General features: G+C 65.5%; 111 protein-coding genes, 1 tRNA gene and 1 other RNA gene (1 of these 113 only partly in view). 44 read left to right on the top strand and 69 right to left on the bottom strand.

The genetic code is table 11. The annotated features are described in order from the left end of the window. From Q8R61_RS08375 to secA, 7 genes are all read right to left on the bottom strand, one after another. Positions 1–600: the 5' end (the start) of a multicopper oxidase family protein gene (locus Q8R61_RS08375; RefSeq protein ID WP_305536142.1), read on the bottom strand. 792 nt of this gene lie to the left of the window's left edge; the window shows 600 of its 1,392 coding nt (coding positions 1–600); it begins with the start codon at positions 598–600; the stop codon falls past the left edge of the window. Positions 601–611: 11 nt separating this feature from the next. Next, the gene (locus Q8R61_RS08370) at positions 612–2,024 is read right to left on the bottom strand and encodes a TolC family protein (protein WP_305536140.1); all 1,413 of its coding nucleotides are present in this window, start codon (positions 2,022–2,024) and stop codon (positions 612–614) included. Positions 2,025–2,033: 9 nt separating this feature from the next. Beyond that, the gene (locus Q8R61_RS08365; protein ID WP_305536138.1) at positions 2,034–2,363 is read right to left on the bottom strand and encodes a hypothetical protein; all 330 of its coding nucleotides are present in this window, start codon (positions 2,361–2,363) and stop codon (positions 2,034–2,036) included. Between the two features lie 73 nt (positions 2,364–2,436). Beyond that, complete coding sequence (locus Q8R61_RS08360; protein ID WP_305536137.1) at positions 2,437–2,802, bottom strand: hypothetical protein; 366 nt, start codon at positions 2,800–2,802, stop codon at positions 2,437–2,439. An 81-nt stretch (positions 2,803–2,883) separates the two neighbouring features. Further along, complete coding sequence (locus Q8R61_RS08355) at positions 2,884–3,330, bottom strand: hypothetical protein (RefSeq protein ID WP_305536136.1); 447 nt, start codon at positions 3,328–3,330, stop codon at positions 2,884–2,886. Between the two features lie 154 nt (positions 3,331–3,484). After that, positions 3,485–3,712 carry a hypothetical protein gene (locus Q8R61_RS08350; RefSeq protein WP_305536135.1) on the bottom strand — a complete coding sequence of 76 codons (228 nt, stop codon included), beginning with the start codon at positions 3,710–3,712 and terminating at the stop codon, positions 3,485–3,487. 9 nt (positions 3,713–3,721) lie between these two features. Then, the gene (secA, locus tag Q8R61_RS08345; protein ID WP_305536134.1) at positions 3,722–6,433 is read right to left on the bottom strand and encodes a preprotein translocase subunit SecA; all 2,712 of its coding nucleotides are present in this window, start codon (positions 6,431–6,433) and stop codon (positions 3,722–3,724) included. A 138-nt stretch (positions 6,434–6,571) separates the two neighbouring features. On the opposite strand from secA, the gene Q8R61_RS08340 reads away from it, so the two are divergent. Then, positions 6,572–7,003: a DUF721 domain-containing protein gene (locus tag Q8R61_RS08340; protein ID WP_305536133.1), complete on the top strand. Its 432-nt coding sequence runs from the start codon at positions 6,572–6,574 to the stop codon at positions 7,001–7,003. Between the two features lie 17 nt (positions 7,004–7,020). Next, positions 7,021–8,484, top strand: a complete 1,464-nt coding sequence (locus Q8R61_RS08335) for a sensor domain-containing diguanylate cyclase (protein ID WP_305536132.1) — start codon at positions 7,021–7,023, stop codon at positions 8,482–8,484. A gap of 10 nt (positions 8,485–8,494) precedes the next feature. Here the strand turns inward: Q8R61_RS08335 and Q8R61_RS08330 are convergent, their stop codons facing one another. The 20 genes from Q8R61_RS08330 to rnpB all read right to left on the bottom strand — a co-directional run bounded on the left by Q8R61_RS08330 (position 8,495) and on the right by rnpB (position 29,767). Then, positions 8,495–9,841 (bottom strand): mechanosensitive ion channel family protein, encoded by a 1,347-nt coding sequence (locus Q8R61_RS08330; protein ID WP_305536131.1) that lies wholly within the window; start codon positions 9,839–9,841, stop codon positions 8,495–8,497. Positions 9,842–10,051: 210 nt separating this feature from the next. Then, on the bottom strand, positions 10,052–10,234 hold the full coding sequence (locus tag Q8R61_RS08325) for a hypothetical protein (RefSeq protein ID WP_305536130.1): 183 nt from the start codon (positions 10,232–10,234) through the stop codon (positions 10,052–10,054). Beyond that, positions 10,231–11,145 (bottom strand): UDP-3-O-acyl-N-acetylglucosamine deacetylase, encoded by a 915-nt coding sequence (lpxC, locus tag Q8R61_RS08320; RefSeq protein WP_305536128.1) that lies wholly within the window; start codon positions 11,143–11,145, stop codon positions 10,231–10,233. The genes Q8R61_RS08325 and lpxC overlap by 4 nt, the downstream gene beginning before the upstream one ends. 85 nt (positions 11,146–11,230) lie before the next feature. Continuing rightward, a complete protein-coding gene (ftsZ, locus tag Q8R61_RS08315) occupies positions 11,231–12,376 on the bottom strand; it encodes a cell division protein FtsZ (RefSeq protein ID WP_305536127.1) in 1,146 nt (381 codons plus the stop codon). 140 nt (positions 12,377–12,516) lie between these two features. Continuing rightward, positions 12,517–13,752 (bottom strand): cell division protein FtsA, encoded by a 1,236-nt coding sequence (gene ftsA / locus Q8R61_RS08310; RefSeq protein ID WP_305536126.1) that lies wholly within the window; start codon positions 13,750–13,752, stop codon positions 12,517–12,519. A 12-nt stretch (positions 13,753–13,764) separates the two neighbouring features. Continuing rightward, positions 13,765–14,532, bottom strand: a complete 768-nt coding sequence (locus tag Q8R61_RS08305) for a cell division protein FtsQ/DivIB (RefSeq protein ID WP_305536125.1) — start codon at positions 14,530–14,532, stop codon at positions 13,765–13,767. Further along, the gene (locus Q8R61_RS08300; RefSeq protein ID WP_305536124.1) at positions 14,529–15,440 is read right to left on the bottom strand and encodes a D-alanine--D-alanine ligase; all 912 of its coding nucleotides are present in this window, start codon (positions 15,438–15,440) and stop codon (positions 14,529–14,531) included. The genes Q8R61_RS08305 and Q8R61_RS08300 overlap by 4 nt, the downstream gene beginning before the upstream one ends. Then, positions 15,437–16,462, bottom strand: coding sequence for a UDP-N-acetylmuramate dehydrogenase (gene murB / locus Q8R61_RS08295; protein WP_305536123.1), 1,026 nt, complete (start codon positions 16,460–16,462; stop codon positions 15,437–15,439). Before murB ends, Q8R61_RS08300 begins: the two co-directional genes overlap by 4 nt. Then, positions 16,452–17,843 (bottom strand): UDP-N-acetylmuramate--L-alanine ligase, encoded by a 1,392-nt coding sequence (gene murC / locus Q8R61_RS08290; protein WP_305536121.1) that lies wholly within the window; start codon positions 17,841–17,843, stop codon positions 16,452–16,454. Before murC ends, murB begins: the two co-directional genes overlap by 11 nt. A gap of 127 nt (positions 17,844–17,970) precedes the next feature. Then, entirely contained in the window at positions 17,971–19,143 is a 1,173-nt protein-coding gene (gene murG / locus Q8R61_RS08285; RefSeq protein WP_305536119.1) for an undecaprenyldiphospho-muramoylpentapeptide beta-N-acetylglucosaminyltransferase, read from the bottom strand. Further along, positions 19,143–20,300, bottom strand: a complete 1,158-nt coding sequence (gene ftsW / locus Q8R61_RS08280) for a putative lipid II flippase FtsW (RefSeq protein ID WP_305536117.1) — start codon at positions 20,298–20,300, stop codon at positions 19,143–19,145. Before ftsW ends, murG begins: the two co-directional genes overlap by 1 nt. After that, complete coding sequence (gene murD, locus Q8R61_RS08275) at positions 20,300–21,724, bottom strand: UDP-N-acetylmuramoyl-L-alanine--D-glutamate ligase (RefSeq protein ID WP_305536115.1); 1,425 nt, start codon at positions 21,722–21,724, stop codon at positions 20,300–20,302. The genes ftsW and murD overlap by 1 nt, the downstream gene beginning before the upstream one ends. Next, the gene (mraY, locus tag Q8R61_RS08270) at positions 21,721–22,806 is read right to left on the bottom strand and encodes a phospho-N-acetylmuramoyl-pentapeptide-transferase (RefSeq protein WP_305536113.1); all 1,086 of its coding nucleotides are present in this window, start codon (positions 22,804–22,806) and stop codon (positions 21,721–21,723) included. Before mraY ends, murD begins: the two co-directional genes overlap by 4 nt. A 1-nt stretch (position 22,807) precedes the next feature. Continuing rightward, positions 22,808–24,199, bottom strand: coding sequence for a UDP-N-acetylmuramoyl-tripeptide--D-alanyl-D-alanine ligase (murF, locus tag Q8R61_RS08265; protein ID WP_305536111.1), 1,392 nt, complete (start codon positions 24,197–24,199; stop codon positions 22,808–22,810). Continuing rightward, positions 24,190–25,701, bottom strand: coding sequence for a UDP-N-acetylmuramoyl-L-alanyl-D-glutamate--2,6-diaminopimelate ligase (locus Q8R61_RS08260; RefSeq protein ID WP_305536109.1), 1,512 nt, complete (start codon positions 25,699–25,701; stop codon positions 24,190–24,192). The genes murF and Q8R61_RS08260 overlap by 10 nt, the downstream gene beginning before the upstream one ends. Beyond that, on the bottom strand, positions 25,701–27,431 hold the full coding sequence (locus Q8R61_RS08255; RefSeq protein ID WP_305536107.1) for a penicillin-binding protein 2: 1,731 nt from the start codon (positions 27,429–27,431) through the stop codon (positions 25,701–25,703). The genes Q8R61_RS08260 and Q8R61_RS08255 overlap by 1 nt, the downstream gene beginning before the upstream one ends. Then, positions 27,428–27,715 carry a cell division protein FtsL gene (gene ftsL, locus Q8R61_RS08250; RefSeq protein ID WP_305536105.1) on the bottom strand — a complete coding sequence of 96 codons (288 nt, stop codon included), beginning with the start codon at positions 27,713–27,715 and terminating at the stop codon, positions 27,428–27,430. Before ftsL ends, Q8R61_RS08255 begins: the two co-directional genes overlap by 4 nt. A gap of 106 nt (positions 27,716–27,821) precedes the next feature. After that, entirely contained in the window at positions 27,822–28,766 is a 945-nt protein-coding gene (gene rsmH, locus Q8R61_RS08245; protein WP_305536717.1) for a 16S rRNA (cytosine(1402)-N(4))-methyltransferase RsmH, read from the bottom strand. Beyond that, entirely contained in the window at positions 28,766–29,212 is a 447-nt protein-coding gene (gene mraZ, locus Q8R61_RS08240; RefSeq protein WP_305536103.1) for a division/cell wall cluster transcriptional repressor MraZ, read from the bottom strand. Before mraZ ends, rsmH begins: the two co-directional genes overlap by 1 nt. 266 nt (positions 29,213–29,478) lie before the next feature. After that, an RNA gene (rnpB, locus tag Q8R61_RS08235) (RNase P RNA component class A) lies at positions 29,479–29,767 on the bottom strand. Positions 29,768–29,861: 94 nt separating this feature from the next. Between rnpB and Q8R61_RS08230 the strand changes: the two genes are divergently transcribed. Continuing rightward, positions 29,862–30,374, top strand: a complete 513-nt coding sequence (locus Q8R61_RS08230; protein ID WP_305536101.1) for a DUF1269 domain-containing protein — start codon at positions 29,862–29,864, stop codon at positions 30,372–30,374. Between the two features lie 69 nt (positions 30,375–30,443). Here the strand turns inward: Q8R61_RS08230 and pyrC are convergent, their stop codons facing one another. Together pyrC and rsmI are read right to left on the bottom strand one after the other, a co-directional pair. Beyond that, a complete protein-coding gene (pyrC, locus tag Q8R61_RS08225; RefSeq protein ID WP_305536099.1) occupies positions 30,444–31,478 on the bottom strand; it encodes a dihydroorotase in 1,035 nt (344 codons plus the stop codon). After that, positions 31,475–32,362 carry a 16S rRNA (cytidine(1402)-2'-O)-methyltransferase gene (gene rsmI, locus Q8R61_RS08220; protein WP_305536097.1) on the bottom strand — a complete coding sequence of 296 codons (888 nt, stop codon included), beginning with the start codon at positions 32,360–32,362 and terminating at the stop codon, positions 31,475–31,477. The genes pyrC and rsmI overlap by 4 nt, the downstream gene beginning before the upstream one ends. Before the next feature lie 16 nt (positions 32,363–32,378). On the opposite strand from rsmI, the gene Q8R61_RS08215 reads away from it, so the two are divergent. The 6 genes from Q8R61_RS08215 (at position 32,379) to Q8R61_RS08190 (ending at position 36,612) form a co-directional block, all read left to right on the top strand. After that, the gene (locus Q8R61_RS08215; protein WP_305536095.1) at positions 32,379–32,729 is read left to right on the top strand and encodes a YraN family protein; all 351 of its coding nucleotides are present in this window, start codon (positions 32,379–32,381) and stop codon (positions 32,727–32,729) included. A 12-nt stretch (positions 32,730–32,741) separates the two neighbouring features. After that, positions 32,742–33,335 carry a phosphoheptose isomerase gene (locus tag Q8R61_RS08210; protein ID WP_305536093.1) on the top strand — a complete coding sequence of 198 codons (594 nt, stop codon included), beginning with the start codon at positions 32,742–32,744 and terminating at the stop codon, positions 33,333–33,335. Beyond that, positions 33,332–33,904 (top strand): BON domain-containing protein, encoded by a 573-nt coding sequence (locus Q8R61_RS08205; RefSeq protein ID WP_305536091.1) that lies wholly within the window; start codon positions 33,332–33,334, stop codon positions 33,902–33,904. The genes Q8R61_RS08210 and Q8R61_RS08205 overlap by 4 nt, the downstream gene beginning before the upstream one ends. Before the next feature lie 45 nt (positions 33,905–33,949). Further along, positions 33,950–35,413, top strand: a complete 1,464-nt coding sequence (gene ubiD, locus Q8R61_RS08200; RefSeq protein WP_305536089.1) for a 4-hydroxy-3-polyprenylbenzoate decarboxylase — start codon at positions 33,950–33,952, stop codon at positions 35,411–35,413. A 7-nt stretch (positions 35,414–35,420) separates the two neighbouring features. Further along, positions 35,421–35,981, top strand: a complete 561-nt coding sequence (locus tag Q8R61_RS08195; RefSeq protein ID WP_305536087.1) for a bifunctional pyr operon transcriptional regulator/uracil phosphoribosyltransferase — start codon at positions 35,421–35,423, stop codon at positions 35,979–35,981. 91 nt (positions 35,982–36,072) lie between these two features. Next, complete coding sequence (locus Q8R61_RS08190; RefSeq protein WP_305536085.1) at positions 36,073–36,612, top strand: glycine zipper 2TM domain-containing protein; 540 nt, start codon at positions 36,073–36,075, stop codon at positions 36,610–36,612. 71 nt (positions 36,613–36,683) lie between these two features. Here Q8R61_RS08190 and Q8R61_RS08185 read toward each other — a convergent pair whose 3' ends face one another. Genes Q8R61_RS08185 through Q8R61_RS08165 form a run of 5 tightly spaced genes read right to left on the bottom strand, consistent with a single transcriptional unit; the run spans position 36,684 to position 42,363 of the window. Further along, positions 36,684–36,902: a hypothetical protein gene (locus Q8R61_RS08185; RefSeq protein WP_305536083.1), complete on the bottom strand. Its 219-nt coding sequence runs from the start codon at positions 36,900–36,902 to the stop codon at positions 36,684–36,686. Continuing rightward, positions 36,899–38,344, bottom strand: coding sequence for a D-alanyl-D-alanine carboxypeptidase/D-alanyl-D-alanine-endopeptidase (gene dacB, locus Q8R61_RS08180; protein WP_305536081.1), 1,446 nt, complete (start codon positions 38,342–38,344; stop codon positions 36,899–36,901). Before dacB ends, Q8R61_RS08185 begins: the two co-directional genes overlap by 4 nt. Positions 38,345–38,374: 30 nt before the next feature. Then, complete coding sequence (locus tag Q8R61_RS08175) at positions 38,375–40,027, bottom strand: HDOD domain-containing protein (RefSeq protein WP_305536080.1); 1,653 nt, start codon at positions 40,025–40,027, stop codon at positions 38,375–38,377. Between the two features lie 27 nt (positions 40,028–40,054). Further along, entirely contained in the window at positions 40,055–41,083 is a 1,029-nt protein-coding gene (locus Q8R61_RS08170) for an SDR family oxidoreductase (RefSeq protein ID WP_305536078.1), read from the bottom strand. Continuing rightward, entirely contained in the window at positions 41,083–42,363 is a 1,281-nt protein-coding gene (locus Q8R61_RS08165; protein WP_305536076.1) for a nucleotide sugar dehydrogenase, read from the bottom strand. The genes Q8R61_RS08170 and Q8R61_RS08165 overlap by 1 nt, the downstream gene beginning before the upstream one ends. A gap of 59 nt (positions 42,364–42,422) precedes the next feature. Between Q8R61_RS08165 and Q8R61_RS08160 the strand changes: the two genes are divergently transcribed. After that, the gene (locus tag Q8R61_RS08160) at positions 42,423–43,232 is read left to right on the top strand and encodes a serine protease (protein WP_305536074.1); all 810 of its coding nucleotides are present in this window, start codon (positions 42,423–42,425) and stop codon (positions 43,230–43,232) included. A gap of 238 nt (positions 43,233–43,470) precedes the next feature. Here Q8R61_RS08160 and Q8R61_RS08155 read toward each other — a convergent pair whose 3' ends face one another. The 10 genes from Q8R61_RS08155 to bioA all read right to left on the bottom strand — a co-directional run bounded on the left by Q8R61_RS08155 (position 43,471) and on the right by bioA (position 53,063). Then, entirely contained in the window at positions 43,471–44,157 is a 687-nt protein-coding gene (locus tag Q8R61_RS08155; protein ID WP_305536073.1) for a hypothetical protein, read from the bottom strand. Positions 44,158–44,214: 57 nt separating this feature from the next. Next, the gene (locus Q8R61_RS08150) at positions 44,215–44,658 is read right to left on the bottom strand and encodes a hypothetical protein (protein WP_305536071.1); all 444 of its coding nucleotides are present in this window, start codon (positions 44,656–44,658) and stop codon (positions 44,215–44,217) included. 297 nt (positions 44,659–44,955) lie between these two features. Beyond that, positions 44,956–46,026 (bottom strand): phospholipase A, encoded by a 1,071-nt coding sequence (locus tag Q8R61_RS08145; RefSeq protein WP_305536069.1) that lies wholly within the window; start codon positions 46,024–46,026, stop codon positions 44,956–44,958. A gap of 10 nt (positions 46,027–46,036) precedes the next feature. Next, entirely contained in the window at positions 46,037–47,467 is a 1,431-nt protein-coding gene (locus Q8R61_RS08140; RefSeq protein WP_305536067.1) for an MBL fold metallo-hydrolase RNA specificity domain-containing protein, read from the bottom strand. Then, the gene (locus Q8R61_RS08135) at positions 47,464–48,186 is read right to left on the bottom strand and encodes an ABC transporter ATP-binding protein (protein ID WP_305536065.1); all 723 of its coding nucleotides are present in this window, start codon (positions 48,184–48,186) and stop codon (positions 47,464–47,466) included. Before Q8R61_RS08135 ends, Q8R61_RS08140 begins: the two co-directional genes overlap by 4 nt. Next, positions 48,179–49,372, bottom strand: coding sequence for an ABC transporter permease (locus Q8R61_RS08130; protein WP_305536063.1), 1,194 nt, complete (start codon positions 49,370–49,372; stop codon positions 48,179–48,181). Before Q8R61_RS08130 ends, Q8R61_RS08135 begins: the two co-directional genes overlap by 8 nt. A 13-nt stretch (positions 49,373–49,385) precedes the next feature. Next, positions 49,386–50,573, bottom strand: a complete 1,188-nt coding sequence (locus Q8R61_RS08125) for an efflux RND transporter periplasmic adaptor subunit (protein ID WP_305536062.1) — start codon at positions 50,571–50,573, stop codon at positions 49,386–49,388. A gap of 6 nt (positions 50,574–50,579) precedes the next feature. After that, positions 50,580–51,050 (bottom strand): hypothetical protein, encoded by a 471-nt coding sequence (locus Q8R61_RS08120; RefSeq protein WP_305536060.1) that lies wholly within the window; start codon positions 51,048–51,050, stop codon positions 50,580–50,582. Continuing rightward, positions 51,047–51,679, bottom strand: coding sequence for a TetR/AcrR family transcriptional regulator (locus Q8R61_RS08115; protein WP_305536058.1), 633 nt, complete (start codon positions 51,677–51,679; stop codon positions 51,047–51,049). Before Q8R61_RS08115 ends, Q8R61_RS08120 begins: the two co-directional genes overlap by 4 nt. 79 nt (positions 51,680–51,758) lie before the next feature. Further along, the gene (gene bioA / locus Q8R61_RS08110) at positions 51,759–53,063 is read right to left on the bottom strand and encodes an adenosylmethionine--8-amino-7-oxononanoate transaminase (RefSeq protein ID WP_305536056.1); all 1,305 of its coding nucleotides are present in this window, start codon (positions 53,061–53,063) and stop codon (positions 51,759–51,761) included. Between the two features lie 145 nt (positions 53,064–53,208). Between bioA and groES the strand changes: the two genes are divergently transcribed. From groES to Q8R61_RS08070, 8 genes are all read left to right on the top strand, one after another. After that, positions 53,209–53,499: a co-chaperone GroES gene (groES, locus tag Q8R61_RS08105; protein ID WP_305536054.1), complete on the top strand. Its 291-nt coding sequence runs from the start codon at positions 53,209–53,211 to the stop codon at positions 53,497–53,499. Between the two features lie 144 nt (positions 53,500–53,643). Further along, positions 53,644–55,296 carry a chaperonin GroEL gene (gene groL / locus Q8R61_RS08100; protein WP_305536052.1) on the top strand — a complete coding sequence of 551 codons (1,653 nt, stop codon included), beginning with the start codon at positions 53,644–53,646 and terminating at the stop codon, positions 55,294–55,296. Positions 55,297–55,426: 130 nt separating this feature from the next. Next, entirely contained in the window at positions 55,427–55,690 is a 264-nt protein-coding gene (locus tag Q8R61_RS08095) for a hypothetical protein (protein WP_305536050.1), read from the top strand. Continuing rightward, a complete protein-coding gene (locus Q8R61_RS08090; protein WP_305536048.1) occupies positions 55,687–58,188 on the top strand; it encodes a hypothetical protein in 2,502 nt (833 codons plus the stop codon). The genes Q8R61_RS08095 and Q8R61_RS08090 overlap by 4 nt, the downstream gene beginning before the upstream one ends. Next, a complete protein-coding gene (locus Q8R61_RS08085; protein WP_305536046.1) occupies positions 58,185–60,074 on the top strand; it encodes a DUF294 nucleotidyltransferase-like domain-containing protein in 1,890 nt (629 codons plus the stop codon). The genes Q8R61_RS08090 and Q8R61_RS08085 overlap by 4 nt, the downstream gene beginning before the upstream one ends. Continuing rightward, positions 60,071–60,763 carry a PolC-type DNA polymerase III gene (locus Q8R61_RS08080; RefSeq protein ID WP_305536044.1) on the top strand — a complete coding sequence of 231 codons (693 nt, stop codon included), beginning with the start codon at positions 60,071–60,073 and terminating at the stop codon, positions 60,761–60,763. The genes Q8R61_RS08085 and Q8R61_RS08080 overlap by 4 nt, the downstream gene beginning before the upstream one ends. Positions 60,764–60,871: 108 nt before the next feature. After that, positions 60,872–61,138 (top strand): DUF4212 domain-containing protein, encoded by a 267-nt coding sequence (locus Q8R61_RS08075; protein ID WP_305536042.1) that lies wholly within the window; start codon positions 60,872–60,874, stop codon positions 61,136–61,138. Continuing rightward, positions 61,135–63,246: a sodium:solute symporter family protein gene (locus Q8R61_RS08070; protein ID WP_305536040.1), complete on the top strand. Its 2,112-nt coding sequence runs from the start codon at positions 61,135–61,137 to the stop codon at positions 63,244–63,246. Before Q8R61_RS08075 ends, Q8R61_RS08070 begins: the two co-directional genes overlap by 4 nt. 83 nt (positions 63,247–63,329) lie before the next feature. Here the strand turns inward: Q8R61_RS08070 and Q8R61_RS08065 are convergent, their stop codons facing one another. Then, positions 63,330–63,938, bottom strand: coding sequence for a tetratricopeptide repeat protein (locus tag Q8R61_RS08065; protein ID WP_305536038.1), 609 nt, complete (start codon positions 63,936–63,938; stop codon positions 63,330–63,332). Between the two features lie 71 nt (positions 63,939–64,009). On the opposite strand from Q8R61_RS08065, the gene Q8R61_RS08060 reads away from it, so the two are divergent. After that, a complete protein-coding gene (locus Q8R61_RS08060) occupies positions 64,010–64,309 on the top strand; it encodes a hypothetical protein (protein ID WP_305536037.1) in 300 nt (99 codons plus the stop codon). 255 nt (positions 64,310–64,564) lie between these two features. On the opposite strand, the gene Q8R61_RS08055 is transcribed toward Q8R61_RS08060, so the two are convergent. Genes Q8R61_RS08055 through gspG form a run of 11 tightly spaced genes read right to left on the bottom strand, consistent with a single transcriptional unit; the run spans position 64,565 to position 73,551 of the window. After that, positions 64,565–65,104, bottom strand: coding sequence for a type II secretion system protein (locus Q8R61_RS08055; RefSeq protein WP_305536035.1), 540 nt, complete (start codon positions 65,102–65,104; stop codon positions 64,565–64,567). Next, the gene (locus tag Q8R61_RS08050; protein WP_305536033.1) at positions 65,091–65,471 is read right to left on the bottom strand and encodes a type II secretion system protein; all 381 of its coding nucleotides are present in this window, start codon (positions 65,469–65,471) and stop codon (positions 65,091–65,093) included. Before Q8R61_RS08050 ends, Q8R61_RS08055 begins: the two co-directional genes overlap by 14 nt. Positions 65,472–65,475: 4 nt before the next feature. After that, the gene (locus tag Q8R61_RS08045) at positions 65,476–65,952 is read right to left on the bottom strand and encodes a type II secretion system protein (RefSeq protein ID WP_305536031.1); all 477 of its coding nucleotides are present in this window, start codon (positions 65,950–65,952) and stop codon (positions 65,476–65,478) included. Between the two features lie 4 nt (positions 65,953–65,956). After that, on the bottom strand, positions 65,957–67,969 hold the full coding sequence (locus Q8R61_RS08040; RefSeq protein WP_305536029.1) for a secretin N-terminal domain-containing protein: 2,013 nt from the start codon (positions 67,967–67,969) through the stop codon (positions 65,957–65,959). A gap of 1 nt (position 67,970) precedes the next feature. Beyond that, complete coding sequence (locus tag Q8R61_RS08035; protein WP_305536027.1) at positions 67,971–68,465, bottom strand: hypothetical protein; 495 nt, start codon at positions 68,463–68,465, stop codon at positions 67,971–67,973. Continuing rightward, complete coding sequence (locus tag Q8R61_RS08030) at positions 68,462–68,992, bottom strand: GspMb/PilO family protein (RefSeq protein ID WP_305536025.1); 531 nt, start codon at positions 68,990–68,992, stop codon at positions 68,462–68,464. The genes Q8R61_RS08035 and Q8R61_RS08030 overlap by 4 nt, the downstream gene beginning before the upstream one ends. Next, complete coding sequence (locus Q8R61_RS08025; protein WP_305536023.1) at positions 68,989–69,519, bottom strand: PilN domain-containing protein; 531 nt, start codon at positions 69,517–69,519, stop codon at positions 68,989–68,991. Before Q8R61_RS08025 ends, Q8R61_RS08030 begins: the two co-directional genes overlap by 4 nt. Further along, the gene (locus tag Q8R61_RS08020) at positions 69,520–70,278 is read right to left on the bottom strand and encodes a hypothetical protein (RefSeq protein ID WP_305536021.1); all 759 of its coding nucleotides are present in this window, start codon (positions 70,276–70,278) and stop codon (positions 69,520–69,522) included. Further along, a complete protein-coding gene (locus Q8R61_RS08015) occupies positions 70,259–71,935 on the bottom strand; it encodes a GspE/PulE family protein (RefSeq protein WP_305536019.1) in 1,677 nt (558 codons plus the stop codon). The genes Q8R61_RS08020 and Q8R61_RS08015 overlap by 20 nt, the downstream gene beginning before the upstream one ends. Then, positions 71,932–73,116: a type II secretion system F family protein gene (locus Q8R61_RS08010; RefSeq protein ID WP_305536017.1), complete on the bottom strand. Its 1,185-nt coding sequence runs from the start codon at positions 73,114–73,116 to the stop codon at positions 71,932–71,934. The genes Q8R61_RS08015 and Q8R61_RS08010 overlap by 4 nt, the downstream gene beginning before the upstream one ends. Continuing rightward, positions 73,117–73,551 carry a type II secretion system major pseudopilin GspG gene (gene gspG, locus Q8R61_RS08005; protein WP_305536015.1) on the bottom strand — a complete coding sequence of 145 codons (435 nt, stop codon included), beginning with the start codon at positions 73,549–73,551 and terminating at the stop codon, positions 73,117–73,119. A gap of 295 nt (positions 73,552–73,846) precedes the next feature. On the opposite strand from gspG, the gene Q8R61_RS08000 reads away from it, so the two are divergent. The 8 genes from Q8R61_RS08000 to Q8R61_RS07965 all read left to right on the top strand — a co-directional run bounded on the left by Q8R61_RS08000 (position 73,847) and on the right by Q8R61_RS07965 (position 82,862). Further along, positions 73,847–74,245, top strand: a complete 399-nt coding sequence (locus Q8R61_RS08000) for a hypothetical protein (protein ID WP_305536013.1) — start codon at positions 73,847–73,849, stop codon at positions 74,243–74,245. 256 nt (positions 74,246–74,501) lie between these two features. Then, positions 74,502–74,577: transfer RNA gene (locus Q8R61_RS07995), tRNA-Phe, on the top strand. A 214-nt stretch (positions 74,578–74,791) separates the two neighbouring features. Next, on the top strand, positions 74,792–75,943 hold the full coding sequence (locus Q8R61_RS07990; RefSeq protein WP_305536011.1) for a TRAP transporter substrate-binding protein: 1,152 nt from the start codon (positions 74,792–74,794) through the stop codon (positions 75,941–75,943). A 54-nt stretch (positions 75,944–75,997) separates the two neighbouring features. Continuing rightward, entirely contained in the window at positions 75,998–76,588 is a 591-nt protein-coding gene (locus Q8R61_RS07985) for a TRAP transporter small permease subunit (RefSeq protein WP_305536009.1), read from the top strand. Next, positions 76,585–78,774: a TRAP transporter large permease subunit gene (locus tag Q8R61_RS07980; protein ID WP_305536007.1), complete on the top strand. Its 2,190-nt coding sequence runs from the start codon at positions 76,585–76,587 to the stop codon at positions 78,772–78,774. Before Q8R61_RS07985 ends, Q8R61_RS07980 begins: the two co-directional genes overlap by 4 nt. A 34-nt stretch (positions 78,775–78,808) precedes the next feature. Continuing rightward, a complete protein-coding gene (locus tag Q8R61_RS07975; RefSeq protein ID WP_305536005.1) occupies positions 78,809–79,687 on the top strand; it encodes a 2-hydroxy-3-oxopropionate reductase in 879 nt (292 codons plus the stop codon). A 35-nt stretch (positions 79,688–79,722) separates the two neighbouring features. Beyond that, positions 79,723–80,673, top strand: coding sequence for a D-2-hydroxyacid dehydrogenase (locus Q8R61_RS07970; RefSeq protein ID WP_305536004.1), 951 nt, complete (start codon positions 79,723–79,725; stop codon positions 80,671–80,673). 11 nt (positions 80,674–80,684) lie between these two features. Further along, positions 80,685–82,862: a malate synthase G gene (locus Q8R61_RS07965; RefSeq protein WP_305536002.1), complete on the top strand. Its 2,178-nt coding sequence runs from the start codon at positions 80,685–80,687 to the stop codon at positions 82,860–82,862. Positions 82,863–82,926: 64 nt separating this feature from the next. On the opposite strand, the gene Q8R61_RS07960 is transcribed toward Q8R61_RS07965, so the two are convergent. Continuing rightward, on the bottom strand, positions 82,927–85,134 hold the full coding sequence (locus tag Q8R61_RS07960; protein WP_305536000.1) for an EAL domain-containing protein: 2,208 nt from the start codon (positions 85,132–85,134) through the stop codon (positions 82,927–82,929). A 22-nt stretch (positions 85,135–85,156) separates the two neighbouring features. After that, positions 85,157–87,037: an ATP-binding protein gene (locus Q8R61_RS07955; RefSeq protein WP_305535999.1), complete on the bottom strand. Its 1,881-nt coding sequence runs from the start codon at positions 87,035–87,037 to the stop codon at positions 85,157–85,159. A gap of 249 nt (positions 87,038–87,286) precedes the next feature. Here Q8R61_RS07955 and Q8R61_RS07950 point away from each other — a divergent pair, with 249 nt between their 5' ends. The 8 genes from Q8R61_RS07950 to Q8R61_RS07915 all read left to right on the top strand — a co-directional run bounded on the left by Q8R61_RS07950 (position 87,287) and on the right by Q8R61_RS07915 (position 93,592). Then, positions 87,287–88,234, top strand: coding sequence for a D-alanyl-D-alanine carboxypeptidase family protein (locus Q8R61_RS07950; RefSeq protein WP_305535997.1), 948 nt, complete (start codon positions 87,287–87,289; stop codon positions 88,232–88,234). A 91-nt stretch (positions 88,235–88,325) separates the two neighbouring features. Continuing rightward, on the top strand, positions 88,326–89,282 hold the full coding sequence (locus Q8R61_RS07945) for an AEC family transporter (protein WP_305535995.1): 957 nt from the start codon (positions 88,326–88,328) through the stop codon (positions 89,280–89,282). Further along, positions 89,279–90,157 (top strand): 2-hydroxy-3-oxopropionate reductase, encoded by an 879-nt coding sequence (locus tag Q8R61_RS07940; RefSeq protein ID WP_305535993.1) that lies wholly within the window; start codon positions 89,279–89,281, stop codon positions 90,155–90,157. Before Q8R61_RS07945 ends, Q8R61_RS07940 begins: the two co-directional genes overlap by 4 nt. Before the next feature lie 50 nt (positions 90,158–90,207). Next, on the top strand, positions 90,208–90,504 hold the full coding sequence (locus Q8R61_RS07935) for a GIY-YIG nuclease family protein (protein ID WP_305535991.1): 297 nt from the start codon (positions 90,208–90,210) through the stop codon (positions 90,502–90,504). Between the two features lie 22 nt (positions 90,505–90,526). Beyond that, positions 90,527–90,766 (top strand): type II toxin-antitoxin system Phd/YefM family antitoxin, encoded by a 240-nt coding sequence (locus Q8R61_RS07930; protein ID WP_305535989.1) that lies wholly within the window; start codon positions 90,527–90,529, stop codon positions 90,764–90,766. A 10-nt stretch (positions 90,767–90,776) separates the two neighbouring features. Further along, positions 90,777–92,231 (top strand): NAD-dependent succinate-semialdehyde dehydrogenase, encoded by a 1,455-nt coding sequence (locus Q8R61_RS07925; protein ID WP_305535987.1) that lies wholly within the window; start codon positions 90,777–90,779, stop codon positions 92,229–92,231. Further along, positions 92,228–92,680: a hypothetical protein gene (locus tag Q8R61_RS07920; RefSeq protein WP_305535985.1), complete on the top strand. Its 453-nt coding sequence runs from the start codon at positions 92,228–92,230 to the stop codon at positions 92,678–92,680. Before Q8R61_RS07925 ends, Q8R61_RS07920 begins: the two co-directional genes overlap by 4 nt. A gap of 12 nt (positions 92,681–92,692) precedes the next feature. Further along, the gene (locus tag Q8R61_RS07915; RefSeq protein ID WP_305535983.1) at positions 92,693–93,592 is read left to right on the top strand and encodes an arginase; all 900 of its coding nucleotides are present in this window, start codon (positions 92,693–92,695) and stop codon (positions 93,590–93,592) included. 3 nt (positions 93,593–93,595) lie between these two features. Here the strand turns inward: Q8R61_RS07915 and Q8R61_RS07910 are convergent, their stop codons facing one another. After that, complete coding sequence (locus tag Q8R61_RS07910; protein WP_305535981.1) at positions 93,596–94,960, bottom strand: rhodanese-like domain-containing protein; 1,365 nt, start codon at positions 94,958–94,960, stop codon at positions 93,596–93,598. A 33-nt stretch (positions 94,961–94,993) separates the two neighbouring features. Next, positions 94,994–95,632, bottom strand: a complete 639-nt coding sequence (locus Q8R61_RS07905) for an MBL fold metallo-hydrolase (RefSeq protein WP_305535979.1) — start codon at positions 95,630–95,632, stop codon at positions 94,994–94,996. A gap of 27 nt (positions 95,633–95,659) precedes the next feature. Between Q8R61_RS07905 and Q8R61_RS07900 the strand changes: the two genes are divergently transcribed. The 3 genes from Q8R61_RS07900 (at position 95,660) to Q8R61_RS07890 (ending at position 97,724) form a co-directional block, all read left to right on the top strand. Next, on the top strand, positions 95,660–96,298 hold the full coding sequence (locus Q8R61_RS07900; RefSeq protein WP_305535977.1) for a HEAT repeat domain-containing protein: 639 nt from the start codon (positions 95,660–95,662) through the stop codon (positions 96,296–96,298). A 105-nt stretch (positions 96,299–96,403) separates the two neighbouring features. Beyond that, positions 96,404–96,820 carry a nucleoside diphosphate kinase regulator gene (gene rnk / locus Q8R61_RS07895; RefSeq protein ID WP_305535975.1) on the top strand — a complete coding sequence of 139 codons (417 nt, stop codon included), beginning with the start codon at positions 96,404–96,406 and terminating at the stop codon, positions 96,818–96,820. A gap of 13 nt (positions 96,821–96,833) precedes the next feature. Continuing rightward, positions 96,834–97,724, top strand: a complete 891-nt coding sequence (locus tag Q8R61_RS07890) for a DMT family transporter (protein WP_305535973.1) — start codon at positions 96,834–96,836, stop codon at positions 97,722–97,724. On the opposite strand, the gene Q8R61_RS07885 is transcribed toward Q8R61_RS07890, so the two are convergent. From Q8R61_RS07885 to Q8R61_RS07865, 5 genes are all read right to left on the bottom strand, one after another. Continuing rightward, on the bottom strand, positions 97,714–98,061 hold the full coding sequence (locus Q8R61_RS07885) for a hypothetical protein (protein WP_305535971.1): 348 nt from the start codon (positions 98,059–98,061) through the stop codon (positions 97,714–97,716). The two genes, Q8R61_RS07890 and Q8R61_RS07885, sit on opposite strands and share 11 nt — an antisense overlap. Then, complete coding sequence (locus Q8R61_RS07880) at positions 98,058–98,459, bottom strand: DUF2237 family protein (RefSeq protein WP_305535969.1); 402 nt, start codon at positions 98,457–98,459, stop codon at positions 98,058–98,060. Before Q8R61_RS07880 ends, Q8R61_RS07885 begins: the two co-directional genes overlap by 4 nt. Positions 98,460–98,505: 46 nt before the next feature. After that, positions 98,506–99,735, bottom strand: a complete 1,230-nt coding sequence (locus Q8R61_RS07875; protein WP_305535967.1) for a lytic murein transglycosylase — start codon at positions 99,733–99,735, stop codon at positions 98,506–98,508. 154 nt (positions 99,736–99,889) lie between these two features. Beyond that, positions 99,890–101,656 (bottom strand): N-acetylglutaminylglutamine amidotransferase, encoded by a 1,767-nt coding sequence (locus tag Q8R61_RS07870; protein ID WP_305535965.1) that lies wholly within the window; start codon positions 101,654–101,656, stop codon positions 99,890–99,892. 135 nt (positions 101,657–101,791) lie between these two features. Continuing rightward, a complete protein-coding gene (locus tag Q8R61_RS07865; protein ID WP_305535963.1) occupies positions 101,792–102,811 on the bottom strand; it encodes a serine/threonine protein kinase in 1,020 nt (339 codons plus the stop codon). 101 nt (positions 102,812–102,912) lie between these two features. On the opposite strand from Q8R61_RS07865, the gene Q8R61_RS07860 reads away from it, so the two are divergent. The 3 genes from Q8R61_RS07860 (at position 102,913) to rssA (ending at position 106,706) form a co-directional block, all read left to right on the top strand. Then, positions 102,913–104,622, top strand: coding sequence for an adenosylcobalamin-dependent ribonucleoside-diphosphate reductase (locus tag Q8R61_RS07860; RefSeq protein WP_305535961.1), 1,710 nt, complete (start codon positions 102,913–102,915; stop codon positions 104,620–104,622). Between the two features lie 139 nt (positions 104,623–104,761). Beyond that, positions 104,762–105,640, top strand: a complete 879-nt coding sequence (locus tag Q8R61_RS07855; protein WP_305535959.1) for a PhnD/SsuA/transferrin family substrate-binding protein — start codon at positions 104,762–104,764, stop codon at positions 105,638–105,640. Positions 105,641–105,767: 127 nt separating this feature from the next. Then, positions 105,768–106,706: a patatin-like phospholipase RssA gene (gene rssA, locus Q8R61_RS07850; protein ID WP_305535957.1), complete on the top strand. Its 939-nt coding sequence runs from the start codon at positions 105,768–105,770 to the stop codon at positions 106,704–106,706. A gap of 9 nt (positions 106,707–106,715) precedes the next feature. Here rssA and Q8R61_RS07845 read toward each other — a convergent pair whose 3' ends face one another. From Q8R61_RS07845 to Q8R61_RS07835, 3 genes are all read right to left on the bottom strand, one after another. Beyond that, a complete protein-coding gene (locus Q8R61_RS07845) occupies positions 106,716–106,994 on the bottom strand; it encodes a GIY-YIG nuclease family protein (RefSeq protein WP_305535956.1) in 279 nt (92 codons plus the stop codon). Positions 106,995–107,043: 49 nt separating this feature from the next. Then, a complete protein-coding gene (locus tag Q8R61_RS07840) occupies positions 107,044–107,625 on the bottom strand; it encodes a DUF3365 domain-containing protein (RefSeq protein WP_305535954.1) in 582 nt (193 codons plus the stop codon). 76 nt (positions 107,626–107,701) lie between these two features. Beyond that, on the bottom strand, positions 107,702–109,048 hold the full coding sequence (locus Q8R61_RS07835) for an EAL and HDOD domain-containing protein (RefSeq protein WP_305535952.1): 1,347 nt from the start codon (positions 109,046–109,048) through the stop codon (positions 107,702–107,704). 188 nt (positions 109,049–109,236) lie between these two features. Here Q8R61_RS07835 and Q8R61_RS07830 point away from each other — a divergent pair, with 188 nt between their 5' ends. Then, positions 109,237–109,857 carry a DUF502 domain-containing protein gene (locus Q8R61_RS07830; protein ID WP_305535950.1) on the top strand — a complete coding sequence of 207 codons (621 nt, stop codon included), beginning with the start codon at positions 109,237–109,239 and terminating at the stop codon, positions 109,855–109,857. Positions 109,858–109,891: 34 nt separating this feature from the next. Then, positions 109,892–110,863, top strand: coding sequence for a hypothetical protein (locus tag Q8R61_RS07825; protein ID WP_305535948.1), 972 nt, complete (start codon positions 109,892–109,894; stop codon positions 110,861–110,863). Between the two features lie 10 nt (positions 110,864–110,873). Here Q8R61_RS07825 and Q8R61_RS07820 read toward each other — a convergent pair whose 3' ends face one another. Further along, positions 110,874–111,248 (bottom strand): sirohydrochlorin chelatase, encoded by a 375-nt coding sequence (locus tag Q8R61_RS07820; RefSeq protein ID WP_305535946.1) that lies wholly within the window; start codon positions 111,246–111,248, stop codon positions 110,874–110,876. A 186-nt stretch (positions 111,249–111,434) separates the two neighbouring features. Here Q8R61_RS07820 and Q8R61_RS07815 point away from each other — a divergent pair, with 186 nt between their 5' ends. Continuing rightward, positions 111,435–112,100 (top strand): DsrE family protein, encoded by a 666-nt coding sequence (locus Q8R61_RS07815; protein WP_305535944.1) that lies wholly within the window; start codon positions 111,435–111,437, stop codon positions 112,098–112,100. Positions 112,101–112,380: the final 280 nt, after the last annotated feature.

Genomic DNA, 112,380 nt, shown 5'->3' with positions numbered 1-112,380 from the left:
GTCGACCGGATCGATCAGCGGATGCCTGCCCTTCGGATGGGTGATCCAGAAGCCCATCATGCCCATCGCCATCTGCGTCATTTCATCGGCGTGCGGGTGATACATGAAGGTGCCGGGACGCCGCGCGACAAATTCGTAGACGAAGGTTTTGCCGGCGGGAATCTGCGGCTGCGTCAGGCCGCCGACGCCGTCCATGCCGTTGGGCAGCCGCTGGCCGTGCCAATGGATGGTGGTGTGCTCGGGCAGGCGGTTGGTGACGAAGATGCGCACACGGTCGCCTTCCACCACCTCGATGGTCGGGCCGGGCGACTGGCCGTTATAGCCCCACAGATGCGCCTTCATGCCGGGGGCAATCTCGCGCACCACCGGCTCGGCGACCAGGTGGAATTCCTTTACGCCATTGTTCATGCGCCACGGCAGCGTCCAGCCGTTGAGCGTCACCACCGGGTTGTAGGGCCGGCCGTTGGGCGGCAGCAGGGGCGGCTGGGTGGCCGGCGTATCCATGCTGACAATCTCGGGCAGCCGAGCCATCGCCACCGGGCTGACGCTCGCCGCCGCGGCCACACCGGCCAGCTTGAAAAAATCACGTCTTGAAGTCATGGCAAATCCTTTCAGTGGCCGCCGCCCGCATCGGCGGGGGCAGACGAAACAGTAGTGACAGCCATCTTGCCGGGGGTGCCGACCAGCGCCATCGCCAGGTCGGCGTCGGCCAGCCAGAAGTCGCGCTGCGCCTCGATGGCGGCGTTGACCGAGGCGATCTGCGAGCGTGCGTCGGCCAGCAGTTCGAACACGCCGATCAGCATGCCGTTGTAGCGCAGCACGTTCTCTTCGGAGATGCGCTGCTTCAGCGGCACCACCTCGTCGCGCAAATGGCGCGCGATGGCGTACTGACTCTGCTGCAGGGTGTAGGCCTCGCGCACTTCGGAGCGCGCGTTCACCGCGGCTTCGCGCGCCAGCTCCAGCGCCTGCCGGTAGCGCGATTCGGCGGCCACCACCCGGCTCTGCCCGAAGTCGAACAGCGGCAGCTCGAAGCTGATCTCGTAGCCGCGCTGGGTCGGGTCCTCGTTCGAGCTGTTGTTGCTGATGCCCAGTTCCAGCACGTTGATGAAGCGGGTGCTGCGCGTGAGGCCCAGGTTTTTCGCCAGCGTTTCGGTCTGCAGCTTCGTCATCTGCAGGTCGATGCGGGAGTCCATCGCCTGCTGCTCGACGTCCGGCAGCGCCGGCACGGCCGCCGGCAGGTCGGGCAGGCGATCGGGCAATTGCAGTTTTCCGGCGTTCGGCAGCCCCATCAGGCGAACCAGCCGCTCGCGCGCGGCCAACTTCGCCTGGCCGGCACGCGCCACCGCCAGGGCCGCATCGGCGTAGAAGGACTGCTCGCGCACCTGCTTCAACTTGCTCCAGTTGCCCACCTGCGCCATGCGTCGCGCCAGTTCGGCGCCGGCCTCGGCGGCTTCCATCGCCTGGTTCTGGTATTCGGCGGTCTGCCCGGCCGCCACGGCGACGACCCAGGCCTTGCGCGTCTCAGCCGCCAGTCGCAGCACGTCGAGCACCAGCGCGCGCCGGGTCTGCTCGAACAGCCGCTGCTCGATGTCGGCGCGCATCGGCATCGTCAGCAGCGCCGCCAGGTTGAAGTGCAAACTGCGCTCCCACTCCACCTCGCTGCCGCGCGTCGAGCGGCCGATGGAAAAGCCCGGGTTGGGCAGGCGCTGCGCCGCCACCCAATCGGCCTCGGCGATGCCCAGGGTGTTGAACGCTGCCTGCAAGCCGGGATTGTTCAGGAGCGCGATCTGCACCGCGTCGTCGGCCGACAGCGGCTGCGCCAGCAGCGCATCGACCCGCGCCTGCGACGCGCTGCGGCTGGCCTCGTCGCGGGTCCATACGACGTCCTGCTGAAGATGCGTGCGGGTGGCGGACTGGATTGCATCCAACCCGCCGTCTTCGGAAAAACTCGCGCAGCCGCCCAGCAGCGTGGCGGACAGCACAGCGAGAACAAGCGTACGGGGGGTGAAAGGATTCGTATTCATGGCGTCTCCTCAATGGCCGTGGTGGCCGTGGCCGCCATGACTGCCCTGATCGCCCGCGCCTGCATCCGCGCCGCCGCCCGGCGCCGATTCACGCAGATAAGTACGCCAGCCACCAACCTCACCGACCCGCTCGTTGGCCTGGCGCCAGTCCTGCAGCGGCTCGTCGCGCCAGCCCTGGTAGTGTTTGAAGGGCGCAGGCATCACCTGCGCGTTTGCCGGCGGCTCGGCGGCATGCGCCGTGGGTGCCCACAGCGACCAGGCCATCAGACCGGGCACCGCCAGCCGGAATACGGGTGCATGCGCCAGCCGCGCCGCACGTCGGAATAAAGCGTTCAACATAGAGAACCTCGCACATCACGCGGCGCAGGGCCGCGCTCAAAATCGATGGACGCGCCGTCAGACGGCGCGGGATTCAGGCGAAGGTGGGTCGGGGGGGCCGCTCGGGGCCGTCGGGAACAAAGCCGCTGAAGGGCTGGAGGGACAGAAGGCTGTAGCGGCTGACAGCCGGCACGATGGCCGGCACGTCGGCAGCTGGAATCGGCAGCGCCGACGCCAGCGCGCAACTCGCGCAGTGCTTGCAGTCATGTTGGGTGGCGGGGGCGGAGGTCGGCTCCGGCTCGTGGCAGGGCGTCGTCATCGCCGCGTCGGCCGGCGTCAGCTGAGCCACTGTCGCCGGATGCGCGAAGGTGCAACCCAGCATGGAAGCGGACGCCAGCGCCTGCACCGGCAGGGCGAGCATCAGCAACATCAGCAGGAATCGGTGGAATCGGGATCGCACGCAGGCAGTGTAATCAAAAAAAGGGGTCCGCCCAAGAGACTGCCGGCCGCGCTGCGGGTTCCCCGCGTCGGTGCCGGGCAGTTAGCCGCGCCGCTTGCGGGGCTCGTAATGCACCACCGCCCGCATGATCTCGGAATAGGGGAACTCGCTGCAGCCGCCGAAATGCACATGCCCCTGCAGCACGGTCGCGGCGATGTCGGTGGTCTCGTTGCCCACATCCTCCATTGCCATCGCCAGCCCGCGCACGCCACCGCACTGGGCGCGGATTTCCTTGCCGAACGGCCACGGTGCATCGGGGCTGGTCTTCAGCGCGAACTGCGCATTCTCGTGCAGCGCCTGATAAAAAACCAGGCAGAGTTCGCGCACCTCCGGATCGCTGCAGGCAATCGCCTCGCGCTCGGCCAGATTGAGCTTGTGCGAGCGGCTGCAACTGACGCAGCGTGACAGCAGCGCCCGCTCGAAGGGACAGCTGTGCTCGATGTAGGCCTTGCGGGCCAGTCTGTACGCGTCTTCGTTGTATTCAGCCATAGCAACTTGCCCAAAAGTTGCTCAGAAACCGTAGCGAACGCCTGTCAGCCGGGTGAGTCAGCAGCGCAGCAACCGGAATGTACTCAAGTACATGAGGATTGCGAGCAGCGCACGATCCCGGATCACAGGTGCGCAGTAGGTTTATGAGTGACTTTCACCAGTCGTCACCGGAGAGGGTCTTCTCCAGTTCGCGCTCGGCGCTCAGCGTGTCCTGCGCGGCGATTTCGTTGTCGGCGAAGATCATCTTGTACTTGTCGCCGGTCTTGGGGTCGAGGGTCTTGCGCAGTTCGTTGACGTGGGCGCGGGCTTCCTTGAAGTTTGCCCACTCGCCCTGCTTTTCCAGCACCTTGAACATCCCCAGTCTAAACACGTAGTAAGGCATGTTGACTCCTCAGACGAGTTTGCCGTGGCACTGCTTGTATTTCTTGCCCGATCCGCACGGGCACGGATCGTTGCGGCCGACCTTGGGATAGGCGTCGGCAGGGACGGCCGTCGTACCCACGGCGGCTTCGGCAAAGTCACGCCCCTCGTCGTATTCGGTGTGCTCGAACTGCATGTTGGGCGGCTCGTGCAACGCGACCGCCTGCACATCCTCGGGCGCGCGCACCTGCACGGTGGAGGTGATCTGCGTCACTTCCGCCTTGATTGCGGTGAGCATGGCGGAGAACAGCTCGAACGCCTCGCGCTTGTATTCCTGCTTGGGCTGCTTCTGCGCATAGCCGCGCAGGTGGATGCCCTGGCGCAGGTGGTCGAGCGCGGACAGGTGTTCACGCCAGTGCGAATCCAGACTCTGCAGCATCACGGCGTGCTCGAACTGACGCAGCCCCTCGACGCCCACGCGGGCTTCCTTCTCTTTGTAGACCGCATCGGCGGCCTCGCAAATTTTCTTGCGCAGGCTGTCCTCGTCGAGCCGTTTGTCCTCGTCCAGCCATTGCTGCAGCGGCAGATCGAGCGAGAACTGCCCGGCCAGCGTTTTTTCCAGCCCCGCCACGTCCCATTGCTCGTCCATGCTGCCAGGTGCGATATGCAGGTCGATGGTCTCGTTCAGCACGTCGTCACGCATCGCGCGGATGGTCTCGCCGATGTCGGCGCTTGCCAGCAGCTCGTTGCGCTGTTCGTAGATGACCTTGCGCTGGTCATTGGAAACGTCGTCGTATTCGAGCAGCTGCTTTCTGATGTCGAAGTTGCGCTGTTCGACCTTGCGCTGTGCGTTCTCGATCGCGCGCGTCACCCACGGATGCTCGATCGCCTCGCCCTCGGGCATTTTCAGGCGGTCCATGATCGCGGCGACGCGATCGGACGCGAAAATGCGCAGCAGCGGATCTTCCAGCGACAGGAAGAAGCGGCTCGAGCCGGGGTCGCCCTGGCGCCCGGAGCGGCCGCGCAGCTGGTTGTCGACACGACGCGATTCATGGCGCTCGGTGCCGATAATATGCAGGCCGCCGGACGCCAGCACCGCGTCGTGGCGCGGCTGCCATTCGGCCTTGAGCGCCGCGGTGCAGCTGGCCTTTTCGCTGCTGGACAGCGCCTCATCCAGGCTGATCGCGTCGAGCTCCTTCTGGATACTGCCGCCCAGCACGATGTCGGTGCCACGGCCCGCCATGTTGGTGGCGATGGTGATGCCGCCCGGCATGCCCGCCTGCGCGATGACTTCGGCTTCGCGCTCGTGCTGCTTGGCATTCAGCACGTTGTGCGGCAGGCCGGCCTTCTTCAGCTCAGCCGACAGATGCTCGTTGGCCTCGATCGACGTGGTGCCGACCAGCACCGGCTGGCCGTTGGCGTTGCGCGCGCGGATGTCGTTGATCACCGCCTGGTCGCGTTCGCCCGCGGTACGGTAGACCTGGTCGTGCTCGTCCTTGCGGACCATCGGGCGGTGGGTCGGGATGACCACAGTTTCCAGGCCGTAGATGCTCTGGAACTCGAACGCCTCGGTGTCTGCCGTGCCGGTCATGCCCGACAGCTTTCCGTACATGCGGAAGTAGTTCTGGAAAGTGATCGACGCCAGTGTCTGGTTTTCCTTCTGGATCGACACGCCTTCCTTGGCCTCGACTGCCTGGTGCAGGCCTTCCGACCAGCGGCGCCCGCTCATCAGGCGGCCGGTGAACTCGTCGACGATGATGACCTCGTCGTTCTGCACCACGTAGTGCTGATCCTTGAAGAACAGCGCGTGCGCGCGCAGCGAGGCGTACACGTGGTGCATCAGCATGATGTTGGAAGCATCATAGAGACTGCCGCCCTCGGGCAGCAGGCCCATTTCGGTGAGGATGGCCTCGACCTTTTCATGGCCGGCCTCGGACAGCAGCACCTGGCGCGTTTTCTCGTCGACTGAGTAGTCGCCTTCGCTGTCTTCCTTGTCCTGCCGGATCAGGCGCGGCGGCACCTGGTTGACCTGCAGGTAGAGCGCGGTGTTTTCCTCCGACTGGCCGGAGATGATCAGCGGCGTGCGCGCCTCGTCGATCAGGATCGAGTCGACTTCGTCGATGATGCCGAAGGCCAGCGGACGCTGCACCTTTTCGCTCATCTGGTAGACCATGTTGTCGCGCAGGTAGTCGAAGCCATATTCGTTGTTGGTGCCGTAGGTGATGTCGGCGGCGTACGCAGCCTGCTTGGCGTCGTGCGGCATCTGCGACAGGTTGATGCCGGTGGTCAGGCCGAGGAAGCCATACAGCCGGCCCATCCATTCGGCGTCGCGACTGGCCAGGTAGTCGTTGACCGTCACCACGTGCACGCCCTTGCCGGTCAGCGCATTCAGGTACGCCGCTAGCGTGGCCATCAGGGTCTTGCCCTCGCCGGTGCGCATTTCGGCGATCTTGCCGTCGTGCAGCACCATGCCGCCAACCATCTGCACGTCGAAGTGGCGCATGCCCAGCACGCGCTTCGACGCTTCGCGCACGACGGCAAACGCTTCCGGCAGCATTTTGTCGAGCGATTCGCCGTTTTCCAGGCGGGTCTTGAATTCGGCGGTCTTGCCGGCCAGCTCGGCGTCGGACAATTTTTCCATCGCCGGCTCCAGCGCATTGATCGCCTTGACCTTTTGCAGGTATTGTTTGACCAGCCGCTCGTTGCGACTGCCGAAGACTTTTTTGAACAGGGATTGCAGCATGAGTAATCCGAAAATGCCCGCAGGACGCGGTAAATCCTTGAATTTTAACATAGCGTCACCGGCTTGCCGTGACGCTGTCAAGACAGCCGCGCGGGCGCTCCGCAGGGCCGTCCGGGCGACCCTGCGCGCGTCCCGGGCATGAGTACGTCGAGCCTCGCCGACCTGCTGGCCAGCCAACTGCCCAACGGCCTGGCCACGCGCGCCCGCGCGTTGCTCAGCATTCAGTCCGCGCTTGAGCGCGCCTTGCCCGCCGCGCTGTCCGGGCATGTCCGCGTCATGCAGTTCGAGGCGGGCGGGCTCAGCCTGGCGTGCGACAGCGGCGCCGTCGCCAGCCGCCTGCGCGGCCAGACGGACGCACTGATCGCCAGCCTCGGCAAGCTCGGGGTCGCGGTGGCGGCGGTGCGCGTCAGCGTCAACCCCGAGCTGCTGGCACGCTACGTCCACCCGGTCGAAAAACACGGCCTGCCGACCGCCGCGCTCGACGAACTCAGCCACCTCAACGCCGCCATCGAAGACGGGCCGCTGAAGGACGCGATCGGCCGCATGCTGCAGCATCACCGCAAAGACTGAGCGCCTCTCACCCGACCATGCATTCGACGCATCGGATTTTCCAGCGCCAGCCCCTGATCCTGCTGCTGAGCGCACTGCTCATCAGTGGATTTTTCGCCACCACGCTGAGCAGCTACTACGTATCGAAGAAGGCCATTCTGGACGCCATCATCGCCCAGGAGCTGCCGCTCACCTCGAGCAACATCTATTCGGAAATCCAGAAGGACCTGGTGCAGCCCGTGCTCCTCTCGTCGACCATGGCACACGACACCTTTGTGCGCGACTGGGTGCTGGACGGCGAACGGGACAGCGCGTCCATGGCGCGCTACCTGCGGGAGATCAAGGGCCGCTACGGCGCATTCAGCAGCTTCTTTGTCTCTGACCGCACGGCCCGCTATTACACCGGCGAAGGTGTCCTCAAACAAGTGGCGCCCGGGGAAGCCCGCGACGCCTGGTATTACCGCGTGCGCGAAATGCAGGAACCCTACGAGATCAACGTCGACCCCGACCTGGCCAACCGCGACGCCCTGACCATTTTCGTCAACTACCGCGTATTCGACTTCGATGGCGCCTTTCTCGGCGCCACCGGTGTCGGCCTCACTGTGGATGCGGTGCGCCGGCTGATCGCGGACTACCAGCAGCGTTTCCAGCGCACCATCTACTTTGTCGATGCAGAGGGCAAGACGGTGCTGTTCGGCAACACGTCGACGCGCGCGGAAACCGACCTGCGTGCCACCGAGGGGCTGCGCGACCTGGTCGACCGCATCCTGCGCGAGAAATCAGGCTCCTACCGGTTCAGTGCCGACGGCCGCGATTATCTGCTCAACGTGAACTACATCCCCGAACTGAAGTGGTATCTGTTTGTGGAGAAAGGCGTCGATGAGGCGCTGGCCGAGATCCGCACCACCCTCTACATCAATCTTGCGGTCTGCCTGGGCATCACCATCCTGGTGCTGTTCCTCACCCATATCGCGCTCAGGCGCTACCAGCGGCGCATCGAGAAAATGGCCGCCACCGACAAGCTCACCGGCCTGCTCAACCGCCAGGCCTTCGGCGTCCTCATCGACAAGGCCTTCGCCGATTACCGGCGCGATCCCCGCCCCATTTCCATCCTGATGATCGATGTCGACAATTTCAAGACAATCAACGACCAGCACGGCCATGTCGTCGGCGACCAGATCCTTAAACAGGTCGCGGCGCGTTTTCTGGATGGCCTGCGGGCATCGGACATCGCGGTGCGCTGGGGCGGCGAAGAATTCCTGTTTGTGCTCAAAGGCTGCGACCTTGAGCACGCGCAACGCATCGCCGAACACGTGCGCCGGGAAATCGAGCACACCCCGTTCAAGGCCGGCAAGGGAACGATCTCGGTCACCATCAGCATCGGCATCAGCCAGTACGATGGGGTGGAGCCTTACGAAGCCACGCTCAATCGCGCCGATATCGGCCTGTATGCAGCGAAGAACGGCGGGCGCAACCGCGTCTGCGTGGGCAGCCTGGCCTGAGGCCCGAGCCTCAGACTTCGCGCGGCGCCACCGGCACGTCTGGTTCCGCCGGGGTCATCTCCGGCAGTCCGCTGCGGATATGCAGGTCGCGCTGCGGATAGGGAATGACGATGCCGGCGCCCTTGAATGCGCGCCAGATTGCCAGGTTGATGTCCGAGAGTACGCTGCCCATTCCCGCCTCGGGGTCCTGGATCCATACCCGCAGTTCGAGTTCGATGCCGCTGTCGCCAAAGCCCATCAGGCGGGAGGTGGGCGCCGGATCGTCGAGAACCCGGGGGCTGATTCGGGCGGCCTGGTCCAGCAGGGCCAGCGCCTGTTCCGGGTCATTGTCATAGCTGATCGACACCGGGATTTTCAGGCGCACGTTGCGGTCGCTGTAGCTCCAGTTGATCACCTCGTTGGTGATCAGCATCTCGTTGGGGATCAGCCGTTCGACGCCATCGCGGTCCTTCACCACCACGTAGCGCGCATGCAGTTCCTGCACCCAGCCCAGCTTGTTGTCGATGGTGATGACGTCGCCCGGGCGGATCGAACGGTCGAACAGTACGATGAAGCCGCTGATGAAATTGCTGGCGATGCGCTGCAGGCCGAAGCCGAGGCCCACGCCGAGCGCGCCGCCGAAGACTGCCAGCGCGGTGAGGTCGATGCCCACCGCATCCAGCGCCAGCAAAAAGGCCAGCACCATCAGCACGAACTTGCTGAGCTTGACCAGCGCCACCTGCATCCCGGCGTTGACATACTCGGCGCGGCTGATGCGGTTTTCGATGATGCGCCCCAGCCACTGCGCCAGCAGCCACAACAGGGCCACCGCAAGGACGAACTGGATCACCGTCAGCACCGAGATCCGGGCGCTGCCCAGTTTCATCGCCACGCCGTCCAGCCCTTCCAGCACGGCGGGCAGCCAGCCCAGCAGGTGCAGCGCCACGACGATCCACGCCGAAGTTGCGATCAGGTTTTCCCAAGCCTTCACTGCCGGGCCGGGCCGGAAGGTCTTGCGCAGGAAATAGATCAGGATCCGGATCGTGGCCAGCGACACCAGCAAAGGCACGGCGAGGTCGAGCAGGTCCGCCGGGACGCCCCGATGCAGCAGCAGCGCCCGCCCGGCCAGCACCCCCAGCAGCATGCTGATGGGGAACAGGATGCGCTGCAGCGCCTTCAGCGCGAAATGCCGGACCGTATAGTCCTCGCCCTCCGCGGCCGGCACCGACAGGCTCTGGTTCATGACGCGGTACACCAGCAGCGCGCCCCCTGCGGCCAGCACCAGCACCGTCACCTGCCACCAGAACCCGGGGTCGTGGATCAGGCCACGGCCGTAATTCAGCACGGTTTGCAGGTCAAAAGGCAGGTCGAAAGGCATGGGATGCGCGCTCGGAGGTTTTTAGGACCATACCGGACCGGGACTGCACACGACAAGCCTTGTTTGGTCGCAGCGCAGCGGGCTTTCAGGACGGCGGGGCTGCATTTTCGCAGGCAGGGTCATGCATCGATGCGCTCCCACTCTCTATCCGTGCCGGGGATTCCGCCCGAGATACTCCGGCCCATCATGGACGCTGGTCGGGTCCTTCGCTCACCGCAGCACCAGCCGCTCGACCACGTACAGCAGCGCGACGACGATGCCCACAACCAGTGCGAAGCGCGACACCCGGCCAATATAGCCCAGGTACTTGCGGTTGCCGGTAAACAGCCACGCCAGTCCGAGCGCCACCACCGCGATCAGCAGGGCGACGATCATCAGGCGGACAAAAATCATGCGACAAGCGGATGCAGGCGAAGAAAAGCAGCGGGCACGTCTTCATCACGCTCGAAGCTGACGAATTCCCAGGCCTCCTGGTGCTGCAGCAGTTCGCGCAGCAGGGCATTGTTGAGCGCATGGCCCGACTTGTAGGCTTCGAAGGCGCCGATCACCGGGTGGCCCAGCAGGTAGAGGTCGCCGATCGCGTCGAGCACCTTGTGCTTGACGAACTCATCGTCGTAACGCAAGCCGTCCTGGTTCAGCACGCGGAACTCGTCCATGACGATGGCATTGTCGAGCGAGCCGCCGAGCGCCAGTCCCTGGTTGCGCAGGTATTCGACCTCGTGCATGAAGCCGAAGGTGCGCGCGCGCGCGACCTCCTTGGTGTAGGCGGTGTCGGCGAAGTCGATGGTCACGGTCTTGCCGCTCTTGTCGAACACCGGGTGCTTGAAGTCGATGGTGAACTCGACCTTGAAGCCGTTGTGCGGGACGAAGCGCGCCCACTTGTCGCCGTCATGCACCTCGATCGGCTGCGTGATGCGCACGTAGCGCTTCGCCGCATCCTGCTCGACGATGCCGGCGGACTGCAGCAGGAACACGAACGGCGCCGAGGAGCCGTCCATGATCGGGATCTCCGGACCGGTGAGGTCGACCAGCAGGTTGTCGATGCCCAGCCCGGCGAGCGCGGACATCAGGTGCTCGACGGTGGACACCTTGGCGGCGCCGGATTCGAGCAGCGAGCACAGCCGGGTGTCGGTGACCAGATACGGATCGGCCTTGAGCTCGGCAGGGGGGTCGAGGTCCATCCGCCGGAACACGATGCCGGAATCGGGGCCCGCCGGGCGCAGGGTCATCTCGACCTTGACGCCGGAATGCAGGCCGACGCCGGTTGCCTTCACCGGCGTTTTCAGGGTGCGTTGCTTGATCATCGCGGCATTTTAACCGGTCTCGCCAGCGGTATCGAGCAGGGCGACCGGAACCCGTCCGGTCGTCGCCCTGCGCCGACCCGCATGCTCAGTCCGCCTGCTTGCGCAGGAAGGCCGGGATGTCCAGGGTGTCGATGCCGGAATCGGCCATCGCCTGGATGGTGCGGCTGCGACGGCTGGTCATCACGCTCGGCACCTCTTCGCTGCTGCCCATCATCATCGGCGCATCGTCGGTGCCGGTGCGGATGATCTGCATCGGTTTCGGCTGCTGGCGTGCGACCGGGCTGCCGAGGCCGGTGGCAACCATGGTGACGCGCAGCGCGTCTTCCATGCCGTCGTCGAGCACCTGGCCGACGATGACCGTGGCTTCCTCGGCAGTGAAGCTCTTGATGGTGTTCATCACCTCGTGGATCTCGCGCATCTTCACGCTGGACGAGGCGGTAATGTTGACCAGCACGCCGCGGGCGCCGGCCAGATTGACATCTTCCAGCAGCGGGCTGGCAACGGCCTGCTCGGCTGCAATGCGTGCGCGGTTGTCGCCGCTGGCCTCGGCCGAGCCCATCATCGCCATGCCCATCTCGCTCATTACGGTGCGCACGTCGGCGAAGTCGACGTTGACCAGACCCGGGCAGTTGATGACTTCGGCGATGCCGCCGACCGCGCCGTGCAGCACGTTGTTGGCCGCCTTGAAGGCGTCGAGCATCGAGACATCGTCACCCAGCACCTGCATCAGCTTCTCGTTGGGGATGATGATCAGCGAATCGACATGGCGGGAGAGCGCCTCGATGCCGGCGTTGGCGGCGCGCACCCGCTTGCCTTCGAACATGAAGGGCTTGGTGACCACGGCCACGGTCAGGATGCCGAGTTCCTTGGCGACTTCGGCCACCACCGGGGCGGCGCCGGTGCCGGTGCCGCCGCCCATGCCGGCGGTGATGAACAGCATGTCGGCGCCGTCGATCAACTCGGCGATGCGTTCGCGGTCTTCCAGCGCGGCTTCGCGGCCGACGTCCGGGTTGGCGCCGGCGCCGAGTCCCTTGGTCACGCCGTTGCCGAGCTGCAGCTGCATCTTCGCCTGGTTGCGCTTGAGCGCCTGCGCATCGGTATTGATGGCGATGAACTCCACGCCAGTCAAACCCGAATCGATCATGTGATCGACTGCATTGCCGCCACAGCCGCCCACACCGATCACCTTGATCACTGCATCCTGAGTGTCCACATCCATCAATTCAAACATCGTGCTCTCCTCTTTTACTCAAAACAAAAACCACTTTCAAAAATCCTTTGGTGTGTCTGCCTCGATGCGCTTGGCGCACCGGGCACAACCGCCAAATTCCGTTTCGACGCCGCGCTTGCCCGATCACAGGCATCGCCACGTCAGAAATTCCCCTTGAACCAGCTCTTCATGCGCTCGAGAATGTCCTTCAGGCTGTTGCCGGACAGCTTGGGCGCATCGCGTCCGCGCGCCTCCAGTCCGGCCAGCAGCAGCCCCATGCAGGTGGCGTAACGCGGGTTGTGCATCACGTCCGACAGCCCGCCCGCGTAGCGCGGCCAACCCATGCGCACCGGCATGTGGAAGACCTCCTCCCCCAGCTCGACCATGCCCTGCATGCCGGCCGAGCCGCCGGTGATGACGATGCCGGACGACAGCAGCTCCTCGAATCCGCTACGGCGCAGCTCGGCCTGCACCAGCGAATACAGCTCCTCCATGCGCGGCTCGATGAACTCGGCCAGCGTCTGCCGCGACAGCGTGCGCGGCGGCCGGTCGCCAATGCCGGGCACCTCGATCATGTCGCGCGCGTCGGCCAGCTGGCGCAGCGCGCAGCCGAACTGGATCTTGATGTCCTCGGCTTCCTTCGGCGGCGTGCGCAGCGCCACCGCGATGTCGTTGTTGACCTGGTCGCCTGCCACCGGAATCACCGCGGTGTGGCGGATCGCACCGTTGGTGAACACGGCGATGTCGGTGGTGCCACCGCCGATGTCGACCAGGCACACGCCGAGTTCCTTTTCGTCCTCGGTCAGCACCGCCATCGCCGAGGCCAGTGGCTGCAGCACCAGATCGCCGACTTCGAGCCCGCAACGGCGCACGCACTTGATGATGTTCTGCGCGGCCGAGACCGCGCCGGTGACGATGTGCACCTTCACTTCCAGCCGCATCGCGCTCATGCCAAGCGGGTCGCGCACGTCTTCCTGGCCGTCGACGATGAACTCCTGCGGAATGGTGTGCAGGATCTGCTGGTCGGTCGGGATGTTGACCGCGCGCGCGGTTTCCACCACGCGGTCGACGTCCATCTGGCTGATTTCCTTGTCCTTGATGGCATACATGCCATGCGAGTTGAAGCTTTTGATGTGGCTGCCGGCGATGCCCGTGTAGACCTCGCGGATCTTGCAGTCGGCCATCAGCTCGGCTTCTTCCAGCGCGCGCTGGATGGCGTTGACGGTGGCTTCGATGTTGACCACCACGCCGCGGCGCAGGCCGCGCGACGGATTCGTGCCCATGCCGATGACTTCGAGCACGCCTTCGTCGTTGATTTCTGCAACGATGCAGACAATTTTGGAGGTGCCGATGTCGAGGCCGACGACAAGGTTCTTGGGATCTCTGGGCTTACTCATGTTGCGTGGCACTCATGTTTTGCTCGGTTTGAAAGGGGACACGCCATCCGGCATGCGCACGGCGAAACCATCGGGGTAGCGCAGGTCGACCGTGACGGGCGCAACGGCGACGACGATCTGCCCGTCCTCGCTCTGCTGCGCGCCGAACAGGCGCGGATACAACTCGGCGAAACGTGCCAGTCGGACGTCGGTCTGCTCGCGGCCGAGCGCGAGCGTCATGCCGGTGTCGAGGCGAATGCGCCAGGCCCGGCGCGGCGACAGCCGTAGCTCCTCGATCGCCATGCCGAGCGGTGTGAGTGCTTGCTGATGACGCCGATAGGCAGCCACCACTTCATCCGCACTGTCCTCAGGTCCGGACAGGCGCGGCAGGCGGTCTGCCACCGCGGCGACAAACACCGTGCCCGCCTCGCTCACCAGCGCATCGTTGTTCCAGCGCGCCAGCGGCACATGTTCGGTGAGCGACACCACCAGGGTGTCGGGCCAGCGACGTTCGACCCGCGCCTCACGCACCCAGGGCAGCTTTTCCAGGCTGCTGCGCACGCGCTCGATGTCGACCGTGAAGAAGGTGCCACGCACCTGACGCTCGGCCACCAGCCGGATCTGCGCCTCGGTGACATGCGCCATCGGCGTCTTCACCTCGATCGCGCGCAGCGCGAACCACGGCTGCGCCATCACCCAGCTCGATGCGCCGTAGGCCAGCAGCGCGAGCGATCCCCAGGTCAGCACGCGGGCGACCTGGCTCAACGGGTGGGCGGCGATCTCGTGGGCGCTTACCTTCACAGGGTCTGCTCCAGGATGGCGATGCACAGTTGATCGAAACTCAGGCCTGCCACGCGCGCGGCCATCGGCACCAGGCTGTGGTCGGTCATGCCCGGCGAGGTGTTCACTTCCAGCAAATAGGGATTGCCGAGACTGTCCAGCATCACGTCGACCCGGCCCCAGCCACGGCCCTCAACCAGACGGAAGGCATCGAGCGCCAGATGCCGCAACGCCATTTCCTGCGCATCGGGCAGGCCCGCCGGGCAGTGGTACTGGGTATCGTCGCGCAGATACTTCGCCTCGAAGTCGTAGAAGGCCTTTTCTTTGGCGGGCTGCAGACGGATCAGCGGCAGGGCGGTGGTACCGAGTATGCCGACGGTGAACTCGGCGCCGTCGATGAATTTTTCCGCCAGCACCAGCGCATCGTGCTCGACCGCGACATCGAACGCCGCTTTCAACGTGCCCGCTTCGGTGACCTTGCTCATGCCGATGCTGGAGCCTTCGCGCGCCGGCTTGACGAAAATCGGCAGGCCGAGTCGTTTCTCGATCGCGGCGAAATCGCTGTCCGCAACCAGGATGTCCCAGTCGGCGGTCGGCAGGCCGGCGGCGCGCCACAGCAGCTTGGTGCGCCACTTGTCCATGCCGATCGCCGACGCCATGACGCCGCTGCCGGTGTAGGGCAGGTTCAGCAATTCGAGCGCGCCCTGCATGCAGCCGTCCTCGCCATAGCGCCCGTGCAGCGCGATGAAGACGCGGTCGAACTCGCCGCTGATGAGGTCGCCGAGGTTGCGGTTGGCGGGATCGAAGGCATGCGCGTCGATGCCCTGCCGCAGCAGCGCTGCCAGCACCGCATTGCCGCTGTTGAGCGACACGGGCCGCTCTGCAGACGTGCCCCCCAGCATCACCGCGACTTTTCCAAACTTGCTCACTGCCGCTCTCCAATAATGCGCACTTCACGGATCAGCCGCACGTTGGTGCGCATCTCCACGCTTTCTTCCACATGTTCGATCAAACGTTCGATGTCGGTCGCCGTGGCCTGGCCGATATTGACGATGAAATTGGCATGCTTTTCCGACACCTGCGCGCCACCGATGCGGTAGCCCTTGAGCCCGCACGACTCGATCAGCCGCGCGGCATGGTCGCCGGGCGGATTGCGGAACACCGAGCCGGCATTGGGCTGGCCCAGCGGCTGGGTGTCGATGCGTTTTTGCAGCAGCGAACGGATCGTTTCGCGCGAGGCCACACCATCGCCTTTTTCCAGACGGAACCAGCCGCCGATGAACCACTCTTGGTTCGGCTGCCTGAGCGCCACATGCCGATAGCCGATCACGTACTCGTGCGGCAGGCGTTCGTTCAGCTGGCCGTCGCGATCAAGCGTCTGCACCTGCACCAGCCGGTCCCAGGTTTCGCTGCCGTAGCAGCCGGCGTTCATCGCGATCGCGCCGCCGACGGTGCCGGGTATGCCGGCCCAGAATTCGCCGCCGACCAGGTCGTGGTTGGCGGCAAAGCGCGCCAGCTTGGGTGAGGCGACGCCGGCCTGGGCGTAGACCAGCGCGCTGTCGATGTCCTCGGGCGCCGCCGGCATGCCGTGCGTGCGGCTTTCGAGCGCGAGCTTCTTCAGCACCCCGTGCAGCAGGATCACCACACCGGCCACGCCGCCGTCACGCACCAGCAGGTTGCTGCCGAGCCCGACCATGTGGATGTCTTCATGCGCCGACACCGAACGCACCAGCCAGGTCAGGTCTTCCAGATCGGCCGGGATGTAAACGCGCTGCGCGGCGCCGCCGGCACGCCAGGAAACATGCTTTTTCATCGGCTCGTTGTAGAGGAAGCGGCCACGCAGCACCGGCGCATACGATTCCCCACGCGCTTCAGCACGTAGTGGATCGGAGTCCTTTAGGGCGGCGCCTCCCGTCGTGTCGATCTCGCTCATGCGGTAGTTATGTCGCATGCGCGTCTCCCAATGCCGGCGCGACCTGGCCGATACTGCCGGCGCCCATGACCAGCACCACGTCACCGGCCTGCGTCAGATCGCGCACCGTGGCCGGCACGTCGGCGACGTTTTCCACAAACACCGGCTCGACCCTGCCCGCCACCCGCACCGCGCGCGCCAGCGCACGGCCGTCGGCGGCAACAATCGACGTCTCACCGGCGGGATAGACCTCGGTCAGCACCAGCGCGTCGGTTTCCGACAGCACTTTGACGAAGTCTTCGAAGCAGTCGCGCGTGCGGGTATAGCGATGCGGCTGGAACACCAGCACCAGGCGCCGGCCGGGGAAAGCTCCGCGCACCGCCGCCAGCGTGGCGGCCATTTCCACCGGGTGATGGCCGTAGTCGTCGATCAGGCAGTAGCGGCCGCCGTCCTTCGCGGCCTGCTCGCCGTAGCGCTGGAAGCGCCGCCCGACGCCATGGAACTCGGCCAGTGCCTTGACGATCGCGGCGTCGCTCGCACCCACCTCGGTCGCCACCGCGATCGCGGCCAGCGCGTTCAGCACGTTGTGCATGCCGGGGTGGTTCAGCACCACGTCGAGATCGGCCATCTCCTCGCGCCGCACGGTGAAATGCATGCGGCCGCCCTCGAAGCGCGGGTTCAACGCGCGCACCTGGGCCGCCTCGTCGAAGCCATAGGTGGTGATCGGCTTGGTGATGCGCGGCAGGATTTCGCGCACGTGCGGATCGTCGATGCACAGCACCGCCATGCCGTAGAAGGGCAGGCGCTGGCAGAAGTCGACGAACGCGGTTTTCAGCCGCTCGAAGTCGTGGCCGTAGGTCTCCATGTGATCGGCGTCGATGTTGGTGACGATCGCGATCACCGGCGTCAGGTACAGGAAGGAGGCGTCCGATTCGTCGGCCTCGGCGACCAGAAAGTCGCCCTGGCCCAGGCGCGCGTTGGTGCCGGCGGCGGTGAGCTTGCCGCCGATGACGTAGGTCGGGTCCATGCCGGCTTCGCCGAGAATGCTGGCAACGAGGCTGGTCGTCGTCGTCTTGCCGTGGGTGCCGGCGACCCCGATGCCCTGCTTCAACCGCATCAGCTCGGCGAGCATCAGTGCGCGCGGCACGATCGGAATCTTCTTCTCGCGCGCGGCGACCACTTCGGGGTTGGCGTCCGCAACCGCGGTCGAGGTCACCACCACGTCAGCGTCGGCGATGTGCTCCGCCGCGTGGCCGCGATGGATGCGCACACCCAGCTTCGCCAGACGCTGCGTCACCGCGTTGTCGGCGAGGTCCGAGCCGGACACCGCGTAGCCCAGGTTGAGCAGCACTTCGGCGATACCGCTCATGCCGACGCCCCCCACGCCCACGAAATGAATGTGCTTGACGGCGTGCTTCATGGTTCGCGCCTCCGGCGCGAGGGATCAGGATTCAGGGACCAGGGGTCAGGGCCGACCGCCGGTATGTAGAGATTGGGTGCCGCGCCTGCGCACGCCAATACACTTAAAAAATCACGGATCACCGTCGTCATGTCGCTCTCCCTGACCCCTGACCCCTGACCCCTGACCCCTCAGCCAGCGCTTCGCAAATCTCAGCGACCCGCGCCGTGGCGTCGGGTTTGGCAAGCTTCAGGGCCTTGTCCGACATCGCGGCAAGCGAGGCTCGATCGAGTCCTTCGATCAGCGTCGCCAGCTTCTTCGCGGTCAAATCCTTCTGCTGCATCAGCCAGCCCGCACCCGCGTCGGAGAGGAATTCGGCGTTGCCGGTCTGGTGGTCGTCGACCGCAAACGGGAAGGGCACCAGCACCGCGGGCACGCCGGCGCACGCCAGTTCGGCCACGGTCATCGCGCCGGCCCGACAGATCGCGAAGTCGCAGGCGCGGTATGCGTCGGCCATGTTGTCGATGTAATCGCGCACATCGGCCTCGACGCCGGCGTCGGCATAACTGGCACGCAGGGCATCAAGATGCTGGCGGCCGGACTGGTGCACCACCTGCGGACGCTTGTCGGCCGGAAGCAGCGCAAGCGCCTGCGGCACCAGCGTGTTCAAGGCCGCGGCGCCGAGACTGCCGCCCACCACCAGCAGGCGCAGCGGCCCGGTCCGTGCGGAGCGGTCGTGCGCCGGCACCGCCACGATGTCCGCGCGCTGTTCATTTGCCAGCGCGGCGATGTCGCTCCGTACTGGATTGCCCACCCATTCAGTGTCGACAGAGCGGCACGGGATCGGCTTGTCGTGAGCGTAGGTGAAAACCTTGGGGAAGGCGGTCAGCACGCGGTCAGCCACGCAGGCCAGCACGCGGTTGGTCAGCCCACCGACCGAATTCTGTTCGTGGATGACCAGCGGCCGGTTCATCAGGCTCGCCATCATGCCACCGGGAAACGCGGTGTAACCGCCCATGCCGAGCACCACGTCGGGGCGGCGCGCGAGGATGGCGCGTAGGCTCTGCCAGAACGCGACCAGCAGCATGGCAGGCAGCAGCAGTTTCTTCAGCAGGCCCTTACCGCGCACGCCGCCCATCGACACCCACACCATGTCGATGCCGGCCGCCGGCACCACGCGCGCTTCGAGGCCGGCACGGGTGCCGAGCCAGAACACGTCCCAGCCGCGTGAGCGCAAGGCATCCGCCACCGCCAGCGCAGGATAGACGTGACCGCCGGTACCGCCGGCCATCACCATCAGGGTGCGATTCACGGCCGCCATCAGAAGGTCTTCCCCCGCATCATCTGCCGATGCTCCCAGTCGATGCGCAAGAGCACCGCGATCGCCAGGCAGTTGGCGACGATGCCGCTGCCGCCGAACGACAGGAAGGGCAGCGTCAGGCCCTTGGTCGGCAGCAGGCCGACGTTCACCCCCATGTTGATCAGCGCCTGCACGCCGAGCCAGATGCCGATGCCCTGCGCCACCAGCGCGCAATAGTTGCGTTCCAGCTGCGCCGCACGGTGACCGATCAGGAAAGCCTTGACGATCAGCCAGGCGAACAGGCCGATCACGACGGTAACGCCGACAAAGCCGAATTCCTCGGCGATCACGGCGAGCAGGAAATCGGTGTGCGCCTCGGGCAGATAGAAGAGTTTTTCGACGCTGCCGCCCAGCCCCTGTCCGAGCCACTCGCCGCGACCGAAGGCGATCAGCGCGTGGGAAAGCTGGTAGCCCTTGCCGTAGGGATCGGCGAACGGATCCATGAAGCCGAGCATGCGCTGCATGCGGTATTCCGAGGTGAGGATCAGCAGCGCAAAGCCGGCCAGCAACACCACCACCAGCGCCGCGAACACTTTCCAGTTGAGCCCGCCGACAAACAGGATGCCCATGCCGATTGCGACGATGACGACGAAGGCGCCGAAATCCGGCTCGCTCAGGAGCAGCACGCCGGTCAGCATCATCACTGCGGCCATCGGCAGAAAGCCCTTCTTGAAATCGTGCATAAAGGCCGCCTTGCGGGTGGTGTAGTCGGCGGCGTACAGCACGGCGAGGAATTTCATCAGTTCGGACGGCTGCAGATTGGCGAAGCCGAGCGGGATCCAGCGCCGGCTGCCGTTGACTTCGCGGCCGATGCCGGGGATCAGCACCACCACCAGCAATAGCAATCCCACCAGGAAAAGATACGGGGCGGCCTGCTGCCACACCTTCATCGGCACCTGGAACGCGGCGATGCCGACGCTGATGCCGATGGTGGTGAAGATGCCCTGGCGCAGCAGATAGTATTCGCCGTTGTAGCCGGTGTAGCGGGCGGCCTCGGCAATCGCGATCGAGGCCGAGTACACCATCACCAGGCCGATCGCCAGCAGGCCGAGCGCCAGCCACAGCAGGCTGAAATCGAGCTCGCCGCTGGGTTTGGGGGCGCGTGCGGTGTACAGCATTAGTGCGCCGCCCTCTCTGCCGCCAACTGGTTCACCGCCTCGACAAACACCTCCGCGCGATGCACATAGTTGCGGAACATGTCGAAGCTGGCACAGGCGGGCGACAACAGCACCGCATCGCCCGGCTGCGCGAGGTGCTGCGCCTGCGCAACGGCATCAGACAGGCTGGCGGCGCGATGGATCTCGACACCGCTGCCGGCGATGGCCGCTTCGATCAGCGGCGCGTCACGCCCGATCAGCAGCACCGCGCGGGCATTGGCCTTGACCGCCGCTTTCAGGGGGCCGAAATCCTGGCCCTTGCCGTCGCCGCCCAGTATCACCACGGCACGACGGTTGCCCATGCCGTAGAGTGCGGCTTCGGTGGCGCCGACATTGGTGCCCTTGGAATCGTCGTACCAGGTCACGCCGTCGATCTCGGCGACCTTTTCCACCCGGTGCGGCAAGCCCTTGAAGTGCAGCAACCCGCGCAGCAGCGGTTCCATCGGCAGCCCCAGCGCGCGCGTCAGCGCCAGCGCCGCCAGCGCATTGGCGGCATTGTGCAGGCCAGCCACCGGCAGTGCAGACAGCGGCATCAGCATGTCGCCGCCAACACACAGCTCGTCTTCGCACAGGCCGAAATTCTCGTCCACCGGGCAGCGGTCGAGCCCGAAGCTCACCACGCGCCTATCTGGCTGGGTCATCGCCAGGCTGCGCGGGTCGTCGCGATTGACCACCTGCACGCCGTTGCCGCTGTAGATCCGTGCCTTGGCCGCCGCATAGGCCACCATGTCGGGGTAACGGTCCATGTGGTCTTCCGACAGATTGAGCACAGTGGACGCATCGGCATCGAGGCTCGACGTGGTCTCGAGCTGGAACGACGACAGCTCCAGCACCCAGACCTGCGGCGCGGGCGCGAATCCCTGCTCGATGTCGAGCAACGCATCCAGCACCGGCAGGCCGATATTGCCCGCCACACAGGTGGTCAGGCCGGCCATGCGGCACATGTCGCCACACATGGCGGTGACGGTGCTTTTGCCGTTGCTGCCGGTGATCGCGATCACCCGCATCGTACCGCCTGCATCACCTGTCTCGGCGCGCTGCGCGTTGCGCGCGCGGATGGCGCGCGCGAACAGCTCGACGTCGCCGACGGCCTCGACCCCGGCGGCAATGGCGCGCGCGATCGCCGGGTCGGCCAGCGGCACGCCGGGGCTCACCACCAGCATGTCGGCCGACTGCAGACGCGCGTCGTCGAACGGTCCGGTGAAAAGCGGCACCTGCGGTAGCAACTCGGCCAGTGGCTTGGCATTTGGCGGCGTATCGCGGCTGTCGGCCACGCTCACCTGCGCACCCTGCGCCGCCAGCCAGCGCGCGCAGGACAGGCCGGTGTCGCCGAGGCCGATCACCAGGATGCGCTTGCCGGAGAAATCGAGGCTGTGCGTGCTCATCTCAGTTTCAGACTCGCCAGGCCGATCAGCACCAGCATCATGCTGATGATCCAGAAACGCACCACGACCTGATTTTCTTTCCAGCCCTTGAGTTCGTAGTGGTGGTGAATCGGCGCCATGCGAAACACGCGCTTGCCGGTGAGCTTAAACGAGGCGACCTGCACCATCACCGACAGCGTCTCGACCACGAACACGCCGCACATGATGAAGAGAACGATTTCCTGCCGAACGATGACGGCGACCACACCCAGCGCGGCGCCCAACGCCAGCGCGCCGACGTCGCCCATGAAGACTTCGGCCGGGTAGGCGTTGAACCAGAGGAAGGCGAGGCCGGCGCCCGCCATCGCAGCGCAGAAGATCGCCAGTTCGCCGGCGCCCGGAACGAAGGGCACGCCGAGGTAGGTGGAAAACACCGCATTGCCGGCCACGTAGGCGAAGATTGCCAGCGCCGAGGCCACCATCACCGTCGGCAGGATCGCCAGGCCATCGAGGCCGTCGGTCAGGTTGACCGCGTTGCTGGAGCCGACGATGACGAAATAGGTGAGCGCGATGAAGGCCGCAGCGGACAGTGCCAGTGTGGCGTTCTTGAAGAAGGGAATGATGAGCTCGGTATGCTGTGGCAGCGTGGCGGTGTTCCACAGGTAGACCGCGACCGCGAGGCCGATCACCGACTGCCAGAAATACTTCCAGCGCGAAGGCAGGCCGCGCGAGTTCTTCTCGACCACCTTGCGCCAGTCGTCGACCCAGCCGATCAGGCCGAAGCCGACCAGGGTGAGCAGCGCCACCCAGACATACGCGTTTGACAGATCCGCCCACAGCAGCGTGGTGACCGTGACCGACACCAGGATCAGCGCACCGCCCATGGTCGGCGTGCCGGCCTTGACCAGGTGGGTTTGCGGTCCGTCGCTGCGGACCGACTGACCGATCTTCAGCGCGGTGAGCTTGCGGATCACCGCAGGGCCGACGATGAAGGAAATCGTCAGTGCGGTCAGCGTCGCCAGCACGGCGCGCAGCGTCAGATAACTGAAGACGTTGAATGCCCGGATGTCCTGGCCCAGCGTTTCGAACAGCCACAGGAGCATGTCAGTGTTCCCCGTTGTCGGACCGCAGCGCGGCCGGGTTTTCGATGAAGCTTTGCACCACGCGTTCCATCTGCATGAAACGCGACCCTTTCACCAGCACGGTGGTGTCGACCGTGAGTTCGTTTTCGAGCTCGGCCAGCAGTTCCTGGATGCGCTCGAAATGCATCGCCCCGGCACCGAAGGCCGCGACGGTTTCGCGGCTCAGATCCCCCAGCGCCAACAGCCGGTCGATGCCCGCGCCGCGCGCGGCGAGACCGATCTGTGCGTGCATGGCGACGGCATCGGTGCCCAGCTCGCCCATGTCGCCCAGCACCAGCACTTTCCTGCCGGGTTGCTGTGCCAGCACGGCCAGCGCGGCCTTCACCGAATCGGGATTGGCGTTGTAAGTGTCGTCGATGAAAGTGCTCCCGTGCAGCGCCGGCTTTCTTTGCAGACGTCCCTTGACGCCGCCGAAGCCGGACAGGCCGGCAACGATGCTGTGATAGCTGACATCGAGCGCGAATGCGGCTGCAGCAGCGGCCAGTGCGTTCATCACGTTGTGCTCACCCGGCACCTGCAGGTCCACCTCGCATTCGGCGTTGGGCAGCATCAAGGTCAGCACCGAGCCGAAGAGGCTGGGTCGATAATGTCCGCGTACCACCGACGGGTGCCTCAGGCTGAAATCAATGATGCTGCGGTGCGCATTCGTTTCGCGCCACAGCCGGGCATGGTCGTCATCGGCGTTGAACACCGCGATGCCCGCATCCGACAGGCCGCTGAAGATCTCGCCCTTGGCGCGTGCAATGTTTTCGATCGAGCCGAGATAGCCGATGTGCGCGGTCAGCGCGTTATTGACCAGCGCCACATCCGGCCGCGCCAGCCGCGTCAGGTAATCGATTTCGCCGGCATGGTTCATGCCCATTTCCAGCACGGCGTACTGATGCGTGCTGCGCAGGCGCAGCAGCATCTGCGGCAGGCCGATGTCGTTGTTGAGGTTGCCTTCGGTCTGCATCACGGCGGCCTCGCCGCCGGTTTCCACCCGCAGGATGGCCGTCAGCATTTCCTTCACCGTGGTCTTGCCGTTGCTGCCGGTGATGGCGACGACCGGAATCGCGAAACGGCGGCGCCACGCGGCAGCCAGCCGGCCGAGCGCGAGCCGGGTGTCGTCGACGCGCAGGGCGGTCGTGATCTCGGGTGCCTGCGCCGCATCCAGCACCACGCCGACCGCGCCCTGCTGCAAGGCCTGCGCGGCGAAGGCACCGCCGTCAAATTTTTCGCCGCGCAGCGCGATGAACAGATCGCCTGCCCGGATGCTGCGGCTGTCGGTGGAAACGCGCAGCACGTCGGCATCGGGTCCGGTGCAGGGAACGCCGAGCAGGGCGGCGGCTTCGGAGAGTCTGAGGTTCATGTCCATGCGGCCAGCGCCTTTTCTGCCACGGCCACATCCGAGAACGGCAGCCGCTCGCCGGCAATTTCCTGATAGTCCTCGTGACCCTTGCCGGCGATCAGCACGACGTCGCCCTGGTGCGCGCCGCCAATGGCTTCAAAAATGGCGCGCGCGCGGTCCGGCTCGGCATGCACCGGGCCATTGGGTTTGGCGCCCGGCATGCCGGCCAGGATGTCGTCGATGATGTGGCGCGGGTCTTCGCTGCGGGGGTTGTCGCTGGTCACCCAGACTTCGTCCGCGCCGTGCGCCACGGCCTTGCCCATCAGCGGGCGCTTGCCCTTGTCACGGTTGCCGCCGCAACCGAAGACGCAGATCAGGCGTCCGCCGCTGACGATTTCGCGCAGCGTGGCGAGCACTTTTTCCAGTGCATCCGGGGTGTGCGCATAGTCCACCACCACCAGCGGATGCGCGTTGCCGCCCAGTGTCTGCATGCGCCCCGGCGGCGGCGTGATGTGCGCCAGCGCCCGGCAGGCATCGTCCAGTTTCACGCCGGATACCAGCAGCGTGGTGAGCACGGCCAGCAGGTTGGCGGCGTTGAAGCGCCCCAGCAGCGGCGCGTCGAGTTCGGCATTGCCCCAGTCGGTGCGCACCGCGAGGTGCAGGCCGGCCTGCGACAGCTGCAGTTTCTCGCCGATCACGGCGCCGCGCCGGAAACCGTAGCCTGCCACGCGCGTCGGCCGGGTCTCGCCTTCCAGCTGCTGGCCGAAGGCATCGTCGACGTTCAACACTGCCCACTCCAGCCCCGGCCAGTTGAACAGCCGCGCCTTGGCGGCGGCGTAGCGATCCATGTCGCCGTGGTAATCGAGGTGGTCGCGCGACAGGTTGGTCAGCACCGCAACCTTGAATACCGTGCCGTTGACACGCCCTTGCGCGAGTCCGTGTGAGGAGACTTCCATCGCGCACGCGCTTGCACCCTGCTGCCGGTAATGCGCCAGGCGCTGCTGCAGTTCGATCGCGTCCGGCGTGGTATTGAGCGCGGGCGTGAGCGTGCCGGATTTGCCTCCGACTGGGGGAAAGCCGTTGCCGACGGTGCCGACGAGGGCGGTTTTCTGACCCAGCTGCGACAAGGCCTGGGCAATCCAGTGCGCCACCGAAGTCTTGCCGTTGGTACCGGTGATGCCGATCATATGGAGCGCACGCGACGGCTCGCCGTAGACATGTGCGGCGATTTCGCCCATGCGCGCCCGCAGGCCGGCGACGCCGACATTGGGTACGCCGAGCGCGGGATCCCACTGGTAGTGATCGGCTTCCCACAGCACCCCGTCGACGCGCTGCGCCACCGCCTGCGGGATGAAATCGCGACCATCGCGCGCCTCGCCGGGGTAAGCAATAAACACGTTGCCGGGGGCGGCCTTGCGGCTGTCGCCGACGAGCTCGGTCACCGCGATGCCGAGGCGTTCCAGGATATGCGGCACCGACTCGCGGATGCCGGCCGCGCCGAAATCGGACTGGGCCTGTGGGCTCGCCATCACGCGCCCCCCGCCGTGCGCAGCGGATGCTGCGTGATATGCGTCGCGCTTTCCGGTGCGTCGGGCGGCAGCGCCAACTGGCGCAGGCTGGCCGCCATCACCTGGGCGAACACCGGCCCCGCGACGCTGCCGCCGTAATACACACCGCCGGACGGCTCGTCGATCACCACACCGATGATCAGGCGGGGATTGGATGCCGGCGCCATGCCGACAAAGGACGACAGGTAGCGGTCGGGCGCATAGCGGCCGTCGACCAGCTTGTGCGCGGTGCCGGTCTTGCCGGCCACGCGGTAACCCGGCACCCGGGTGCGCATGCCGGTGCCGCCTTCCTGCGTCACCGTTTCCATCATCGCACGCACCTCGCGCGCCACACCGGGCGAAAACACGCGCTCGCCCATGATTTCCTGCGGCTCGCGCTTGAGGAAGGACAGCGGCATCACTTCACCGTCGTTGGCAAACGCCATGTAAGCGCGGGTCAACTGCAACAGGCTGACCGACAGGCCGTAGCCATAGGCCATGGTGGCGTGCTCGACCGGCTTCCAGGTGTCCGCATTGCGCAGGCGGCCGGCCGTCTCGCCGGGAAAGCCCGAGCCCGGCAGTTCGCCGAAGCCGGAACGGTGCAGCACGTCCCAGTATTGTTGCGGGGTCAGCGACATGGCCAGCTTCACCGCGCCGACGTTGCTCGATTTCTGGATGATCTCGCTGACCGTCATCTGCGGATGCGGATGCAGGTCGCGCACCAGCTTGGCGCCGACGCGCCAGGTTTCCGGCGTATCGATCACGCTGCCGGTTTTGTACAGACCGCGCTCCAGCACCGCGGCCGCGACAAAGGGCTTGATGGTGGAGCCCGGCTCGAAGGTATCGATCACCGCGCGGTTGCGCATCGGCCCCGGTTTGTAGTTGCGACGGTTGTTGGGATTGAAGATCGGCTGGTTGGCCAGCGCAAGGATCTCGCCGGTCTTGGCGTCGAGCACCACCACGCTGCCGCCGCGCGCCTTGTTCTTGACGATGGCCGCCGCCAGCTCGCGGTGTGCCAGATACTGGATCTTGAGGTCGAGCGCGAGCGTCAGATTGCCGCCCATCTGCGCGGTCTTGATCGGCGCGAGGTCACGGATGGTGTTGCCGCGCCGGTCGCGCAAAATCTGGCGCTTGCCTTCACGGCCAGCGAGCCAGTCCTGATAGGCGCGCTCGACGCCTTCCTGGCCCAGGTCGTCGACATTGGTGAAGCCCACCACGTGCGCGGCCACTTCACCCGCCGGGTAGTAGCGGCGGAATTCGCGCCGCAGGTGCAGGCCGGGCGCGCCCATCGCGGTGATCCGCGCCGCCTGCTCCGGCGTGACCGGGCGCCGCACGCTGAATTCGCCGCGCGTCTTGCGCGCCAGCGTTTTCGCCAGGTCCTGCGGCTTGACCCCGAGCACCCGGGCCAGCTGGACATGCTGTTCGGCGCTCAGCTTGAGTTCGTCCGGACGCGCCCACAGCGATTCGACCGGGGTGCTGATCGCCAGCAGCTGGCCGTTGCGATCGGCGATCTGTCCGCGGTGCGCAGGCAGGGTCAGATTACGGTTGGACACCGCATCGCCCTTGCCCTGCAAATAAGCGGTGTTGAGGCCCTGCAGATAGAAGGCGCGTGCCGCCACCACCCCCAGGCCGAGCAGCAGCAGGCTGCCCACGGCCGCCATGCGCCAGGGCGCAAGGTTGAGCTTGAGCAGTTTGCGCGAGTGATAGTTCATGGCGCACTCACCGGCTTAGCGGTCTCGCCAGTCTCGAGGTGGATGCGTTCCGGCGGCGGCGCCACCAGGCCCAGTCGGGTGCGCGCAAGCGTGTCGACCCGCGCCGGATTGGCCCAGGTACCTTGTTCCAGCTGCAACTGACCCCACTGCTCGTCCAATACTCGCGCCTCTTTTTTCAGGCGTTCCAGTTCAACAAAATACGTACGTGCACGATGCTGTGACTGGATCACCGCAAGCGCGCACACCACCAGCATCAGCGCCAGCACGACGTTGAGGCGGCTCATACCGCGGCCTCATCGGCGGCCGACTCGATGCCAGCGACCGCATATCGGCCGCTGGCGCCATTAGTCTTGCTGTCGATCCCACTGCGCGAGCCCCTCGCCGGGTGGCTCATCTCGCCCCCGCTTCCGCAGCACTCACGCGTTCTGCCACTCGCAGCACGGCGCTGCGCGCACGCGGGTTGACCGCCACTTCGGCGTCGTTCGCATGCTGCGCGCGGCCCACCAGCTTCAGCCGACCCGGCTTCAGCATCGCGGCCGGGATCGGCAGGCGCCGCGGCGGCTGCTCGCCCATCGCCTCGTCACGCATGAAGCGCTTGACGATGCGGTCTTCCAGCGAATGAAAGCTGATCACCGCAAGCCGCCCACCCGGCTGCAATCTGTCCACGCATTGCGGCAGTACGGCACTCAGTTCTTCCAGTTCGCGGTTGATGTAAATCCGTATAGCCTGGAAGCTGCGGGTCGCCGGGTGCTGCCCCGGTTCATGTCGCTTGACCGTTGCCGCGATGAGCTTCGCCAGTTGCCCAGTGCTGCGGATCGCGTCTTCCTGCCGTGCCGCAACAATCGCGCGCGCAATCGATTTAGCAAACCGCTCTTCCCCGTAGGTGCGGATGACTTCACATATTTCCCCTTCTGCCGCCGTTGCCAGCCAGTCCGCCGCCGACAGCCCGCTTTCCGGGTCCATCCGCATGTCGAGCGGTGCATCGGCGCGAAAGCTGAATCCACGCGCGGCGTCATCGATCTGCGGCGACGACACCCCGATGTCCAGCAAAATTCCGTCAACCTGCGCCACGCCCCGTTCATCGAGCACCGCGCCCAGCGCTGAAAACGCGCGCTTCACCAGCATGAGCCGACCGTCCTGCAATGCCGCGCCAGCGCGGATGGCATCGGGATCGCGATCCAGTGCGATCAACCGACCTGCCGGCCCCAGCTGCGCCAGGATCAGCCGGCTGTGCCCGCCACGCCCGAAGGTGGCGTCGACATACACGCCATCGGGTCTGATCGCCAGCGCCGCTACCGCCTCCTGTGCCAGCACCGGCACATGGGCGGGCGTCATCACAACGTAAAGCCCTCCAGTTCGGGCGGCAGCGCGTCATCGCTGAAGCTAAGCGCCTGTGCCACCTTTTCTTCCCAGCGTGTCTCGTTCCACAACTCCACCTTGCCGCCCTGGCCCACCATCACCACGCTTTTATCGAGCTCGGCAAACTTGCGCAGCATCGGCGGCAGCAGCACGCGGCCTGCGCTGTCCATGTCCATATCGTGCGCATAGCCGACGAGCAATTGCTTGAGACTGCGGGTGCGGGGATTGAAATCGGACAGCCCGTTGAGCTTCTTTTCGATCGGCTCCCATTCGGGCAGGGGATACAGCAGCAGACACTGGCTGGGGTCGGCGGTGATGACGACACGTCCGCCCCCGTTCACCAGCAGGGCGTCGCGATAGCGCGCCGGCACGACGAGCCGGTTCTTGCTATCCAGACTGACTGTTGCGACCCCGCGAAACATGTGCTCCCCCAATATATTGATATGGCCGAATCCGGCCGTGTTTGGCGGGCGCATTCTCCCACAACTTCCCACCATTCACCACTGAGACCCACTATAGGGGATAGTTTTGGGGGGGTCAAGCACGAAGACGTAAAAAAACCCCTATGCCTCAAGGACTTAGGGGTGGTTCAGGGTTGTGGATAAGTTTCTGGAAAAACCGTGGCTTAGCAGCAAATTCTGCCTAATTTTCTAGGTAAAAACGCTAAGTATTTGAATTACATGAAAAGTGGAAAAGTCGGTCGATAAGCCGGGTTCTGTCGTGGACAACCATTCCTCTAGGCCGGCCATTGCTGACCGACTCCAGCCACCTACCCGCAGACTCGGCGAGCCGCGTCATCGTCTGCCTATTTGGTGTTGCTCCGGATGGAGGTTACCGCGTTTCACCGTAACTAAATACGCTCGTCTCTGTGGCCCTATTCCTCGCCTCGCGGCGTCCGGCCGTTAGCCGGCATCCTGCTCTGTGGAGCCCGGACTTTCCTCTCCCGCTTGCGCGGCAGCGGTTGTCTGACCGGCTTTCCCGCTACCGATTATACGCCCCGGCTTGACTGGGGCGGGCGATCTGCTAACTACAAGTAACCGGGCCGGTATGACCCCAATCAGGAGACTCATCATGAGAAGACGTTTGTATTTCATGGTGCCGGACACGCATAGCGCCCGCCGTATTCGCGACGAACTGCTGCTTGCCCGCATCGAAGACAGCCACATCCATGTGATGGCCAAAGACGGCATGCCACTCGAGGGATTACACGAAGCGTCCATCCTGCAAAAAACCGACTTCATCCACGGCGCCGAAACCGGACTCGCGGTCGGCGGCGGACTCGGCATCATCGCCGGACTGGTCGCGGTGTTTTTCCCGCCAGCTGGCGTCGACCTGCAACTCGTCACCATCCTGCTCACCGCGCTGATCGGTGCCGCATTCGGCGCCTGGGTCGCCAGCATGGTGGCCAGCTCGATTCCGAATTCACGGTTGAAGACGTTCGAATCGGCCATCGCGGCCGGCCATGTGCTGATGATGGCGGATGTGCCCGCGGGCCGGGTGGAGGAGATCAAGAAGCTGATCGCCGCGCAGCATCCGGAAGCGATGAACTCCGGCATCGAGCCGACGATTCCGGCCTTCCCCTGAGCAGGCACCGCGCATCGCGCCCGAATCCCTAAATTTCCCCACTCAACCGGGCCTGCGTGCCCGGTTTTTTTATGCGACGACGCGCCAGCGTATCGCCTCGCCGGCGCGCAACGGCACCAATGCCGTGTCGCCAAGCTGGATCTGCTGCGGTGCGGTCCAGCTTTCGCGCCGCAGCGTGATGCACCCGGTATGCCGCGGCAGGCCGTAGAAATCCGCGCCATAGAAACTGGCGAAGGCTTCCAGCCGGTCGAGCGCGCCGGCATCCTCGAACGCCTCGGCGTACAGTTCGATCGCGGCGTGTGCGGAATAAATGCCGGCGCAGCCGCACGCGGTTTCCTTGGCGCCGATCGCATGCGGCGCGGAATCGGTGCCGAGGAAGAACTTGGGGTTGCCGGAAATCGCCGCCGCCACCAGCGCCTGGCGATGCTGTTCGCGCTTCAATACCGGCAGGCAGTACAGGTGCGGGCGGATACCGCCGCGGAACATCGCGTTGCGGTTGTATAGCAGATGGTGCACGGTGATCGTTGCGGCGACGTTGGCCGGCGCCGCCGTGACGAATTCGGCGGCCTGGCGCGTGGTGATGTGCTCGAGCACGATTTTCAGCCGGGGGAAATCGCGCAGCAATCTGACCAGATGGCGTTCGATGAACACCGCCTCGCGGTCGAACACATCGACGTCGGCATCGACCACTTCGCCGTGCAGCAACAGCGGCATGCCGACTTCTTCCATCGCCGAAATCGCCTTGTAGGCCTTGGTCAGGTCAGTGACGCCGGAGTCGGAATTGGTGGTCGCGCCGGCAGGGTAATACTTCACCGCATGGACGAAGCCGCATTCGCCCGCGCGGCGGATTTCCTCGGGCGTCGTGTTGTCGGTGAGATAGAGCGTCATCAGCGGCTCGAACGCCGTGCCCGCTGCAGCGGCCAGCAGGCGCGCGCGATAGGCGGCCGCATCGTCCACGTTCACCACCGGCGGCTTCAGGTTGGGCATCGCAATCGCGCGGCCGAACACGCGCGCGGTATCCGGCAGCACGCTTTGCATCGCGGAGCCGTCGCGGAAGTGGATGTGCCAGTCGTCGGGGCGGGTGATCGTGAGGGTATCGGTCATGCTTCGTCTTGATCGTGTTGAGCTTGCGGCTTGAGTGCCAGGCTCATTTTATAGAGTTCGGCCTTGCTGCGCCCGGTGATCTTTGACGCCAGCCTGGCCGCCAGTGTCGGTGGCAAGTCGCCCAGCAGGATGTCGAGCACGCGCATCGCTTCCGCATCGACCACCGCAGCGGCCGCCGCCGGCGGATGCACGATGACGACGAATTCGCCGCGCACGTGGTTGGGGTCGGACGCCAGCCAGGCCGGAGCCTCGGCAAGAGGCAGCGTAACGATGCTCTCGAAACGCTTGGTCAGTTCGCGCGCCAAGGTCACCCGCCGCGCGCTGTCGAGCACCGCCGCCATGTCGGCCAGCGTCTCCACGATGCGATGCGGCGCTTCGTAGAACACCAGCGCCGCCGGCAGGGCCGCCAGTGTCTGTAGCTGGGCGCGGCGCGCGCCGGACTTGGGCGGCAGAAACCCCTGGAACAGCCATTGCCCGGATTCCACGCCCGCCGCCGACAGTGCCGTAGTCACAGCGGACGCACCGGGAATCGGCACCACGCTCAGCCCTGCGGCCGATACCGCAGCCACCAGCCGCGCGCCGGGGTCGGACACCGCGGGCGTGCCGGCATCGGACACGTAGGCCACCGCCTCCCCGGCGGCGATCCACGCGATCACCTTGTCGGCGGCTTCGCGCTCGTTGTGTTCGCGAATCGACACCATCGGTTTGGAGAGGTTGAAATGCGTAAGCAGCTGCCCGGATACACGGGTGTCTTCGGCTGCCACCCGGTCCACGCATTTCAGCGTGTCGAGCGCACGCAGCGTGATGTCGCCGAGGTTGCCGATCGGCGTGGCGACGACATAGAGCGCGGGCGGCAGGCGGGTATGATGCGGACTTTCACTCATCCCGGCATTGTCGCAGATGTTGAAATCAGTCGTCGGGCAGGCTGCCGAATCGCGTGCCGAAGCCTTCCTGAAAACGCAGGGCCTCACGCTGGTGGCACGCAACTGGCGCTGCCGCTTCGGCGAGATCGATCTCGTCATGCAGGACGGTGCCACGCTGGTGTTCGTCGAGGTGCGACTGCGCAGCCGCAGCGACTTCGGCAGTGCCACCGCCAGCGTGACGCCAGCCAAGCAGAAAAAACTACTCGCCGCCGCGCGACAGTATCTGTCCGCGTTGAAAACGCTGCCGCCCTGCCGTTTCGACGTGATCGCGCTCGACAGCAATGCCGCGCCGCAGTGGATCAGGAACGCCTTCGACGATGTGGGATAATCCGGGCCAACCATGCCTCTACACGACAGAATCCTCGGCCACTTCAAGGCATCCGCGCAGGCCAAGCTGGCCACCGCCGATGCGCTGGCACCGCATATCGAACAGGCCGCCCGCCTGATGGTGCACAGCCTCGCCGAGGGCGGCAAGATTCTCGCCTGCGGCAATGGCGGCTCGGCCGCCGACGCACAGCGCTTTGCCGCCAAGATGGTCAACCGCTTCGAACAGGAACGCCCCGGCCTCGCGGCACTCGCCCTCACGTCCGACCCGTCCACACTGACCTCGATCGCCAACGACTATGCTTACGAGCAGGTGTTTGCGCGGCAGGTGAAGGTGCTGGGGCACGCCGGCGATCTGCTGCTGGCGATTTCCACAAGCGGCAATTCACCCAGCGTATTGCGGGCCGTAGCCGCCGCCCACGCGCGCGGCATGCCGGTGATCGCACTCACCGGGCGCAGCGGCGGCGGGCTGGCGGAACAAATGCAGCATGACGACGTCCTTCTCTGCGTGCCCGCCGAATCCACGGCGCGCATCCAGGAAATTCATCTGCTGGTCATCCATTGCCTGTGCGATGCGGTGGACAGCGTCTTACTAGGAGTCGAAGAATGAACAAACTGACCCAAATCGCGCTGATGGGCGTGGCCCTTTCGCAATTGCACGGATGCGCCGCAATCGTCGTGGGAGGCGCGGCCACCGGTGCGGTGGCCGCCACCGACCGTCGCACCGCCGGCGTCTTTGTCGGCGACCAGGAAATCGAGTTGCGCGCGATGAGTCGCCTTCGCGAGGCCTTGCCGGAAAAAAATGCCCGCATCGCCGTCACCAGCTTCAACCGCCAGGTGCTGCTCACCGGACAGGTTCCGGATGAGGGCGCTCGCGCGCGCGCCACCGAGGCGGTCAAGGGTGTGCCCGATGTGCGTACGGTGTTCAACGAGCTCAGCGTCGCCGGCGTCACCTCGCTGACCTCGACCGCCAACGACACGGCGATCACGGCCAACGTCAAGACCCGTCTGCTGCGCGACGAGCGCGTGCCCGGCACCAAGATCAAGCTCAAGACCGAAGCCGGCGTGGTCTACCTGATGGGGCTGGTGACGCAGGCCGAGGCCGGGATCGCCACCGAGATCGCGCGCACCTCGTCGGGCGTGACCAAGGTCGTCACCCTGTTTGAAATCATCAACTGATGCCACGGCCCGCCTGCAAACGCATCGCATCCTGATCGGCCGTCCATGATCTACCGCGACCTGCGCGATTTCATCGCGCAACTCGAAACCATGGGCGAGCTGAAACGCATCGCCGTCGAAGTCGACCCAAAACTGGAAATGACCGAGATCGCTGACCGCGTGCTGCGCGCCGGCGGCCCGGCGCTGCTGTTCGAAAACCCCAAGGGCGGCACGATGCCGGTGCTGGCCAACCTGTTCGGCACGGTCAAGCGCGTCGTACTGGGGATGGGCGAGGACGATCCGTCGCGGCTGCGCGAAGTCGGCAAGCTCTTGGCCTACCTGAAGGAGCCCGAACCGCCGAAAGGCCTGCGCGACGCCTGGGACAAGTGGCCGGTGTTGAAGCAGGTGCTGAACATGGCGCCGAAGGAAGTGAAGCACGCACCCTGCCAGGAAATCGTCTGGGAAGGCGCCGACGTGGATCTGTCGCGCCTGCCGATCCAGCACTGCTGGCCGGGCGACGTCGCGCCGCTGATCACCTGGGGGCTGACCGTCACCCGCGGCCCGCACAAGAAGCGACAGAACCTCGGCATCTACCGCCAGCAGGTGATCGCACCCAACAAGCTCATCATGCGCTGGCTGGCGCATCGCGGCGGCGCGCTGGATTTTCGCGAGCACACGCTCGCGCATCCGGGCGAGCCCTTCCCACTTGCGGTCGCGCTCGGCGCCGACCCGGCAACGATACTGGGCGCAGTCACCCCGGTGCCGGATTCGCTGTCGGAATACCAGTTCGCCGGCCTGCTGCGCGGTGCCAAGACCGAAGTGGTGCAGTGCCTTGGCAACACGCTGCAGGTGCCGGCGTCCGCCGAAATTGTGCTCGAGGGCGTAATCCACCCGGGTGAAACGGCACTGGAAGGCCCGTACGGCGACCACACCGGCTACTACAACGAGCAGGAAACCTTCCCCGTCTTCACCGTCGAGCGCATCACGATGCGGCGCGACCCGATCTATCACAGTACTTACACCGGCAAGCCGCCGGACGAGCCGGCGATCCTCGGCGTGGCGCTGAACGAGGTGTTCGTGCCGCTCTTGCAGAAGCAGTTTCCCGAGATCACCGACTTCTACCTGCCGCCGGAAGGCTGCTCCTACCGCATGGCGGTGGTCAGCATGAAGAAGGCCTATCCCGGCCACGCCAAGCGGGTGATGTTCGGCGTGTGGTCGTTCCTGCGCCAGTTCATGTACACCAAGTTCATTATCGTCACCGACGACGACGTCGATGTGCGCGACTGGAAGGAAGTGATCTGGGCGCTCACCACGCGCGTCGATCCGGCGCGGGATACCTTGCTGGTGGACAACACGCCGATCGACTACCTCGACTTCGCCAGCCCGGTGTCGGGCCTTGGCAGCAAGATGGGCATCGACGCCACCAACAAGTGGCCGGGCGAAACAGCGCGCGAATGGGGCACGCCGATCGCGATGGATGCGGCCGTGAAAGCACGCGTCGACGCGATGTGGAAGGACCTGGGTCTCTAGCCAAACCATGAGCGACAAGCCCGCCGGCCGCCGTACCTGCCTCTACACCCCGCAACAGCTCGACGCCATCGTCGACGACATGGCACGCCAGGCGGCCGGCCTGCTGACGGGACGCACACAGATCACGATCGTCGGCATCCTTCGCCGCGGCGCGCCGCTGGCCGACCGGCTGCATGCACGCCTGGCCCAGACTTGGGCGCTGACCGGCTGCGTACGGCTCGACCTGAAAATCAAGCGCTATGCCGACGATCTCACGCTGCTGCATCCCGATACGCAGCTGACGGAAAATCCGGCGCATGCCAGCCTCGACCTCAGCGGCCACACAGTGCTGGTGGTGGACGACGTGATGTATCACGGCCATTCCATGTTGCGTGCGGTGGACTACCTTGCCCGCAGGCAACCGGCCGAGATCCGCACCGTGGTGCTGGTGGATCGCGGCGCATCCAAGCTGCCGGTGCGCACCGACATCGTCGGCGTGCGGCTCGACATTGCGCCGCCGGACATCATCGAATGCAATGTGCCCCCCTACGAAGAGCACTTCCGGATCGACCTGCTGCAGCCCGAATAAGCCTACTGTCCATCGTGGAACGCCGGTTGCGCTTGAACTATCATGCGCAGCGTGGTTCACGCTTGCAGTTTCAACGTTCAGGAGAACGCACATGAACAAATCGATGTTGACCGGGGTGATCGCAGGCGCCATCGCCGTCACTGCCATTGGCGGCGTAGCCGGCTATAAGGCACTTAATCCGGAACCGGAATTTGCCGAGGTACTGGCCGTCAAGCCGGTGACAGAAACCACGAAAACGCCCAAAGAGGTCTGCGAGGACGTGGTCGTCAACGAGCAGGCGCCGGTCAAGGACCCCAATCGCATCGCCGGCACCGCGGTCGGCGCGGTGGCGGGCGGGCTGCTCGGCAACCAGATCGGGGGCGGCAGCGGCAAAACGATCGCCACTGTCGCCGGCGCTGCGGCCGGCGGCTATGCCGGCAACCAGGTGCAAAAGAACATGCAGGAGAAAGACGTGGTCAGCCGCACCGAACGGCGTTGCCGCACCGTGCAGGAATCGAGCAGCCGCACCATCGGCTACGACGTGCGCTACCGCCTGGGCGAGGAAGAAGGCCAGGTGCGCATGGACCACGAGCCCGGCCCGCGCATCCCGGTCAAGGGCGGCAAGCTGCAGTTGGAGGCGTCGGCGTCCTGATTCGGCGGCGCGGCCAGCGCGTCAAGGTGACGCGCCTTTAGCCTAGCCTGCGCCGCGCCCAGTCGGGCGCCTCATCGACGCTCATCCTCGTCGCCGCACTGGCGGCAGCCGAAAATGCTGAAATAGCGCAGATACAGCCACAACGCGACCGGCAGCAGCGCCAGCCGCACCCATTCGCCGAGCGTGTCCGGCCACTGCCGCGCTTCCCACGCGTCCACCGCCACCGGCACCGCCTGGAACAGCGCCAGCAACACCAGGAACAAGGCCATCACGCGGCAGCCGGGATTCATCGCGCGCTGCCTCCGGCCTGCACCTGCGGCGTCGAATACACCCATTCCAGCAACGCGCGCTGCGCCGCTTCGCTGCGCGTCGCATTGGCGTGATAGATGAGCAGCACGAGGCTGACGCGCTGACCCTGCGCGGTATACACATAGCCCGCCAGCGCGCTCGCGTCGCGCAGGGTGCCGGTCTTGAGATGCGCGCTGCCGCTGACCGCGCTGCCGTTGAAGCGGCGCTTCAGCGTGCCGTCGAGGGCGGCGATGGGCAACGCCGACTCGAACTCCGCGAACAGCGGGCTGCGATACGCCGCGTGCAGCAGGCGGGTGAGCGTGTCCGCGCTGATGCGTTCGAAGCGCGACAGGCCGGCGCCGTTTTCCAGTACCAGCTTGTGCGTCGGCACGCCGCGCTGCGTCAGCAATTCGCGCACCGCGTCCTCGCCCTTTGCGAGAGTCGCCGGCGCGCCGTGGCGTTCTGCGCCCAGCGTCAGGAACAGGTTGCGTGTCATCAGGTTGTTGGAATGCTTGTTGAGGCGATTGAGCACCTGAAACAACGGCTCCGACGCGAATTGCAGCAGTGGTTCGGACGCCGGTGCCATACCCGCAACCGTCGGGCCGGCCAGCGTGCCGCCCGCTTCCGTCCACAGGTCGCGGAAAACGAAATCGAACGTCGCGGCCGGCGCGAACAGGCTGAGCGACCAGGCCTGCTCGCCGCAACCGCGCGGATAGACGCCGCTGACCACCAGTTCGTTGCGCGCGTCATCTGAAAACGCCGGCGCCAGCGCGCTGCGCCAGCCGTTGCAGGCGCGGTCGGCCAACACCAGGCGCGAGGTGAAGGTCACGCCGGGCATCGCGATGTCCGGCACGATCAGCACCCGGTCCGTATCCGGTTTCAGGCGCAGCGTGGTCGCGTTGAAATTGGCCACCAGCGCGCCGGGCGGCGCGTTATAGGGCGCCAGCGGGGTGTCGTCGAATGCGCCCGGATCGATCGGAGGCAGGTGGAAATGGCGGGTGTCGAGCACCAGTCCGCCGCGGATGTGGCGCACGCCGCGCGCGCGCAGCTCGCGCTGCAGCAGCCACATGCGCTCGAGCGTCAGCGTGGGGTCGCCATGGCCCTTGATGATGAGGTTGCCCTGCAGCACGCCGTCCACGATGGGGCCGTCGGCCCACACGTCCGTCGTCCAGGTGTAGCCCGGTCCGAGCTGGTGCAGGGCGGCGAAGCTCGTCACCAGCTTCATCACCGACGCCGGATTCAGTGCGGCGTCGGCGTTGTGGCTGAGCAGCGGCTGGTCCGCGTCGAGCGGCTGCACCTGCACCGCCACATGGGTGAGCGGGATCCCGGCCCGCTTCAGCGCAGCGGTAAAGGCATCGGGGAGCGCCGCCGCCTGCGCGCAGATGGCCAGGCCCGCGAGCAGCAGGCCGGCAAAAAATTGGGGAAGGACTCGAACGGGCAGCATCGCCCCATTATGCCGAATTCACGGCGCGGTTCAGAGCGATTGTCGGATCGCCAGCACGGCCTGGTTGCGCAACGACTTCAGCAGCGACAGTTCCTTCTCGGGAATCGTGATGTCGCCGGGTCCGGGCCGGTCCGCATAGATCAGGCCGATCGGCTTGCCCTTGACGACGATGGGGAACAGCACGAAGGTGCGGGCCGGCACGTTTTTCCGGTACCACGCCGGAATGCGTGCGGCGATCTTGGGGTCGTCGATATCGCTGATCAGGATGTCGGCATTGTTCTGCAAGGCCACCAGAAACACATCCGGCTGCGCCGCCAGCGAAAAGTCGAACGCCTTGACCAGCGCCTGGGCGTGGTCGCCGAAGCCGAACTTGCCAACCATGCTGTTGTGGCGGCCGTCCTTGATGCACAACACCACATGCGCGAAGCCCATGCTGCTGAACATGGCCTCGAGAATCATGCGCAGGATGTCGTTGAGCGAAACCGCATCGTCGATCAACGAATTGCTGACGTCCTGCAGGCCCGAAGCCAGCATCGCCTGTATGGCCTCGCTGGTGCGCGGCACGTTGCTGTCGGGCATGTCCACCTCGCCGCTGGGTGCGGTCACATGCAGCACGCTGCCCTCCAGCGCGGCACGCGCGTCTTCGGGCGGCGCCGTTTCGGGCGTGTCCGGCTCGGAATTGTCGGGCTCGGACGTGCTCGCCGGCAAAGCGGCCATGCCGGCCCATTTCGACGCCTGCTTGGCAAAATCGCTGCGGCCGAGGCTCACGTTCACCACCAGGGCGAACTGCCCGATATCCTGCATCGACCGTTCCATCAGCCCGGTCAGCTGTTCGACCGTGAGCGGCACACTGTCGCCAAAGCGCGCCGTCAGGCCGGCGAGCGCCTTGCCGCGATCCGCCTCCGGCGTTTCCAGCACCAGCTCGCACAGTTCATTGGAAAAACCGGCGAGCGCATGCAGCCGTTCCGGGTCGGTCGTGCCCCGGCGAATCCGGCCGGCGGGCAAGGGTTTCATCGTTTGCACCAGCGTGGCGGGGAAGCCCCAGCTGCGCGCCACGCCGATGCCCAGATTCTCGAACGACACGCCCAGCACCTCGGTCGAGGCGCGCGCATCGTTCATGTCCGCGTCCTCGAGACGCGTCCGGATCGCCGCCATCTCGTCCGGGAAATAGAACATGGTCAGCATCCGCCCCAGGTTGTGCAGCATGGCGCCGATGAACGCCTCTTCCGCATCCTTCACCTGGGTATGGCCGGCCATCTCGCGCGCCAGCATGCCGGCATACAGCACCTTGATGAATTCTTCCTTCAGTTCCTGCGCGTGCGCCTTGTTGCCCAGGTTTTCGAACAGGATCAGGCTCAGCGCGATGGCGCGCACGGCGTTGAACCCGAGGATTACAACGGCGCGCGAGACGGTGCTAATCGAGCCGCCGCCGACCTGGCTGTAATACGCCACATTGGCCAGCCGCAGCAGCTTGCTGGTGAGCGCGACGTCTCGCAGGATGCTGTTGGAGAGTTCGTTGACGCCTTCCGTCTCGGACGACGCGATGCGGTTGATGGCGCCGATGGCTTCGGACAGGGCCGGGAAGTCGCTGTCGCTGCCCATGCGGCGCATCAGGACATCGAGCGGACTGGGCTTCGCGCCGGGTGGCAACACCTGCGACGTGCCTTTGTCGTTACGCGTCATGGCAGCCTGCAGCCGCCATGCCGCCGCTCAACCCAGGTCATTCACGTACCAGTCCATCGCCTCGGCCAGGCCTTCGCTGATGCGGTGCGTCGGCGCATAGCCCAGACGCGTTTGCGCCTTGGAAATATCGGCCAGCGAATGGCGCACGTCGCCGGCGCGAAAATCGCGGTAGACCGGCTTGAAATCGGCCAGATGCGGAAACTTCGGTGCCAGCAGCGAACGGATGGCTTCGAACAGCTGGTTCAGCGTGGTGCGGTCGCCGACCGCCACGTTGTAGACCTGGTTGGCCGCCTCCGGGTGCGTGCTGGTGGCGGCGAGCAGGTTGGCCTGGATCACGTTGTCGATGTAGCAGAAGTCGCGGCTGGTTTCGCCGTCGCCGTTGATGTACACAGGCGCGTTTTGGACCATGCTCGCGACCCATTTCGGCACCACCGCGGCGTAGGCGCCATCGGGGTCCTGGCGGCGGCCGAAGATGTTGAAGTAGCGCAGGCCGATCGATTCCATGCCGTAGCAGCGGCCGAACACGTCAGCGTACAGCTCGTTGACCAGCTTGGTCACCGCATACGGCGACAGCGGCTTGCCGATCACGTCCTCGACCTTGGGCAGACCGGGGTGGTCGCCGTAGGTCGACGAGGACGCCGCGTAGACAAAGCGCTTCACTTTCGCATCGCGCGCCGCCACCAGCATATTGAGGAAGCCGGTGTTGTTGGCGGCGTGGGTCGAGATCGGATCTTCCAGCGAACGCGGCACCGAGCCCAATGCGGCCTGGTGCAGCACGTAGTCGACCTCCTTGCACGCGGTGTGACAGGTGATGAGGTCGCGGATGTCGCCGCGCTTGAAGCTGAATTGTTCCCAGCGCTGGGGGCCGACGCTGGCCTGCACCTGCGCCAGGTTCTTCTCGTGACCCGTGGCGAAGTTGTCGAGACCGACAACGCGCTGGTCGAGCAGCAGCAGGGCTTCGACCAGGTTGCAGCCGATGAAGCCGGCCGCACCGGTGACGAGCCAGGTCCGGGGCTCGGCCCGCAGCTGCGTTTTCAGCGCATCGAACGCGGTCATTACAGCCTCCAGAGCCTGAAGCCCGCTGCCTTGACCGTATCCGGATCGTAGGCCGATTTGACGTCGGTGAAGGCGCCGCCTTTCTTTAGCTTGGCGGTGAGTTCGGCAAAGGATTTGTCGAGGTACTCGGTGTGCGAAACCGCGGCAATGATGGCATCGCATTCGGGCAGGTCGTCCCACGCGGTGAGCGTGATGCCGTATTCGTGCTCGGCTTCCTTCGCTTCGCCGAGCGGGTCGTTGACGTGAACATCGCAGCCGAAGGTTTGCAGCTCACGGATGACGTCGACCACCTTGGAGTTGCGCAGGTCGGGGCAGTTTTCTTTGAAGGTGAGGCCGAGCACGTTGACCTTGGCACCCTTCACCTGCACGCCGTTGGCGATCATGTTCTTCACCGTTTCCTGCGCCACGTAGGCGCCCATGCCGTCGTTGATGCGGCGGCCGGCGAGGATCACCTGCGGGTGATAGCCGAGCATGTCGGCCTTGTGGGTCAGGTAGTAGGGATCGACACCGATGCAGTGGCCGCCGACCAGACCGGGGCGGAAGGGCAGGAAGTTCCACTTGGTGCCGGCCGCCTTCAGCACTTCCAGCGTGTCGATGCCAAGACGATGGAAGATCAGCGAGAGCTCGTTCATCAGCGCGATGTTGAGGTCGCGCTGGGTGTTCTCGATCACCTTGGCCGCTTCGGCCACCTTGATCGAGCTGGCGCGGTGCACGCCGGCGGTGATCACGCTGCTGTAGAGCGCGGCCACCTTGTCGAGCGTGGCGGCATCGTCGCCCGACACGACTTTCACGATCTTGGTGATCGTCCGCTCCTTGTCGCCCGGATTGACGCGCTCGGGCGAGTAGCCGACGTGGAAATCCTGCAGCCATTTCATGCCGGACTGCTTTTCCAGGATCGGAATGCAGACCTCTTCGGTGGCGCCGGGGTAGACTGTCGATTCGTAAATGACCGTCGCGCCCTTCTTCATGTATTTGCCGACGGTGGTGCTGGATCCGACCAGCGGCGAGAAATCCGGGATATGCGCCGCGTCAACCGGTGTCGGCACGGCAACGATGATGAAGTCGGCTTTCGCCAGATCGGCCGGATCGGTGGTCACCGTCAACTGCGTGGCAGCCTTGAGATCGTCCGTCGACACTTCGCCGGTGGGGTCGCAGAATCGACGGTAGGCCTCGATTTTTTCCAGTGAAAGGTCATAGCCGATGGTGGCCGTTTTCTTGCCGAATTCCACCGCCAACGGCAGGCCCACGTAGCCCAGCCCGACAACCGCAACAACGCTCATACCTGGATTCCCCTATGAATAGAAAGTCTTTGCTCCGGCCCGGATTGTATCGAATTTATATGACGCTGCCCGGCCATGCCCTGTATCTGGCAAGCCGATGGTTCAGCAAGTGGCGTACCAGTTGGGTCCTGCTGCTGCTTGCGGCGGCGCTGCCGGTTCAGGCCGATGTCGCCGACACCCTATTGTCGGTGAAGCCGGGCGTGGTCGGCGTCGGCCTCTACAGCCCCACCAGCAGCCCGCGCGCCAACCTGATGGGGACGGGCTTTGCGGTGCTGAACGGACGCTACATCGTGTCGTGCGCCCATATATTCGTCAAACAGCCCGACACGGAAAAGAAGGAAACCTTCGCCGTCTTCGTCGGCCGCGACCGCCTGATGGCGGTGCGCCCTGCCAAACTGATCGCCACCGACAAGGCCCGCGATCTGGCGCTGCTTAAAATCGAGGGCGACCCGCTTCCCGCCCTCAAACTCGGGGATTCGGCAAGCGTGCGCGAAGGCTGGCAGCTCTATTTCACCGGCTACCCGATCGGCACGGCGCTGGGGCTCAACCCCTCCACCCACCGCGCCGGCCTCGCCGCCGTCGTGCCGATCTACACACCGGTGCCGAACATGGCGCAGGTCAACACACGCACGCTGAAACAGGCACATGAGCCTTACGAAGTGCTCGCCCTCGACGCCATCGCCTACCCCGGCAACAGCGGCAGCCCGGTATGGCACCCCGACACCGGCGAAGTGTTCGGCGTCGTCAATTCGGTCTACGTGAAGGGCGCAAAGGAAGCCGCGCTCACCGCGCCGAGCGGCATCAGCTACGCCATCCCGGTGAAGTACGTACATCAGCTGATTGAGAAGGCGCTGCCGGAAGCGAAGTAAGCGTGGACATAAATCCCTGCTTAAATCCGGGCTCCAACCGGCCCTGAGGGTAGTTAAGGTGGGGTAAACCGACAGACTCCTGTTCGGCCGTAGCAGTCATTTGACACGTCGCTCAGGTATGGCTGTTCCGACCCTCCGCGGCCGTTGGCCGTTGGCCTTTGCAGGCTCACAGACGGCTCGCCTCTAAGCGGACGTATGCACTACAAACATGATATGTGTATTCCCTATAAAGGCATGGCTAAAGAGGTGGCTGCAAGGGCGAACGAAAATGGAAAGCCTTTCCCTCGTAAGGCTGAAGCAAAGATACCTGGGGTACGCCGAGATCGGGAAAATGCGCTGCTGATATTGTGGTGGCTGATTTTTGATCCGCCCCATCAACTGAAGCATCAAGAATCTCTCGCAAGATCGACCCACCGAATATGAGCGGAGCGCCGGTGCCACTCACTCTTATAGTGCCTGCGTATAAGACTCTTGCCCCTTCAGGAATATCCAATTGCCAACGTGGTGGTGCATTAAAACGATCCATGTAGGAAAAGATATCTGTTCCGCGAGTTGGCTGGACTGTAAGGTAATAGATCCCCGGGGTGAGTACCATATAGGTCCAGCCTTCTCGGCGGGACTCGGGCGATAAAAAACGTTGGTTTTCTATACGACGGAGATGTCCCCCTGTGTCAAAACTCCCTAGGCCAAAACAAATATTGTCATCGGCCAAGTCAGCCTTGAATGGTTCATAGGGCGAATGACCGATATGGGCCTCGATTCTGAGAAGAACAATGGTTTTATGTCCAGTCAGCACGTCTTCCAACTCTCGTCCGGTAGGTGCGTCCATTGATGCGCATCCAGTCAAAATGACGTGAGTGGCAATCATCAAGAGCATGCTTTTGAAGCAGCCTGTTCTAGTCAATGGATAGGTTGGTAATTGCATCGCCTACTCTCCTTCGCTGCTATTGCCTCCAGATCGCCGCCCACATAGCGTGTTTGATCACGGCTTACTAACCCATTCTCTGAGAAAGTCGCCGTATGACTTCAAAGGTGGGCGTATGGCCCTCTCAAATCGTTGCAACCGGTCTGTGTCGTCGAATTGAATTATGAGTACATAGCGTTCACGAAGGTCTATTGCGCCGAATGCCCCGGAGTATCCAGCACCTACGGCCCATAGAAGAACTCCATGACGCACTTCCCATTCATAGACAAAAATGTGGGCATCCTCCCAGACTATCTGTGGCTCTCCGAGTCGGGCGAGTACGTTCTCTTTCGTTGTCTCCCCTAATTGAATAAACGCCAGTTGCTCCTCGGTAACCGGCGTTCCCGCAAGCACCTTGTTCTCAGGAGTGGGGATCGGAATGACGCACCCGTATAGGTATAGCGTTATGGCCGCCAATAAGAGCAACAGCAAAGATCGATGAGATTTCATCTTGTTGTCCATGATAGGCAAACCAGACTCCGAAGGGAGCAGTATGCTGCTGAGCTTCCCAGGGTCCGCATTAGGTTCGTTCCGGCATCCCGTCGTCGCAGGTCACTGGTCGCTTCTGGCCAGTTGCCGTCACTTATGACCGGTAGCCTGCTCGACCGCTTCGGCCGATGAGCGGACGATCCTGGAATGAAACAGGGTGATATCTCTTCAGCGCCAAGAGCCGACGTCAACCCCTACTTCCAACCTCGCATATTGCGGTCCGAAAAGCGTCCCTGGACCGCTTCCACACGCCTCGCAGAATACTCAGATTTACATGCCTTCGGTCAGGCTGATACCCAATCCGATCGACTGCTGTTTGTGGTTGTAGTCGATCAGCGATTCGCCGTAGCCGTTGAAATACTGCACGTAGCCTTTCAGCCGGCCATACAGCGGAAAGCTCCAGTTGAGTTTCATCGCGCCGCGATTGTCCGAGCGCTGGAAATTGTTGCGCAGCAGCAGCGAGTAGGCGTTGCGGCCCTTGCGGTACAGCACCTGCAGATCGCCGTGCCCGAGGTAATCCTCGATGTCCGGATTGTCGTCCTCATCGTGTTCCGGGATCCGGTACCAGGGCCGGATCAGCAGCGCCAGGTTGCCGCGCTCGAGCCCGACCTGCGCATAGATCCGGTTCCAGCTGCGTGACAGCACTTCGCTGCGGCCATTCGACTGATGCAGCATCCCCAGATTGAGGAAGCGCACGCGGAAATCGCCGATCTCGTAGTTCGTGCGGTAGACCAGCATTGCCTCTGGTTCGTAGTTGGTCTCGCGAAACGGCGAGGAGATGCTGTTGTTGTAGGCCTGCCAGAACGAGGTGATGGTGTAGCCGAACCACAGGTCGAGGTCGTCGTTGCCGAGCACGCCTTCTATGCCCTTGATCTTGAAGCTCAGCTGCAATTCGGCCTCAAGCGGATCGAGGCCCAGATCGGGCTGGACGAACGCGTTGTGGAACGGCGTATTGTTGGGTGAGCTGCTGTACTTGAGCGGCAGAAAATAATTGGGTCGGTGTGGCCGGAACAGGAAGGCGCCGCGCTTGGCGTCGTCGTCGAGTTCCCAGTGGCGCGACAGCGCCGACAACAGGTCGTTTTCATCGGCATCTTCGTCCGGCTGCGCCGCCGTTGCGGGACGTCCGGGCTGCACGGCTGCGGGTACAGCCACCTGCTGCACGGGCTCGGCCTCGGGTACAGGGCGTCCGGACACGCGGTCGTAGCACGCCAGCCGCTCGGCATCGCCCGGAATCGCGCTGCAGCCGGCCAGCTCGGCCACCGTGGCGGCGTGCGCCGGGCTGGCCAGGCCGGCACCCAACAGCAGCATGGCCAGGGCTTGCGCAGGACGATGGACGCTCACGATGCCCCGCCTATTCCAGAACGACGCTGAAGCCGGGCTCGGGCGCCATCGCGTCCCAGCCGAACTGCGTCTGCAAATCGGCAGCGAAGCCGGTTGCCACGGTCTCCTCGCCGTGCACGACGAACACGCGGCGCGGCTTGCTGCGGAAATGCCCCAGCCAGGCGAGCAATGCGGTGCGGTCGGCGTGGGCCGACAGGCCGCCCAGCGTGTAGAGGTCGGCGCGCACCGGGATGTCCTCGCCCAGCAGGCGCACGCGCTTGGCGCCGTCGACCAGACGGCGGCCGAAGGTGCCGGCGGCCTGGAAGCCGGTGATCAGGATGGTCGATTCGCGGCGCGGCAGGTTGGCGCGCAGGTGGAACTTGATGCGCCCGGCCTCGCACATGCCGCTGGCCGAAATGATGACGGCGCCGCCGGTGATGCGGTCGAGCGACTTCGATTCCTCGACGTCCTCGACGAAATTGAGCTTGCGGAAATGCGCGGCGCCGCCGTGTTTGCCCATCAGCGCATGGGTCTCAGCATCCAGCAGTTCCATGTGCTTGTAGGTAATTTCAGTGGCGGCGGTGGCCATCGGCGAATCGACGAACACGGTGAGCTTGGGAATGCGGCCCTGCCGGGTCAGGTCGGCCAGCAGGTAGAGCATGTCCTGGGTGCGGCCCACCGCAAAGGCGGGGATGACGACGTTGCCGCCCTTTTTCTCGATGGTGTTGTTGATCGCCTCCACCAGTTCGTCCTGCGTCGCTTCCATGCTCTTGTGGTCGCGGTTGCCGTAGGTCGATTCGACCACCAGGTAGTCGGCGTCATGGATGTGTGCGGGGTCACGCAGCAGCGGCCGCGAAGGCTGGCCGAGGTCGCCGGAAAACACGATCTTGCGCCGGCCCGCACCTTCGCCCACCCACACCTCGACGATCGCCGAGCCGAGGATGTGGCCGGCGTCGCGGAAGGTGCAGCGCACCTGCGGATGCGGCGCAATTTCCAAATCGTAGTCGATCGGGTTCAGCTGCTTCAGCGAAGCCTGCGCCTGCGCCACGGTGTACAGCGGCGCGATGTCGCGCGGCGGCAGCCCGCGTTTCTTGTCGCGCCGGTCCATGTCCTTGCGGAAGCGATTGAGGTTGGCGTATTCGGCTTCCTTTTCCTGGATGTGCGCCGAGTCCGGCAGCATCACCGCCAACAAGTCGCAGGTGGCGCGGGTGGTGTGGATCGTGCCGCGGAAGCCCATCGCGACCAGGCGCGGCAACAGGCCGGAGTGGTCGATGTGGGCATGGGTGAGGAGGACGAAATCGAGGCTGCGCGGATCGAAGGAAAACGCGCGCTGGTTCTTGGCGCGCGTTTCGCGCCCACCCTGGAACATGCCGCAGTCGACCAGGAAACGCACGCCGTCCGCTTCGACCAGATAGCTGGAACCGGTGACTTCGCGTGCTGCGCCGAGGAAAGTGATTTTCATAGTGAGCGTCCTTCGCCTGCCTCTTCGTAGGTCTTGCCGTCGCGGATATGGTAAATGCGTTTGAAGGTGGGAATGATTTTTTCGTCGTGGGTGACGACGATGATCGCGGTCTGGAACTCCTGCGCCAGGCGGTTGAGGATCTTCACCACGGTGAGCGCGCGTTCGCTGTCGAGCGGCGCGGTCGGCTCGTCGGCGAGGATGATCGGCGGCTTGTTGGCCAACGCGCGCGCGATCGACACCCGCTGTTGCTCGCCGCCGGACAGTTCGGCAATGCGCGCCTGTGCGCGGTGCTGCACGTCGAGCGCGGTGAGCATTTCCAGCGCGATGGCGCGTGCTTCGGCATTGGGCAGGCCGGCCAGCATTGGCAGCAGCGCGACGTTGTCGGTGGCGTCCAGAAACGGGATCAGGTACGGCGCCTGGAACACAAACCCGATTCGATCGCGCCGCAGCGCGCGCAGGTCGTCGGTTTTCCAGCCGTTGTCGTAGATCACTTCGCCGCCGAGGGTGAATTTCCCGGCGGTCGGCTCGATCACCGCGCCCAGGCATTTCAGCAGCGTGGACTTGCCGGAGCCGGAAGGGCCGATCAGCCCCACCACTTCGCCCGGATACACGATCATGTCGACGCCTTTCAGCGCGTCGACCGCTGCGCTGCCGTGGCCATAGCGCTTGGTGATGCCTTCGATCAGGATCGCCGGTTGAATTGAAGCCGCGTCAGCCACCGATCGCCTCCGCCGGATCAATCTTGAGCGCCGCACGGATCGCCAGTACCGAGGCCAGCGCGCACACCACCAGCGTCAGCACGAGGGCGCGCACCGCGTCGCCGTTTTCCAGCAGCACGTATTTAGGAAAGGCCGGCGCCCATAAGGTGGCGGCGAACTTGCCGACGAAGAAGCCGATCACGCCGAGGCCCAGCGCCTCCTGCATGATCATCGCGGCGATGGTGCGGTCGCGGGTGCCGATCAGTTTGAGCACGGCGATTTCCTTGATCTTGCCGAGCGTCATCGTATAGATGATGAAGGCGACAATGGCCGCACTCACCACCGCCAGGATCATCAGGAACAGCCCGATCTGCTTGGCGGCGGTGGCAATCAGCTTGGCCACCAGGATGTCTTCCATGTCGTCGCGCGTGTAGGCCGTATAGCGCTGCCAGCGCGCAATGGTGTCGGCCACGGCGCGCGCATCCGCGCCCGGCTGCAGCCGCAGCAGTACCGCGTTGACCTTGTGGCTGGAGGCCTGGATCGCCTGCACTGCTTCCAGCACACCGGGCTGGCCGGGGCGGTTGACCGCGGGGTTGGCTTCGAGCCGCTTGCGGTCCTCGACGATGGCGTCGTTGTCTTTCAGGAACTGCGCTTCCTGCGCGTCTTTCAGCGGGATGAACAGCATCGGGTCGCCGCCGGAGGACACCATGCGCCGGGTGAGTCCGACCACCGTGTAGTCGTTGCGGCGGATCCGCACCACGTCGCCGACCGCAAAGCCGGTCTTGGCATCGGCCACCGCCTCGTAATGCGCGCGGGCGATCGGGCGGCCCGCCACCAGGAAGGCCGGGGCGCCCGGCTTGTCAGGCTCGAATCCCGCAACCATCACGCGCTGCGACTGCCCCTGGTGCGACACCTGCATCGTCAGGTAGGCGACGTTGCCGGTCTGGGCCACGCCCTCGAGTCCGGCCAACGCGCGGTAGAGATCGTCCGGCACCGAGGACGGCTCGGCGAACGGGCCGAGCGTGTGCTGCTGCACCACCCAGACGTCGGCGTCGACCGCGCGCAGCAGCACCTTGGCGTCGTCGACCATGCCGCGGTAGACCCCGGCCATGGTCAGCGTCACGCCGATCAGGAGGCCCAGTCCGAGCCCGGTCAGCAGATAACTTTTAAGGTGGTGCGCAATGTCGCGCCGCGCAAGATTGATCATGGGCAGCGCCCGTTCAGCGCGGCGTCAGCCGTTGTTCGCGCACCCGCACACCGTCGTCGAGCTGCTTCGCGCTGTAGACGATGAAGCGATCGCCCGACGCAAGGCCCGAGACGATCTGCACCCGCTCCACGGTCTGCACGCCGGGTTGCACCGGCTGGAAGCGCGCGCGGCCCTGCTCGATGCGCCACACGCCGGGCGTGCCCTGATGCTGCGTGAGCGCAGCGCGCGGCACGGCGAGCACGCCCTTGGCACCGGGGAGCCGGATGGTCACTTCCGCCAGTTCGCCCAGATAGAGTTGCGCCGGTGCGGGATCGAAAGCCACGTTGACGATCCTTTCCTCGGTCAGCGCGTCGCTCTGCAGGTCGATCCGCACCACCCTGCCCGGCAGCGCCGAGCCTGGCGCGGAACGCAGCACGATGTCCGCCGCCTGCCCCACGACGACCCCTTCGGCGCGCGCCTGGTCGACGCGGGCACGCACCCACAATTGCGTCGGATCGACCAGCCGCAGCACCGCCTGCCCGGCGACCACGTTGGTGCCGGGTTCGGCTTCGCGCGCCGTCACCACGCCATCGATCGGGCTGACCAGCGCCAGGCTCTGTCGCACTTGCTCGATGCCGCGCAGGTCGGCCTCGGCGCGTCCGATCTCGCGCTGCGCAGCCACCGCATTGGCGCGCGCCGCCGCCAGCGCGGCGTCCGCCGCGGCGACTTCGTGGCGGCGGCTGTCGGCCATTTCCTTGGCGACGAAGTTTTGCCGCTGGAGCGCCTGATAGCGTTCGCTGTTGACCTGTGCCAGCCGGGCGCGGCTGTCTGCTTCCGCCACCTGCGCCTGGCTTGCCTGCGCCGACTGGCGCGCCCGCGCGGCGGCGCTGCGGGCCGCCTCGGCCCGCGGGCCGAGATCCACCGGGTCGAGTTCGGCCAGCAGCTGGCCGGCCACGACGCGATCACCCTGGTCGACCCGCACGCTCAACAGCCGGCCGGCCTGGATCGGCCCGACTGCATAGGCATGCCGCGCTTCCACAGTGCCGATGCCGAACACGCCGGGGTTGAGGTCGGCCAGCGTCGCCTCGGCAGTTTCCACGCCCACTGGAGCGAGCGGCCCGCGGGTGGCAAGCAGCCACACAAAGGCCGTAATGAAGGCAAGAGCGCCCAGGGTCAGAAACAGGCAGCGGCGGCTCGGTTTGAATGCAAGCGTGGACTTCATGACAAGCTAGCGTTGGGTATTGAGGGCGGGGGTGCGGATCTGGTACGTCGCATGGCAGCTGACGCATTTTTGCAGCGTGGCCGACAACTGGGTGAGGCTGTAGCTCACATCTCCCAGGGTTTCGGCATCGAGGGCCATCTGGTCGAAATCGCGGTGAACCGAATTGCCGAGCTGGCGGAATTCCATCGGCAGCTTGGCGCGCAGGCTGGGCGGCACCGCGTGCCCCATATGCTGGCCGACCGCGCGTGAAGCCTTGGCCGCGGCAGGCATGTCCTGCCTGGCCAGCGCAGCAGTCATTTTCTGCACGGCATCGAGGAACTGGCGCATTTCATCCAGGATGATGGCGCGTTCTTCAGGGGTCAGCGGCAGCACCACGCGTGCGTCATGGCCGGGTGCGTACGCGTGTGCATCTGGGCCCGCGGCAAGCGCGGCGTGGCTTCCGAGTAGAAACAGCAGGGGGATCAATTGCGTTTTCATGGGGCGGGCTCCTGGGAAGCGTGTGGACGTACGGCCTGCAGAAAGACCGGGAAGGTGCGGGCGGCTTCGGCTGCGAGGGTGCGCTTGCCGCGCAGAATCGAGCTTTGCATGACCAGCCCCTGGATCATGCCGATATAGAGGGTTGCCGCGGCATGGGTGTCGAGGTCGGCCCGTACCCGTGCTTGCGCTTGCGCCGCCTGCAGCAGGCCGGCGATTTTCGCCTCATAGCCCAGCATGATTTCGGTCACCATCTGGCGCAGCGCACTGCTGCGGCCATGCAGATGCTCGGACATCAGCACGCGCGGAATCGCCGGATGGCCCTCGATAAAGGCGATGTGGGCGAAAAACATGCGTTCCAGGGCGTCGAGCGGATCGTGCCCCTGCTCGGCGGCACGGCCGAGCACAGCCATCAGCCGGTCGCGCACCCATTGCATCACCGCCAGCCAGATTGCATCCTTGCTGGGGAAGTGGCGGAACACGGCGCCTTGCGTCAACCCCATCGCCTGCGCCATGTCCTGCGTGGTGATGTCGTCGACCCCCTGTTTGGCGGCGAGATCCAGCGTGACGCGGATGATTTCCTCGCGCCGCGCGTCTGCGCCCAGGCGCTTGCGGATGGTTTCCTCGGACATGACCCCAACCAAGATAGTGACTGATTACTATCTTAGTCGCGCGATCGCCCCAGGTCAAGCACGGCGTCTTCGGCTCGGATCAGACGGCGGGATTGACCAGGCAGGCCAGTATCCCATCGGCCAATCCGCGCATTTCATCCGCACCCGTCACATAGGGCGGCATGACATAGACGGTGTTGCCGATCGGCCGAATGAACAGGCCCTGCGCCAGCGCCGCCCGATGAAAACGGTTGGCAAACCCCGGTGTGGCGTCGGCCACGTCAAACGCCCAGATCATCCCGAGATGGCGGAAATGCCGCACCCGGGAGTGAGCAGCCACTTCCGCCAGAATGCCGGTATATTCGGCCGATTTCAGCCAATTGGCGGCAATCACATCGTCCTGCTCGAAAATGTCGAGCACCGCCAGCGCGGCCCGGCAGGCGAGCGGATTGCCGGTGTAGGAGTGCGAGTGCAGGAAGCCGCGCGCGGTGGCATCGCCATAAAACGCGGCATAGACGGCGTCGGTCGTCTGCACCGCCGACAGCGGCAGATAGCCGCCGGTGATGCCCTTGGACAGACAGATGAAATCGGGGCGGACGGCGGCCTGCTCACAGGCAAACATCGTCCCGGTTCGACCGAAACCCACGGCGATCTCATCGGCGATCAGGTGCACCTGATATTGGGTACACAGCTCACGTGCCCGCTGGAGATAGATTGGGTGGTACATGGCCATCCCGGCCGCCCCCTGCACCAGCGGCTCGACAATGAAGGCTGCAGTGGTCGCGGCGTGTTCGGCCAGATGCGCTTCCAGCGCATCGGCGCAGCGGTGCGCACAGGCCTCGGCCGATTCACCAGGCTCGGCCAGCCGCGCGTCCGGCGTGGGCACCTGCACCGTATGCCGCAGCAGCGGCGCGTAGGTGTCCTTGAAAAGCGCAATGTCGGTCACCGACAGCGCGCCGACAGTCTCACCGTGGTAGCCATTTTTAAGGCTGATGAAGCCGTTTTTCTCCGCCTGGCCTGCGTTTCGCCAGTAGTGAGCGCTCATCTTCAGCGCGATTTCAGTGGCCGAGGCGCCGTCCGAACCGTAAAACGCGTGGCCGAGCCCGGTCAGCCGGCCCAGTCGCTCGGACAGTGACACCACCGGCTCGTGGGTGGCACCGGCCAGCATCACGTGCTCGATTTTGCCGAGCTGGTCGGTGATCGCGGCATTGATGCGCGGATTGCAATGACCAAACAGGTTGACCCACCAGCTGGAAATCGCGTCCAGGTAGCGCCGACCGTCCGGATCGATCAGCCAGGGTCCCTCGCCACGGGCGATCGCCAGCGGGGGCGCGGCTTCCAGCTGTTTCATCTGGGTGCAGGGGTGCCAGACGGCGGCACGGGTACGACTTAAAAGATCGCTCATGGACTTGAAATTGTGACCTTGCGCCCCTACTATTAGCACTCGATAGCGGCGAGTGCTAACAACGCGCCCGCCGCTTCTCTAATTTTCGGGCAGCCAAAGCTGCCGGTTATCAACTTATCAACGTTACCGCAATGGAGACTTTGCAATGAAAATCCGTCCTCTGCACGACCGAGTGATTGTCAAGCGCATGGAAGAAGAGCGCAAGACCGCTTCCGGAATCGTCATCCCCGACACCGCCACCGAGAAGCCCGACCAGGGTGAAGTCATCGCCGTCGGCGCCGGCAAGAAAGACGACCAGGGCAAGCTGATCCCGCTCGACGTTAAAGTCGGCGACCGCGTGCTGTTTGGCAAATACGCCGGCCAGGCCGTCAAGGTCGAAGGCGACGAGCTGCTGGTGATGCGCGAAGAAGACATCATGGGCGTGGTCGAGAAGTGACGCAGATGTCCGCGCTTCGGCGCGGAAACAGCTGCGTCATCCCGGCGAAGGCCGGGAACCAGCCCAATTAAACTGGATTCCGGCGCGTGTGCCCTTCAGGGTATTGCCGGAATGACGAATTCAAGAGATTTAAGGAGTTAAAACATGGCTGCAAAAGACGTACGTTTTGGTGATTCCGCCCGTCACCGCATGGTGGCAGGTGTCAACGTTCTGGCTGACGCCGTTAAAGTGACCCTGGGCCCGAAAGGCCGCAACGTGGTGCTCGACCGTTCCTACGGCGCCCCCACCGTGACCAAGGACGGCGTATCAGTCGCCAAGGAAATCGAGCTGAAGGACAAGCTGGAGAACATGGGCGCGCAGATGGTCAAGGAAGTCGCTTCCAAAACCTCCGACGTCGCCGGCGACGGCACCACCACGGCGACCGTGCTGGCACAGTCCATCGTCAACGAAGGCATGAAGTACGTGGCCGCCGGGATGAACCCGATGGACCTCAAGCGCGGCATCGACAAGGCTGTGATCGCGATCACCGCCGAGCTGAAGAAAATCTCGGTGCCCTGCACCAGCAGCAAGGAAATCGCCCAGGTCGGCTCCATTTCCGCCAACTCCGATTCCTCGATCGGCGACATCATCGCTGCCGCGATGGACAAGGTCGGCAAGGAAGGCGTGATCACGGTTGAAGACAGCTCGGGTCTGGATAACGAGCTCGACGTTGTCGAAGGCATGCAGTTCGACCGCGGCTACCTGTCGCCCTACTTCATCAACAACCCCGACAAGCAGATGGCGATCATGGACGATCCCTTCATCCTGCTGTTCGACAAGAAGATCTCCAACATCCGTGATCTGCTGCCCGTACTGGAGCAAGTCGCCAAGGCCGGCAAGCCGCTGATGATCGTCGCCGAAGACGTCGACGGCGAAGCGCTTGCCACGCTGGTGGTCAACAACATCCGCGGCATTCTCAAGACCTGCGCCGTCAAGGCCCCGGGCTTCGGCGACCGTCGCAAGGCAATGCTGGAAGACATGGCCATCCTCACCGGCGGCACCGTGATTGCCGAAGAAGTCGGTCTGAGCCTGGAGAAAGCCCAGCTGACCGACCTCGGCCGCGCCAAGCGCATCGAGATCGGCAAGGAAAACACCACCATCATCGACGGCGCCGGCGATGCCAACGCGATCAAGGGTCGCATCACCCAGATCAACAAGCAGATCGACGAAGTGACCAGCGACTACGACAAGGAAAAGCTGCAGGAGCGCAAGGCCAAGCTGGCCGGCGGCGTCGCCATCATCAAGGTGGGCGCGGCGACCGAAGTCGAGATGAAAGAGAAGAAGGCCCGTGTCGAAGACGCGCTGCACGCCACCCGTGCCGCCGTTGAAGAAGGCGTCGTTCCCGGCGGCGGCGTCGCGCTGCTGCGCGCCAAGGCCGCTGCGGCCAAGGTGAAGGGCGACAACCACGACCAGGACGCCGGCGTGAAGATCGTGCTGCGCGCGATCGAAGAGCCGCTGCGTCAGATCGTCAAGAACTGCGGCGAAGAGCCCTCGGTCGTCGTCAACAAGGTGCTGGAAGGCAAGGGCAACTTTGGCTACAACGCCGGTACCGGCGAATTCGGCGACATGATGGCGATGGGCGTGCTGGATCCGACGAAAGTCACCCGCATCGCGCTGCAGAACGCTGCGTCGATCGCCAGCCTGATGCTGACCACCGACTGCATGGTGACCGACCTGCCGGAAGACAAGTCATCGGCCCCGATGGGCGGCGGCGACATGGGTGGTATGGGCGGCATGGGCGGCATGGGCATGATGTAATAAAGTCCGTACGCGCGCCGATCGGCCTGCCACCGGGCAGGCCGCCGGCACCGCAATCAAGACAGCCCCGCCTCGTGCGGGGCTTTTTCATTCAATTCGGCTATCATTTTTGCAATTTGGGGAGCCCGCCATGCAACGTGCCGCACGCGAATACGCCCGCAGTCTCCGCCAGCACCGCCGCTGGCTGGAACGCATGCGCGCGCGCGGCCTGCCGGTCGACGCACTTGCGCCCAACCGTTTTCGCAAGCAACTGCGCACCGGTGGCTGCGGCCACGCGCGCTGCTGGCTGTGCCACGGCGACAAGCTGGCCAAACGGCCGTCGCCGCGCCAGCGGCGCGCACTCGCCGCCGGCCGCGACGGGCTGGCGCAGCTCGAGGGCGGATCGCCGGCATGAACGCGCTGCAGATCGTCGATCTCGGCGAACACTTCGACGCCGCGTTGCTGGAGCAGACCTACCGCGACGTCTATCTGCCCGCCTTCCCGTTGCCCGACGAACAGGAACACCCCGACATCTGGACCCCGCGACTGGTCGATCCGAACGCGCACCCGCGCCTCGCCTTCCTGGTGGCGGGCCACGCGCTCGACGATCCGCAGGCGCGCGAGCCACTGGCGCTGCTGGTCGCGGAATATTACGCGGCGAGCCGCTGCGTGCTGGTGAGCTACCTCGCCGTGGTGCCCGGCGCGCGCGGGCAGGGCCTGGCACATCGACTGTTCGATGCGCTGACGGCGCGGCTGCACGCTGGCCGCTTTGGCGAACCGGGGCAGATCGCCGCCGTGCTCGCAGAAATCCATGACCCGCAGCGCATCCACGCAGACGACGACGTAATCGACCCGGCTGCCCGCGTCGAAGTGATGGCGCGGCTCGGGGCGCGCCGGCTGCCGGTCGACTATGTGCAGCCGGCGCTGGAACCCGGCAAAGAGGCCAGCCACGACCTGTGGCTGGTGACGTTTCCGGCACGCGCGGGCGGGCGCGCCCATTTCGGACCCGAGGGGCTGCAAACTTTTCTGATCGAGTTTTACCAGACGCTGGGCTGCGCTGACCCTGAGCACGACCCGGCGTTTGCGGCCACCTTCGCCAGCGTGCGGCGGCTCACGGAACGCGTGGGCGCGGGGCTGCCGTTTCACGAACCGCTCGAGCGCCGGGTGCGTTCGTGTCTGCGCGTGCAGCAGGCCGCGGTGGCGTTCCAGTATCTGGCGGCCGATCCGCTCGCCGCCGCGGTGACGAACTGCCCGCCGGAAGCCGTGCTGTGCCGGCATTTTCATTCCTGCGAGAAGGACCTGCTTTCGCATGCGTTCCGCCGGCCACCGCCGATGCGCACCTACTGCGTACCCAACGCACACGCCGTCGACGAGGATCCCTACACCCTGCACTGCGAGATCGTGTTCCCGGAAAGCCTGCGTTTTGAAAGCGAAGGCGAGGTCTTCACGCTGCGTCGCCAGGGTCCGGCATGCGCCGAAGCCAGCGTGTCGTTCAGTCGCGGCGACTTTCTGCAATCCGGGCGCGGCATCCTCAATCTGGTGGTCCACTTCGATCTCAAGGGCGACACCACGCTCGGCGAATACGAACTGCTCTCGCTGACCAAGCTGTGGTGCCCGCCCGACGACAGCGAGCAGCTGCTGCTCGGCGCCGCCCGCTTCGAATGCGGCGGCATCGCCTATTCGCTGGATGAACTGGCGCGCACCCATCTGTTTGCCTCAGCGCCGGTGCCACGACCGAGGCCGCTCGGCGGCTGCCTGCAGATCGTCTTCAGCGAAACCGCCGGACGCGACGCCACCCAGCTTGTGGCCAGCGAGACGCGATGGGGCGACGTCAGCGCGCGCGAACTGTTCGACGCGCTGCAAGCGCCAGACGCAACGTGGCCGGAGCAGCAGGTGCCGGCGCTGCGTGCGGTGGCCTGCCTGCTGCAGAACATCCTCGACATCGAGAACGTCGACCGCAACGAACTGACGGACATGCTGGACGGCATCGACGCCGGCGACAGCGCGGTCACCGCCATTCATCGCGGCATGCTGTTCTCGATTTCGCTGAACGACCGCCTGTTCGAGGACAAGGGCGCGACCATCGGCATCAGTCCCTATCTGCTGTTGCCGCAGGCCGCCCTGCTGCACAACGAGAGCGTGCTGCTGGATGCGCATGCGCTGCTGCGCCAGACCGGTCGCGTCAACGACCTGATCAATGAGGCGACGAAAAACCCCGACGACGCGGCCGCCCAGGCCAGGGCCGATGCATTGCGCGGCGCGCTGGTCGAGGCCGTGCGCAGCGAATCGCTGGCCGGCCTGCCCGGCAGTCCGGACTGGCTGATCCGCAGTGTGATCGGTTGGCTGTGGCGGCGCTACGAAAAGGCGCGCGCCGCGTCCACCGAGCCGTCGCGGCTGGTATCCGCCTTTGTCGCGGAAATCGACCAGGCGCTGCGCGAAGGCACCGCGAACCATGCCCGCGAAAAACTCGGCCAGTGGCTCGACCGCGACATGCTCGGCAACGTGTTCCAGTATGTGTCGGAGCGCTGGATATTCGACGAGGGCGGCAAGGACCGCGGCCTCGACAGCCTGCGCGAGGTGCTGCGCAGCAACCTCGACAACCTCGACGCCCGCATCGCCGACGCCAAGAATCGTCACGGCGAATGGTTCAACAGCAACATCGCCGTCATCGGTCTGGTGTTCACGCTGTTCCAGCTCATTCCGCTCGAGCGCAGCGTGGGCCTGTTCGAAACGCAGATCGGCGCCACCTCCGGCGTGCCGGGACTGATCGTGTGGATCGGCACCGGTACCGCCCTGATGCTGACGCTGCTGTGGCGGCGCATGCTGGCGCTGGTGTATATGCGCGCGCTCGGCCACGTCGCGCGCACCAGTGCGGCGACCTGGCTGAACGCCAGCACGGTGGCCCGCACATGAGCGCTGCGCTGCCGCTCGCCAACAGCCTGCACCGCGCCACGCTCGACGCGCTGCGGCGGCAGGCACCGTTTGCGGCGATGCACGAAAACGAGGTGTTGTGGCTGGTGCAGCGGCTGTCGGTGGCGTATTTTTCGCGCGACGCGACGCTGCTGGCGCCGGCCGACACGGCGCCCGATTCGCTTTTTATCATCAAGCAGGGCACCGTCAGCGGCGACACGGCGGACGGGCAGACCGTGCTGCAGTTGGCCACTGGCGAGATGTTTCCGCTGGGCGCGCTGCTCGCCGGGCGCGGCGCCGCCAACCGCTACGTCGCGGCGACCGACACCTTCTGCTATCTGCTGCCCGCTGCCGATTTCCACACGCTGCTGGAAACGAGCACCGAGTTCAACGATTTCTGCACCCGCCGCATCGCCAGCCTGCTGGAGGAATCGCAGCGCGCGGTGCAGGCCGAATACGCGCTGGCGCTGGACGATGACGGCCGCTTTGCGCGCCCGCTGGCCAGCCTGGTGCGACGCGCCCCGCTGGCGACGCTGGCCACCACGCCGCTGGCCGAGGCGCTGGGGGCGATGGAAGCCGCCCGCATCGGCTCGGTGGTGGTCACTGACGAGGCCGGCCAGCCCATCGGCATCCTTACGCTGAAGGATATCCTGGGGCGCGTGACGCTGGCTGGCGTGCCGCTCGCCACCCCGATCAGCGCGGTGATGACGCCGCAGCCGGCAACGCTCGGAGCCGATGCGCCGGTGGCCGATGCGCTGGTGCTGATGGCACGCGAAGGCATTCATCACATCCCGCTGGTGCGCGACGGCCGGCTGGTCGGCGTGATTTCCGAAAAGGACGTGTTCGCGCTACGCCGCCTGTCGGTGGAGGGCATCACCGCCGCGATTGCCCGCACCGACGACCCCGCCCGCCTGCCCGCGCTGGCGACCGACATCGGCGACCTGGCGCACAGCCTGCTGGCGCAGGGCATGGACGCGGAAAATCTCACCGCGATCATTTCCAGCCTCAACGACCGCCTCACCGAACGGCTGATCGCGCTCGAAAGCGAACACGATGACGCACTCGTCGGGCTGAACTGGTGTTGGCTGGCGCTGGGTTCGGAAGGCCGCATGGAGCAGACGCTGGCCACCGACCAGGATAACGCGCTGATCTTCGCCGCCGCCGACGATGGGCAGCGCGAGGCGCTGCTGGCCTTTGCGCTGCGGGTCAACCGGCGGCTCGACGCCTGCGGCTTTCCGCTGTGCCGCGGCGACATCATGGCGAGCAATCCGAAGTGGTGCCTGTCACTGGTCGACTGGCAGCAGCAGTTCACCCAGTGGATCGATCACGGCAGTCCCGACGCGCTGCTGCACGCCAGCATTTTTTTCGATTTTCGTCCGCTGACCGGCGATGCTGCACTGGCGCTCGAGCTGCGTGCCTGGCTTAACCGGGCGGCACAAAGGAACCCGCGCTTCCTCCACCAGATGGCCGGTAACGCGCTGCGCAATCGCCCGCCGCTGGGCCTGGTGCGCGATTTCGTGCTGTCGGAGGACGATGCCCATCCGCATACGATCGACCTCAAGCTCAACGGCGCCATGCCTTTCGTCGATGCGGCACGCATTTTCGCGCTGGCCGCCGGCAGCCCGCAGACCAACACCGCCAAGCGGCTGCGCGAAGCCGCGCGCGCGCTGAACATTCCCGATACCGAACTGGCCGACTGGAATCGCGCATTCCATTTTCTGCAGTTGCTGCGCCTGCGTCACCAGCACGGGCAGCAGCGCGCCGGCCAGACGCCTGACAACCATCTCAATCCCGACACGCTGAATCCACTCGACCGCCGCATCCTGAAGGAGGCGCTGCGTCAGGCGCGCAAGGTGCAGGCGCGTCTGGCGATGGACTATCACTTGTGATCTGGCCGTTTGCCAAACCCCTGCCGCCGCTGGATGCGGAGAGCAGCGCGCGGCGCGACGCGCTGATCCGGGATAAAACCGATCTCAAACAGCCGCTCGCAACTCTGCGCTGGTGTGTGGTCGACACCGAAACCGGCGGGCTCGATGCAGAGCGCGACCCGCTGCTGTCGATCGGCGCGGTGGCGATCGAACACGGCCGCATTGCGCTGGAGACCAGCCTGGAAGTCGGCCTGACGCAGGCCCATTCGACCGCGGAATCCAACATCCTGATCCACGGCATCAGCGACAGCGAGCAGCGCGCCGGTGATCCGCCGCACCGCGCGCTGCTCGACTGGCTGGAATTCGCCGGCGCCGCACCGCGGGTGGCCTTCCACGCGGCCTTCGACCAGGCGGTGCTGCAGCGCGCCGAACGCGAACACCTCGGCGTATCCACCGCGGCGCCATGGTTCGATGCCGCCGTCGTCGCGCCGCTGCTGTTTCCCGACGCCGCGCCACACTGCCGCCAGCTCGACGACTGGCTGGCGCATTTCGGCATTGCGGTCTTCGCGCGCCACGGCGCGCTGGCCGACGCCTATGCCACCGCCGAACTCTGGCTGGTGCTGTTGGACACTGCGCAACGCAACCACATCACCACTGCGCATCAGCTGCGCGGACTGCTGCGCGCCCGCCGCTGGCTATCAGCAAATTAGCGTTAACTAATCTGTTTGTAGGCCTCGTCACATTTCCATAAACTCCGCGCACGCGCGATACATATTAATAAAGGCGCGTTCCCCACTCACGCTCACGGAGGAATTGCCATGCAGTTGTCGGAGAAACATCAGGAGTACTGGCAGAGGAACCTGCGGTTAACCGCGATCCTGCTCGCCATCTGGTTCGTGGTGACATTCGTCGTCATCTTCTTTGCTCCCCAGCTCAATGAGATCGTCATATTAGGTTTCCCCTTCGCCTTCTACATGGGCGCACAGGGTTCCCTGATCATCTATGTCCTGATCATCTGGTTCTACGCTCGCCGCATGAACCAGCTGGACAATGAATATGGCGTGCAAGAGGGAGAAGAACAATGACCACCCAAACCCAAAGCCAGTTCTTCCAGCAACTCAAGAAGTACTACACCTTCTACACCGGCGGCTTCATCGCCTTCGTCATCGTGCTCGCGATCCTGGAGCAGATGGGCCTTCCTCCCAAGTGGATCGGCTTCATCTTCCTGGGCGCCACCATCGCCCTGTATGCCGGCATCGGCATCATGTCGAAAACCGCCGATGTCTCGGAATACTACGTCGCCGGCCGCCGTGTTCCTGCCATATTCAACGGCATGGCAACCGGCGCCGACTGGATGTCGGCGGCGTCCTTCATCGGCATGGCGGGTACCCTGTACCTCGCCGGCTATGACGGCCTCGCCTTCGTGTTGGGCTGGACCGGCGGCTATGTGCTGGTGGCGCTGTTCCTTGCGCCCTACCTGCGCAAGTTCGGCCAGTTCACCATCCCCGACTTCCTGGGCGCACGCTATAACGGCAACCTGCCCCGCACCATCGGTGTGCTCGCCGCCATCATCTGCTCCTTCACCTATGTGGTGGCGCAGATCTACGGCGTCGGCATCATCACCGCCCGCCTCACCGGCATCGAGTTCCAGTACGGGGTGTTCCTCGGTCTGGCCGGCATCCTGGTGTGCTCCTTCCTCGGCGGCATGCGCGCGGTGACCTGGACCCAGGTCGCGCAGTACATCATCCTGATCATCGCCTACATGATCCCGGTGGTGTGGCTGTCGATGAACCATACCGGCAACCCGGTGCCGCAAGTCGCCTACGGCCAGGTGCTGCAGCAGGTGACGCAGCTGGAAAACGAATTCAACAATCCCGAGACCACCCGGGGCGCAGCCGAAGCGTCGGCGCGTGCGGCCTACAAGGCGCAGCAGGATTCGTTCGACGCCAAAATCGCGGCGCTGGACGAAGCCGTGGCGGCAGGCACCGGCGATGCCTTCATCGCAGCGCAGCGTGCCGAAGCCGGCAATCCTGCGGATTTCCCGACCACCGCCGACGCGCTCAAAGAGCAGTGGAAGAAATCGGCTGACGCCGCCAAGGGCAAGACCGGTCCGGTTTCGGCGCACGCCACCGCTTTCGCCGGCAAGGGGGCCGAAGCGACACTGCTGAGGACCAACCCCAACGCCACCGAAGCCGAAATCGCCGCAGCCCGGGCCGAAGACGAGGAGGCCTCCAACATCAAGCGCCGCAACTTCATCGCACTGGTGCTGTGCCTGATGGTCGGTACCGCTTCGCTGCCGCACATCCTGATGAGGTACTACACCACGCCGTCGGTGCGTGAAGCGCGCAAGTCGGTGTTCTGGTCGCTGTTCTTCATCTTCCTGCTGTACTTCACCGCGCCTGCGCTGGCGGTGCTGGTCAAGTTCGAGGTGTACAACAATCTGGTCGGCTCGTCGTTCGCATCACTGCCAGCCTGGGTCGCAAACTGGTCGGCGGTGGATGCGACGCTGATGAAGATCGTCGACATCAACCTAGACGGCATCGTGCAGCTCGCCGAAATCACCATCGGCGGCGACCTCATCGTGCTGGCCACCCCGGAGATCGCAGGCCTGCCCTACGTGATCTCGGGCATGGTGGCGGCGGGCGGTCTGGCAGCCGCGCTGTCGACGGCTGACGGCCTGTTGCTGACCATCGCCAACGCGCTGTCGCACGACGTCTATTACAAGATGATCGATCCGAAGGCGTCCACGGTGCGCCGTCTGACCATCTCCAAGGGCCTGCTGGTGTTGGTGGCGCTGTTCGCTGCGTACACCGCCTCGCTGAAACCGGGTGACATCCTGTTCCTGGTCGGCGCGGCGTTCTCGCTGGCGGCGTCAGCGTTCTTCCCGGCGCTGGTGCTTGGCGTGTTCTGGAAGCGCGCCAACTACCTTGGCGCGGTCATCGGCATGCTCGCCGGCCTGGGCGTGTGCATGTACTACATGTACATCACCTACCCGTTCTTCGGTGGCGTGCCTGCGAACCAGTGGTTCAACATCGCCCCGATCGCCGCCGGCATCTTCGGCATGCCGGTCGGCTTCCTCGGCATCATCATCGGCTCGCTGATCACCAAGGCCCCGGCCAAGGATATCCAGGAACTGGTCGACCACGTTCGCTATCCGAACCTGGCGGGCGACATCGATACCCGCGCGACCTGATCGTCGCACCCCGCGCGCCTTCGGGCGCGCAACAAAAAAGCCAGCCCCGCGGGGCTGGCTTTTTTGTTGCCTGCGTAAGCGAATCAACCCAGCCGGTGGGCGTAGTCGCTGCGCTCTGCGTCGCGGATCAGCTGCTGCGCGGTCTGCGGATCGTGCGCCAGCGTATGCTCGATCGCCGCCGTCACCTGGTCCGGCTCGCTGCAATGATGCCAAGCCATGCCCAGCGCATACCAGGTCAGGCCGTTCATCGGTTGCAGCCGCCCGGCCTCGGTCAGCGCCGCTGCAGCGTCACGGTGCCGCCCATGGCGCGCATGCAGCATGCCCAGTCCATACCAGGCGCGGTCGTTGTTCGGGTTCAGTTCGGTCGCCCGCCGGAACGCCGCGATCGCGGCATCGTCCATGCCGCCCTTGTCGCGCGCGTAGGCGAGATTGAACCAGGTGGGCGCGTCGTCCGGCTCGAGCTCAACCGCGCGCGCAAGCCAGGCCTCTGCCGCGCCCCAGCGTTCCTGTTGCGCCTCCAGCCAACCCAGCGTACGCAGGGTTTCCACATGCTTGGGGTCGGCGAGGTGGCTGTCACGGTAGGCGGCCAGCGCCTGCTCGCGCTTGCCCAGCGCGGTGAGAAGCATGCCTCGCAGGCCATGCCGTACGCGGTCGTAATTCATCGGGGCGTTCATCCAGAGTGGCGTCGGCATCCATTGTCACGGCCCGACGGCAGCCTGACAAGCTGCGTTAGAATCAGCGCTTCGCCCCCGGAACGCTCGCCATGCCGCTCGACATCCTGCTGGTCAGAATTCTGCTCGCCCTTGTCCAGATCGCCACCCTCGCTCTACTTGGGCAAGGGGTGCTGGCACTGCTGGCAGGAAAATATCGCGAGCAGAACATTTTTTATCGTGTGTTGCGCATCGTCACCAGCCCTGCCGTCCGCACCGTACGCTTCATCACCCCGCGTCTGATTCTCGATGCCCACATCCCGGCACTCACCTTCTTCCTGCTGCTCTGGCTGTGGATCGTGCTGGCGCTCACCAAACGCCACCTGTGCGGCCTGCACGCTCTGGCGTGCTAAGCCCGGCCCGCGCGGTTTCATCCGCATCGAGTAAGCCATTGATTCCAGTAATGTCCCGTTACTCGAATTTCGTCGTATCGATATCTGTACATCAGCCAAAGCGCTGTATCGAGAACCGGACACTGCGTCTGCCGAAGTGCGGCGAATGTTAAAAGCGCGCGACATGCGCTGGGGGTCGGCGCGGTCGCCGGTGAGCCGATACGCGCGCTTAGCTTGCGGTGCCGCCTCGACGCGCCATCGGAAAACTGTGGGCCCTCAACCGGGCGTGCGCTCGGGACCCGTGACGGGCTCGGTCGCGGGACCGATACCAGGTCCAGGCGCTACGTTGACGGCAGGCGCCACGAACACAAATCGCCATTCACTGTAGCGGGTGGCCTTGGCAAAGGATTCATTCTCGATGGAAAAACCGGCGAGTTTGAAGGGCCGCTGCGTCGACGGACTGTGGACGCCGACGATGCCCGGGCCCTCGACCGCCGGGATCAGCACGAAGGCCTCGCCGCTGACCGGGTCGGGATAGGCGCGGCGCAGATGGCGCACCGGGTCGGGACGCCGGTTGTCGGCCAGCAGGTCGTCGATCCGCAGCGGCAGGCGCGGCTGTGCGGCGTCGAGCAGATAATAGCTGCGGATCGCCTGACGGTACTGGTCGCCGACGAACAGCAACTCGGCCTCGCGGGCACGCTGGGCGTCGGTGCGCCACAGCGTGCCGGTGGCCGCGAGCCCCATGCCGATCAGCGCGATCAGCAGCAGCACATACAGGTAGGTGAACCCGGACTGTGCGGTCTTACCAGCTTGCATAGGGCGTACCGTCGCGCGCAGCGCCCGGTGCGCCGCTCTTGATGTCGTAGACGGTGCCGGGCTCGTCACCCGGCGGGGTCAGGGTTTGCCAGGTGTCCGCACGCTCGGTGAGCGGATCGACCGGCAGGCTGCGCAGGTAGCGCGCGTTGACCAGTTCGTCGAGGCTGTCGGGATAGCGGCCGCGGTCGCCGTGGAATTTGTCGATGGCATCGCGCATGACGGCGAGGTCCTGCCTGAGGATGGTCTCGCGCGAGCTTTCCAGATGATTGAAATAGCGCGGCATCGCCAGCGTCAGCAGCAGCGCGATGATGGCCATCACGACCAGCAGCTCGACCAGGGTGAAACCGATTGTTTGCGGCTTGGTCATGGATTCACCATTCGCGATAGGGGACGCCGTTGAGCCCGGTCCGCGGCGAAAGCGAGTAGACATCGAAGACGTCGCGCCCCGGACTGGGCGCGTCGGGCGGACTGGCGTAGCTGCGCACGCCCCAGGTGTCGGCCGGCGGCGCGGCGGCGTCTGGATAAAACGGATCGCGCGGCAGGCGACGGATGAAATACAGCTTGCTGGCGTCCGGCCGGGTCTTGTCGGCCACGCCCTGCCACAGTGCATCGAGATGGGGCGGGTAGCCGCTGGCGTCGGCCGCAGCCTCGATGCGGCCTTCCTTTACTCCTTGCTTATAGGCGTCGAGCGCGGTGCGGATCTGCCGCAGCGCGTCGCGCAGTTCAGTCTCCTTGTGACGCTGCTGCACCAGCTGCGCGAACGGTACCGCCACGCTGGCGAGCAGCGCGAGGATGGCCAGCGTGACCACCAGCTCGATCAGGCTGAATCCGGCGTTGCGGTGCTGCATGCTTCTAGTTGTCCGTTTCCGGCGGCGCGGGAATCTGCGGCAGCGGCAGCGGTGGCGGTTCCACCGGCACGCCGCCGGGTGGAGGCGGGGGCGGAAGCGGCTGGCCCGGGATGTTGAGCGTTGGCCCCGTCACATCGGAAATGGGCGATGGCGAGGGAATCCCGTCAATCATGGACGGCGCGCCGTCGGGGGGTGGCGGGGGCGCGTCGAACACCTGGGGCTGGGATGGCAGGCCGCCGCCGATGGCGTTCTCGGTGCCGCCGCGGAATTCGGTCAGCGCCGGCTGGCGGGTGGCGTCGCTGCGCAGGATGCGCGGCGTGATCAGCAGCACGATTTCGGTCTTGCTGCGCTCGTCGCGCTGATTGGAGAACAGCCGGCCCAAGAGCGGCAGGTCGCCGAGTCCGGGAATGCGGCTGGCGGTGCTGCGGTCCTCGTCCGAAATCAGGCCGGCCAGCACCTGGGTTTCGCCGTCCTTCAGGCGCAGCGTGGTGCCGGCGTTGCGGGTGCCGATCTGGTAGGTCAGCGTGCCGCTGTTGCTGCGGATTTCGCGCACGATGTTGGAGACTTCCAGCCCGACCTTGATCTGCACGTCGTCGCGCATCAGCACGCTGGGCTCGACGTCGAGCTTGAGTCCCACGTCGAGATAGGACACCGACTCCGAGATCACCCCGGTCGAGGTGGTGTTAGAGGTGATCACCGGCACCTTGTCGCCGATGTGGATCTTGGCTTTTTCGCGGTTCTTCACGCGGATGCGCGGGTTGGCCAGGATGTTGACGTCGCTGTCGTCCTTGCGGAGATTCACCATGGGGGTGGGACTAATGGCAATCTGGCTTGCCGTGATGTTCTTCAAGCTCTCGACGGTCAGCACAGAAGCGGGGGGGGTGGTGTTGGTGACCACGCCGCCCTGCCCAATGGTCGACGTCGTCGACGGTGGCAGGTTCAGCAGCGAGAACTGGTTCGGGTACTGCACGCCCAGTTCGAGCAGCCGCCCGCGCTTCACTTCCAGCACCTCGACATCGAGCATCACTTCCGGTTCGGCCAGGTCCTGCACCGCGATGATTTTTTCGGCCAGGCGGATGGCGTCGGGCGTGTCGCGCATGATCAGCAGGTTCAGCCGCTCGTCGACGTAGAGGTCGCGCGTTTTGACCAGGGTGCGCACCATCGCCATTGTGGCCTTGGCATCGGCATTGCCGAGGTAAAAGCTCTTCACCATCAATTCCTGATACGCCTTCTGCTTCTGCGGCACGTCGGGGTAGATCAGCAGCGTGTTGGCGTTGACCACTTTTTTCGACAACTGCCCGCTCATCAGCAGCATATCCAGTGCGTCGGCGATCGGCGTGTTGCGCGCGAACAGCGTCGCCTTAATGTCGAGCCGGACATCCTTGTCGAACACGAAATTGATGCCCGACTGGCGCGAGATCATGTCGAACACATTGCGCAGCGGCGCATCGCGGAATTCCAGCGTGATCGGCTTGCGGTAGACGGCGCCGAGTTCGCGCGGGCTCAGTTCGTCGGCCTGGCGCGCCGCCTGGATCTGCTGCAGCAGCCGCTGCGCGCCGGCGTGCCCCGGGTTTTGCGACAACACCTGGCGCAAGGCGAGCGTGGCCTCGTCGGTGCGGCCCGCCGCCAGCGCCTGATCGGCTTTCTCCACCGCCTGCTGATGCTGACGCGCCGTCGCCAGGTTGGCGTACAGCGTCGCCGCGCGCGGGTTTTCGGGATGCATCCGCAACACGCTTTGCAGCGTGGCTTCGGCCGCGTCGAAGCGGCCGGCATCCAGGTCCTGCTGCGCCTGCGTGAGGCGCTCGCTGGCCAGGCGTTCGCGCTGCGTGTGGTAGTAGGCCTTGAGCTCGATGTTGCCGGGCTCGCGCTCCAAGTTCGCGCGCAGGTGATCGAGGCCGGCTTCGGGCTTGCCGGCAGCGATCAGCTCGCGCCCCTCGTTGAGGCTGGTGCTGGCGCAACCGGCCACGCTCATGACAAGCAGCGCGGCGGTCAAAACGGAAGGGCGGGTGTACTGCAACTCAATCTCCTGTGCGCAGGCTGCGCGTCTGGTCCAGCGGTAGATAGGTGAAATTCAGCTGGCCGCCGGTGACTGGTTCCAGCCGCCAAACGCCGTCGAGCACCTGGCCCGCGCGCACGCTGACCGGCAGCGTGCCGCGCGCCAGGTAATACGTGGTCTGGCCGGCTTCCTGCCAGCGTCCCATGTAGCTGAAGGGCAGGCTCGGCGCCTGCGGAGGTGGCGGCGCGACATAGGGCTGCGGGGGCGGGGGCGGCGGCGGCACGTACCAGGTCTGTTGGGGGAACAGGTTGCTGCGCGACAGCGCCAGCCGCGGCGCGGCCTCGGGCGGCTGTACCGGCGCCGCCGTTTCGGCCGGCGCGGGAGACCGGGCGCGCGTCACCGGCTCGGCAACGTCGACCCCGGCATTCTCCGTTTCACCAAAAGCCAGCCACAGCGACCAGCCGACCACGCCGGCCAGCGCCAGGAACAGCAGTGCGCGACGCCGGGATGTGGTCATGGCGCCGTCTCCACGAACAGGCTCATCCGCAGTTCAGCCTGCAGGTCGGTCGACTCGATGCGCTCGCGCTCAAGTTTCAGTTCATCCAGCGTCAGGTTGGGCAGGCGTTCCAGCGCCGCCGCGAGGAAGGCGTGCAGCGCCGGGTAAGGCGTCTCGACCGGCAACACCAGCTGCCAGCGCGCCAGCGCCGTGCCGGCCTGCGAGGTCACGCTGTAGCGGCCACGCGGCAGCGCCAGCCCGTGCGACTCGGCCAGCTGTGCCAGTTCGCCGATCTGCTGCGAGGCCGCACCGGTCGGCGGCAAGGCGGCCAGCGGATTAAAAACGGGCGGCGTGGGCGACGCCTCGCGGGTGGCGGCGGCTACCCGCAGCGCGGCCAGCCGCTCCTGCTGGGCGACGATCGACCGCTGCAGCGTGCCGACGCCGAGCGTCTGCAGCAGCAGTGCGGCAACCAGCAGGCCGATCCCGGCCAGACCGGTTGCACCCAGGCGCCGCGCCCATTGCCGAAGCTGCCACAGCAGCGTGTTCATGGCTGCAACTCCACTGGCTGCAACTCCACCAGGAGATTGAAGCGCACCGGCTTCTGATCGGCTTCGGCCTGCACTTCGTGCTGGACCAGCGCGGCGCGCTTCACTCCCGGCTGCTGCTGCAGCCTGTCGATCAGGGCGACGGCCTCCGCCAGCGTGCGCGCCTCGGCCACCAGCTTGAGTTGCGAGCGGGCCTGGCTGGCGTCGAGCGACACCAGCGCAACCGTGTCGTCGAGCGCGTTCGCCAGCGCCTCGAATGCCGGCTGCCAGGAATAGGCGAGCAGGGCCGTGACATCGGTCTGCGCGGTCTGGGTGGCAACGTCGGCCGCCGCGGCCGGGCGCGCGGCCGCGCGGGGCGCCGCCTGTTCGAGCGCGGCGATCTGCAGGGCGAGCCCGGCTTCGGTCGCGCGCGTGGTTTGCAGGTTGTTCCAGCTCCAGCCCAGCGCCGCCGCGCCAACCAGCGCGAGCACGATGGCCCCTTTGCCGGGTCGCACGGGACGCGCATGGAAATCGAAATCGAGGCGTGCCATCTAGATGCCCGCCAGCGCGAGCGCGCCCTGGGTGCGGCTGTCATGCGGCAGCACCTGCCAGCGCGGGGTGCCGGTTTTAGGAGCCGTTACCGCGCCGGCGCCGAGCGCCTGGATCCACACCGTGACCGGCATCGGCAGTGCGGCCTGGGCGGCTTCGCGCTCGATCAGCTGCGGCAGCGCGCTCGCCCAATCGGCATCGGCAGGCTGCGCAGCGAGGTGATGCCAGACGCCGTGGCTGCCGCCGAATACGCTGAGCCAGCCGGCTTCGGCCAGCACCCACCAGCCGTCAGGCCGGGCCGGCAGGTGTCGCGCGGCATGGCTGGCCAGCGGGCGGATATGCACGTCGCGGCAGCCATGCCGCGCCAGCAGCGCGTCCAGCTGCTGCACCAGCGCAGCGTCCACGGCCGCGCCGACCAGCCCGTATTGCGGTGGCTGGCTGTGCACCTGCACCTGCCAGTGCGTTGCCGTCTCGCCATAGATTTCGCGCAGGCTGGCGGCCACCAGTGCCTGTTCCTCGGCGCGCGACAGTGCCTTGCCGGGCGGCGGCGTCAGCACCTGACGGACGAAGTGCTGCGAGAGCACGACCTCGACCCGCGGGCACTGCCAGGCGGGCTCGCTGAGCGCAGCGTCGAGCAGCGGCAGCAGGCTGGCGGCGGTGCGTACCGGCGACGTCAGCACGCGCGAGGTGCGCGCACGCAGCAGCGCCGCCTCGCCGGGCACAAGCGCGATGCGCAGCGTGTCAGACGGCCAGCGTGACACGGTTGATTTCCTCCAGCGTGGTATCGCCCGCCTTCACCCGCGCCAGCGCGGCGTCGCGCAGGGTACGGGTGCCGCCGCGTTGGGCGGCTTCCTTGATCTGGCCGATCGGCGCGCGCGCCACGATCAGCTCGCGCAACTCGTCGGTGAGCAGCAGGGTTTCGGCGATCGCGCGCCGCCCCTTGTAGCCGCTGCCGCGGCAATGCCCGCAGCCGCTGCCCTGAAGGAAGGTGTAGTCGCGGGTTTTTTCGGGGGTCAGGCCCGACAGTTCGAGCAGCTCGGCCGATGGCTCGACCGGCGCCGCGCAGTGCGGGCAGTTGATCCGCAGCAGGCGCTGCGCGACGATGCCGTTGAGCGCCGAGACGAAGCTGTAAGGGTCGACGCCCATGTGGATGAAGCGGCCGATGACGTCGAACACATTGTTGGCGTGCACGGTGGTGAACACCAGATGCCCGGTCAGCGCCGACTGCACCGCGATCTGCGCGGTATCGGCGTCGCGGATCTCGCCGACCATGATCTTGTCCGGGTCGTGGCGCAGGATCGAGCGCAGGCCACGTGCGAAAGTCAGGCCCTTCTTTTCGTTGACCGGAATCTGCAGCACGCCCGGCAGCTGGTATTCGACCGGGTCTTCGATGGTGATGATCTTGTCGCGGCCGTGGTTGATCTCGGAAATCGCCGCGTACAGCGTGGTGGTTTTTCCTGATCCGGTGGGCCCGGTCACCAGCAGCATGCCGTAGGGTTCGGCCGCCAGCTTGCGGATGCGCGCGAGCTGCGCCCCGGCATAGCCCAAGCCTTCCAGCGTGAGGCCGGCAAGCTCCTCCGACAACGCCTGCCGGTCGAGAATCCGCAGCACCGCGTCCTCACCGAACACGCTCGGCATCACCGACACCCGCACGTCGACTTCGCGGCCCTGAATCGCTACTTTGAAACGGCCGTCCTGCGGCACCCGGCGCTCGGCGATGTCGAGCTCGGACATCACCTTGATCCGCGAGATCGCCTGCTCGGCCACGTCGACGCCCGCTGCGTGGGCGATGTGCGAGAGCACACCGTCGATGCGGTACTTGACCGTCAGGCCGTGGGCGTCGGTTTCCAGGTGGATGTCGGACGCCCCCGCCTTCAGCGCGTCGTAGAGCGTCGAGCGCACCAGCCGCACCACCGGACTGGTGTCCTCGGCGATGCTGGCAAACGACAAGGCCTCGGCGCCGGAATCCGGCGCCGCCTGCGCGCCGCCGCCGCCCATCCCCTCCATCGCGCGCAGGCCTTCCTCGTGGCGCGCCATCAGCGCCGCGAGATCGGCCGGGTGGGCCAGCCCGGTGTTGAACGGCACACCCAGCACATGCGCGGCGTAGGCGCGGCTGGCGCTGTCCCACGGATCGGTCAGCAGCAGCCAGGTGCGGGCTTCGGCATCCTGCGCGACCAGGCAATGCCGCCGCGCGGCCTCGTTGAAACCGAGCTGGCTGAAGTCCACCGTCAGCGCATTGAGTGCGGCCATGTCGAACGCCGGCTGGTGGCTGTGCGCCGCGAGCAGGTCCAGGGTGGCCTCGGCGTCGAGGCCGAACTGCTCCTGCACCCGCAGCATCACCGGCTGGCCGGCGGCGCGCGCCTGCTCGCGCAGGCTGGCCAGCGTGGCCGGGGTGAGGGCGGGCTGCGGCGCGTTCACTGGATCGATCCCGCCAGCTCGAAAATGGGCATGTAGAGCAGCACCACGATCAGGCCGATGGTCAGCCCGATGAACACCATCAGCAGCGGCTCGAACAAGCGGGTGAACCAGTCGACCCAGCGCGCCATTTCATCGTCGTGGAAGATGGCGATGCGCTCCATCATCTCGCCCATGCGGCCGCTTTTTTCGCCGACGCGCAGCAGCCTGGCGGCGACCGGCGTGGTCAGCTCGCCGCGGGCAAACGCGGCCGAAATGGTTTCGCCGCGGCGCATCGCCTCCATCGCCGTCGCCGCGCCGCTGCGCAGGTGGGCGGACAACAGCCCGGTCACCATGCCGAGCGCCGGCACGATCGGAATGCCGCCGACCAGCAGCATGCCGAGGCTGCGGTAGAAGCGCGCCAGTTCAAAAGTGCGCAGGTGCTGGCCGACGGCCGGGAGACGCCAGGCCAGCCGGGTGAGCGCCGCACGCGTAGCAGGCTGGGCCAGCGCCACGACGAAGCCGGCAATCAAGCCGATCGCCCCCAGCGCGATCCAGCCGCCGTGCGCCTCGACCGCCTCGCCCCAGGCCAGCAACATTTGCGACATCCACGGCAGGTCGCGACCGGCGTCGGCATACACGGTGGCAAAGCGCGGCACCACATAGCCGAGCAGAAACCCGATCACCAACGTGCCGACGCCGATCAGCAGCATCGGGTAGATCGACGCCGACAGGACTTTTTTCTTAACCGAGTCGATCTGGTTCTGGTAGCCGACAAAGCGCGCGAGAGCCGGCGACAGGTCCCCGGTGCTCTCGGCCGCCCGCACGGTGGCGGCGTACAGCGGCGGGAACATCTCGGGCTGCGCTGCCAGCGCCGCCGAAAACGGCCGGCCTTCGCGCATGGTGGTGAGCAGGCGTTCGATCAGCTGGCGCGATTCGGCGCGCGTCTCTTTTTCGGCCAGGGTTTCCAGCGCCTCGGTCAGGGTCAGGCCGGCATCCAGCAGCGCGATCAGTTCCTGGGTGAACAGCAGCAGCGGAAACCGCGCCCGCCGCGCGGACAGCCAATGCCCGCGTTCGGCCACGACCGACAGCACCTGCGCGCCTTCACGCTGCAGCCGGCTAGTGGCCTCGGCTTCGTCGAGCGCCTCGACCGTAAGCGCCGTCACGCCGGCGCCGGGATGCAAGGCTTTGACCCGATAGCGCATTTACCAGTTGCCGATGTCGGCGTCGGCTTCGGTGCCGCCGGGGCGGCCGTCGCGGCCGAGGGAAAACACGTCCACCTCGCTGTGTTCACCCGGCATGCGATATTGGTACGGATTGCCCCAGGGGTCGCTCGGCACCGCTTTTTTAAGATAGGGGCCGCCCCAGCGCGCTTCGTCGGCCGGCTTGACATTCAGTGCCGCCAGTCCCTGCTCGGTGCTGGGATAGCGTCCGGTGTCGATGCGGTACTGGTCGAGCGCCTTTTCCAGCGCGCCGATCTGCGCCTGCGCTGTCGTCACCTCGGATTTGCCGACCTGCGAAAAATAGCGCGGTGCCACATAGCCCGCGAGAAGGCCCAGGATCACCAGTACCACCAGTAGTTCGAGCAGGGTGAAGCCATCTTGACGCGGTCGCAGGAAGGACGTTCTTATCGAAAACATGCGGTACTCCAGGCTGATTGGGGCCACCATGCCCATTCATTCATTGTGTGTGCAGTCATCAGGGGCAGGCGAGACCCGCACAAATGAGCATGTGCATCTTCGCCGAATTTTATGACATTGCAAAGACGACGGCCCGCGGCCGGACGGACGAGCTCTGCGAGAAGCGGGCCAAAGCACGGGATTGACACGGGGACGACGGCGCCAGCACAACACTCGACTCGCAGCGAATCCGGTGGGTCACAAGTGCCCGATTCGCAAACCGGACGGGACCATCAGCGCGGCAAAGTGCAGCGGCATGGCGCGCCTGAAGATCATGCTCGAGGCGCCCCGGAAATCCAACCCCACCATCGTGGTCATGAACATCGGCGATATCTTTCATGCCGGTGTCAGCCTACTACTCGCAGGTCAATGCCGGGACGACCTGCTGAACGCGCTGGGCATCGATGTCGGCGCGATCGGCAACGGGGGCTCATATTTCAACCCCGTCATTACACGGGCGCGCTCGTGGGTCTGGAGGGCGACAAGGCCGGGGCCCTGCCCTGTATCCGGGCGGCCGAAGTGTCGACATTCCTGCGTGTCGGCGCGCTGGAATGGGGAGCTGCGGCGACTTATGCTCTCGTTTTCCGAGCTGAACCGGCGGGGGAAACTCATTGTCTCGCACCATTTTCTCGAACGTTCGCTGGCCAAGGCCTAGCCGCATGCAGACCGTTTCCTTGTCGAGCATGTTTGGCAGGATTGCTTCAGTCATGTCGTGAAACCTCATCGAGTGTCGGATGTGGGATAGGGTGGGCCATTTATAGGGTCAGCCGGGGCCCGGCTTCACAAAAGGAACCGCCTCGCTTATACTGCCCAGCCTTTGCAGAACGGCCGGAATTTTTCTGCCGTTTGCAAGGGAAGACGGGCGCGGTTGACTGCGCGCAAGTGCCCGATTTTTTTAGCAGTTGCGTATAGGCCAGTTAGCTCAGTTGGTAGAGCAGCGGATTGAAAATCCGCGTGTCCTTGGTTCGATTCCGAGACTGGCCACCACCTCATTGATGAACGGCCTCCCGCGGGTTTCCCGCCGGAGGCCGTTTTGCTGTGCGCCGCGTCCACATTCCGGCGCCCTGCCTTGCCCAAAACCACCGATTCCGGTCGCTTGCTCGAAATCGCGCATAAATATTCGCATCTGGCAATTGATGCCGTACATAAGCTGTACTAATGTGAAGCTGCTTTTCCCCTCGACAAGAACCAGGAGACAGCCATGAGCAAGAAGAACAGCAAGCCCGCCCCCCAAACCGAATCCGCACTGAGCCGCCGAAAGTTCCTAGGCGCCGCCGCGGCGACCGCGACCGGCGCGGCGACGCTGGGTTTCCCCTCGATCGCCAAGGCGCAAGCCCCGATCAGCCTGCGCTTCCAGAGCACCTGGCCCGCGAAGGACATCTTTCATGAATATGCAGTGGACTTTGCCAACAAGGTCAACGCCATGTCCGGCAGAGAACTCCGGATCGAGGTGCTGCCGGCAGGTGCGGTGGTCAAGGCCTTCGACCTGCTCGATGCGGTGAGCAAGGGCACGCTGGACGGCGGCCACGGCGTGATCGCCTACTGGTACGGCAAAAACTCGGCGGTGGCGCTGTGGGGTTCCGGTCCGGCCTTCGGCATGGACCCCAACATGCTGCTGGCGTGGCACTACTACGGCGGCGGCAAGGAGCTGCTGGACGACATCTACAAGAGCATGAACATGGATGTGGTGTCGATGCTGTACGGCCCGATGCCGACCCAGCCCTTCGGCTGGTTCAAAAAGCCGATCACCAACGTCGAGCAGATGAAGGGCGTGAAATTCCGCACCGTGGGTCTGGCGGTGGACATGTACAAGGATATGGGCGCAGCGGTGAACCCGCTGCCCGGCGGCGAGATCGTGCCGGCGCTCGATCGCGGCCTGCTGGATGCGGCCGAATTCAACAATGCCTCGTCCGACAACCTGCTCGGTTTCCCCGATGTGGCCAAGATCTGCATGCTGCAGAGCTTTCACCAGGCCAGCGAGCAGTTCGAAATCCTCTTCAACAAGAAGAAGTACGACGCGCTCAATGCCGAGCACAAGGCGATCATCAAGCACGCCATCGAAGCCTCGTCGGCCGACATGTCATGGAAGGCCATCGACCGCTATTCCAAGGACTACATCGACATGAGCACCAAGAAGGGCGTCAAGTTCTACAAGACGCCCGATGCCATCCTGCGCAAGCAGCTGCAGTCCTGGGACAAGATCATGGCCGCGAAGAGCGCGGAAAACCCGGCGTTCAAGAAAGTGCTCGACTCGATGCGCAATTTCGCGGCGCGCGCAGCACGCTGGCAGAACGACACGAACGTGGACTACAAGATGGCGTACAACCACTTCTTCGCCAAGAAGAAAGGCTAAGCGCACTCCGCCGCCGGCGCGTGCCGGCGGCCTAACCCTTCGGGTTGTAACCTTATGCAGACACTCCTGATGGCGATCGACCGCCTGTCCACGTTCGTCGGTCGCTTCTTCGCCTGGGCTATAGCCGTTCTGACCCTCTTGGTCTCCTGGGAAGTGTTTTCCCGCTACTTTCTGAATCACCCGCACCCCTGGGCGCTCGACGCCCAGATCATGCTGTACGGCACGCTGTTCATGATGGCCGGCGCCTATACGCTGGCGCACCAGGGCCATGTGCGCGGCGACGTGCTGTATGGCGCGCTGAAGCCGCGCACCCAGGCCAGCATCGACCTGGTGCTGTTCGTATTCTTCTACCTGCCGGGCGTGCTTGCGCTGACCTGGGCCGGCTGGACCTACGCCAACGAATCGCTGGCGATTCGCGAGAACACCTTCAGCCCCGACCCGTTGCCGCTGTATCCCTTCAAGTTCGTGATTCCAGCCGCGGGTTTCCTGCTGCTGCTGCAGGGCATCGTCGAGATCCTGCGCTGCGTGGTCTGTCTGCGCGAGGGGAGCTGGCCGCCGCGCATGAAGGACGTGGAGGAAATCGATCTGGAAGAACTGCGGGCGATGGTCAAGGATGACGACGAACCCGCGGGAGGCCGGCCATGAACAGGGGGCTCGCTGTCGGCTTCGGCATCATGGCCCTGATCCTGCTGGCGATTGCCGTGCTGACGCCGTGGAGCACGCTCAACAACGGCCACATCGGCATCATCATGCTGTGCCTGATCGTGGTGGCGATGATGATGGGCTTTCCCAGCGCCTTCACGCTGATGGGCATGGGCGTGATATTTTCCTGGTTCGCCTACCGTTCGGTCGACCCCACGGTCGCGGTGCAGCAGACGCTCGACCTGGCGGTGCAGCGCTCCTACGGCGTGATGACCAGCGATGTGCTGATTGCGGTGCCGCTGTTCCTGTTCATGGGCTATCTGGTCGAGCGCGCCAACCTGATCAAGAAGCTGTTCCATGCCATCCACATCGCGATGGCGCGCATTCCCGGCTCGCTCGCAGTCGCCACGCTGGTGACCTGCGCCATCTTCGCCACCGCCACCGGCATCGTCGGCGCGGTGGTCACGCTGATGGGCCTGTTGGCGCTGCCGGCCATGCTGCGCGCCGGCTACGACACCAAGTTGAGTGCCGGCGTGATCGCGGCGGGCGGCACCCTCGGCATCCTGATTCCGCCGTCGATCATGCTGATCGTCTATGGCGCCACCGCCGGCGTCTCGGTGGTGCAGTTGTATGCGGGCGCCTTCTTCCCCGGCCTGCTGCTGGCGGGGCTGTATGTGATCTACGTCATCATCGTGGCCTGGTTCAATCCGCACTGGGCGCCGCCGCTGAGCCAGGACGCCCGCAGCGTGCCGCTGCCGACGCATATGGCGGCCCTCTCGGCGCGCCACGGAAAGCTTGCCCTGCCCGCACTGCTGCGTGCCGTAGCCGGGCGACGCGATGCCGCGGTTTCGCGCGCGGCGGTCGGCAAGGTACTGCTGGTCGCGAGCCTGCCGGCGCTGGCGTTCGCCCTCATCATGGGGCTGACCTGGAACACGCTGACCCAGCCGACCGAGGAATTCGACACCTCGGGCCTGGTGGAAATGGGGGTGTCCGCCGAGGCCTTGCGCAGCGATGTCGGCGAGGACACCGCCCCGGGCATTTCCGAACCGCCCGTTGAAGACGACCTCGCCCCCGGCATCGGAGAGCCGCCCGCGCTGGAAGAGCCGGCCGCTCTTGAAGAACCCCCAGCGCTGACCGAACCCGAAGCGCTGCAGTTGCCGCCCGCGCTGGAAGAGGCGCCGGCCGACGAAGCGCCGGCGCTGGCCGAGCCCGACGAAGCCGCACCGGCGACCGCCGACCGCGAGCCGGCCCCGGCGGCATTCTGGAAAACCGTTGGCGTCGGCGTAGCGGCGCTGGCAGTCGGCTACCTGCTGCTCACGTTCCCGCGGCTGGAAGTGTTCCGCATGCTGCTCACCTCCTTCTTTCCGCTGGCGGTGATGATCCTAGGTGTGCTCGGCTCCATCGTGTTTGGTCTCGCCACCCCGACGGAAGCGGCCGCGATGGGCGCGCTCGGCGGCTTCGTGTTGGCGGCCTTCTACATGGCCAACGAAAAACCACGCGAAGCACGCCGGCGCTGGTGGCCGAGCTGGATCGTGCTGTGGGGCATCTTTCTCGCTTCGGTCATCTGGTTCATCCTGCACCGGGCGCATGTGATCGCTGCGCCGCTGCCGCCGCTCCTGGGCCAGGCCTCGATGCTGGCCTTCCTCGTCTGGGCGGCGCTTGCCAGCTGGCAGGTGAAGCTGATTCCGATGCTGCGCGAGTCGGTATACCTGACCGCCAAGACATCGGCCATGGTGTGCTGGCTGTTCGTCGGCGCCAGCATCTACTCGGCGGCGTTTTCGCTGCTGGGCGGGCAGCACGTGGTCGAGCAGTGGGTGCTGTCGCTCGACATGACGCCGCTGGAATTCCTGCTGCTCACGCAGTTCATCATTTTCATTCTGGGCTGGCCGCTGGAATGGACCGAGATCATCGTCATCTTCATGCCGATTTTCATTCCGTTGCTGGCGCACTTCAACATCGACCCGCTGTTCTTCGGCCTCCTGGTAGCGCTCAACCTGCAGATGTCCTTCCTGTCGCCACCAATGGCGCCGTCGGCGTTCTATCTCAAGGGCGTGGCGCCGCCCAGCGTGTCGCTGGGGCAGATCTTCCTGGGCTCGATGCCCTTCCTCGGGCTGGTGATCGTGTCGATGGCGATCCTGTACATCTGGCCGCAGATCGGCCTGTGGCTGCCGGGCGTGCTCTACAAATGAAACCGACTGAAACCCGTTTTATCGAGGAGCAACGATGAACATCGCATTCATCGGCATGGGCATCATGGGCCGGCCCATGGCCGTCAACCTGAAGAAGGCCGGCCACACGGTCTTCGTGCACGGCCGCCGCGCCGAAACCATGGCGCAACCGGTCGAAGCCGGCTGCGCCTGTTGCGTGACCATCGCCGACGCCGCGGCGCAGGCCGATCTCATCATCGTCATGGTGTCGGACACGCCCGACGTCGAGCAGGTGCTGTTCGGCGAACACGGTGTCGCCGCCGGCGCGAAGCCCGGTTCGGTGGTAGTCGACATGAGCACCATCTCGCCCACCGCGACCCGGTTGTTCGCGGAAAAGCTGCAGGCGCGCGGCATTGAGATGCTCGACGCCCCGGTGTCCGGCGGCGACGTCGGCGCCATCAACGCCACATTGTCGATCATGGTCGGCGGCAAGCCGGAGGTATTCGAGCGCGTGAAGCCGGTGTTCGAGGCCATGGGCAAGAACATCGTGCGGGTCGGCGACCATGGCGCCGGGCAGGTCGCCAAGGCCTGCAACCAGATCGTGGTCGCGGTCACCATCGAGGGCGTCGCCGAGGCGCTCACTTTCGCGCGCAAGAACGGCGTCGACCCGACGAAAGTCCGCGATGCGCTGATGGGCGGGTTCGCCGGCAGCCGCATCCTCGAAGTGCACGGCAAGCGCATGCTCGACAACGACTACACGCCCGGATTCAAGACGAAACTACACCAGAAGGACATCAACATCGTGATGCAGACCGCGAAGGAGCTGGGCCTCGCGCTGCCGGGCGCGGCACTGGTGATGCAGCACCTGAACGCGCTGATGGGCACCGGCGGCGCCGAGCTGGATTCGGCCGCGGTGATGAAGATCGTCGAGCGCGAGTCCGGCATGGAACGGTAGTTTTCCTTTGCGTCCTTCGCGAACCGGTTTTATTCATGAAACATACCATCGTCTTTCTCGACCGCCAGAGCCTGATCGCCGACATGCGCGTGCCGTCGTTCGCGCATGACTGGATCGACCACGACCAGACCCGTCCGGAAGAGGTCGCCGCGCGCATCCGGAACGCCAGCATCGTCATCAGCAACAAGGTCAAGCTCTCCGCCGACATCCTGGCGCAGGCACCGGGCGTGAAGCTGATTGCGGTATCCGCCACCGGCACCGACAACGTCGACCTCGCCTACTGCCGCGGACACGGCATCGTCGTCTCCAACATCCGCGGCTACGCGGTGAACACGGTGCCCGAGCACGCCTTCATGCTGATGCTGGCGCTGCGCCGCAATCTGCTTGGCTGGCGCGAGGACGTGCGCGCCGGTTTATGGGAGAAAACCGAGCAGTTCTGCCTGTTCACCCGCCCGGTCAACGATCTTCACGGCAGCACGCTGGGGCTGGTGGGCTACGGCTCGCTCGGCCACGGCATGCAAAAAATTGCCGAAGCCTTCGGCATGCGGGTGCTGGTCGCCGAGCACAAGGGTGCCGCCGTGACGCGCGCGGGCCACACGCCCTTTGACCGCGTGCTCGCCGAGGCCGACGTGATCTCGCTGCACACCCCGCTCACCGCCGAAACGCGGCACATGATTTCCACCCGCGAGTTCGGCTTGATGAAGCCCAGCGCCCTGCTCATCAACACCGCGCGCGGCAACCTGGTGGACGAGGCGGCGCTGGCCGTAGCACTCACCTCGGGACGCATTGCCGGTGCCGGTTTCGACGTGCTTTCGGTGGAGCCGCCGCGCGACGGCAACCCGCTGCTCGAGCTCGATCGTCCCAATTTCATCCTGACGCCGCACGTGGCCTGGTCCAGCCGGGAGGCGATGCAGACGCTCGCCGACCAGCTGGTCGACAACATCGAGGCCTTCGTGGCCGGCGCACCGCGCAACGTCGTCAGCTAGCCAGACCCGCCATGAACGCACGCATCCCGGTCGCCGGCCTCTCGATTGCCCAGCCGCTGTACGACCTGGTGCACGACGAGATCGCGCCGGGCACAGGCATTTCCAGCGAGCAGCTGTGGCAGGGCTTCGCCGACATCGTGCGCGATCTGACGCCGAAGAACCGCGCGCTGCTGGCGCGCCGCGACGAGCTGCAGGCCCGCATCGACGCCTGGCACCTGCAGCGCAGCGGCCAGCCGCACGACGCCGCAGCCTACCGGCAGCACCTGATCGACATTGGCTACCTGCTGCCGGAAGGCGAGGATTTCAGCATCGCCACCGAGAACGTCGACGCCGAAATCGCGCGCCTCGCCGGACCGCAGCTGGTGGTGCCGGTGAACAATGCCCGCTACGCGCTGAATGCGGCCAACGCGCGCTGGGGCAGCCTGTTCGATGCGCTCTACGGCACCGATGTCATTCCCGGCGAGGGCGGCGCCGAGAAAAAAGGCACCTTCAACCCGGTGCGCGGCGCCAAAGTCATAGCGTATGCCAAGGCCTTTCTCGACGCGGCCGCGCCGCTGGTCGAGGGCAGCTACATCGATGCCATCGCCTACACGGTCAAGGCAGGCCAGCTTGCCGTGACGCTGTCGAGCGGCGCCCATACCGGACTGCGCGATCCCGCCCAGTTCAGGGGTTACCAGGACAAGGCCGGCGCGATCAGTTCACTGCTGCTGATGCACCATGGCCTGCACATCGAGATCCATTTCAATACCGACCATCCGATCCACGCGCTGCACCCCACCGGCATCCGCGACATTTTTCTGGAAGCGGCGATCACCACCATCATGGATTGCGAGGATTCGGTGGCCGCGGTGGATGCCGGCGACAAGACCCTGGTCTATCGCAACTGGCTGGGGCTGATGAAAGGCCAGCTTGCCAGCGCATTCGAGAAGGGCGGCAAGACCCAGACCCGCAGCCTCAATCCGGACCGCCGCTACCTTTCGCCCGCGGGCCACTATTTCGACATTGCCGGCCGCAGCCTGATGCTGGTGCGCACCGTCGGCCACCTGATGACCACTGACGCGGTGCTGGACGCGGCGGGCAACGAGGTGTTCGAAGGTCTGCTCGACACCCTGATCGTCAGCCTCTGCGCACTGCACGACCTGAAAGGCACGAGCCCGCTGCGCAACAGTCGTTGCGGCAGCGTCTACATCGTCAAGCCCAAGCAGCATGGGCCGGACGAAGTCGCGTTCACGGTGGAGCTGTTCGCGCGCATCGAGGCACTGCTGGGGCTGCCGCGCAACACGCTGAAGCTCGGCGTGATGGACGAGGAACGGCGCACCACGCTCAACCTCAAGGAATGCATCCGCGCCGCGCGCGAACGACTGATCTTCATCAACACCGGCTTTCTCGACCGCACCGGCGACGAGATCCACACCTCGATGGAAGCCGGGCCGGTGCTGCGCAAGGGCGAGATGAAATCCGCCGCCTGGCTGCGCGCCTACGAGGACTGGAACGTAGACGTGGGCCTCGCCTGCGGTCTCGCCGGCCGTGCGCAGATCGGCAAGGGCATGTGGACCATGCCCGACCGCATGGCCGACATGATGGCGACGAAGCAGGCGCATCCCGAAGCCGGCGCCAGCTGTGCCTGGGTGCCGTCGCCCACGGCCGCCACCCTGCACGCGATCCACTATCACCGCGTCGACGTGGGCGCGCGCCAGCAGGGCTTGCGATCACGCGCACGCGCTGCGCTCGACGACCTGCTCACGATTCCCGTGGTCGACAAACCGGGCTGGTCCGCCGACGACATCCAGCAGGAACTCGACAACAACATCCAGGGCCTGCTCGGCTACGTGGTGCGCTGGATCGACCAGGGCATGGGCGCATCCAAGGTGCCCAACCGCGACAACGTCGGCCTGATGGAAGACCGCGCGACGCTGCGCATCGCCAGCCAGCACATCGCCAACTGGCTGCACCACGGCGTGGTCAGCGAAACCCAGGTGATGGATGCCCTGCAGCGCATGGCGCGGCTGGTGGACCAGCAGAATGCAGGTGACCCCGACTATATCAACATGGCGCCCAGCTTCATCAGCCTCGCCTTCCAGGCCGCGCAGGACATGATCTTTCACGGCCGCCGCGTTCCCAATGGCTACACCGAGCCCACGCTGCACCGGCGGCGCCGGCAGTTCAAGGCGGCATTGCGCGGCGACTGAGCCGCGTAGCATTCAAGGCGCGGCGACTAGTCGCGCGACGCTCTAGCGGTGCGACGGCTCGAAACTAGCCTGCCGCCCGGCTCCCCGCACCGGCAAAGCCGCGCGCATGTTCGCCCAGCAGCGCGGTTGCCTCATGGCCGGAAAGCGGCACGCTGTAGAAATAGCCCTGGATCTCATGGCACTGCATCTGCTGCAGGCGCGCACGCTGGGATTCGGTTTCGACGCCTTCGGCGACGACATTGAGGTTCATGCCACGCCCCATTGCCACCATCGCGTTGACGATGGACATGTTCTCTTCGCGCTCGAGATCCTGCACGAAGGACTGGTCGATTTTCAGCGTGTGGATCGGGAAGCGCGACAGGTATTTGAACGAGCTGTAGCCGGTGCCGAAGTCGTCGATGGCGAGCCGGATGCCGGATGCGGAAAGCCGCCCGAGCTTGATCGCATTGGCTTCGAAGTCGCGCATCAAGAGGCTCTCGGTGATCTCAAGTTCCAACTGGTGGCCGTCGAGCGAATAGACCTGGATCGCGCGCATGACGCTGTCGACAAAGTCGGGATTCTCGAGCTGGCGCGCGGAAATGTTGACCGACAGACGCACAGGCGGCAGCCCCGCACGGCGCCATTCGGCTATCTGCGCGCCGGCCTGGCGCAGCACCCAGTCGCCGATCGGCACGATGACGCCGGACTCCTCGGCCACCGGAATGAAGTCGGCCGGCGTCAGTAGGCCGCGCTGTGGATGCCACCAGCGCAACAGGGCCTCGAAGCCGCGCACTTCGCCGGTGGTGGTGTCGACCTGCGGCTGGTAGAACAGCACGAATTCGTTGCGCGCCAGCGCGCGGCGCAGGTCGGCCTCGATCTGCATGCGCTCGGAGTAGGGCGCCTGCATGCCGTGCTCCCAGAACTGCAGACGGCTGCGGCCCTGCGACTTGGCCTGGTACATGGCGATCTCGGCCTGGCGGATCAGGCTGTCGATCATATCGCCATCCTCCGGTGCGACGCAGGCGCCGATGCTCACCGAAATGTAGATTTCGTGGCCCTTGACGTAGACCGGTTTGGACAGCACCTGGATGACCTTGCGGCAGATGTGCTCGACGTCGCTGCGCGACACCAGGGTGGGCAGCAGCACCGCGAATTCGTCGCCGCCCAGGCGCGCCAGCGTGTCGCCTTCGCGCAGACATTGGCGCAAGCGGGTGCCGACGGCGAGCAGCAGTTCGTCGCCGATGGTGTGGCCAAGCGAATCGTTGATTACCTTGAAATGGTCGAGATCGAGACTGAGCACCGCGAGCGGCTTCTGGTTGCGGCGCGCCTGCGCCAGCATCAGGCCGAGATGGTCGCGGAACAGCGCGCGGTTGGGCAGGCCGGTGAGCAGGTCATGATAGGCCTGATAGTGCATGGTTTCCTCGGCCTGTTTGCGCTCGGTGATGTCCTTGGCGACGCCGTAGCTGCCGATGAAGCGCTGCTCGAATGCGCTGGCCGCCTCGTCGTACATGCCGGTCGCGGTCAGCTCGACGGTCTTGCAGCGCCCGTTCATCAGGCGCGGGCGACGCATACCCGGATTGCACTTGAGACGGATCTCGATGTTGCGCGCGCTGCGATCGCCGGCGCGACGTTCATTGAACACATGTTCGGCGCGCGCGATGTCGTCCTCGTGGATCACCAGGCTGTAGTGCTGGCCCAGCAGTTCCTCGCTGCGGTAGCCGAGCAGGCTTTCGACGCGCTCGTTGGCGAAGGTGAAGCGGCCGTCGCCGTCCAGGGTGTAGATGAGGTCGGGCGAGCTGTTGACCAGAAAGCGATGCCATTTTTCCGATTGCTGCAGGCGCTGCAGGATGTGGTTGTTCTCCCGTTCGAGCCGGCGCCGGATCAGCGTGTTGTCGATGCGGCGCAACAGCTCTTCCGGCTCGTAGGGCTTGCGCACGAAGTCGGCGGCACCGCCGCGCAGCGCGCGGATCGCCGCGTCGATGGTGCTGTCGCCGGACACCACGATCACCGGGGTGTCGGCGCTGCGATCGGACACAAAGCGCAGCACCTCGTTGCCGTTGAGGTCGGGCATGCCGAGGTCGAGCAGGATGACGTCGAACTGCTGCTTGCCGATGGCGATCAGCGCCTCGCAGCCGCCGCCGGCAGTCGCCACGTCGTAATCACGTGTCGAGAGCAGGCGCACGAGTCCCTCCAGAATCAGCGGTTCGTCGTCCACCACCAGCAGGCGCGGACGCATGGGGAAAGTGCTGATGACCGCAGGATGCGGGCCGGGATCGCTGGGATCGTCTGACATGGTTGTTCTCCTTGAGCCGGGGTTACATAGACCCGTAGCGTGTTGTCGTGATCGGAACCTGACCGTTCTGCAGGGTGGGCAGGCGGATCAGGAAATGGGTGCCTTGCGGGGTGCTGGTGCAGCTGAGCTGGCCGTTCATGCGTTCGACCAGGCCGCGGCTGATGGTGAGGCCGAGGCCGGCGTGGTCGCCGCCTTTCTCGCTGATCACCGGTTCGAACAGGTGCGAGGTCACGGCCGCCGGCAGGCCGGGGCCGGTATCGGCGACTTCGATTTCGACATGCTGCTGGCCGTCCACCATGACCAGGCGGGTGCTGAACTTGAGGTGGCCGCCGCTTTGCATCGCCTCGACCGCATTCTTGGCGAGGTTGAACAGCACCTGCTTCAGCAGGTCTTTTTGCAGGGGCATCGGCGGCACATCGGGGTTGAGGTCGATCTGCACATTGACCTTGTTCGGCGCAAACAGCGTGCCGAGCGCCATCCGCACCAGTTCGGACACCACGCTGTTGACCGACACCAGTTCCAGCGACGCGGCGGCCGGCGGGCCAATCTCCTCGGACGCCGTGAGGCCGCGCACGATGCGCGCCACGCGCTCGATTTCGTCGGCGATGATGCCGAGGTCGCGCTGCACCGACGAATCCGCGCCGAGGCGTTCCGACAGCAGGTTGACGTAATTGCGCATGATGGTGAGCGGATTGGCCACCTCGTGAATGGCGCGCCGCACCCGTTCGCGCGGGATCGCGTCGTCCGGCACCGCGGGCGGCGCAGCAATCGCCTGCGCCGGCGCGAAGGCCGGCTGCAGCGCATCAGCGCATTCGGCCAGGACAAAGCGCCACAGCGGCGACATGCTGAGTCCGGACAGGGGATTGCCCGCCACCAGCACGCCGATGCGGCCGTCGGGCAGGCTCATCTGCTGGCTGATAAAGGTGTCGACGCCGAGCAGCCGGGCGATCTGCTCGTCGGCCAACGCCGCGCCGGCTTCGCCGCGGGTAAAGGTCTGGGGCGCATTGCGCACCAGCGCACGCGGCAGCGCCGAATGGGCATCGTCGGGCGGAATCGCCAGCGCACCGAGGCCGGGCGGTGCCGGAATCAGTGCAGTCACGCGCAGGCTGGCATCGGCGGCGGGCGCAAACAAGCAGGCCTGTTCGATGCCGAACAGGGCGCGCAGGCTGTCCTGCAGCAATCCAAACACCGACTCGCTACCGGTTGCGCTACGGAAATGCCGGTGCAACGCCGACTGTGCTGCCTGCCCGGCATACAGGCGGGCCAGGCGATCGAAGCCCATGCCTTGCGTCTGCACCCCGAGATCGGCGAGGCCGAAGCGCAGCGCGTGCTGGCGGCTCTGCGCCTGGCTGTCTGCCAGCAGCTGGGCGGCTTCGCCCGCGCCGATCTGCAAGGCGCCCAGCGCGGCGCGCACGTCGACGCTGTCGACCGCATCGGGCCGCGTCACCAGGTGATAGGCCAGCTGGACGATGCGCACCAGCGCATGCGCGGCGCGTCCGCGCACCAGCGGTTCGGCGTGGTAGCGCACCGCATCCGCCACCCAGCCGTCGGCGTCGAATCCGGCGAACCAGTCGGCGGCGGGCGCCGGGTGAGCAAGGTCGGGATCGAGGTAATCCGCGAGGTTGTGTGCCAGGCCGGCGGTCCAGGCCGCCTCGGCATCCGCCACCCCGGCGCGCAGCGCGAGCGCCTGGGCCAGATGTGCCACGCCGATCGACTGCCGCCAGCGTGCCGCATAGGCAGTCTGTGCCGTTCCTGCTACAACGGGCACCGCCAGCAGCAGGGCGCGCAACAAATCCGGCTGCGCGTCGCCCAGGTCCGCCGGCAGCAGGCGCAGGCGCAAGGCCAGCACGGGATCGCAGCGCACGCAGTCGGCAAACGCCGTGCGCGCAACTGCTCCCCGCATCAGCTGCTCCAGCGCCTCGGCCACAATGCCTGGGGCACAAAGGCAGGCTGTTAGCTCGGACTTCTTTAGTAAAGTATTCGAAATATCATGCATGTTGTTGCTATATATAATAATTTTTGCTACACCGTCAATCTGAGACGTGAAATAATCGGGCTGCGGCGACGAACTGTTGTTTTCAAGTTATCGCTGGCATGTCCGTAGACAGCCCATGCTGTTACATTCCTGCGACCTTTATTAGAGTCCACCCACATGAAATCTGCTGTTCTGTCCGGATTGATTTTGTTGTGCATCCACACGGGCGCTGCCGCGCTCGAGGGTCAGGCCACCCTGCAATGGAGCAACGCGATCGGCGAAGCGCCGTCCCGGCAGACGTTCGAGGCGGCATCGATGCCCGCCCTGAGCGCGCACTCGGTGCTGGTGTTCGATCAGGCCACCGGGCAGCCGCTGCTGGAAAAGAACGCCACCCAGCAAACGCCGATCGCCTCCATCACCAAGCTGATGACCGCCATGCTGGTGATCGACGCCGGCCAGCCGCTCGATGAAACAATCACCATCACCAATGCCGACCGCGACACGCTCAAGGGCACCGGCTCGCGCCTGGCGATCGGCGCCAGCTATACCCGCGGCCAGCTGCTGCATCTGGCGCTGATCGCGTCCGACAACCGCGCGGCCCACGCGCTGGGACGCACCTATCCGGGCGGTATGGAGCGCTTTGTCGCCACCATGAACCGTACCGCGCGCGCGCTGAACATGCACGACACGGTGTACGTCGAACCCACCGGCCTGTCGAGCGGCAACCGCTCGACCGCGCTCGACCTCGCACGCCTCGTCGGCTACGCGCATCAGAACTACCCCGAGATCAACCACATCAGCACGGCCGGCAGCTACACGCTCGGCACCCAGCGCGTGGTGGTGAAAACCAAGCAGAAGAAAAAGCAGGTGCAGTATCGGCCGGTCGCGTTCAACAACACCAACCGCTTCACCCGCGCGGAGGACTGGCATATCGGCCTGTCCAAGACCGGCTTCATCAACGAAGCCGGGCACTGCCTGGTGATGCAGGCGCAGGTGGCCAACCGCGATGTCATCATCGTGCTGCTCGACGCGCAGGGCACCAGCCGCCGCGCCGGTGACGCCACCCGCATCAAGCAATGGCTGGAGTCTTACGACGCCCGCCAGACCCCCGCCTCGCGCACCTGATCCCGCGTTTCGTCTCCGCCCCTCGCGACCCCGCCTTCGAGCGGGGTCGCGGCGTTATGATGGGTCTACTTCATCACCCGCGTCGCCCGGCATGTCACCCGACCTCGCGCAGCAACTGCTGCTGAAAACGCTGCTGCCCCTGTCCCTGCTGATCGCCGCCGGCGCCAACTGGCCGCGCTGGCAAACCGGCATTTCCATCGTCGGCCTGCGCGGCGAAATCAACCGGCTGGTGCTCAATTTCTTCGCGCCCATGCTGTTTTTTGCGGCGGGCGCCACCGCCACCGTCGATCTCAGCATCCTGCAACTGCCGCTGATCCTCGGTGTCGCCACGCTGTTCGGCCTCGGGCTCGCCGCACTGGCGCTGTTTGCCACCCCGCTCGGACGCGGCCTGTCGCGGCCCCAGCGCGGCGCCATCATGCTGGCGTCCGGCTTCGGCAACGTGCTGTTCTTCGGCTACCCCTTTCTCACCACGGTGTACGGCGAATCCGGCGCGCGTTATCCGTTCTTCGCCGACATGCTGGCGACCACGCCGCTGGTATGGTCGCTCGGTGTGTGGATCGCCTTTCGCTGCGGCAAGCACACTGAACACGCCAATTTTCTGAAGATGTGGCTGAAGCTGCCGCCGGTATGGGGCTTCGCGGCCGGCATCGCGGTCAACCTGTCCGGGCTGGGGCTCGAGCCGCTGGTGGAAGCCGCGCACTGGGCCGGCAGCCCGACCATTCCGCTGATGCTGTTCGTATTGGGACTGACCATTCCCTGGCACGATCTGCGGCCGCAGAAGGCCGTTTTCGTCGCGCTCGGCATCAAGCTGGCGCTGATGCCGCTGCTGGCGCTGGGCATTGCGCTGGCCTGGCCGGGCACCCTCGGCGAGCCCGGCGAGGCCGCCGTGCTGGAAGCCGCCATGCCGACCATGGTGATGGTGATTGCGCTGGCCGACCGCTTCGGACTCGACACCCGGCTGGCGGGCCTGATCATGGGCTGGTCAACGCTGGTGGGATTGGTTACGCTGCCATTCTGGCTTGTGGTCGTGAAAGGCATCGCATCATGAAAATCGGATTCATTGGCAGCGGCATCATGGGCCGCCCTATGGCGGAAAACCTGCTGGCCGCCGGGCACCAACTGTTTGTCTATGGCCGCCGCTTCGATCGCATCGAACCGATGCTGGTCGCCGGCGCCCTCGGCAAGGGCACGCCCGCCGAAGTCGCCGCCGAATCCGACATCACCTTCACCGTCGTCTCCGACACCACCGACGTCGAGCAGATCATCCTCGGTGACCGCGGCCTGGTCCACGGCGCCCGCCCCGGCCACACCATCGTCGACATGAGCACCGTGGCGCCCGCTGCCACCCGCCGCATCGCCGCGGCGCTGGCCGAACGCGGCGTGCACATGCTCGACGCCCCGGTGTCGGGCGGCGAAACCGGCGCCAAGGACGGCACGCTGTCGATCATGGTCGGCGGCGAAGCGCCGATTTTCGAAAAAATCCTGCCGCTGTTCGAAGTGCTCGGCAAGAACATCGTCCACGTCGGCGGCCACGGCGCCGGCCAGGTCGTCAAATGCTGCAACCAGATCGTCGTCGGCCTCACCTTCGAGGGCGTCGCCGAGGCCATTCTCTTGGCCCGCCGCAACGGCGTCGACCCGGTCAAGATGCGCGAAGCGCTGATGGGCGGATTCGCCGGCAGCCGCATCCTCGATGTCCATGGCCAGCGCATGCTCGACGCCAACTACAAGCCCGGCTTCAAGGTGAAGCTGCACCACAAGGACATGGCCATCGTCATGGACAACGCGCAGGAAACCGCCACGCCCCTGCCCGGTGCCGCGCTGATCGCGCAGCAGATGAACGCGCTGATGGGTGCCGGCGACAGCGAACTCGATTCGTCGGCCCTCATGCGGGCGCTGGAGCGGCTGGTCGGCGAGGGGAAATGAAAATGGGGCGCAGCACAGCCTGTAGCCCGCGTGCAACTGGAGTGTGATCAATGAAAGTGATCTACAAGATCACCTATCCAAACAACAAAATCTACGTCGGTAAAGACCTGACCGACAGCATCAATTATTTCGGTAGCGCCAGTGACGCGCTCATTGCCAAGGACTTTACCCGCGAACAACGCCAAGGCTTCGCCATCAAGAGAGAAATCCTTTGGGAGTCGGATACCGCGTCTGATACCGAGGTCAATCGCAAAGAGGTCGAGTACATTCTCTCGTTGCAGGCAAACAACCCAATCATTGGTTACAACCAGTGGCCAAAATTCAGCCCGTGCAGGTTGGCTGAATGAAATAAAGCCCAACACATCCGCTATGCGCACGATCACCATAAACGCAGCGCGTGCAAGCCTAAATCGCCTGATTGATCTGGTAACCGATTCGCATGAACCGATTCTGATCGCTGGCGAGCACACCAATGCGGTACTGGTGTCGAAAGTAGACTGGAAAGCAATTCAGGAATCACTCTTTCTTCTTTCGGTGCCGGGCATGCATGGGGCCATCAAGGAAGGCATGTCTGAACCTCTCGACACAAGTGCCAAGGAGCTTGACTGATGTGCTTAACATGAAGCTTGATGATGCTGTACTTTTCCGGCAACAGGCCTTGATCGGCGGTGAATGGCGGGACGCCACCGGCGGCGCGCAATTCGCCGTTCACAACCCGGCCAATGCGCACGTCATCGGTCATGCGCCGCGCTGCACTGTTGCCGATGTCGAACGCGCCATCGAATCTGCCCACGCCGCCTTTCCCGCCTGGCGCGACCTGCCGGCCAAAACCCGCGCCCAGCTGCTGCGTCACTGGTTCGACCTGATACTCACCCACCGCGACGACCTCGCCGCGATCATGGTGAGCGAGCAGGGCAAGCCGCTGGCCGAGGCGAGTGACGAAATCGGGTACGCAGCAAGCTTCATCGAGTGGTTTGCCGAAGAGGCGCGGCGGGTCTACGGCGACGTGGTGCCGTCGCCGTGGGCGCACCGGCGCATGTTCACCTTGCGCCAGCCAGTGGGGGTGGCGGCGCTGATCACGCCGTGGAATTTTCCCGCCGCGATGCTGACGCGCAAGGCCGGCGCGGCGCTCGCCGCCGGCTGCACGGTGGTGGCGAAGCCGGCATCGCAGACGCCGTTCACCGCGCTGGCGCTGGCGGAGCTGGCGCAGCGGGCGGGTCTGCCGCCGGGGGTGCTGAACGTCGTCACCGGCGACGCGGCGACGATCGGCAGCGTGTTGACTTCGCATCCGCTGGTGCGCAAGGTCTCGTTCACCGGCTCGACAGCCGTGGGCCGGCAGCTGCTTGCGCAAAGTGCGTCGACGCTCAAACACGTTTCGCTCGAACTCGGCGGCAATGCGCCCTTCATCGTGTTCGACGACGCCGACCTCGACGCCGCGGTGGACGCGGCGCTCGCCAGCAAATACCGCAACAGCGGACAGACCTGCGTGTGCGCCAACCGGGTGTTCGTGCAGGACGCGATTTACGACGCCTTTGCCCCAAAATTGGCCGCCGCCGTGGCGCAGCTGAAGGTGGGCGAGGGCTTCGCGCCGAATGTGGAAATCGGCCCGCTGATCAGCGCTGCCGCGCTGGAAAAGGTCGAGGCGCACATCGCCGACGCGCTGGCGCGGGGCGCAACGCTGCTGACCGGCGGCGCACGCCATGCGCTCGGCGGGCAGTTTTTCCAGCCGACGGTGCTCGCCGGCTGCTCGCCCGCGATGCAGATCTGCCGCGACGAGACTTTTGGCCCGGTGGCGCCGCTGATCCGCTTTCATGACGAGGCTGAGGTGATCCGGATGGCGAATGACACCGACTATGGCCTGGCCGCCTACGCCTGCACGCGCGACCTCGGCCGCGCCTGGCGGCTGGCCGAGCAGCTCGAATACGGCATGGTCGGCATCAATGCCGGCCTGATTTCCACCGCCGAAGCGGCCTTCGGTGGCGTCAAACAGTCGGGGCTGGGGCGCGAAGGCGGCCGCAGCGGCATCGACGCCTATCTGGAAACCAAATACGTGAACCTGGGAGGATTGGGATGAACGCATGCGTGTCCACCGTCGGAAATCATCCATCGCCCGCGCTGCAGGGCCGTCCCGCCAGCCTGTTGCAGGCGGTTTTTGCCGTGCTTCTGCTGTCCGCAACCGCGATCGAAAGCGCGCGGGCTTCGGTGCCCGTGCCCAAGCACCTGATCGATCCTGGCCTGCCCAGGATCGAAGATCCGGGCAAGCTGGTTGATCGCTTTCTGCAGGCAGTGGATCGCGGCGAGCTGACGGTGTTCGGCCAAACAATCGCCCGCGCCATGATTGTCCCGGTCCGCGTCGAATACGTCTACGAGCTTGCCGGCCGCGCGATGCGGATCAAGATCTACTCGAACCTGAATGCACCACTCCCGGTGCCGGGCCAGGACGATTGCCGGATTCTGGGCGTGAGCGCGGTCATGGAAGACGGCAGCATCACCGAAATCGAATCCCACGTCTGGATGAAGTAGCCGGCGGACGCCATGAATGAGACTGCAGTTCCCCGCTCACTCATTATCATCGGCGCCGCCAGCGGCGCCGGCGCGCCCGACCCCTCGACCGCCACCGGGCCGGCGGCGCTGCGCCGCGCCGCCGTTTTTCACGACACCCCGCTGCAGCACGTGGCGTGGGACACGATCCTGCGCGTACCGCGCGACGCAACGGACACGCCGCTGCACGCCGTCGCGGCGCTCGGCGAGCGGCTGGCCGACGAAGTTGCGTCGGTGCTGCAGGGGGGCCATTTTCCGCTGGTGGTGGGCGGCGACCATTCCTGCGCCATCGGTACCTGGAGCGGGGTGCACCGCGCGCTGGCCGCGCGCGGCCCCGTCGGCCTGATCTGGATCGACGCCCACATGGACAGCCACACCTTCGCCACCACCCCGAGCGGGCAGATTAACGGCATGCCGCTGGCCGCGCTGCTCGGCCACGGCGAAAGCGCGCTCACCAGAATCGACGGCGCGGGCGCTACGCTGCAGCCCGCGCACGTGTGTTTGATCGGCGTGCGCAGCTTCGAGGCGGGCGAGGCCGCGCTGTTGCAGCGGATCGGGGTGCGGGTGTTCGACATGACTGAAGTCCGCGAACGTGGGTTGGCCAAGGTGTTCGACGAAGCGCTTGCCATTGTGCGGCAGGGCACCGCCGGTTTCGGCGTCAGCGTGGACCTGGATGCGCTCGACCCCGGCGAAGCGCCCGGGGTCGGCTCGCCAGTGCCGGGCGGGCTGAGCTGTGCCGAGCTCGCCGCCGCGTTATCGCGGCTGCGCGATGACCCGGCTTTCGTCGCGATGGAAATCGTCGAATACAACCCGCGCCGCGATCACGACCGCGTCACCGCCGGCGCTGCCGGCGTGCTGGTCGACGCGATTGCGCCGCTGAAAACTCCGCGCTAGCGTTTACTCGAATTCCATTGCCCGGAACACGCGCCCGGCATTGCTGCGTGCGAGTTCGTCGGCGGTGTGCAGGTGCATATACGCCGACTGGTCGACCTTGTAGGCATCGTCGAGCGAACCGCCGGCCTTGACGACGTCGGCTATTTTCGCGCGCAGGTGCACCAGGTAGTCGCGCGTCCACTTGCGCACGGTGGCCATGTCGGTCGGCCCGCCGTGGCCGGGGATGACTGTCTCGGCGCCCAGTGCCTCGAACAGCTTCCAGGTCTCGACCCACTTGGCGGTGTCGGTGTCCTCGAAAATGGGCAGCATGCGGATGTGGAAGGCGGTGTCGCCGGCGATCACCAGCTTCTTCTCGGGCAGCCACACCATGGTGTCGCCGTGACTGTGCGAGGGGCCGAGGTGCAGGATCTGCAGATTCCACGAGCCCATTTTCAGGTCGAGCTTGTCGTCATAGAGCTTATCCGGCATCACGAACTCGGTCTTGAAGGCCTTGTCGCGCGCGCGGTTTCGCATGCCCGCCAGCACGTCGTGGCCGGTCACCTCCATCTGCTTGGCGGTGTCGCGGTGGGCGATGATGGTGGCGCCCTGTTCCTTCCAGTAGTTGGAGCCGAGCATGGCGTGGCCCTGGCTGTTTTCCAGCACGACGTATTTCACCGGCTGCGTGGTGCGCTTCTTGATTTCCTCGTGCAGGCTTTGCGCGAGCAGGTAGTTGTCGCCGGCATTCACCACCAGCACGCCGTCGTCGGTGATGACGAAGGACAGGTTGTTGTTGTGGCCGGAGTTGTCGTAGGTGCCGGGCGCGGTGGCGCCGATCGCCGACCACACGCCGGGGATGACTTCCTGCGGCAGATCATAGAGGAAGGAAGCCGGCGCCTTGTCGGGGTATTGCAGGGGCAAGCCGGCACGCTTCCAGTTGAAGAAGCCGTCGCGGTAATTCTTCACGTTCTTGTAGCCGAGCTTCATCAGCGTGTCGGCGGCAAGCGGGCTGCGCTGGTTGGCGCCGCAATAGACGACGATGGGCGTGTTTTTGTCCGGCACCGCCGCTTCGATCTGGAATTCCAGCCAGCCGCGCGTGATGTTGAAAAAGCGCGGCGCGTCGATGTAGCCGCCCAGCATGTTCAGCTCGGCCGGCGTGCGCACGTCGATGACCACGGTGTTCGGCTGCGCCTTCAGCTGGGCGACGAGGCCGGCGGTGTCGATCTGCGGCACCCGCTTGTTGGTCGCGTCCAATATGCGCTGCGCGGCCTGCGTCAGCGACGGCGCCTCCGGAATCGGCAGCACGACGGTGGACAGGTTTTGCGCCTGCGCGGACGCGCTCAGCAGCAGGGTGGCAGGTAACAGCGCGCGCAGAATCAGGGTGGGGGTCATGGCAGTCTCCTGGTGTTTTTTACAGGGTATGCATCATTCCGACGCCATGCCGACGAAAGGGTTCTCGCGGCGTTCGTGCCCGAAGCTGGACATCGCGCCGTGGCCCGGCACGAAACGCACCGCATCGCCCAGCGGAAACAGCTTGCCGCGGATGGCGGCCAGCAGCGCCGCATGGTCGCCGCGCGGAAAATCGGTGCGGCCGATCGAACCCTTGAACAACACGTCGCCGACGAAGGCCAGCTGCGCCTCCGGCTGGTAGAACACCACATGGCCCGGCGTGTGTCCCGGGCAATGCAGCACCTCGAAGCGAATCGCCCCCACCTCGACCGCATCGCCGTCCTCCAGCCACTGGTCCGGCGTGAACGCCACCGCAGGCGGAAAGCCGAACAGTTCCGCCTGTTGCGGCAGCAGGTCGAGCCAGAACTGCTCGCTGCACTCGGGGCCGACGATCGGGATGCCGAGCGCATCGCGCAGCTCGACCGCCGCGCCGACATGGTCGAGGTGGCCGTGGGTGAGCAGGATTTTTTCCAGCGTGAGGCTGCGCTGCGCCACTTCGGCGAGTAGCCGTTCGGCCTCGCCGCCGGGGTCGATCAGCGCCGCCCGGCCGGCTGCGTCCCACACCAGCGAGCAGTTCTGTTGATACGGGGTGACGGGGAGGATGGTAAATTCCATGCATCGAATTATCCGCCGATTTGATCCATGCCTGCACCCGACGTCCTGCTGCTGATTTCCACCCACTGCCCGCACTGCCCGGCGATGCTATCTGCGCTCGCTGACCTGGTGAAACAGGGCGCGATCGGCCGGTTCGAAGCGGTGAACCTGGAACAGCATCCCGAAGTGGGTCAGGCGCTCGGCGTGCGCTCGGTGCCGTGGGTACGCATCGGACGCATCGAGCTCACCGGCGTGCACGGCAAGGCCGAACTCGCCGACTGGGCGGCCAAGGCCGACAACGAGGAGGGGCTCGCCGACTGGTTCCATCTGCTGTTGAAGGAAGGCCAGCTGCCGAGAGTGCAGACGCTCATCGATGCCGAGCCGGCACTGCTCGCCGCGGTGCTCCCCATTGTCGGCAACGTCGACGCCAGCCTCAACGTACGGCTGGGCGCCGGCGTGCTGTTCGAGGCCTTCGCCGGCACCCGCACCCTGGCGGCGCTGATTCCGCACCTGGGCGAACTGTCACGGCACCCCGACGCACGGGTGCGGGCGGACGCCTGCCACACCCTCGGCCTCACCGGCGATGCCGCCGCACGGCCTTGGCTGGATGCGCGCACGACGGACGACGATGCCGACGTGCGGGAGATCGCGGCCGAGAGTCTGGAAAACCTGCCGCCGCCGCTCTAGCCACGGGCTGGCCCTGACGCCGCTTCGGTGCTATAGTTTTGTGCAACACCGCCCGGGCTTCGGCCCGGGCGGTTTTCATTTTTGAGCCTGCTTTAGGAGACCGCCATGGAAATCACCACCCGCCCCGCCATCACCGTATCCGAGCGCGATCTGGAGCGCCTCGAAACCCTGCTTGCCACGCTGCCGGAGAGCCAGCCCGGCGTGGAGGCGCTGCGCGAGGAACTCGACCGCGCACAGATCACCCCCGCCGAAGCGATGCCGCCCGACGTGGTGACGATGAATTCGCGCGTGCGCTTCGTGGTCGAGCCGGCCGGGCGCGAAGTGGAAGCGACCCTCGTCTATCCGCGCGATTTCACCGGTGCGCCCGACCAGCTGTCGGTCGCCGCGCCCGCCGGCGTCGCGGTGCTGGGTCTGGCGGTCGGCCAGCAGATCGAATGGCTGGCGCCGAACGGACAAACCGTGCGTGCGCGCATCGTCGACCTCCCCTACCAGCCCGAACGCGCGGGCGATTTCATGCGCTGATCCAACAGGCGCCATGTCTCTGCCTGCCGCCTACCTCGGCGTCATCCTGATCTGGTCGACCACGCCGCTCGCCATCCAGTGGGGCGCGCAGGGGTCCAGCTTCAGTTTCGCCGTGATGGGGCGGATGCTGATCGGGCTGGCGCTCTGCGTCCTGCTGCTGTTCGCCACCCGCACCACGTTTCCCTTCACGCCGGCGGCGCGGCGGCTGTATGCGATCAGCGGTCTCACACTGGGTGTGTCAATGCTGCTCACCTCCTGGGGGGCGCTGCATATTCCGTCGGGGCTGATTTCGGTGATCTTCGGCCTGTCGCCGCTGCTGACCGGGGTGTTCGCCGCGCTGTGGCTGTCCGAGCGCACGCTGACGCCGCTGCGCATCGCGGGGCTGGCGCTCGCCCTGGCGGGGCTGTGGCTGATCTTCGGCCAACCGTGGCCGGGCGATGGCCATGCCACGCTCGGCACCGCCGCGGTGGTGGCCGGCATGACGACGCAGGCGCTGGGGCTGGTATGGATCAAGCGGCTCAACGTGCGTATTTCCTCGCTCTCCATCACCACCGGCTCGCTCGGCGTCGCTACACCCTTCCTGATCGTGGCATGGCTGGTGGCCGATGCCGCGCAGCTGCCGCCGGACATTACGCTGCGCGCGGCGATGTCCATCGTCTATCTCGGCGTGCTGGGATCGTTGGTGGGGTTTACGCTGTATTACTACGTGATCAAGCGGCTTGACGCCGGCCGCGTCGCGCTGATCATGCTGGTGACGCCGGTGGCTGCGCTGCTGCTGGGCAAAACGCTGAACCAGGAACACATCCCTGCGCTCGGCTGGGCCGGCATTGCACTGATCGGCGCGGGGCTGCTGCTGTACGAATGGCAGGCGCTGCGCCAGCTGCGCCGGCCCGTTATTTCTTGAACAGGTCGTCGACCGAGGCGGGGGTGTCCGACGTGCCGGCGTCCTGTTTCGAAAACAAGGCGTCGAGTGCGCTGCGGCTGGCCTGCGCGATCGCCGCGCCACCGCCCTTGTAGGCTTCCGGCCGCGGCACGAACCAGCCGCAATCGTTGGATCGCGTCTTGTCGGCGACGCGATCGGCCGCCAGCTCGCGGCACTGACCGGCACGGTGCGCATCGAAATGGCGGCACTGCTTGCACACGTGCAGGTCGGCGCGGCAACTGGAACAGGTTTCACGGCGCGACAGCGGCAGCAGCATGCCGGCCAGGCTGGCGCCGCATTTCCAGCATTGCAGGCTCATCGGGGGGTGAAATCCTGGCCGGGGTAATCGGGTGTGCGCAGCGCGTGGTATTCCAGATCGCCCAGCGCGATCTGCTGCAGCGCGCGCGCATGGGTGGCCTCCAGCACCACCGGCGGCGCCATGCCGTCTTCGGCGGCCTGCAGCCAGCGCGCGGCGCACATGCACCAGCGGTCGCCCGGCTGCAGCCCGGGGAAATCGTATTCCGGCGCCGGGGAGATCAGGTCGTTGCCGTGCTGCAGCGAATAATCGAGAAAGGCCTCGGTCATCTGCACGCACACGGTGTGGCTGCCGATGTCCTGAGGACCGGTATGGCAGACGCCGTCGCGCACGAAGCCGGTCATCGGCGACACGCTGCACACCTGCAGCAGACCGCCCAGCACATTGCGCGCGTCACTCACTCGATTCCCTCCATCTTGTCCTTTGCAGAAAATAGCACAACCGGGCTCAGGGGGCGGTCGGCGGCGCGTCGCCGGGCTGGGGATCGGTCAGCGGGCCAATCAGGGCCGCGCCCACCATGTCGGCATGCTTGCGCTCGACGTGCGCCAGCACGCTGGGCGCGGGATAGCCGTCGGCCGGCAGGCCGTGGTCCGCCTGATACTGGCGGAGCGCAGCCTGCGTGCGCGGGCCCAGCAGGCCATCCTCCGGCCCGGCATCGAAGCCAAGCGCATTCAAGGCCAGCTGCAGGGACTGCAGCTGTGCCGTGCTGAGCGCGCCAGCTTCGCCCGGCTGCGCAACCAGCGGCGCGCCACCTGCCAGCTGCCATGACAACTGAGCCACCGCCAGTGCGTAATTGACCGAGCGGTTCCAGCGCATCACCACGTCAAAGTTGTCGTAGACCATGAAGGCCGGGCCCTGCCAGCCCTGCGGCAGCACGACGGCAGCGCGGCCAGTGCCCGGCAGGGCGCTGCCGTCCGCCGCCTGTACGCCGCGCGCGGCCCAGTCGGCGACCGGCTGGCGCTGATTCACGCCGATCCCACGAAAATCGAAGCCGGCCGGCAATCGCACTTCCAGCGCCACCGGTTCGCCCTGGCGCCAGCCTGCGCGTGTGAGGTAGTTCGCCGCCGAAAACATGGCATCGGGCAGTGACTGCCACAGGTCGATGCGGGCATCGCCATCGGCATCGACCGCATAGGCGCGGAAGGTCGATGGCATGAATTGCATATGCCCCATCGCGCCCGCCCACGAACCGTTCATATCGATGGCGGCCACATGCCCACCGTCGATAATGCGCAGCGCATCGAGCAGCTGGCTGCGAAAGAACGCGCTGCGGCGGCCGTCGAAAGCCAGCGTGGCGAGGCTGGCCGGAATGTTGAGGCTGCCGAGTGTGGACCCGTAGTTGGTTTCCAGCCCCCAGAATGCCACCAGCACGGTTTTCGGCACGCCGTAGCGCTGTTCGACCGCATCGAGCAGCGCGGCGTGTTCGGCGAGCATTGCCTGACCGCGTTCAACCTGCTGCGCATTGACACGCCGGCCAAGATAATCGGAAAACGTCTGCAGGAATTCGGGCTGGCGGCGGTCGAGTTCGACCACGCGTTCGATCGGCGTGATTCCGCTCAGCGCAGCGTCGAGCGTGGCGGCGGAAATGCCTTGTTCCGCCGCGTCCTGGCGGAAGGCGGCCAGCCAGTCGTCGAAGGTGGCCTGGGCGTGGACCGGCAGGCTGACGAGCGTCGCCATCAGAAGCAATGCCCAAACCGCCCCCTCCCCAACCCTGGTGAAACGACTAAGCACTCGACTAAGCCCGCAAGCGGGCAAGTCGCTGCTTATCCCCCGCAAGCGGGACCTCGGTGCCCCGAAGGGGTAGAGGGGGCGAACGCTGGGCCCAAGGCGATTAACCATTTTTCTGCAGCCAGTATTCGAGCAGCGCCATATGCCACAGCTTGCTGCCCTGGATGCGGGTGTGGTGCTGCTCGGGGGCATCCAGCAGCCTGTCGACGTAGGCGCGATGGTAGAGGCCGCGCTCGCGGCAGGCCTGGGAATTCAGAATGTCCTGCATGAAGTTCAAGAAGTCTCCACGTACGAATTTGAGAGCGGGCATGGGGAAATAGCCCTTCTTGCGGTCGATCACCGCGTCCGGCACCCGACCGCGCGCAATGCTTTTCAGCACGTGCTTGCCTTCCGACGCCAGCTTGAGGTGGGGTGGCATCGCCGCCGCCAGTTCCACCAGTTGGTGATCGAGGAAAGGCACGCGTGCTTCGAGTCCCCATGCCATGGTCATGTTGTCGACCCGCTTCACCGGATCATCGGTGATCAGCATCGTCGTATCCATGCGCAACACCTGATCGATGAATTCGTCGGCAAAAGGTTCCGCCAGGTGCGCGGCGATCAGCTCGCCCGTGTAGTCGGGCCCGTGATACGCCGGCAAGGTCATGTCGAGGAATTCGTCGTGGTCGCGGTCGAAGTAATGGCGGCGGAAGCGTTCCAGCGGCGAGCCCTGCGTGTCCGCCACCATGCGCGGATACCAGAAATAGCCGCCGAACACCTCGTCGGCGCCCTGCCCGCTCTGCACCACCTTGACCGCCTGGCTGACCTGCTCGGCCAGCAGGTAGAAAGCCACCGCGTCCTGCGCGAACATCGGCTCGCACATCTGGTCCACCGCCTCCGGCAGGCGGCGCAGCACCTCGGCATTCGGGATCAGATACTTGTGGTGGCGCGTGCCGTACATCGCCGCCACCGGATCGGAGTATTCAAACTCGTTGCCGCGCTCTTCCGGCTGGTCCTCGAAGCCGACCGAGAAGGTCATCAGGTCGGGCACCCCCTGCTCGGCCAGCAAGGCCACCAGCAGGCTCGAATCCAGCCCGCCCGAGAGCAGCACGCCGACCTTGACGTCGGCGATCTCGATGCGCTTTTTCACCGCCTGACGGAGGCTTTCGTGGATCGCCTCGGTCCACTCGGCGTCGGTTCGCGCCGTCGCTGGTCGTTGCGCCGGCAACGACCAGTATTTCCTGTGGCTGAGTTCGCCGCGCGTATTCACCGTCAGCGTGGTGCCAGGCGCGAGCTTGCGGATGCCGTTGAAGATCGTGCGCGGCGCCGGCACCACCGCATGCAGCGTGAACAGGTGGTGCAGCGCGACCGCATCGATGCCGGTGTCGACGCCGCCCGCGGCAATCAGCGCCTGCGGGGTCGAGGCGAAGCGGAAGCAACCGAGGGTTTCACTGTAGTACAGCGGCTTGATGCCAAGACGGTCGCGCGCCAGGAACAGTGTCTCGCGATTCCACATGGCGAACGCGAACATGCCGTGCAGGCGCTCGACGCAGGCCTCGCCCCATTGCAGGTACGCGCGCAGGATGACCTCGGTGTCGCCGTCCGAATGGAAGACCTGGCCGAGCGCGATCAGCTCGGCGCGCAGTTCAGGATAGTTGTAGATGGTGCCGTTGAACACCAGCGCGGTGCCGCTCGCCGCATCGACCATCGGCTGCTGCGAGCGCGTCGACAGATCGATGATCGCCAGCCGGCGGTGGCCCAGCCGCACCGCGCCGTCGGCGTGCTGGCCCTCGGCGTCCGGCCCGCGCCGCGCCAGCTTCGCCAGCATGCGCGCCATGATGTCGGGCTCGGGCGCCTTGTAGTCGAACCGGAATTCACCTGCGATGCCGCACATTGTGTATCGATCTCATTTTTTTCCACGCCGGGCGCGAAGGCACACGAAAGGGGATCTTTCGCGTGTGAATGTCCGCGCGCATGCACTCAGTGTAGATTTTCCACCGACATTGTCGTGTCCTGCGTGGACACGCTTTCATGCCACCAGTGGCGGCTCGTCCATCAGCGCGATCTGCTCGCGCAATTCGAGGATGCGCGCCTGCCAGTACAACTGGGTATTGAACCACGGAAACGCGGCGGGAAAGGCCGGGTCGTCCCAGCGGCGGGCGAGCCAGGCCGCATAGTGGATCAGCCTCAGGGTTCTGAGCGCCTCGACCAGATGCAGTTCGCGCGGGTCGAAGTCCATGAAGTCTTCATAGCCTTTGAGGATGTCGTTGATCTGCGTCTGCTGCTCATCGCGCTCGCCCGACAGCAGCATCCACAGGTCCTGCACCGCCGGCCCCATGCGGCTGTCGTCGAAGTCGACGAAATGAGGCCCCGATTCGGTCCACAGCACGTTGCCGGCGTGGCAGTCGCCGTGCAGGCGGATGGCCTGCACGGCGCCGGCGCGCTCGTAACAGATCGCCACACTGGACAGCGCATGCTCGACCACGCTGTCCCACGCTGCGACCAAATCGGACGGCAGCCAGTGGCCGTCGCGCAGGAAATCGCGCGACGCGGTGCCGAAGGTTTCAAGGGTGAGCGCAGGCCGCTGCGCAAACTCGGCCTGCGCGCCGACGGCGTGAATGCGGCCGAGAAAGCGCCCCATCCACTGCAGCGTGTCGGCGCGGTCGAATTCGGGCATGCGCCCGCCCTGCTTAGGGTATACCGCGAAGCGAAAACCCGCGTGGGCGTGCAGCGTGGCGCCGTTCAACACCAGCGGCGCAACCACCGGGATCTCGCGCGCGGCGAGATCGATCGTGTACGCGTGCTCCTCCAGGATGGCGGCGTCGCTCCAGCGTTCGGGGCGGTAGAACTTGACCACCACCGGCGCTGCCCCCGAACCGCCCGCAGGGTGAGCGTCCGGCGCGGCATCCTCCACCCCCATCTGGTAGACGCGGTTCTCGTAGCTGTTCAGCGCCAGCAGGCGGCCGTCGGCCCTGAGGCCAGTGCTGTCGAGCGCGTCGAGCGCGCAGTCGGGGGTCAGCGCGGAATAGGGGTGGGACACATCCATCATGGGAAAGGCAAAGCGGCTATGCTCAAAGTCGAAGCTGGACAGATAATGCCTCAAACGTCGCGTCACATCGCATCCCTATGAAGACGAATGACCCTTTCAGCATGGAGATCTCCCGCCTGATCTGGGAGACCCGCTACCGTGCCGCCGGCGAGGCCGACATCCGCGCCAGCTGGCAGCGGGTGGCGCAGGCGATCGCGCAGGCCGAAGGCGATGCGGCCGACGTCTGGGCAGAGCGCTTCCACGGGCTGCTGGACGGTTTCCGCTTCCTGCCCGCCGGCCGCATCCTCGCCGGGGCCGGCAGCGACCGTCATGTCACGCTGTTCAACTGCTTCGTCATGGGCGAAATCGCCGACGACCTCGAACACATCTTCGAAGCGCTGAAGGAAGGCGCGCTCACCATGCAGCAGGGCGGCGGCGTCGGCTACGATTTTTCCACGCTGCGGCCGGCCGGCATGGAGGCCGCCGCCACCGGCACCATCGCCTCCGGCCCGGTGTCCTTCATGCACATCTGGGACGCGATGTGCGCGACCATGCTGTCGACCGGCGCGCGGCGCGGCGCGATGATGGCAACACTGCGCTGCGACCACCCCGACATCGAGACCTTCGTCGACGCCAAGCGCGATCCCGCGGTGCTGCGGCATTTCAACGTGTCGGTGCTGGTGACGGACGCCTTCATGGCGGCGGTGGCGGACGACGCCGACTGGCCGCTGATGTTTCCCGGCCTCGCCGCGACGCGCACGCTGAAGGCGCGCGCGCTGTGGCAGCGCATCCTGCGCGCGGCCTACGACACCGCCGAACCCGGCGTGCTGTTCGTCGACACCATCAACCGCGACAACACGCTGGGCAGCCTGGAAACGCTCTCAGCCACCAACCCCTGCGGCGAAATTCCGCTGCCGCCCTACGGCGCCTGCGACCTCGGCTCGCTCAACCTCACCGCGTTCGTGATCGCGCCGTTTTCTCCGGCGGCCCAGCTCGATTTCGGCGCGCTGGCGGAGGCCACGCGCCTGGCCGTGCGCTTCCTCGACGATGTCATCGACGTCTCGGGCTATCCATTGCCGGCGCAGGCGCGCGAAGCGCGCTTCAAGCGGCGCATCGGCCTTGGCGTCACCGGGCTGGCTGACGCGCTGGTGCTGCTGGGATTCCGCTACGACAGCGAAGCCGCGCGCCAGCGGGCGGCGCAGGCGATGCAGACGGTGCGCGATGCCGCCTACCGGGCCTCGATCGAGCTGGCGCGCGAGAAAGGCGCCTTTCCGGCTTTCTCGCGCGACGCGTTTCTGGCGAGCGGTTTTGCGAGTCGACTGCCGGCGGACCTGCGCGAGGCCATCGCCGTGCACGGCCTCCGCAATAGCCATTTATTGGCGATCGCGCCGGCCGGCACCATCAGCCTGCTGGCCAACAACTGTTCCAGCGGGATCGAGCCAATTTTTGCCGGCGAGGCCGAGCGCCGCGTGCTGCAGCCGGACGGCAGCTACCGCACCCACGCCGTGCTCGACTCCGCCCTGCAGCGCTGGCGGGCGCAGGGCAACAGCGGGGTGCCGCCGGCGTTCGTCGAGGCGCGCCAGCTCGACCCGCTGGCCCATCTCGCCATGCAGGCGGCGCTGCAGCCTTATGTCGACAACGCCATTTCCAAGACCATCAACGTCGCCGCCGAGATGCCGTTCGAACGCTTCGCCGACCTCTACCGGCAGGCGCACGCGCTCGGCCTCAAGGGCTGCACGGTGTTCCGTCCCAACGCCGTCACCGGCGCCATCCTGAGCGAGCCGGCGGCCGAGCGGGTTCAGTGTTGCGGCATCGAACGCGAGGCAGACTAGTTACGACAGCCGTTCGTCGGCGCATCAAGCCGGCATCTCAAGTTCTCCAGGATTCATTCCGAAAAGGTGTTGTTGGCTGCCAGCCGGCTATCCGGATGGCACACCTCACGCTTCAACGACCCTTTGGAGAATTGCCGCAATGTTCCGATCCGCCCCGCTGCGAAGCATCCTGATTCTGGGTGCGCTGCTCAGCCTTCCCTTGCTCACCCAGGCCGCCGACCTTCGCATGGGTGTCTTTGCCGGCAGCGCGGGCAAAGACAATCAGGCCGAACTCAAGGCCATGTTCGACCCCTTGGCCGAGCACATCGCCAAATCCACCGGCCACACGATCCGGCTGGAAATCAGCCAGAGCTTCGGCAACATGGAACGTCGCCTCGGCGCGGGCCGCTACGCCCTCCTGCTGAGCCCACCCCAGGTGACGGCGGATGCCATCACGGATGGCTTCGAGCCTGTCGCCAAATGGGACAAGCCGATTTTCGGCGTGGTCGTCGTGCCGACAGACAAGCCCTATAAAGCCGTTGCCGACCTCAAAGGCGCCCGGGTCGGCATCGCCGCGCGCGATACCGCAGCCGGGCCCTTGTGCGTGGATGTATTGAAAAAATCCGGCTTGAGCCAGAAGAAAGACTTCGCTGCCCTGTACGAAGGCCGCTTCCAGGACGCCATGATCCAGCAATTGTCGACCGGCGCACTTGACGCTATTTGCACCGGCTCCGGCGCCTGGCGTGTCATGAACGAACAGAATCCGGGCAAATACAAGGTCGTCGGCGAATCGGTCCGCGTCCCCGGATTCGCGCTCAGCATCGACAAGAGCCTGAGCGAGGCTGAGCGGAAAAAACTGACGGGCGTTCTCGTCGGCCTGGGCAAGCATCCCGAAGGCAAACGTGCGCTCGCGGCGATTTCCGGCAGCGCCGCCGGGGCGGCCGATACGCTGCCCACCCATGCCGGGGAATACACCAGCTCCAACCAGCTGATTCAGGAAAACAAGCGGCTCTATAACGACCTGATTCCTTCCAGGTAAACCGTCTCCTCCCTCCTGCGGCCTCGATTCGAGGCCTTTTTTTTGCGCCTCCAGACAGTGTCCCCGGCTTCCCGCCTGGCCCGCAAACACGTCACAATGCGGACTTGCCGGTCTTTCACGCTCGCCCATGAAAACATCCCCCCCGACGTCGTCGCCCCCCCGTCCGCGCATCGGCCTCGCCCTGGGCAGCGGCTCCGCACGCGGCTGGGCGCACATCGGCGTGATCCGCGCCCTGAAGGATGCCGGCGTAGAGCCGGACATCGTCTGCGGCACCTCGATTGGTGCGCTGGTGGGCGCCGCCTACGTCGACGGCGATCTCGACCGGCTGGAAACCTGGGTGCGCAGCCTCAAACTGCAGACCGTGGTGAGTTTCCTCGATTTTTCGCTCGGGGGCGGTCTGATCAAGGGCAACAAGCTGATCGATTTTTTTCGCAGCCATTTTGTCGACCGCGACATCACCGACCTTGAACGCCCGTTCGGCGCCGTCGCCACCGACCTGCGGCGCGGCCGCGAAATCTGGCTGCGCGACGGCCCGGTGACCGAGGCGGTGCATGCGTCGATCGCGCTGCCCGGCCTGTTCGCACCGGTCCTGCGCGACGGCAGCTGGCTGGTCGACGGTGGCCTGGTCAACCCGGTGCCGGTATCCCTGTGCCGCGCGATGGGCGCCGACATCGTGATCGCGGTCGACCTCAATACCGACCTGCTGGGCCGGCATCTGAAGCCCCGGCCGCTCAAAACCTCGCGCAAGCGCACGCCGGCCGCGCCGGACACCCTGGCCGACACGGTCATGGCGCGCATCCAGAACGGCATGTCGCAACTCGGCATCAATCACCGCGACGAAGCCGGGCCCCCGGCGATGCTGGACGTACTGGCATCCAGCATCAACATCATGCAGGTGCTGATCACGCGCAGCCGGCTGGCAGGCGAGCCGGCGGACGTCATGATCACGCCGATGCTGGCGGACGTGGCCTTGATGGATTTTCACCGCGCCAGCATCGCGATCGAGGCCGGACAACATGCGGTCGAAGAAGCGTTGTCGCAGCTGCGGCAACGCGTCGACTTCTGAAAAGACAGGTCAGGAAATGGGCGTGGCGCACAGCGCCAGCTTGCGCGCACGGTCGAGCTGCTTGATTGCGGCTTCACGCCGGCAGGCGTCGGCGCGACTGACCGCGGCTTCGACATGAACCAGCGCCACCGGCCGCCGGCTGCGCGTGTAGCGCGCGCCCGGGCCGCCCTCGCCGTTGTGTTCGGCGATACGGCGCGTGACGTCCGTGGTGATGCCGGTGTAGAGGGTGCCGTCGGCGCAGCGCAGCATGTAGACGCACCACGCGGCGGTATCGCTGTGCCGGCCCATCACACCGCGCTCATTGCGTTGCAGCGCGGAACTTGATGAACGTCAGGATTTACAGCGGGCGCTTGACCGACACGATGCCACGCACCATGCCCGGCCCATAGCCGGTCGCCTTGTCCAGCGGGTATTCGGCTGCGAGGCGCGCTTTCACGCCATCGGGAATCGCTGCCGAATCGCCGTGGCAACTCAGGCACACGGGCTGCACCGGCAACGCCTTGGCGTAGCGGAACTGCTTGCCTGTAGACGTGCTGACCACCTGCCAGGTGTCTAGCGTTTCCGGCTTTTCGCCAGCCGCCAGCCGCTTTTCCAGCCCGGCCTGGGCCTGGGCTTCCCAGGCGTCGGGCACGCCCGCCGGGTTGCGGTTTTTCGGGCTAACGCGCTTGACCTCGAATCCGGACTGCTTCGACACGTCGGCGGCAATCTGCGGCGCGCGCTCCTTGCATACGCCAATCGCTCCATCCGGCCCCTTCTCGCCCAGCGCAGTTTTCAGCTCGCCGCCGAGTTTCTGGATCAGGGCACCACTCGCCTTGCGCGCATCGGCCACCATGGCGGCTTGTTCCTCCGCGCTGGGCCCGCTGGCGCAGCCGGCGAACAGAAAGGGCAGGGTGAGTGCAATCAAGGCTGGCTTGTTCATGGGGGCTCCTCCGAGGTAGTTGCTTAATACTACCCGGCGGCCCTTTTGGTCGGCAATTGAAAGTTTTTATGGACGCTCAGACGTCGGCTGACAGTTCCTGCGCCCACAGCAGCGCGTCCATGTGCACCTTGTTGATGTCGTCCACTTCGCGGCCGATCTGCTTGGCCAGGGTCTCGATGCTGCTCTGGTCGTCCTGCTCGCAGGCGATCGCCAGCGCGAGGTAGGGCGCGTACGGGCCCCTGTTCGCGATGATGGCTTCGGTGATTTCGGCAGGCAGGCTGATCTGTTTCAGCACATCTTCCATCGGCATGTGCATCACCACGTCGAGCAAGGAAAACAGGCCGGCGACGAAAATCTCGTCGCGCGCCTTGGCAAACAGCGCACGCCCGGCCAGCTGCTCGGCCACCCGGCCTCGCACCAGGGCGTTTTCCAGCACCGCCGAATCGAGTTCCTGGGCCTGGCCGCCGGTAAACAGGATCAGCGTCAGCCAGCGATACAGCTTGTCCTGGCCCATCACCATCAGCGCCTGCTCGATGCCGCCGACCTTGTTCAGCAGGCCCATGCCGGGCGAGTTGACGTAGCGCAGCAGGCGCACCGACAGCGCCGGATCATGACGGAACTGGATCGCCAGTTCCGGCTGCTCGGCACCGGTGCGCACCCGGTTCATCAGGTCCAGCACCTTGGCACGCGACGGCCCCATGGTCGGGTTGCCGAGGTTCTCGCGACGGGTGATGAACGGCCCCATGAACAGCGCAAACTGCAGCTTGTGGCACATGTGGAAGCCTTCGAGCGACTGCACGTCCATCGCCACGAAGCGCTTGCCCGCCGCCACCTTGGAGATGGCCGCCATCTGCGCAGTAATGGCCGGAATGTCCTCGCTGCTGGCGTCCATCAGCACATAGTCGGCGTGCAACAGCAGGCCGTGTCGGCTGGGGTTCGCAACGGCCTCGGCCAGCACGGCAAAATTGAAGCCGCGCGCTTTCAGTGCGGCCATGCGGGTCAGCAAGGCTTCATCAATCAGCGTCTGCTGGTTGATGTTCAAAATCCACACGGTGCCGGCAGCCGGCCAGCTCTCGATCAGCGGATGGTTCAGCGTGGCCGGCGCGATCGGCACGAAGGCAAGTCGCTGCCCCAGGAGGCGCGCGATGTCCATGCGCTCCAGGTTCGCGAGCAGGGTTTCGTCATAGAGGCGCTGCACGTCAGGCAGGCTGAGGTCGGTCTGCTCATCCAGCACCCGGCGCAGCATGAAAGTGTAAGCGGCCACTTTCTGGTCGCGGCCCAGCATGGCCTCGCGGCGCATCACAGAGGACGACTTGGATGCCGCCTTTTCTGCCGGCTTTTCCGCCTCGACTGTCGATACGCGCTTGGGCGGCGCGGCGGCTGAGTCCTTCCCTGACAACATTCCAACCAAACGATTCAGCACGCCTCACTCCTTTGCAAAAAAAACCGGGGCCCATCAATGATGACATCGGCACCGGCTGACGGGACTGTAGCCCCGGCCCAAAAAATTTTGGGCACCCGTGGGGGTGCCGTCCACCCATTCTAGCTACCGGCCGCTGCTATGCTATTGAGAGCAGGCGGCACGATTCAACATGCTTTCCGGGGTTCAAATTGTTCAAAAATCTTTCCCAGTATTTTTTTCGCGGTCTGATCGCCGCCCTGCCCCTCGGGCTGACGGTCTACCTGTTGTATCTTTTCCTGAGCTGGAGCGAGACGCTGGCGATGCAGGTGATCCGGCCCTTCATCGGCGACTTCTATGTACCGGGCCTGGGGCTGTTGCTGGGCATCAGCGGCATTGTGCTGCTCGGCGTGCTAATGTCGCAGCGCTGGGTCGGCCCGCTGCTGGCGCTGCTGGAGTTGCCCTTCACCAACCTGCCGGTGGTGAAGAGCATTTATTCCTCGCTGAAGGATTTTGCGGCCTATTTTTCGCCCCGCCGCAACGCAGCGGCCCCGCAGACCGTGGTGGCGCTGCGACTGCCGGGACACGATCTCGAAATCGTGGGGCTGATCACCCGCCAGCGCGTCGACGACCTGCCTCCCGGCTTCCTGCAGGGCGACCGCGTGGCCGTCTACCTGCCGATGGGCTACATGATCGGCGGCTATACGGTGTTTGTGCCGCGCGCGTGGGTGCAGCCGATCGACATGTCTGTGGAAGAGGCGATGCGTTCGTCGCTGTTTGCCTGGATGAGCACAAGCGCCAAGGACGGCTCACCCGCCAGGACGAAGCCATGATGCGGTCGCCTGCCCCGTTGAGATCGCGTTAATCATGCAGATCGAATGTTATGCCCAACGCCTGCTCAACCCGTTTCGCGGGGTGGTGCACATCATTCGCTATCAGTCGGCCGAGGCGGTGACCACCGACGGCGTCGAGTGGGACATCTATGTGGCCAACGACGCCCTGCTTGACGGTCTCGGGCGCGCCGGCAAGCGTGCGCAGATTTCCGACATCCGCTACGGCCACTGGTCGGCGGAAAAGGGCCTCAAGCGCGGCCCGCTCTATCCTTCGGACGACTTCAAGCGGCTGGAGGACATGGGCGCGGTGGCCTACGAACACCTGCTCAAGGTGCATCGCGAGGTGCCCTTCAAATTCCGCGATGCCTTCGAGCTCTGGCTGCTCGACCGCGACGACCGGCCGCTGGCGCTGCTGCACAGCGTGCGCACCCACAGCGAAACCGACACCCGGCCGCCGCTGGACTGGCGCGCCGGCATTGCCGCACAGGAGCATTTTCAGAGTACCGCGATTGCCGGCCTGACCGAGCCGGCCAGCGTCTACCTGACGCGCCATGTCAATGCACTGGCCAGCGGTGTGGCGCAGTGGTTTTGCCGCACCGACGACGGCGCCGGGCTGGGGCTGCATACGCTGCAGGGGGGTGAGCCGCTGCACGGCCGCGTGCTGGATGCGGACGCCTTTCCGCCGCGCTTCATCGCCACCGCCGGCATGGATGCCGCGCACACCCGGCTGGTGCAGGACTACCACGCCTGGCAGGCGCCGTGGATGCTGCTGCTGCCGCACCTCGACCCCGCCACCCGCAGCGCGCTGGAGGCCAGCGCCTGCCAGCAGGCCGAATCGATCGAGAAACACTTCCGCCTGTATCCCGCCGTCATCGACCGCGCGGCACTGCAGGCGGCGCGCGTGGAAGCGGCGCTGGTACGCAGTCAGCCACGCCCGCAGCAACAGGATGAGGGTATGCCGATGTTCTATATCGAACTCGGCAGCACCGAGAGTCAGGACATCTGAGGCCGCCGCATCAGCCGGCCGCGTCGAGGCCGCTGATGTCGAGGATGGCCGTCGGCAGCGCAATCGAGGCACCGAGATGCGGCGTCAAGCGCACGCCGACCTGCGGGTAACGCGCGCCGAATTCGGCAATGGCATCGGGAATGTCCTGTGCCACGTGGGTGCCGGCTGCCAGAAAGTAGGGGAAGGCGACGATCTCGGTGACGCCTTTTTCCGCCAGCGCCGCCAGCCCGTCCGGAATGCCCGGCTCCGCCAGTTCCAGAAACGCCGCCTCGACATGGTCGTAGGTCTGGCCGGGTTGCGCGCGCACCGCATCGGCAAGTGCGCGGACTTCGTCGTTGGACGCCGCGCGGCGGCTGCCGTGGGCAATGATGAGCAGGCTGGGCATGGCGGTAAATTCCTTTATCAATGACATCACAGTGAGCGGATTCCGCCCGGGGGGTTCCCCAAGGCCAAGGATTCCGGTCGATGCGGCGTGTTGGTAGAAATGTGTCGTTGTTTGTCCTACACGCGACGCCGACTATCCGACGACCCCGCCAAGAGAGGGGGTTAATCCATACCAAGGAGGAAGACAATGAACGCGATGAAAACGCTGCTCGCCCTGCTGATGGCCGGGCTGGTCTCGATGCCCGTACTGGCCCACGACAAAAACAAGAAGGGCAATAACGCATGCCCGGTGGGCCTGGTCAGCGGCATCAGCATGGACGACGAATTCGGTCCCGGTACGCAGGACCTGACCCAGTGCCTCAAGCAACGCCACAACGTGAAAATGGTCGTGCAGATCAATCAGTTCTGCACCAGCGCCGCCACCCCGGAAGCCTGCGCAGCCTCACCCTACGGCCTCAACAATATCCGCAACATGCTCGACGACTATGAAGTCACCCACGGCATGAAACCGGGCAAGGACTACGAAATGGTGGTCGTGCTGCACAGCCCGGGCGGGCGGATGGCGCTCAAGGATACTTCGGTCCGGGGCGACGGCACCACGGTCTCGGGCCGCAACCCGTTCGAAGGCACGATCCGTGGACTGATGGCGCGCGGCGTCAAGTTCTACTTCTGCCAGAACACCACCCGCGCCTTCCTCAACCAGCCGGGCACGGCGATCACCTCGCTGCCGAAATACCTGACCACCGGCATCTCGACCACCGACCAGATGATCGAAGGCATGGAATACACCACCGCCGGCCTGACCTCGATTGCCGATTTCCAGGCACGCGGCTACGCCTACATCCAGCCCTAACCGTTCTCCGCCACGCACACCCCGCCAGGGCCGAACGGCCGGGCGGGGTTTTTTATTGCCTGCAGCTCCTGGCATTATCCTAAAAACCGCAGTTGACCCCTTACAAGCGCTGGGAGCGCCGCATGGATATTAAGTTTTTGAGCCACGTGCGCCTTCACCTGGCGGGTGAGAACGCTACGCACCCGATTGCACGATTTTCGGGTCGCCTGGCCGCGTTGCTCTTCGTTGCAGGGAGCGGCCATGCGCCTCATCGCGCCTTGCCAGACAACCCGAAAACCGC

It is taken from the genome of Thiobacillus sp. (assembly GCF_030696885.1).
Lineage (GTDB): Bacteria > Pseudomonadota > Gammaproteobacteria > Burkholderiales > Thiobacillaceae > Thiobacillus.
The sequence above is the reverse complement of the archived record's forward strand: the minus strand, read 5'-3'. Positions and strand labels throughout refer to the sequence as shown.

Coding starts and splice junctions, on each gene's coding strand:
- Q8R61_RS08130 (WP_305536063.1), bottom strand. CDS start 49,372: ATGATCAATCTTGCGCGGCGCGACATTGCGCACCACCTTAAAAGTTAT.
- groL (WP_305536052.1), top strand. CDS start 53,644: ATGGCTGCAAAAGACGTACGTTTTGGTGATTCCGCCCGTCACCGCATG.
- rnk (WP_305535975.1), top strand. CDS start 96,404: ATGGAAATCACCACCCGCCCCGCCATCACCGTATCCGAGCGCGATCTG.
- Q8R61_RS08365 (WP_305536138.1), bottom strand. CDS start 2,363: ATGTTGAACGCTTTATTCCGACGTGCGGCGCGGCTGGCGCATGCACCC.
- mraY (WP_305536113.1), bottom strand. CDS start 22,806: ATGCTCCTGTGGCTGTTCGAAACGCTGGGCCAGGACATCCGGGCATTC.
- Q8R61_RS08260 (WP_305536109.1), bottom strand. CDS start 25,701: ATGGCGAGCCCACAGGCCCAGTCCGATTTCGGCGCGGCCGGCATCCGC.
- Q8R61_RS08050 (WP_305536033.1), bottom strand. CDS start 65,471: ATGACCAAGCCGCAAACAATCGGTTTCACCCTGGTCGAGCTGCTGGTC.
- Q8R61_RS08055 (WP_305536035.1), bottom strand. CDS start 65,104: ATGCAAGCTGGTAAGACCGCACAGTCCGGGTTCACCTACCTGTATGTG.
- Q8R61_RS08165 (WP_305536076.1), bottom strand. CDS start 42,363: ATGAGCGTTGTTGCGGTTGTCGGGCTGGGCTACGTGGGCCTGCCGTTG.
- Q8R61_RS07925 (WP_305535987.1), top strand. CDS start 90,777: ATGAAGCTTGATGATGCTGTACTTTTCCGGCAACAGGCCTTGATCGGC.
- murF (WP_305536111.1), bottom strand. CDS start 24,199: ATGGACATGAACCTCAGACTCTCCGAAGCCGCCGCCCTGCTCGGCGTT.
- ubiD (WP_305536089.1), top strand. CDS start 33,950: ATGATCTACCGCGACCTGCGCGATTTCATCGCGCAACTCGAAACCATG.
- Q8R61_RS08010 (WP_305536017.1), bottom strand. CDS start 73,116: ATGCGCTATCGGGTCAAAGCCTTGCATCCCGGCGCCGGCGTGACGGCG.
- Q8R61_RS08115 (WP_305536058.1), bottom strand. CDS start 51,679: ATGTCCGAGGAAACCATCCGCAAGCGCCTGGGCGCAGACGCGCGGCGC.
- Q8R61_RS07985 (WP_305536009.1), top strand. CDS start 75,998: ATGCAGACACTCCTGATGGCGATCGACCGCCTGTCCACGTTCGTCGGT.
- Q8R61_RS07875 (WP_305535967.1), bottom strand. CDS start 99,735: ATGGCGACGCTCGTCAGCCTGCCGGTCCACGCCCAGGCCACCTTCGAC.
- Q8R61_RS08070 (WP_305536040.1), top strand. CDS start 61,135: ATGACCACCCAAACCCAAAGCCAGTTCTTCCAGCAACTCAAGAAGTAC.
- Q8R61_RS08150 (WP_305536071.1), bottom strand. CDS start 44,658: ATGGACAACAAGATGAAATCTCATCGATCTTTGCTGTTGCTCTTATTG.
- Q8R61_RS07865 (WP_305535963.1), bottom strand. CDS start 102,811: ATGATGGATGTGTCCCACCCCTATTCCGCGCTGACCCCCGACTGCGCG.
- Q8R61_RS08030 (WP_305536025.1), bottom strand. CDS start 68,992: ATGAACACGCTGCTGTGGCAGCTTCGGCAATGGGCGCGGCGCCTGGGT.
- murC (WP_305536121.1), bottom strand. CDS start 17,843: ATGAAGCACGCCGTCAAGCACATTCATTTCGTGGGCGTGGGGGGCGTC.
- Q8R61_RS07920 (WP_305535985.1), top strand. CDS start 92,228: ATGAACGCATGCGTGTCCACCGTCGGAAATCATCCATCGCCCGCGCTG.
- Q8R61_RS07970 (WP_305536004.1), top strand. CDS start 79,723: ATGAAACATACCATCGTCTTTCTCGACCGCCAGAGCCTGATCGCCGAC.
- rsmH (WP_305536717.1), bottom strand. CDS start 28,766: ATGACGCCCGCCCATGTGCCGGTGCTGGCACAGGAGGCGGTAGCGGCG.
- Q8R61_RS07910 (WP_305535981.1), bottom strand. CDS start 94,960: ATGACCCCCACCCTGATTCTGCGCGCGCTGTTACCTGCCACCCTGCTG.
- Q8R61_RS08175 (WP_305536080.1), bottom strand. CDS start 40,027: ATGACGCGTAACGACAAAGGCACGTCGCAGGTGTTGCCACCCGGCGCG.
- Q8R61_RS07940 (WP_305535993.1), top strand. CDS start 89,279: ATGAAAATCGGATTCATTGGCAGCGGCATCATGGGCCGCCCTATGGCG.
- Q8R61_RS08120 (WP_305536060.1), bottom strand. CDS start 51,050: ATGAAAACGCAATTGATCCCCCTGCTGTTTCTACTCGGAAGCCACGCC.
- murD (WP_305536115.1), bottom strand. CDS start 21,724: ATGAGCACGCACAGCCTCGATTTCTCCGGCAAGCGCATCCTGGTGATC.
- Q8R61_RS08255 (WP_305536107.1), bottom strand. CDS start 27,431: ATGAACTATCACTCGCGCAAACTGCTCAAGCTCAACCTTGCGCCCTGG.
- Q8R61_RS08065 (WP_305536038.1), bottom strand. CDS start 63,938: ATGCCGACGCCACTCTGGATGAACGCCCCGATGAATTACGACCGCGTA.
- Q8R61_RS08155 (WP_305536073.1), bottom strand. CDS start 44,157: ATGCAATTACCAACCTATCCATTGACTAGAACAGGCTGCTTCAAAAGC.
- ftsL (WP_305536105.1), bottom strand. CDS start 27,715: ATGAGCCGCCTCAACGTCGTGCTGGCGCTGATGCTGGTGGTGTGCGCG.
- mraZ (WP_305536103.1), bottom strand. CDS start 29,212: ATGTTTCGCGGGGTCGCAACAGTCAGTCTGGATAGCAAGAACCGGCTC.
- Q8R61_RS07905 (WP_305535979.1), bottom strand. CDS start 95,632: ATGGAATTTACCATCCTCCCCGTCACCCCGTATCAACAGAACTGCTCG.
- Q8R61_RS08210 (WP_305536093.1), top strand. CDS start 32,742: ATGCCTCTACACGACAGAATCCTCGGCCACTTCAAGGCATCCGCGCAG.
- murG (WP_305536119.1), bottom strand. CDS start 19,143: ATGGCGGCCGTGAATCGCACCCTGATGGTGATGGCCGGCGGTACCGGC.
- Q8R61_RS07815 (WP_305535944.1), top strand. CDS start 111,435: ATGAACGCGATGAAAACGCTGCTCGCCCTGCTGATGGCCGGGCTGGTC.
- pyrC (WP_305536099.1), bottom strand. CDS start 31,478: ATGACCGATACCCTCACGATCACCCGCCCCGACGACTGGCACATCCAC.
- Q8R61_RS08125 (WP_305536062.1), bottom strand. CDS start 50,573: ATGAAGTCCACGCTTGCATTCAAACCGAGCCGCCGCTGCCTGTTTCTG.
- Q8R61_RS07900 (WP_305535977.1), top strand. CDS start 95,660: ATGCCTGCACCCGACGTCCTGCTGCTGATTTCCACCCACTGCCCGCAC.
- rsmI (WP_305536097.1), bottom strand. CDS start 32,362: ATGAGTGAAAGTCCGCATCATACCCGCCTGCCGCCCGCGCTCTATGTC.
- lpxC (WP_305536128.1), bottom strand. CDS start 11,145: ATGATCAAGCAACGCACCCTGAAAACGCCGGTGAAGGCAACCGGCGTC.
- Q8R61_RS08370 (WP_305536140.1), bottom strand. CDS start 2,024: ATGAATACGAATCCTTTCACCCCCCGTACGCTTGTTCTCGCTGTGCTG.
- gspG (WP_305536015.1), bottom strand. CDS start 73,551: ATGTTTTCGATAAGAACGTCCTTCCTGCGACCGCGTCAAGATGGCTTC.
- Q8R61_RS07950 (WP_305535997.1), top strand. CDS start 87,287: ATGAAATCTGCTGTTCTGTCCGGATTGATTTTGTTGTGCATCCACACG.
- Q8R61_RS08195 (WP_305536087.1), top strand. CDS start 35,421: ATGAGCGACAAGCCCGCCGGCCGCCGTACCTGCCTCTACACCCCGCAA.
- secA (WP_305536134.1), bottom strand. CDS start 6,433: ATGCTGCAATCCCTGTTCAAAAAAGTCTTCGGCAGTCGCAACGAGCGG.
- Q8R61_RS08325 (WP_305536130.1), bottom strand. CDS start 10,234: ATGATTTTTGTCCGCCTGATGATCGTCGCCCTGCTGATCGCGGTGGTG.
- Q8R61_RS08230 (WP_305536101.1), top strand. CDS start 29,862: ATGAGAAGACGTTTGTATTTCATGGTGCCGGACACGCATAGCGCCCGC.
- Q8R61_RS07820 (WP_305535946.1), bottom strand. CDS start 111,248: ATGCCCAGCCTGCTCATCATTGCCCACGGCAGCCGCCGCGCGGCGTCC.
- ftsZ (WP_305536127.1), bottom strand. CDS start 12,376: ATGTTTGAATTGATGGATGTGGACACTCAGGATGCAGTGATCAAGGTG.
- rssA (WP_305535957.1), top strand. CDS start 105,768: ATGAAAACATCCCCCCCGACGTCGTCGCCCCCCCGTCCGCGCATCGGC.
- Q8R61_RS08025 (WP_305536023.1), bottom strand. CDS start 69,519: ATGGCACGCCTCGATTTCGATTTCCATGCGCGTCCCGTGCGACCCGGC.
- Q8R61_RS07890 (WP_305535973.1), top strand. CDS start 96,834: ATGTCTCTGCCTGCCGCCTACCTCGGCGTCATCCTGATCTGGTCGACC.
- Q8R61_RS08350 (WP_305536135.1), bottom strand. CDS start 3,712: ATGCCTTACTACGTGTTTAGACTGGGGATGTTCAAGGTGCTGGAAAAG.
- Q8R61_RS07855 (WP_305535959.1), top strand. CDS start 104,762: ATGTTCCGATCCGCCCCGCTGCGAAGCATCCTGATTCTGGGTGCGCTG.
- Q8R61_RS07915 (WP_305535983.1), top strand. CDS start 92,693: ATGAATGAGACTGCAGTTCCCCGCTCACTCATTATCATCGGCGCCGCC.
- Q8R61_RS08060 (WP_305536037.1), top strand. CDS start 64,010: ATGCCGCTCGACATCCTGCTGGTCAGAATTCTGCTCGCCCTTGTCCAG.
- groES (WP_305536054.1), top strand. CDS start 53,209: ATGAAAATCCGTCCTCTGCACGACCGAGTGATTGTCAAGCGCATGGAA.
- Q8R61_RS08160 (WP_305536074.1), top strand. CDS start 42,423: ATGACGCTGCCCGGCCATGCCCTGTATCTGGCAAGCCGATGGTTCAGC.
- Q8R61_RS07960 (WP_305536000.1), bottom strand. CDS start 85,134: ATGTCAGACGATCCCAGCGATCCCGGCCCGCATCCTGCGGTCATCAGC.
- Q8R61_RS08085 (WP_305536046.1), top strand. CDS start 58,185: ATGAGCGCTGCGCTGCCGCTCGCCAACAGCCTGCACCGCGCCACGCTC.
- Q8R61_RS08205 (WP_305536091.1), top strand. CDS start 33,332: ATGAACAAACTGACCCAAATCGCGCTGATGGGCGTGGCCCTTTCGCAA.
- Q8R61_RS08170 (WP_305536078.1), bottom strand. CDS start 41,083: ATGACCGCGTTCGATGCGCTGAAAACGCAGCTGCGGGCCGAGCCCCGG.
- Q8R61_RS07870 (WP_305535965.1), bottom strand. CDS start 101,656: ATGTGCGGCATCGCAGGTGAATTCCGGTTCGACTACAAGGCGCCCGAG.
- Q8R61_RS08340 (WP_305536133.1), top strand. CDS start 6,572: ATGAGTACGTCGAGCCTCGCCGACCTGCTGGCCAGCCAACTGCCCAAC.
- Q8R61_RS08000 (WP_305536013.1), top strand. CDS start 73,847: ATGGCGCGCCTGAAGATCATGCTCGAGGCGCCCCGGAAATCCAACCCC.
- Q8R61_RS08190 (WP_305536085.1), top strand. CDS start 36,073: ATGAACAAATCGATGTTGACCGGGGTGATCGCAGGCGCCATCGCCGTC.
- Q8R61_RS08185 (WP_305536083.1), bottom strand. CDS start 36,902: ATGAATCCCGGCTGCCGCGTGATGGCCTTGTTCCTGGTGTTGCTGGCG.
- Q8R61_RS07825 (WP_305535948.1), top strand. CDS start 109,892: ATGCAGATCGAATGTTATGCCCAACGCCTGCTCAACCCGTTTCGCGGG.
- Q8R61_RS07930 (WP_305535989.1), top strand. CDS start 90,527: ATGCGCACGATCACCATAAACGCAGCGCGTGCAAGCCTAAATCGCCTG.
- Q8R61_RS08330 (WP_305536131.1), bottom strand. CDS start 9,841: ATGCCTTTCGACCTGCCTTTTGACCTGCAAACCGTGCTGAATTACGGC.
- ftsW (WP_305536117.1), bottom strand. CDS start 20,300: ATGCTGTACACCGCACGCGCCCCCAAACCCAGCGGCGAGCTCGATTTC.
- Q8R61_RS08075 (WP_305536042.1), top strand. CDS start 60,872: ATGCAGTTGTCGGAGAAACATCAGGAGTACTGGCAGAGGAACCTGCGG.
- Q8R61_RS07955 (WP_305535999.1), bottom strand. CDS start 87,037: ATGCGGGGAGCAGTTGCGCGCACGGCGTTTGCCGACTGCGTGCGCTGC.
- Q8R61_RS07965 (WP_305536002.1), top strand. CDS start 80,685: ATGAACGCACGCATCCCGGTCGCCGGCCTCTCGATTGCCCAGCCGCTG.
- Q8R61_RS07885 (WP_305535971.1), bottom strand. CDS start 98,061: ATGAGCCTGCAATGCTGGAAATGCGGCGCCAGCCTGGCCGGCATGCTG.
- bioA (WP_305536056.1), bottom strand. CDS start 53,063: ATGAGCGATCTTTTAAGTCGTACCCGTGCCGCCGTCTGGCACCCCTGC.
- Q8R61_RS07990 (WP_305536011.1), top strand. CDS start 74,792: ATGAGCAAGAAGAACAGCAAGCCCGCCCCCCAAACCGAATCCGCACTG.
- Q8R61_RS08035 (WP_305536027.1), bottom strand. CDS start 68,465: ATGACCACATCCCGGCGTCGCGCACTGCTGTTCCTGGCGCTGGCCGGC.
- Q8R61_RS08045 (WP_305536031.1), bottom strand. CDS start 65,952: ATGCAGCACCGCAACGCCGGATTCAGCCTGATCGAGCTGGTGGTCACG.
- Q8R61_RS08095 (WP_305536050.1), top strand. CDS start 55,427: ATGCAACGTGCCGCACGCGAATACGCCCGCAGTCTCCGCCAGCACCGC.
- murB (WP_305536123.1), bottom strand. CDS start 16,462: ATGCGACATAACTACCGCATGAGCGAGATCGACACGACGGGAGGCGCC.
- Q8R61_RS07975 (WP_305536005.1), top strand. CDS start 78,809: ATGAACATCGCATTCATCGGCATGGGCATCATGGGCCGGCCCATGGCC.
- ftsA (WP_305536126.1), bottom strand. CDS start 13,752: ATGAGTAAGCCCAGAGATCCCAAGAACCTTGTCGTCGGCCTCGACATC.
- Q8R61_RS08355 (WP_305536136.1), bottom strand. CDS start 3,330: ATGGCTGAATACAACGAAGACGCGTACAGACTGGCCCGCAAGGCCTAC.
- dacB (WP_305536081.1), bottom strand. CDS start 38,344: ATGCTGCCCGTTCGAGTCCTTCCCCAATTTTTTGCCGGCCTGCTGCTC.
- Q8R61_RS07935 (WP_305535991.1), top strand. CDS start 90,208: ATGAAAGTGATCTACAAGATCACCTATCCAAACAACAAAATCTACGTC.
- Q8R61_RS08140 (WP_305536067.1), bottom strand. CDS start 47,467: ATGAAAATCACTTTCCTCGGCGCAGCACGCGAAGTCACCGGTTCCAGC.
- Q8R61_RS07840 (WP_305535954.1), bottom strand. CDS start 107,625: ATGAACAAGCCAGCCTTGATTGCACTCACCCTGCCCTTTCTGTTCGCC.
- Q8R61_RS08215 (WP_305536095.1), top strand. CDS start 32,379: ATGTTGAAATCAGTCGTCGGGCAGGCTGCCGAATCGCGTGCCGAAGCC.
- Q8R61_RS07860 (WP_305535961.1), top strand. CDS start 102,913: ATGGAGATCTCCCGCCTGATCTGGGAGACCCGCTACCGTGCCGCCGGC.
- Q8R61_RS07980 (WP_305536007.1), top strand. CDS start 76,585: ATGAACAGGGGGCTCGCTGTCGGCTTCGGCATCATGGCCCTGATCCTG.
- Q8R61_RS07845 (WP_305535956.1), bottom strand. CDS start 106,994: ATGGGCCGGCACAGCGATACCGCCGCGTGGTGCGTCTACATGCTGCGC.
- Q8R61_RS08335 (WP_305536132.1), top strand. CDS start 7,021: ATGCATTCGACGCATCGGATTTTCCAGCGCCAGCCCCTGATCCTGCTG.
- Q8R61_RS07945 (WP_305535995.1), top strand. CDS start 88,326: ATGTCACCCGACCTCGCGCAGCAACTGCTGCTGAAAACGCTGCTGCCC.
- Q8R61_RS08090 (WP_305536048.1), top strand. CDS start 55,687: ATGAACGCGCTGCAGATCGTCGATCTCGGCGAACACTTCGACGCCGCG.